At 66.1% G+C, this 113,115-nt stretch carries 106 protein-coding genes and 5 tRNA genes (2 of these 111 cut by a window edge); 66 read left to right on the forward strand and 45 right to left on the reverse strand.

Annotated elements, in window-relative coordinates; genetic code table 11:
• On the forward strand, positions 1–194 hold the end of the coding sequence (locus tag O6X71_RS01360; protein ID WP_353464129.1) for an SDR family oxidoreductase. The gene continues 712 nt to the left of window position 1, outside the view; 194 of the gene's 906 nt are visible here — the last part of the coding sequence; its start codon lies beyond the left edge, outside the window; it ends in the stop codon at positions 192–194.
• A 119-nt stretch (positions 195–313) separates the two neighbouring features.
• Positions 314–1,870, forward strand: coding sequence for an amidase (locus tag O6X71_RS01365; protein ID WP_353464130.1), 1,557 nt, complete (start codon positions 314–316; stop codon positions 1,868–1,870).
• 13 nt (positions 1,871–1,883) lie between these two features.
• On the opposite strand, the gene O6X71_RS01370 is transcribed toward O6X71_RS01365, so the two are convergent.
• Positions 1,884–3,158 (reverse strand): MFS transporter, encoded by a 1,275-nt coding sequence (locus O6X71_RS01370; protein WP_353464131.1) that lies wholly within the window; start codon positions 3,156–3,158, stop codon positions 1,884–1,886.
• Positions 3,159–3,432: 274 nt separating this feature from the next.
• Here O6X71_RS01370 and O6X71_RS01375 point away from each other — a divergent pair, with 274 nt between their 5' ends.
• The 7 genes from O6X71_RS01375 (at position 3,433) to O6X71_RS01405 (ending at position 13,456) form a co-directional block, all read left to right on the forward strand.
• Positions 3,433–4,545 carry a metallophosphoesterase family protein gene (locus O6X71_RS01375; protein ID WP_353464132.1) on the forward strand — a complete coding sequence of 371 codons (1,113 nt, stop codon included), beginning with the start codon at positions 3,433–3,435 and terminating at the stop codon, positions 4,543–4,545.
• Positions 4,546–4,597: 52 nt separating this feature from the next.
• The gene (locus O6X71_RS01380) at positions 4,598–5,851 is read left to right on the forward strand and encodes an arsenic transporter (RefSeq protein ID WP_353464133.1); all 1,254 of its coding nucleotides are present in this window, start codon (positions 4,598–4,600) and stop codon (positions 5,849–5,851) included.
• A gap of 133 nt (positions 5,852–5,984) precedes the next feature.
• Positions 5,985–6,491, forward strand: a complete 507-nt coding sequence (locus tag O6X71_RS01385) for a 2Fe-2S iron-sulfur cluster-binding protein (protein WP_353464134.1) — start codon at positions 5,985–5,987, stop codon at positions 6,489–6,491.
• Positions 6,488–7,474, forward strand: coding sequence for an FAD binding domain-containing protein (locus tag O6X71_RS01390; protein WP_353464135.1), 987 nt, complete (start codon positions 6,488–6,490; stop codon positions 7,472–7,474). The genes O6X71_RS01385 and O6X71_RS01390 overlap by 4 nt, the downstream gene beginning before the upstream one ends.
• Complete coding sequence (locus O6X71_RS01395) at positions 7,471–9,807, forward strand: xanthine dehydrogenase family protein molybdopterin-binding subunit (protein WP_353464136.1); 2,337 nt, start codon at positions 7,471–7,473, stop codon at positions 9,805–9,807. Before O6X71_RS01390 ends, O6X71_RS01395 begins: the two co-directional genes overlap by 4 nt.
• A gap of 12 nt (positions 9,808–9,819) precedes the next feature.
• The gene (locus tag O6X71_RS01400; protein ID WP_353464137.1) at positions 9,820–11,001 is read left to right on the forward strand and encodes a nucleoside hydrolase; all 1,182 of its coding nucleotides are present in this window, start codon (positions 9,820–9,822) and stop codon (positions 10,999–11,001) included.
• A 172-nt stretch (positions 11,002–11,173) separates the two neighbouring features.
• Positions 11,174–13,456: a TonB-dependent receptor gene (locus O6X71_RS01405; protein ID WP_353464138.1), complete on the forward strand. Its 2,283-nt coding sequence runs from the start codon at positions 11,174–11,176 to the stop codon at positions 13,454–13,456.
• A 192-nt stretch (positions 13,457–13,648) separates the two neighbouring features.
• Here O6X71_RS01405 and O6X71_RS01410 read toward each other — a convergent pair whose 3' ends face one another.
• From O6X71_RS01410 to O6X71_RS01420, 3 genes are all read right to left on the reverse strand, one after another.
• The gene (locus O6X71_RS01410; protein WP_353464139.1) at positions 13,649–13,861 is read right to left on the reverse strand and encodes a hypothetical protein; all 213 of its coding nucleotides are present in this window, start codon (positions 13,859–13,861) and stop codon (positions 13,649–13,651) included.
• Between the two features lie 274 nt (positions 13,862–14,135).
• The gene (locus O6X71_RS01415) at positions 14,136–14,357 is read right to left on the reverse strand and encodes a hypothetical protein (RefSeq protein WP_353464140.1); all 222 of its coding nucleotides are present in this window, start codon (positions 14,355–14,357) and stop codon (positions 14,136–14,138) included.
• A gap of 67 nt (positions 14,358–14,424) precedes the next feature.
• On the reverse strand, positions 14,425–14,649 hold the full coding sequence (locus tag O6X71_RS01420; protein WP_353464141.1) for a hypothetical protein: 225 nt from the start codon (positions 14,647–14,649) through the stop codon (positions 14,425–14,427).
• 34 nt (positions 14,650–14,683) lie between these two features.
• Here O6X71_RS01420 and O6X71_RS01425 point away from each other — a divergent pair, with 34 nt between their 5' ends.
• Positions 14,684–14,932 carry a hypothetical protein gene (locus O6X71_RS01425; protein WP_353464142.1) on the forward strand — a complete coding sequence of 83 codons (249 nt, stop codon included), beginning with the start codon at positions 14,684–14,686 and terminating at the stop codon, positions 14,930–14,932.
• Between the two features lie 349 nt (positions 14,933–15,281).
• Here O6X71_RS01425 and O6X71_RS01430 read toward each other — a convergent pair.
• From O6X71_RS01430 to O6X71_RS01455, 6 genes are all read right to left on the reverse strand, one after another.
• Positions 15,282–15,357: transfer RNA gene (locus tag O6X71_RS01430), tRNA-Lys, on the reverse strand.
• Between the two features lie 156 nt (positions 15,358–15,513).
• On the reverse strand, positions 15,514–16,620 hold the full coding sequence (rodA, locus tag O6X71_RS01435; RefSeq protein ID WP_353464143.1) for a rod shape-determining protein RodA: 1,107 nt from the start codon (positions 16,618–16,620) through the stop codon (positions 15,514–15,516).
• Between the two features lie 19 nt (positions 16,621–16,639).
• Positions 16,640–18,682, reverse strand: a complete 2,043-nt coding sequence (gene mrdA, locus O6X71_RS01440) for a penicillin-binding protein 2 (RefSeq protein ID WP_353465032.1) — start codon at positions 18,680–18,682, stop codon at positions 16,640–16,642.
• 26 nt (positions 18,683–18,708) lie between these two features.
• Positions 18,709–19,239 (reverse strand): rod shape-determining protein MreD, encoded by a 531-nt coding sequence (gene mreD / locus O6X71_RS01445; protein ID WP_353464144.1) that lies wholly within the window; start codon positions 19,237–19,239, stop codon positions 18,709–18,711.
• Entirely contained in the window at positions 19,236–20,108 is an 873-nt protein-coding gene (gene mreC, locus O6X71_RS01450; protein WP_353464145.1) for a rod shape-determining protein MreC, read from the reverse strand. The genes mreD and mreC overlap by 4 nt, the downstream gene beginning before the upstream one ends.
• Positions 20,109–20,214: 106 nt before the next feature.
• Positions 20,215–21,258 carry a rod shape-determining protein gene (locus O6X71_RS01455; protein WP_055878614.1) on the reverse strand — a complete coding sequence of 348 codons (1,044 nt, stop codon included), beginning with the start codon at positions 21,256–21,258 and terminating at the stop codon, positions 20,215–20,217.
• A 141-nt stretch (positions 21,259–21,399) separates the two neighbouring features.
• On the opposite strand from O6X71_RS01455, the gene mutL reads away from it, so the two are divergent.
• Positions 21,400–23,205: a DNA mismatch repair endonuclease MutL gene (gene mutL / locus O6X71_RS01460; protein ID WP_353464146.1), complete on the forward strand. Its 1,806-nt coding sequence runs from the start codon at positions 21,400–21,402 to the stop codon at positions 23,203–23,205.
• A gap of 7 nt (positions 23,206–23,212) precedes the next feature.
• Here the strand turns inward: mutL and O6X71_RS01465 are convergent, their stop codons facing one another.
• Positions 23,213–23,638 carry a DUF2442 domain-containing protein gene (locus tag O6X71_RS01465; protein ID WP_353464147.1) on the reverse strand — a complete coding sequence of 142 codons (426 nt, stop codon included), beginning with the start codon at positions 23,636–23,638 and terminating at the stop codon, positions 23,213–23,215.
• Positions 23,622–23,834, reverse strand: coding sequence for a DUF4160 domain-containing protein (locus tag O6X71_RS01470; RefSeq protein ID WP_353464148.1), 213 nt, complete (start codon positions 23,832–23,834; stop codon positions 23,622–23,624). The genes O6X71_RS01465 and O6X71_RS01470 overlap by 17 nt, the downstream gene beginning before the upstream one ends.
• Before the next feature lie 187 nt (positions 23,835–24,021).
• On the opposite strand from O6X71_RS01470, the gene O6X71_RS01475 reads away from it, so the two are divergent.
• The 9 genes from O6X71_RS01475 to O6X71_RS01515 all read left to right on the forward strand — a co-directional run bounded on the left by O6X71_RS01475 (position 24,022) and on the right by O6X71_RS01515 (position 31,367).
• Positions 24,022–24,267: a hypothetical protein gene (locus tag O6X71_RS01475; protein ID WP_353464149.1), complete on the forward strand. Its 246-nt coding sequence runs from the start codon at positions 24,022–24,024 to the stop codon at positions 24,265–24,267.
• Positions 24,268–24,421: 154 nt separating this feature from the next.
• Complete coding sequence (gene rpsM / locus O6X71_RS01480; protein ID WP_056015521.1) at positions 24,422–24,790, forward strand: 30S ribosomal protein S13; 369 nt, start codon at positions 24,422–24,424, stop codon at positions 24,788–24,790.
• A gap of 84 nt (positions 24,791–24,874) precedes the next feature.
• Positions 24,875–25,264, forward strand: coding sequence for a 30S ribosomal protein S11 (rpsK, locus tag O6X71_RS01485; protein ID WP_031395237.1), 390 nt, complete (start codon positions 24,875–24,877; stop codon positions 25,262–25,264).
• A 97-nt stretch (positions 25,265–25,361) separates the two neighbouring features.
• On the forward strand, positions 25,362–26,432 hold the full coding sequence (locus O6X71_RS01490) for a DNA-directed RNA polymerase subunit alpha (RefSeq protein WP_031395236.1): 1,071 nt from the start codon (positions 25,362–25,364) through the stop codon (positions 26,430–26,432).
• 249 nt (positions 26,433–26,681) lie between these two features.
• Complete coding sequence (gene rplQ / locus O6X71_RS01495) at positions 26,682–27,104, forward strand: 50S ribosomal protein L17 (protein WP_056047937.1); 423 nt, start codon at positions 26,682–26,684, stop codon at positions 27,102–27,104.
• Positions 27,105–27,198: 94 nt separating this feature from the next.
• Complete coding sequence (gene guaA / locus O6X71_RS01500) at positions 27,199–28,755, forward strand: glutamine-hydrolyzing GMP synthase (protein ID WP_353464150.1); 1,557 nt, start codon at positions 27,199–27,201, stop codon at positions 28,753–28,755.
• A 180-nt stretch (positions 28,756–28,935) separates the two neighbouring features.
• Complete coding sequence (gene bla, locus O6X71_RS01505; protein WP_353464151.1) at positions 28,936–29,760, forward strand: subclass B3 metallo-beta-lactamase; 825 nt, start codon at positions 28,936–28,938, stop codon at positions 29,758–29,760.
• 6 nt (positions 29,761–29,766) lie between these two features.
• Positions 29,767–30,420: a DUF969 domain-containing protein gene (locus O6X71_RS01510; RefSeq protein WP_192145044.1), complete on the forward strand. Its 654-nt coding sequence runs from the start codon at positions 29,767–29,769 to the stop codon at positions 30,418–30,420.
• Positions 30,421–30,425: 5 nt separating this feature from the next.
• On the forward strand, positions 30,426–31,367 hold the full coding sequence (locus O6X71_RS01515; protein WP_353465033.1) for a DUF979 domain-containing protein: 942 nt from the start codon (positions 30,426–30,428) through the stop codon (positions 31,365–31,367).
• On the opposite strand, the gene O6X71_RS01520 is transcribed toward O6X71_RS01515, so the two are convergent.
• The 4 genes from O6X71_RS01520 to O6X71_RS01535 form a co-directional block, all read right to left on the reverse strand.
• On the reverse strand, positions 31,346–31,837 hold the full coding sequence (locus tag O6X71_RS01520; protein WP_353464152.1) for a cupin domain-containing protein: 492 nt from the start codon (positions 31,835–31,837) through the stop codon (positions 31,346–31,348). The two genes, O6X71_RS01515 and O6X71_RS01520, sit on opposite strands and share 22 nt — an antisense overlap.
• On the reverse strand, positions 31,837–32,934 hold the full coding sequence (locus O6X71_RS01525) for a Gfo/Idh/MocA family protein (protein ID WP_353464153.1): 1,098 nt from the start codon (positions 32,932–32,934) through the stop codon (positions 31,837–31,839). The genes O6X71_RS01520 and O6X71_RS01525 overlap by 1 nt, the downstream gene beginning before the upstream one ends.
• Complete coding sequence (locus O6X71_RS01530) at positions 32,934–33,818, reverse strand: alpha/beta hydrolase (protein WP_353464154.1); 885 nt, start codon at positions 33,816–33,818, stop codon at positions 32,934–32,936. The genes O6X71_RS01525 and O6X71_RS01530 overlap by 1 nt, the downstream gene beginning before the upstream one ends.
• Positions 33,819–33,888: 70 nt before the next feature.
• Complete coding sequence (locus tag O6X71_RS01535; RefSeq protein WP_435368428.1) at positions 33,889–34,485, reverse strand: gluconokinase; 597 nt, start codon at positions 34,483–34,485, stop codon at positions 33,889–33,891.
• A gap of 170 nt (positions 34,486–34,655) precedes the next feature.
• Between O6X71_RS01535 and O6X71_RS01540 the strand changes: the two genes are divergently transcribed.
• Both O6X71_RS01540 and O6X71_RS01545 read left to right on the forward strand, forming a co-directional pair.
• Complete coding sequence (locus O6X71_RS01540; protein ID WP_435368429.1) at positions 34,656–37,691, forward strand: glycosyl hydrolase family 28-related protein; 3,036 nt, start codon at positions 34,656–34,658, stop codon at positions 37,689–37,691.
• A 67-nt stretch (positions 37,692–37,758) separates the two neighbouring features.
• On the forward strand, positions 37,759–38,871 hold the full coding sequence (locus tag O6X71_RS01545) for a lactonase family protein (RefSeq protein WP_353464155.1): 1,113 nt from the start codon (positions 37,759–37,761) through the stop codon (positions 38,869–38,871).
• 15 nt (positions 38,872–38,886) lie between these two features.
• Here the strand turns inward: O6X71_RS01545 and O6X71_RS01550 are convergent, their stop codons facing one another.
• The 3 genes from O6X71_RS01550 to treF form a co-directional block, all read right to left on the reverse strand.
• Positions 38,887–40,458, reverse strand: a complete 1,572-nt coding sequence (locus tag O6X71_RS01550; RefSeq protein ID WP_353464156.1) for a carboxylesterase/lipase family protein — start codon at positions 40,456–40,458, stop codon at positions 38,887–38,889.
• A gap of 102 nt (positions 40,459–40,560) precedes the next feature.
• On the reverse strand, positions 40,561–41,445 hold the full coding sequence (locus O6X71_RS01555) for an exonuclease domain-containing protein (protein ID WP_353464157.1): 885 nt from the start codon (positions 41,443–41,445) through the stop codon (positions 40,561–40,563).
• Positions 41,446–41,502: 57 nt separating this feature from the next.
• Positions 41,503–43,092 (reverse strand): alpha,alpha-trehalase TreF, encoded by a 1,590-nt coding sequence (gene treF, locus O6X71_RS01560; RefSeq protein WP_435368430.1) that lies wholly within the window; start codon positions 43,090–43,092, stop codon positions 41,503–41,505.
• Between the two features lie 181 nt (positions 43,093–43,273).
• Between treF and O6X71_RS01565 the strand changes: the two genes are divergently transcribed.
• Positions 43,274–43,939: a UPF0149 family protein gene (locus O6X71_RS01565; protein ID WP_353464158.1), complete on the forward strand. Its 666-nt coding sequence runs from the start codon at positions 43,274–43,276 to the stop codon at positions 43,937–43,939.
• A 61-nt stretch (positions 43,940–44,000) separates the two neighbouring features.
• Here the strand turns inward: O6X71_RS01565 and O6X71_RS01570 are convergent.
• The 3 genes from O6X71_RS01570 to O6X71_RS01580 all read right to left on the reverse strand — a co-directional run bounded on the left by O6X71_RS01570 (position 44,001) and on the right by O6X71_RS01580 (position 44,771).
• Positions 44,001–44,077: transfer RNA gene (locus O6X71_RS01570), tRNA-Arg, on the reverse strand.
• A gap of 182 nt (positions 44,078–44,259) precedes the next feature.
• Positions 44,260–44,520 carry an SWIB/MDM2 domain-containing protein gene (locus O6X71_RS01575; RefSeq protein ID WP_031394799.1) on the reverse strand — a complete coding sequence of 87 codons (261 nt, stop codon included), beginning with the start codon at positions 44,518–44,520 and terminating at the stop codon, positions 44,260–44,262.
• A 47-nt stretch (positions 44,521–44,567) separates the two neighbouring features.
• Positions 44,568–44,771, reverse strand: a complete 204-nt coding sequence (locus O6X71_RS01580) for a DUF2945 domain-containing protein (RefSeq protein ID WP_120299952.1) — start codon at positions 44,769–44,771, stop codon at positions 44,568–44,570.
• Between the two features lie 119 nt (positions 44,772–44,890).
• Between O6X71_RS01580 and O6X71_RS01585 the strand changes: the two genes are divergently transcribed.
• The 3 genes from O6X71_RS01585 to fghA are packed head-to-tail and all read left to right on the forward strand — an operon-like array spanning position 44,891 to position 47,224.
• Positions 44,891–45,997 (forward strand): S-(hydroxymethyl)glutathione dehydrogenase/class III alcohol dehydrogenase, encoded by a 1,107-nt coding sequence (locus O6X71_RS01585; RefSeq protein WP_353464159.1) that lies wholly within the window; start codon positions 44,891–44,893, stop codon positions 45,995–45,997.
• A 10-nt stretch (positions 45,998–46,007) separates the two neighbouring features.
• Positions 46,008–46,391, forward strand: a complete 384-nt coding sequence (locus O6X71_RS01590; RefSeq protein ID WP_353464160.1) for a VOC family protein — start codon at positions 46,008–46,010, stop codon at positions 46,389–46,391.
• Positions 46,391–47,224, forward strand: coding sequence for an S-formylglutathione hydrolase (fghA, locus tag O6X71_RS01595; RefSeq protein ID WP_353464161.1), 834 nt, complete (start codon positions 46,391–46,393; stop codon positions 47,222–47,224). Before O6X71_RS01590 ends, fghA begins: the two co-directional genes overlap by 1 nt.
• A 414-nt stretch (positions 47,225–47,638) precedes the next feature.
• Here fghA and O6X71_RS01600 read toward each other — a convergent pair whose 3' ends face one another.
• Entirely contained in the window at positions 47,639–50,698 is a 3,060-nt protein-coding gene (locus O6X71_RS01600) for a TonB-dependent receptor (protein ID WP_353464162.1), read from the reverse strand.
• 203 nt (positions 50,699–50,901) lie between these two features.
• On the opposite strand from O6X71_RS01600, the gene folE reads away from it, so the two are divergent.
• The 4 genes from folE to O6X71_RS01620 all read left to right on the forward strand — a co-directional run bounded on the left by folE (position 50,902) and on the right by O6X71_RS01620 (position 53,554).
• A complete protein-coding gene (gene folE, locus O6X71_RS01605; RefSeq protein ID WP_353464163.1) occupies positions 50,902–51,540 on the forward strand; it encodes a GTP cyclohydrolase I FolE in 639 nt (212 codons plus the stop codon).
• Entirely contained in the window at positions 51,540–52,298 is a 759-nt protein-coding gene (locus O6X71_RS01610; RefSeq protein WP_353464164.1) for an SDR family oxidoreductase, read from the forward strand. The genes folE and O6X71_RS01610 overlap by 1 nt, the downstream gene beginning before the upstream one ends.
• Positions 52,291–52,647 (forward strand): dihydroneopterin aldolase, encoded by a 357-nt coding sequence (locus O6X71_RS01615; protein ID WP_353464165.1) that lies wholly within the window; start codon positions 52,291–52,293, stop codon positions 52,645–52,647. The genes O6X71_RS01610 and O6X71_RS01615 overlap by 8 nt, the downstream gene beginning before the upstream one ends.
• 229 nt (positions 52,648–52,876) lie before the next feature.
• Complete coding sequence (locus tag O6X71_RS01620; protein WP_353464166.1) at positions 52,877–53,554, forward strand: type 1 glutamine amidotransferase domain-containing protein; 678 nt, start codon at positions 52,877–52,879, stop codon at positions 53,552–53,554.
• Between the two features lie 44 nt (positions 53,555–53,598).
• Here the strand turns inward: O6X71_RS01620 and leuA are convergent, their stop codons facing one another.
• From leuA to miaA, 6 genes are all read right to left on the reverse strand, one after another.
• Positions 53,599–55,257 carry a 2-isopropylmalate synthase gene (gene leuA / locus O6X71_RS01625; RefSeq protein WP_353464167.1) on the reverse strand — a complete coding sequence of 553 codons (1,659 nt, stop codon included), beginning with the start codon at positions 55,255–55,257 and terminating at the stop codon, positions 53,599–53,601.
• Positions 55,258–55,451: 194 nt separating this feature from the next.
• Positions 55,452–56,057 carry a YceI family protein gene (locus O6X71_RS01630; protein WP_353464168.1) on the reverse strand — a complete coding sequence of 202 codons (606 nt, stop codon included), beginning with the start codon at positions 56,055–56,057 and terminating at the stop codon, positions 55,452–55,454.
• 447 nt (positions 56,058–56,504) lie between these two features.
• Complete coding sequence (gene ilvC / locus O6X71_RS01635; RefSeq protein WP_353464169.1) at positions 56,505–57,524, reverse strand: ketol-acid reductoisomerase; 1,020 nt, start codon at positions 57,522–57,524, stop codon at positions 56,505–56,507.
• 101 nt (positions 57,525–57,625) lie between these two features.
• Positions 57,626–58,141 carry an acetolactate synthase small subunit gene (ilvN, locus tag O6X71_RS01640; protein WP_056057922.1) on the reverse strand — a complete coding sequence of 172 codons (516 nt, stop codon included), beginning with the start codon at positions 58,139–58,141 and terminating at the stop codon, positions 57,626–57,628.
• Between the two features lies 1 nt (position 58,142).
• On the reverse strand, positions 58,143–59,891 hold the full coding sequence (locus O6X71_RS01645; protein WP_353464170.1) for an acetolactate synthase 3 large subunit: 1,749 nt from the start codon (positions 59,889–59,891) through the stop codon (positions 58,143–58,145).
• A gap of 82 nt (positions 59,892–59,973) precedes the next feature.
• On the reverse strand, positions 59,974–60,903 hold the full coding sequence (gene miaA / locus O6X71_RS01650) for a tRNA (adenosine(37)-N6)-dimethylallyltransferase MiaA (protein ID WP_353464171.1): 930 nt from the start codon (positions 60,901–60,903) through the stop codon (positions 59,974–59,976).
• Here miaA and serB point away from each other — a divergent pair.
• Positions 60,896–61,777 carry a phosphoserine phosphatase SerB gene (serB, locus tag O6X71_RS01655; RefSeq protein WP_353464172.1) on the forward strand — a complete coding sequence of 294 codons (882 nt, stop codon included), beginning with the start codon at positions 60,896–60,898 and terminating at the stop codon, positions 61,775–61,777. The genes miaA and serB overlap by 8 nt on opposite strands.
• A 139-nt stretch (positions 61,778–61,916) precedes the next feature.
• Here serB and O6X71_RS01660 read toward each other — a convergent pair whose 3' ends face one another.
• The 3 genes from O6X71_RS01660 to O6X71_RS01670 form a co-directional block, all read right to left on the reverse strand.
• Positions 61,917–62,399 carry a hypothetical protein gene (locus tag O6X71_RS01660; RefSeq protein WP_353464173.1) on the reverse strand — a complete coding sequence of 161 codons (483 nt, stop codon included), beginning with the start codon at positions 62,397–62,399 and terminating at the stop codon, positions 61,917–61,919.
• A gap of 99 nt (positions 62,400–62,498) precedes the next feature.
• Entirely contained in the window at positions 62,499–62,708 is a 210-nt protein-coding gene (locus O6X71_RS01665) for a hypothetical protein (protein ID WP_353464174.1), read from the reverse strand.
• Between the two features lie 45 nt (positions 62,709–62,753).
• Positions 62,754–63,818, reverse strand: coding sequence for an SPOR domain-containing protein (locus O6X71_RS01670; RefSeq protein ID WP_353464175.1), 1,065 nt, complete (start codon positions 63,816–63,818; stop codon positions 62,754–62,756).
• 212 nt (positions 63,819–64,030) lie between these two features.
• On the opposite strand from O6X71_RS01670, the gene O6X71_RS01675 reads away from it, so the two are divergent.
• Entirely contained in the window at positions 64,031–65,338 is a 1,308-nt protein-coding gene (locus tag O6X71_RS01675) for an SPOR domain-containing protein (RefSeq protein ID WP_353464176.1), read from the forward strand.
• Positions 65,339–65,492: 154 nt separating this feature from the next.
• On the opposite strand, the gene O6X71_RS01680 is transcribed toward O6X71_RS01675, so the two are convergent.
• Positions 65,493–66,713: a dihydroorotase gene (locus tag O6X71_RS01680; protein ID WP_353464177.1), complete on the reverse strand. Its 1,221-nt coding sequence runs from the start codon at positions 66,711–66,713 to the stop codon at positions 65,493–65,495.
• Positions 66,710–67,696, reverse strand: coding sequence for an aspartate carbamoyltransferase catalytic subunit (locus tag O6X71_RS01685; RefSeq protein WP_353464178.1), 987 nt, complete (start codon positions 67,694–67,696; stop codon positions 66,710–66,712). The genes O6X71_RS01680 and O6X71_RS01685 overlap by 4 nt, the downstream gene beginning before the upstream one ends.
• 98 nt (positions 67,697–67,794) lie before the next feature.
• Here O6X71_RS01685 and O6X71_RS01690 point away from each other — a divergent pair, with 98 nt between their 5' ends.
• Positions 67,795–69,366, forward strand: coding sequence for a hypothetical protein (locus O6X71_RS01690; RefSeq protein WP_353464179.1), 1,572 nt, complete (start codon positions 67,795–67,797; stop codon positions 69,364–69,366).
• Here O6X71_RS01690 and ruvX read toward each other — a convergent pair.
• Positions 69,363–69,830, reverse strand: a complete 468-nt coding sequence (gene ruvX / locus O6X71_RS01695; protein ID WP_060524389.1) for a Holliday junction resolvase RuvX — start codon at positions 69,828–69,830, stop codon at positions 69,363–69,365. The two genes, O6X71_RS01690 and ruvX, sit on opposite strands and share 4 nt — an antisense overlap.
• Positions 69,827–70,933: a DUF3089 domain-containing protein gene (locus O6X71_RS01700; protein ID WP_353464180.1), complete on the reverse strand. Its 1,107-nt coding sequence runs from the start codon at positions 70,931–70,933 to the stop codon at positions 69,827–69,829. Before O6X71_RS01700 ends, ruvX begins: the two co-directional genes overlap by 4 nt.
• A gap of 246 nt (positions 70,934–71,179) precedes the next feature.
• On the opposite strand from O6X71_RS01700, the gene gatC reads away from it, so the two are divergent.
• The 3 genes from gatC to gatB are packed head-to-tail and all read left to right on the forward strand — an operon-like array spanning position 71,180 to position 74,464.
• Complete coding sequence (gene gatC, locus O6X71_RS01705; RefSeq protein WP_056048145.1) at positions 71,180–71,482, forward strand: Asp-tRNA(Asn)/Glu-tRNA(Gln) amidotransferase subunit GatC; 303 nt, start codon at positions 71,180–71,182, stop codon at positions 71,480–71,482.
• A complete protein-coding gene (gene gatA, locus O6X71_RS01710; RefSeq protein ID WP_353464181.1) occupies positions 71,482–72,966 on the forward strand; it encodes an Asp-tRNA(Asn)/Glu-tRNA(Gln) amidotransferase subunit GatA in 1,485 nt (494 codons plus the stop codon). The genes gatC and gatA overlap by 1 nt, the downstream gene beginning before the upstream one ends.
• 1 nt (position 72,967) lies before the next feature.
• Positions 72,968–74,464: an Asp-tRNA(Asn)/Glu-tRNA(Gln) amidotransferase subunit GatB gene (gatB, locus tag O6X71_RS01715; protein ID WP_353464182.1), complete on the forward strand. Its 1,497-nt coding sequence runs from the start codon at positions 72,968–72,970 to the stop codon at positions 74,462–74,464.
• Positions 74,465–74,771: 307 nt separating this feature from the next.
• Here gatB and O6X71_RS01720 read toward each other — a convergent pair whose 3' ends face one another.
• The 3 genes from O6X71_RS01720 to O6X71_RS01730 all read right to left on the reverse strand — a co-directional run bounded on the left by O6X71_RS01720 (position 74,772) and on the right by O6X71_RS01730 (position 75,847).
• On the reverse strand, positions 74,772–75,278 hold the full coding sequence (locus O6X71_RS01720; protein WP_353464183.1) for a retropepsin-like aspartic protease family protein: 507 nt from the start codon (positions 75,276–75,278) through the stop codon (positions 74,772–74,774).
• 192 nt (positions 75,279–75,470) lie between these two features.
• On the reverse strand, positions 75,471–75,689 hold the full coding sequence (locus O6X71_RS01725; protein WP_082444012.1) for a hypothetical protein: 219 nt from the start codon (positions 75,687–75,689) through the stop codon (positions 75,471–75,473).
• A gap of 2 nt (positions 75,690–75,691) precedes the next feature.
• Positions 75,692–75,847 (reverse strand): hypothetical protein, encoded by a 156-nt coding sequence (locus O6X71_RS01730; RefSeq protein ID WP_168371595.1) that lies wholly within the window; start codon positions 75,845–75,847, stop codon positions 75,692–75,694.
• A gap of 109 nt (positions 75,848–75,956) precedes the next feature.
• Here O6X71_RS01730 and O6X71_RS01735 point away from each other — a divergent pair.
• From O6X71_RS01735 to clpX, 5 genes are all read left to right on the forward strand, one after another.
• Positions 75,957–76,041: transfer RNA gene (locus O6X71_RS01735), tRNA-Leu, on the forward strand.
• A 68-nt stretch (positions 76,042–76,109) separates the two neighbouring features.
• The gene (gene tig / locus O6X71_RS01740; protein WP_353464184.1) at positions 76,110–77,765 is read left to right on the forward strand and encodes a trigger factor; all 1,656 of its coding nucleotides are present in this window, start codon (positions 76,110–76,112) and stop codon (positions 77,763–77,765) included.
• Positions 77,766–78,035: 270 nt separating this feature from the next.
• Positions 78,036–78,962 carry a glycosyltransferase family 2 protein gene (locus tag O6X71_RS01745; protein WP_353465037.1) on the forward strand — a complete coding sequence of 309 codons (927 nt, stop codon included), beginning with the start codon at positions 78,036–78,038 and terminating at the stop codon, positions 78,960–78,962.
• Positions 78,963–79,195: 233 nt separating this feature from the next.
• Complete coding sequence (locus tag O6X71_RS01750; RefSeq protein WP_107954964.1) at positions 79,196–79,885, forward strand: ATP-dependent Clp protease proteolytic subunit; 690 nt, start codon at positions 79,196–79,198, stop codon at positions 79,883–79,885.
• A gap of 123 nt (positions 79,886–80,008) precedes the next feature.
• Positions 80,009–81,274, forward strand: coding sequence for an ATP-dependent Clp protease ATP-binding subunit ClpX (gene clpX, locus O6X71_RS01755; RefSeq protein ID WP_056048170.1), 1,266 nt, complete (start codon positions 80,009–80,011; stop codon positions 81,272–81,274).
• A 210-nt stretch (positions 81,275–81,484) separates the two neighbouring features.
• Here clpX and O6X71_RS01760 read toward each other — a convergent pair whose 3' ends face one another.
• The gene (locus O6X71_RS01760; protein WP_353464185.1) at positions 81,485–81,928 is read right to left on the reverse strand and encodes a hypothetical protein; all 444 of its coding nucleotides are present in this window, start codon (positions 81,926–81,928) and stop codon (positions 81,485–81,487) included.
• A 100-nt stretch (positions 81,929–82,028) separates the two neighbouring features.
• Between O6X71_RS01760 and O6X71_RS01765 the strand changes: the two genes are divergently transcribed.
• Positions 82,029–83,153, forward strand: coding sequence for a calcium:proton antiporter (locus O6X71_RS01765; protein ID WP_353464186.1), 1,125 nt, complete (start codon positions 82,029–82,031; stop codon positions 83,151–83,153).
• Positions 83,154–83,155: 2 nt separating this feature from the next.
• Here O6X71_RS01765 and O6X71_RS01770 read toward each other — a convergent pair whose 3' ends face one another.
• The 3 genes from O6X71_RS01770 to O6X71_RS01780 are packed head-to-tail and all read right to left on the reverse strand — an operon-like array spanning position 83,156 to position 85,574.
• The gene (locus O6X71_RS01770; protein ID WP_353464187.1) at positions 83,156–83,542 is read right to left on the reverse strand and encodes a c-type cytochrome; all 387 of its coding nucleotides are present in this window, start codon (positions 83,540–83,542) and stop codon (positions 83,156–83,158) included.
• Positions 83,539–83,793, reverse strand: coding sequence for a hypothetical protein (locus O6X71_RS01775; RefSeq protein ID WP_353464188.1), 255 nt, complete (start codon positions 83,791–83,793; stop codon positions 83,539–83,541). Before O6X71_RS01775 ends, O6X71_RS01770 begins: the two co-directional genes overlap by 4 nt.
• A 56-nt stretch (positions 83,794–83,849) precedes the next feature.
• The gene (locus O6X71_RS01780) at positions 83,850–85,574 is read right to left on the reverse strand and encodes a M1 family metallopeptidase (RefSeq protein ID WP_353464189.1); all 1,725 of its coding nucleotides are present in this window, start codon (positions 85,572–85,574) and stop codon (positions 83,850–83,852) included.
• Positions 85,575–85,824: 250 nt separating this feature from the next.
• Between O6X71_RS01780 and lon the strand changes: the two genes are divergently transcribed.
• From lon to O6X71_RS01815, 7 genes are all read left to right on the forward strand, one after another.
• Positions 85,825–88,218, forward strand: a complete 2,394-nt coding sequence (gene lon / locus O6X71_RS01785) for an endopeptidase La (RefSeq protein ID WP_353464190.1) — start codon at positions 85,825–85,827, stop codon at positions 88,216–88,218.
• Between the two features lie 128 nt (positions 88,219–88,346).
• Positions 88,347–88,619 carry an HU family DNA-binding protein gene (locus O6X71_RS01790; RefSeq protein ID WP_056048186.1) on the forward strand — a complete coding sequence of 91 codons (273 nt, stop codon included), beginning with the start codon at positions 88,347–88,349 and terminating at the stop codon, positions 88,617–88,619.
• Positions 88,620–88,686: 67 nt separating this feature from the next.
• Positions 88,687–88,761 (forward strand) — tRNA-Val (locus O6X71_RS01795).
• A gap of 258 nt (positions 88,762–89,019) precedes the next feature.
• Positions 89,020–89,655 carry a CerR family C-terminal domain-containing protein gene (locus O6X71_RS01800; RefSeq protein ID WP_435368431.1) on the forward strand — a complete coding sequence of 212 codons (636 nt, stop codon included), beginning with the start codon at positions 89,020–89,022 and terminating at the stop codon, positions 89,653–89,655.
• A complete protein-coding gene (locus O6X71_RS01805) occupies positions 89,652–90,833 on the forward strand; it encodes an HlyD family secretion protein (RefSeq protein ID WP_353464192.1) in 1,182 nt (393 codons plus the stop codon). The genes O6X71_RS01800 and O6X71_RS01805 overlap by 4 nt, the downstream gene beginning before the upstream one ends.
• A gap of 1 nt (position 90,834) precedes the next feature.
• Positions 90,835–92,451 (forward strand): DHA2 family efflux MFS transporter permease subunit, encoded by a 1,617-nt coding sequence (locus O6X71_RS01810; protein WP_353464193.1) that lies wholly within the window; start codon positions 90,835–90,837, stop codon positions 92,449–92,451.
• Complete coding sequence (locus O6X71_RS01815) at positions 92,451–93,914, forward strand: efflux transporter outer membrane subunit (protein WP_353464194.1); 1,464 nt, start codon at positions 92,451–92,453, stop codon at positions 93,912–93,914. The genes O6X71_RS01810 and O6X71_RS01815 overlap by 1 nt, the downstream gene beginning before the upstream one ends.
• 305 nt (positions 93,915–94,219) lie before the next feature.
• Here the strand turns inward: O6X71_RS01815 and O6X71_RS01820 are convergent, their stop codons facing one another.
• Positions 94,220–94,555 (reverse strand): DUF6481 family protein, encoded by a 336-nt coding sequence (locus O6X71_RS01820; RefSeq protein ID WP_056058003.1) that lies wholly within the window; start codon positions 94,553–94,555, stop codon positions 94,220–94,222.
• Positions 94,556–94,864: 309 nt separating this feature from the next.
• Between O6X71_RS01820 and O6X71_RS01825 the strand changes: the two genes are divergently transcribed.
• Together O6X71_RS01825 and O6X71_RS01830 are read left to right on the forward strand one after the other, a co-directional pair.
• Entirely contained in the window at positions 94,865–96,493 is a 1,629-nt protein-coding gene (locus O6X71_RS01825; protein WP_056058006.1) for a hypothetical protein, read from the forward strand.
• Between the two features lie 107 nt (positions 96,494–96,600).
• Entirely contained in the window at positions 96,601–99,393 is a 2,793-nt protein-coding gene (locus O6X71_RS01830) for a TonB-dependent receptor domain-containing protein (RefSeq protein WP_353464195.1), read from the forward strand.
• Positions 99,394–99,563: 170 nt separating this feature from the next.
• Here the strand turns inward: O6X71_RS01830 and O6X71_RS01835 are convergent, their stop codons facing one another.
• Positions 99,564–100,220 (reverse strand): prolyl hydroxylase family protein, encoded by a 657-nt coding sequence (locus O6X71_RS01835; RefSeq protein ID WP_353464196.1) that lies wholly within the window; start codon positions 100,218–100,220, stop codon positions 99,564–99,566.
• A gap of 182 nt (positions 100,221–100,402) precedes the next feature.
• On the opposite strand from O6X71_RS01835, the gene O6X71_RS01840 reads away from it, so the two are divergent.
• The 15 genes from O6X71_RS01840 to ccmC form a co-directional block, all read left to right on the forward strand.
• Positions 100,403–101,185 carry a type II secretion system protein N gene (locus O6X71_RS01840; RefSeq protein WP_435368432.1) on the forward strand — a complete coding sequence of 261 codons (783 nt, stop codon included), beginning with the start codon at positions 100,403–100,405 and terminating at the stop codon, positions 101,183–101,185.
• Positions 101,182–103,395, forward strand: coding sequence for a type II secretion system secretin GspD (gene gspD, locus O6X71_RS01845; protein WP_353464198.1), 2,214 nt, complete (start codon positions 101,182–101,184; stop codon positions 103,393–103,395). Before O6X71_RS01840 ends, gspD begins: the two co-directional genes overlap by 4 nt.
• A gap of 45 nt (positions 103,396–103,440) precedes the next feature.
• Positions 103,441–104,961, forward strand: coding sequence for a GspE/PulE family protein (locus O6X71_RS01850; protein ID WP_353464199.1), 1,521 nt, complete (start codon positions 103,441–103,443; stop codon positions 104,959–104,961).
• A gap of 122 nt (positions 104,962–105,083) precedes the next feature.
• Complete coding sequence (gspF, locus tag O6X71_RS01855) at positions 105,084–106,310, forward strand: type II secretion system inner membrane protein GspF (protein WP_353464200.1); 1,227 nt, start codon at positions 105,084–105,086, stop codon at positions 106,308–106,310.
• Positions 106,311–106,318: 8 nt separating this feature from the next.
• Entirely contained in the window at positions 106,319–106,759 is a 441-nt protein-coding gene (gene gspG / locus O6X71_RS01860) for a type II secretion system major pseudopilin GspG (protein ID WP_082444053.1), read from the forward strand.
• Positions 106,760–106,784: 25 nt separating this feature from the next.
• Positions 106,785–107,249: a GspH/FimT family pseudopilin gene (locus O6X71_RS01865; RefSeq protein WP_353464201.1), complete on the forward strand. Its 465-nt coding sequence runs from the start codon at positions 106,785–106,787 to the stop codon at positions 107,247–107,249.
• Positions 107,239–107,643, forward strand: a complete 405-nt coding sequence (gene gspI / locus O6X71_RS01870; RefSeq protein ID WP_353464202.1) for a type II secretion system minor pseudopilin GspI — start codon at positions 107,239–107,241, stop codon at positions 107,641–107,643. Before O6X71_RS01865 ends, gspI begins: the two co-directional genes overlap by 11 nt.
• Positions 107,640–108,326, forward strand: a complete 687-nt coding sequence (gspJ, locus tag O6X71_RS01875; RefSeq protein ID WP_353464203.1) for a type II secretion system minor pseudopilin GspJ — start codon at positions 107,640–107,642, stop codon at positions 108,324–108,326. The genes gspI and gspJ overlap by 4 nt, the downstream gene beginning before the upstream one ends.
• The gene (gene gspK / locus O6X71_RS01880; RefSeq protein WP_353464204.1) at positions 108,313–109,311 is read left to right on the forward strand and encodes a type II secretion system minor pseudopilin GspK; all 999 of its coding nucleotides are present in this window, start codon (positions 108,313–108,315) and stop codon (positions 109,309–109,311) included. The genes gspJ and gspK overlap by 14 nt, the downstream gene beginning before the upstream one ends.
• On the forward strand, positions 109,308–110,393 hold the full coding sequence (gspL, locus tag O6X71_RS01885) for a type II secretion system protein GspL (protein ID WP_353464205.1): 1,086 nt from the start codon (positions 109,308–109,310) through the stop codon (positions 110,391–110,393). The genes gspK and gspL overlap by 4 nt, the downstream gene beginning before the upstream one ends.
• Entirely contained in the window at positions 110,390–110,866 is a 477-nt protein-coding gene (gspM, locus tag O6X71_RS01890) for a type II secretion system protein GspM (protein ID WP_353464206.1), read from the forward strand. The genes gspL and gspM overlap by 4 nt, the downstream gene beginning before the upstream one ends.
• The gene (gspN, locus tag O6X71_RS01895; protein ID WP_056482527.1) at positions 110,863–111,588 is read left to right on the forward strand and encodes a type II secretion system protein N; all 726 of its coding nucleotides are present in this window, start codon (positions 110,863–110,865) and stop codon (positions 111,586–111,588) included. Before gspM ends, gspN begins: the two co-directional genes overlap by 4 nt.
• A gap of 66 nt (positions 111,589–111,654) precedes the next feature.
• A tRNA-His gene (locus tag O6X71_RS01900) sits at positions 111,655–111,731 on the forward strand.
• 111 nt (positions 111,732–111,842) lie between these two features.
• Positions 111,843–112,892 carry a Leu/Phe/Val dehydrogenase gene (locus O6X71_RS01905; RefSeq protein WP_353464207.1) on the forward strand — a complete coding sequence of 350 codons (1,050 nt, stop codon included), beginning with the start codon at positions 111,843–111,845 and terminating at the stop codon, positions 112,890–112,892.
• A 178-nt stretch (positions 112,893–113,070) separates the two neighbouring features.
• Positions 113,071–113,115 carry the 5' portion of a heme ABC transporter permease CcmC gene (gene ccmC, locus O6X71_RS01910; RefSeq protein ID WP_133031903.1) on the forward strand. It continues 681 nt past the right edge of the window, so the window shows 45 of its 726 coding nt (coding positions 1–45); its start codon is at positions 113,071–113,073; its stop codon lies off the right edge, out of view.

Genomic DNA, 113,115 nt, shown 5'->3' on the forward strand with positions numbered 1-113,115 from the left:
TGGGCCTGCCGACGCTATCGCTGACGCAGGAGCAGGCGAACGATCATTTCGGCTGGTTCGGGATGTTCGCCTCGCTCGACATGCTCGCCTCCAGCGACTGGACGCGCGCGCAACTCGACTGGAACCCGACCGGTCCGGGGCTGATCGCTGATCTAGAAGCGATGGACTATGCGCCGGGCCTAGTCGCCGCCTGACCGGGCATCCCGCTGGCGGCAATTTATAGTTTGCCGTCAGCGGTATACACGTCGAGCAGATGCCGCTTGCATCGGTGCGCGGCTCGGGATCATCCTGCGACATTGTCTACGGGGGTCTCATGCGTCGTCTCATCACTGCGGTACTGCTCGCCTGCGTCGCCACGCCCGTTCTGGCCAGGACGGTGGTCGTCGAGGAGGTGTCGCTCGATCGGTTGAGGACGCTGATGAACGACGGCGGCGCGAGCAGCGTCGACATCACCCAGGCCTATCTCGCGCGGATCGCAGCGATGGATCGCAAGGGACCGGCGTTGCACAGCGTCATCGCGGTCAATCCCGAGGCGATCGCGCAGGCCAGGGCGCTCGATGCCGAGCGCAAGGCGGGGCATGTGCGCGGTCCGCTGCACGGCATCCCGATCCTCATAAAGGACAATATCGAGACCGCGGATCCGCTGCCGACGACGGCCGGCAGCCTCGCATTGCGCGACAACATGACGCGCCGGGACGCGCCCATGGTCGCCTATCTGCGGCGCGCGGGTGCGGTCATCCTCGGCAAGACCAACTTGTCGGAATGGGCGAATATCCGCTCGACTCACTCGATGAGCGGCTGGAGCGCGGTCGGCGGGCTGGTGCGCAATCCTTACGCGCTGGATCGGACCGCGTGCGGCTCCTCATCGGGATCAGGCGCCGCGGTCGCCGCGAGTTTCGCCGCGGCGGCTGTCGGCACCGAGACCGACGGTTCGGTCGTGTGCCCGTCGTCGTTGAACGGTCTGGTCGGTTTCAAGCCGTCGATCGGGTTGGTCAGTCGTACCCACGTCGTGCCGATCAGCCATAGCCAGGATACGCCGGGGCCGATGGCGCGCAGCGTGACCGACGTCGCGATCCTGTTGTCGGGCATGGTCGGTGCGGACCCGGCTGACCGCGTGACGGCGGCCGCGGTGACCAGGGATTATGCCGCGGGGCTCTCGCTCAGCGCGTTGTCCGGCATGCGGGTCGGCGTCGTCCGGCCCGACGGCATGTCCGCGGATCTCGTCGTCCGCTACAATGCGGCGCTGAATGTGCTGCGGGCGGCGGGCGCCGTGCTGGTCGAAGTGAAGACGCCGAAACTCGACGGACTGGGCGAGGCCGAACTGATGGTTCTGAAAACCGAACTCAAGGCCGACCTGAACACCTATCTCGCGACCACGCCAGCGGCAGTACAGACGAAGACGCTGGGCGCGGTCATCGCCTTCAACCGCGCGAACGCCGCGACCGAGATGCCGTTCTTCGCGCAGGAATTGTTCGAGGATGCGGACAAGACCAAGGGGCTCGACGATCCCGCCTACAAGGCCGCGCGCGCGACCTCGCTGCGGCTGGCAGGCGCGCAAGGGATCGACGCGATGCTGCGCGCGGCGGGTGCGCAGATCTTGGTCGAGCCGACCTATGACGCGGCATGGCTGAGCGACCCGGTCTACGGCGACACCTATGCCGGACCCTCCGCCGCGACATTGCCAGCGGTCGCCGGTTATCCGCATCTGACCGTGCCGATGGGTCTCGTACGCGGATTGCCTGTCGGTCTGTCGTTCATCGCCACCAAGGACGCCGACCAGACCGTGCTACGCGCCGGCTATGCCTATGAACAGCGCGCCAAGGCCCGGTCGGCGCCGCGGTATTTACCGAGCATCGCCGTCGAACGGTGAGCCGAGGGGGGGCTTACCCCTCCTTCTGCTTCGTCTCGGGCATCGCGAAGAAATACAGCATGAAACCGGCGCCCGCGACGACGGCCAGGGTCAGGAAACTCACGCTGTAGCCAGCCCACACGATGATCGCACCGGCCAGCGTCGCGGACAAGGCCGCACCCAAACCCTGCGCGCTCGCCACTGCGCCCTGGCTGACGTTGAAGCGCCCTGTCCCCTTGGTCAGGTCGGCGATCACGACCGGGAACAGCGCGCCGAAGATACCCGCGCCGATGCCGTCCAGCGCCTGCACGCCGACCAGCCACCACGGATTGTCCGACACGGTATACAGTGCACCGCGCGCTGCGAGGAACCCGAAGGCGACGAGGAACAACGGCTTGGTGCCCCATTTCTCGGTGTTGCGGCCGACCACGATCGCGACCGGTACCATCACAAGCTGCGCCGCAACGATGCACGCGGCGGTCAGCGACGTCGCCTGGTCCTTGCCGACGGTCCGCGCGAGCAACTGGCTGACCGACGTCAGCATCGCCGCGTTGGCGAGGTGGAACAGGAACGCCGTCCCCGCGAAGATCATCAGCGGCTTGTTCTCGACCAGCGCCTTCCACCCGCTCGGCTGCTCGCAATCGTCTTCCGGCTCGCAATCGAGACCGCGTGCGACCGCGTTGTCGATGTCGTCGTTCTTGATCCGCGACGCGGTCACGATGCTGGCCACCGTCAACGCGCCCATCAGGTAGAAGACGACGACCGGTCCGAACTTCCACGCGAGCACGCCCGCGAGCGCCGCCGACACGGCGTTGCCCGCGTGATTGAACGCCTCGTTGCGACCGACGCGCTTGGCGAACAGTTTCGGGCCGACCAGCCCCAGCGTGATGGCGGAGATCGCCGGCGCGAACACCGCGCCCGCAACCGCCGCGATCGACTGGGTGACCGCAACCGCGGTAAAGCCACTGACGATTGGCAGCGATACGCTGCTGAGCGTCACGAGCAACGCGGCGATCATCACGATCCGCGGCTTGTTCCTGCTGCGATCGATCAACCCGCCCGCGGGCGTCTGCGAGATCAGGCCGACGATCCCGGCGATCGTCAGGATCATGCCCACCGTCGCCTCGTTCCAGCCATGCGCAGGCCCACGTACCGCGACGAGATAGATTGCCAGATAAGGCCCGAGCCCGTCGCGAACGTCGGCAAGGAAGAAGTTCAGCGCGTCGAGCGTCTTCTTGGGCGCGGACGTGGCGTCCGACCCGCCCTTGGCCTTGCCGTTGTTGGCGGATGCCGTGTCCGTCGTGGCCATGAGAATTCCCTGAAATATCGGTGTGGTCGAGCCGGGTGCCGCTCGAGAAACCCGCGAGACGTCGGATCGCTAAAGCTGCGGCGCCGGGCAAAGTTTCCACGCCGCCGAAATATTATTCGGCTTGATTTTCTCCAGTGATGTCAAAAGCTAAACCGAAACTGAACGGGTCCGTTAAGTCTCAAATCATGAAGCTATTGTCACGGAACGATGAACGCGCAGCGTCGCTATGGGCAGCATCGGCGGATCATCTGCCACACGACTTGAAAGAGCTTTAATGACAGGATGCCTGACCTGGATTCACTTTGGCGATCTGCATGTCGACGAGGCCGATGCGTATGAAGGACTGTCCCGGTTTAGCGCGCTGATTGCGAGTGCCGGGGCGCATCTGGGCAGTGCGGTCGACTTCGCGCTGTTGCCCGGCGACAATGCCAATCACGGTACCGACGACCAATATGCGCGGATCGCGGACGCAATGAAGGGGCTGTCGTTGCCGTGGCAAATTCTGGCGGGCGATCATGATTTCGAGCCCGGCGACCTTACCGCGATGCGCACGATCACAGCGAAGATGGCGCCCTATGCGGAGACGATCGCGGGTTATCGCTGCCTGTTCCTCGATATCGTCTCGGCGGGGAAGGGCGGTCCCGACTTCCGGATCGACCCGGCCCAGCGCGCCTGGATCGAACGCGAACTGAGCGCCGCCGCGGTCGCTGGCGAACCGGTCGCGGTGTTCATGCATGCCTATCCCGGCGACCTGCGCGATGATCCCGACGGTATCGCCGGGCTGTTCGCCGCGCACCGCGTCGAGTTCGTCGATACCGGTCACACGCATTATAACGAGCTGCTCAACGACGGCCGCGTGATCTACGGCGCGACCCGCTCGACCGGACAGGTCGAGGAGGGCGCACCCGGTTTCTCGATCGTCACGCTCGATGACGGCGTGCCGAGCTGGCGGTTCCAGGCGATCGACGATCCCTGGCCACTCGTCCAGATCACCAGCCCCGCCGATCGTCGCCTGATCACTGACCCGGCGCGTGCCGACAACGTGCCCGGACGCGCCTTCACGGTCCGCGCGAAGGTGTTCGGCAGCGCAGACACGGTGTCGCTGCACGTCGATGACGGCCAAGCCGTCCCGATGACGCGCGTCGACGGCGTGCCCTCGCTTTGGAGCGCCTCTGTCGATGGCGTAGCGGATGGCCTCCACCATCTCGCCGTCCGGTGTGACGGGAGCGAGGATCGGATCGAGATTCTCGTCCGCAACGCAGGGCCACGACCGAAGCGCAATCCTCCCGTAGCGCTCGGCCGCGACGTGAACGCGATCGGTGCCTGGCCCGAGCGTGGTATCGACGGCGCGCAACGCGGCCCCAACAAAAACGGACTCGATTGGTGAATACGGCAATGATGACGATGGTCCCGCGTATCGGCGCGCGGATGCCCGCGGCATGACGCTCCAGACCTACGCGATCTGGGCGATCTGCTTCGTCGCGACCTTCGGCGTGATCACGCGTCCGTTCAAGCTGCCCGAAGCGGTCTGGGCGGTCGCTGGCGCGGCGGTGTTGCTCGTGTTCGGACTGATGTCGCCCGGTGCAGCATGGGCCGCGGTGCTGAAGGGTGGCGACGTCTACCTGTTCCTGATCGGTATGATGCTGCTGTCCGAGGTCGCCCGCGAACAGGGACTGTTCGACTGGGTCGCCGAGCACGCGGTGCGCCTCGCAAAGGGATCGACCAGCCGCCTGTTCGCGCTCGTCTTCGGCGTCGGCATCGTTGTGACGACCTTCCTGTCGAACGACGCGACCGCAGTGGTGCTGACCCCCGCCGTCTATGCCGCAGCCAAGAAAGCGAAGGCGGACCCGCTGCCGATGCTGTTCGCCTGCGCGCTGATCGCCAACGCGGCGAGCTTCGTCCTGCCGATTTCGAACCCCGCAAACCTCGTACTGTACGGTGGCGAGATGCCGTCGCTTGGCGCGTGGATGGCGTCGTTCGCACTGCCGTCGTTGCTGTCGATCGGCGTGACGTTCCTTATGCTTCGCTGGGTCGAGCGCGAGCGGCTCACTGGGCAATGTGAGATCGTCGTCGAGACCGGCACGCTGCCGCGTGGTGGCAAGATCGCGTTTGGTGGAATCGTCGCGACAGCGGCCCTACTGATCGCTGCGTCCGCACGGGGCTATGAGCTGGGACTGCCGACCTGCCTGGCCGGTATCGCGACGATGGCCGCGATCTGCATCGGGGAGCGCAAGTCGCCCTTCACGACGCTCAGCTCGGTATCCTGGGCGGTGCTGCCGCTGGTCGCGGGCCTGTTCGTGCTGGTCGAGGCACTCGCAAGCACCGGCGTTATCACGATGCTGGCGCGCTGGCTGGCGGCGGGGGCAGCGCACTCGCCATCGACGACCGCAGGCATTGCGGGCACGATCCTGGCATTCGGTTCGAACCTGATGAACAACCTGCCAGCTGGGTTGATCGCGAGCACCACGCTGCAACAGGCCCATGTCCCGCAGATCGTTACCGATGGATTGCTGATCGGCGTCGACCTCGGCCCGAACCTGTCGATCACCGGCTCGCTAGCCACCATCCTCTGGCTGACCGCAATCCGCCGCGAGGGCGAGGACGTCGGCTTCTGGCGGTTCCTGAAGGTCGGCGCGGTCGTAATGCCGCCCGCGCTTTTCGCGGCACTCGGGGCGCGGTTGATCGTCGGCTGAGCGACCGGGTCGAGTACGCGAAATTGCGTCACGAGACGCTTGGCAGACCTCCCCCACACTGACTATACCGGTCGGTACTGAAATACGGACTCGGCGGATGCAACGACACCGCCGGCTCAACAGGAGAGTGGCGATGTCGATACTTATCAACGGGTCAGCGGTGGCGCTGCCCGACGATCCTCGTGTCTCGCTGCTCGATCTGTTGCGCGAAGGGCTACATCTGGCCGGCACCAAGAAGGGCTGCAACCAGGGCGCGTGTGGCGCCTGCACCGTACTCGTCGATGGGGAACGGATCGTCTCCTGCCTCGCCCTCGCGGTGCAGTATGACGGGCGGCAGGTGACGACGATCGAGGGGCTGGCCGACGGCGATGCGCTGCATCCGTTGCAGCAGGCGTTCATCGATCACGACGGCTTCCAGTGCGGCTATTGTACGCCCGGCCAGATCTGTTCGGCGATCGGCATGGCGGCTGAGGCGAAGCGGGGCGTGCCAAGCCATGTCAGCGCCGATCTCACCGCCGACGTGACGCTGACCCGCGAGGAATTGCAGGAGCGGATGAGCGGCAATCTGTGCCGCTGCGGTGCGCATAACGGGATCATCGACGCGATCCGCGAAACCGTAGCAGCGGAGATGACGGCATGACCCCCTTCACCTACGCGCGCGCTGAGAACGCCGCAGACGCTCTCCGGCTCGGGCAGGCGAATGCGACGGCATACCTTGGCGGGGGTACCAACCTGGTCGACCTGATCCGGGAGACGGTCGCTAAGCCAAGCACGCTGGTCGACGTGACCGGGCTGTCGAACGAGATCGAGGAGACCGAGAGCGGCGGGCTGATGATCGGCGCGGCGGTGCGCAACACCGCGCTTGCCGAACATCTGGCTGTGCGGACGCGCTATCCGGTATTGTCGCGCGCGATCCTGGCGGGCGCGTCGGCGCAGATCCGGAACATGGCGACGGTCGGCGGCAACCTGCTCCAGCGGACCCGGTGTACCTATTTCTACGACACCGACGGATCGCGCTGCAACAAACGCGCGCCGGGGTCGGGCTGCGACGCGATCGAGGGTTTCACGCGGGGACACGCCATTCTCGGTGCGTCGTTGGCGTGCGTCGCGACGCATCCGTCGGACATGTGCGTGGCACTCGCCGCGCTCGACGCGATCGTGCATCTGCACGGGCGGGGTGGGGCACGCACCTTGCCGTTCACCGATCTTCACCGCCTGCCGGGCGATCATCCCGAGTTCGATACCGTGCTCGAGCCGGGCGAACTCATCACCGCGATCGAACTGCCGCCGCTAAGTTTCGCGGCCAACTCGACCTATCGCAAGGTGCGCGACCGGGCGAGCTACGCCTTCGCGCTCGTCTCGATCGCAGCCGCGCTGGAGATCGAGGACGGCGTCATCAAGGACGTGCGGATCGCGCTTGGCGGGGTCGCGCACAAGCCGTGGCGCGCGTCGAAGGCGGAGGCAGCATTACGGGGCGGCCCCGCGACCGAGGAGGCGTTCCTCGCCGCCGCCGTCGCCGAGATGGCGGACGCCGCGCCGCTGCGCGACAACGGTTTCAAGATCGCACTGACCAAGCGCACCCTCGTCGCCGTGCTTGGCGACCTTGCCGGAGCAGCAGCATGAGCATCGTCGATACGGTCAAGGAAACCGCGCAAGGCCTGGTCCAGGGCGCGATGAGCAAGCTCGTGCCGCTCGCCCCCGACAGCTGGGTTCCGGGCGGCGTGCCCGATCCGCTGATCCGTCAGCAGCATGGGCTGATCGGTACGTCGGTGTCGCGGCTGGATGGCCCGCTCAAGGTGCGCGGTGCGGCAACCTTCGCGGCCGAGTTCCCGCTGGAGGGCATGGTCTACGCCGCGCTCGCCTATGCGACGATTCCGCGCGGGCGGATCGCGGCGATCGATACCGCGGCTGCGGAGGCTGCGCCGGGCGTCGTGGTAGTGATGACGCACCTGAACGCGCCCCGGATGAACCCGCCGGCGGTGTTCGGCTCTTCGCCCACCGCGGCGGGGCCTGCCGACCTGCCGATCATGCAAGACGACCGCGTCCACTGGAACGGTCAGCCGATCGCGGTCGTACTCGCCGAGACGCAGGAGCAGGCCGATCACGCCAAGTCGCTGATCGTCGCGACCTACGCCGCCGAGCCGTCGACCACCTCGCTCGCTGCGGCAATGGCGGAGGGACCGCAGCCGGGCCTGTTCATGGGTCAGCCGTTGCTGAACGAGATCGGCGATGCGGATGCGATGTTCGCGGCGGCGGCGCACAAGGTCGATAATGTCTATCGCACGCCGCGTCACAACCACAACGCGATCGAGCCGCATGCCGCGACGATCGCGTGGGTCGGCGACGAATTGGTCGTCCACGACGCGACGCAGCTCGTCACCGCAGAGGCGCAGACGATCGCCGACGTGTTCGACTTGAAGGCGGCGCAGGTCCGCGTCACCTCGCCATTCGTCGGCGGCGGGTTCGGTGGCAAATGCCTGTGGGATCACCAGATCCTCGGTGCCGCCGCCGCCAAGCTCGTGCAGCGCCCGGTCCGCATCGCTCTGTCGCGCGAGGGCGTATACCGCGTCGTCGGCGGGCGGACGCTGACCGAGCAACGCGTCGCGATCGGCGCGGACGCGGACGGCCGCTTCAAGGCGCTGGTCCACACCGGCATCGCCGCGATGACGCCGCACAACAACATGCCCGAACCCTTCATCCTCGGCACGCGCGGTGGCTACGCCGCAGACAGCTTCAAGCTGTCGGTCGAGACGGTCACGATGAACATGCTTGCGAACACATTCATGCGCGCACCGGGCGAGGCGGTCGGCACGTTCGCGCTGGAATCGGCGATCGACGAGCTGGCGGTCGAACTCGACATGGACCCGATCGCGCTGCGCATCCGCAACGAGCCGGACAAGGAACCGACCACGGGCCTGCCATTCTCGTCGCGGCATATCGTCGAGGCATGGCGCAGCGGTGCGGAGCGGTTCGGCTGGAGCGAGCGGAGCGCGAAGCCAGGAACGCGTCGCGAAGGCGAGTGGCTGATCGGCATGGGCTGCGCGACGGGGACCTATCCCTATTACCGTATGCCGGGCGCTGCCGCACGGATCACGCTGCGTCGTAACGGGGATGCCCTTGTCGAGATCGCCGCGCATGAGATGGGGATGGGGACCTCGACGACGACCGCGATGGTGGCCGCCGATCGCCTCGGGCTCCCGCTCGAACGCGTCTCGGTCGGCTATGGCGATTCGATCATCCCCGGCGCGATCCTGGCGGGTGGCTCGCAGCAGACCGCGGCGATCGGCGCCGCGGTGATCGCCGCGCATCATGCGCTGGTCGCCGAACTGCTGAAGCTTGCGGGCAATGATTCGCCGCTCGCGGGCCTATCGCCGGACGAGGTCGGAAGCGAGGATGGCGGGCTCGCCAAGCTCGACGACCCGACCCGCCGCGAAAGCTATGTCTCGATCCTCGATCGGGCGCAGCGCGAGAGCGTCGTTGTCAGTGAGGAAGCGTCGCAGCCGCTCGAGCTCATGCACTGGTCGATGCATTCGCACAGTGCGCTGTTCTGCGAGGTCCGCGTCAACGCGGTCACTGGCGAGACCCGCGTCAGACGCTTCCTGGGCGCATTCGATTGCGGTCGAATTCTCAATCCCAAGACCGCGCGCAGCCAGTTCCGCGGCGGGATCGTCATGGGCCTCGGCATGGCGCTGATGGAGGAAACGCAGTTCGACGAGCGCAACGGCCGCATCATGAACCCGAGCCTCGCCGAATATCACGTGCCCGTGCACCTCGACGTCCCCGAGATCGACGTGATCTGGACCGACATCGCCGACCCGCACACGCCGATGGGCGCGCACGGCGTGGGCGAGATCGGCATCACCGGCGTCGCCGCGGCGGTGGCGAACGCGATCTACAACGCCACGGGAACGCGCGTGCGTGACTTGCCGATCACGCTGGACAAGGTGCTGATCTGATCGGAGAGCGTATTGCCAGTCCTGCCGGAGATCGCCTGCATGGACTGGCATACCGATCTGGCGGGGAAGAGTTGCGCGATGGCCTTTCGTTTCGTCCCGGTGGGCTGTCTCATCGCGCTGCTGTCTCTCGCCACGCCGGTCGCAATCTCGGCACAGGACGCGACGGCCAAGCGGCTCGTCCTGATCGATGACGACGTCGTCGGACTGAACGGCACGCCTGCACTGCTGCTTCAGGCACCGGGCGTCGAGGTGCTGGGGATCACCACGACCAGCGGTTCGGTCTGGCGCGATACCGCAACGGCCTATGCGCTGCGGACCGTCGAGATCCTCGGGCGCACCGACGTGCCGGTGGTGCCGGGCGCAACCTATCCATTGGTGAACAGCGAGGCGGCGACAAAGCGGTGGGAGGGGCTCTACGGACGGCTCGAGTTCAAGGGGCCGTGGACGGAGCCCGTGTCCGGCGATACGGCTGGTACGCCGTCGCCTTCGGTCGTGCCCAGCCTGCCGATCGGCGATCCCGCTACCAAACCGTCCGGCGAGATCGCCGCCGCGTTCCTCGTCCGGATGGTCCGCGCGCACCCGCACCAGATCACGCTGTTCGCCACCGGCCCGATGACCAACATCGCGCTCGCGCAAAGCCTCGACCCGAGCTTCGCCGCGAATGTGAAAGAGCTCGTCTACATGGGCGGCAGCCTGAATCCACAGCAGTCGATCGACACGCCGGCGGCTGCCGCGTTCGCGCGCGAGTTCGTCAATACGCCGCGCCGAGAGTTCAACATCCGCTGGGATCCCGAAGCCGCGCGGATCATGGCGCACGGGGCGTGGCCGAAGGTGACGATGGTCCCGATCGACCCGTCGACGGGCACGCAGTGGACGCGCGGCTTCCTCGACAGCCTCAAGCCAGCCCGCACAGCACTCACCGACACACTTCAGACCGGGCTCGAACCGGGGTTTCCGATGTGGGACGAGATCGCGGCGATGGTCTGGCTGGCGCCCGCCGTCGTCACCCGCGCCGAGGTGCTCTACATCGATTTCGACACCAGCCAGACCGCCGGATACGGCGATACCCTATCGTGGCACGACGCATACCGCCCACATCTCGGCGAGCGCGCGCAGACCGTCGTGCTTCGCGTCGACCGGGCGAGGATGGAGACGGCGATGCGCGCGCTCTACCGGCGACCCCTCAAGCGCTGAACGTCATCGCGGCAGCGCGGACTGGGGCAAAGATGTCGCGGTCCCCAGCAAAAATGCATCGCGGTTCATCGCGTCTATTGCCGCGCGTTACAGCGGTGTTACCGATTGGCGACGGATCCGGGTCACACGGATCGACGCAGGAGGATGTTCGAAACCCAAGGGGGGACCATCCATGATTCGCTTGCCCGTTCGTACGTCTGCCATCGCCCGCCTGCTCGCCGCCAGCGCGCCGCTGCTCGTTTTCGCCGTGCCCGCCGTCGCACAGGAACAAGGGCCGGCTGCACAAGCGGTGAGCGATCCGGCGAGCGACCAAGGCGTCGGTGAGATCGTCGTCACCGCGACCCGCCGCCGGGAATCGTCGAAGGACGTGCCGCTCGCGGTCACCGCGATCAGCGGCGAGAAGCTCGACGTGCTCAATTCGAGCGGCCTCGACATCCGCTTCCTCGCCGGACGGACGCCGAGCCTCCAGGTCGAATCCTCCTTCGGCCGCACCTTCCCGCGCTTCTACATCCGCGGCCTCGGCAACACCGATTTCGATCCCAACGCCGCGCAGCCGGTGTCGGTGGTGTATGACGACGTCGCGCTCGAAAACCCGATGCTGAAGTCGTTCCCGGTCTTCGATCTGCAAAGCGTCGAAGTGCTGCGCGGTCCGCAGGGCACGTTGTTCGGGCGCAACACGCCCGCGGGCGTCGTGAAGATCGATTCCGCCAAGCCGAACCCGGACAAGGTCTCGGGCTATGCGACCGGATCCTGGGCGACCTACAACACGATCAATGGCGAGGCGGCGATCAACCTGCCGATCGGCAACGGCTTCGCCTTCCGCGCGTCGGGGATAATCCAGTCGCGCGACGATTGGGTGAAGAACGACTCCACGACGGGCAATGCGGATCGCAAGCTCGAGGGCTATCGCGACGTCGCCGGTCGCTTCCAGCTCGGCTATACCAGCAGCGACTTCAACGCCTTGCTGAACGTCCACGTCCGCGACCTGACGGGCTCGCCACGCATCTTCCGCGCCGGGCTGTTCAAGCCGGGCACCAACGACTTCAACACCGGGTTCGACCCCAAGCACGTCACGCTCGACGGCTATACCAGCCAGAGCCTCACGCAATGGGGCACCAACCTGCGGCTCGACTATCACCTCGACGGCATCGGCACGTTCTACTCGGTCACCGGCTACGAGCAGGCGAAGGTCGAGAGCACCGGCGATGTCGACGGCGGCAACAACTACACGTTCCTCGGCGGCACGATCGGCGCGATCGGCGTCGGGCTGTTCCCGTCGAACACCGGCGGCCTGACCAAGCCCAAGGAGTTCAGCCAGGAACTGCGCTACGCCAGCGAGGACATGAACGGCATCCGCCTCCAGGGCGGGCTGTATTACTTCCACCAGACGCTGCGCTATCACCAGTACGACTATGCGTTCGGCGGTACCGGATCGCGGGCGACCGATCTCGACCAGGATATCTTCCACGACAACCGCAACGAGAATTACGGCGCGTTCGCCTCGATCGAGGCCAAGCCGACCGAACTGCTGACGTTGCGCGCGGGCGTCCGCTATTCTCACGACTATCGCAACGACCTCGTGACCGCACCGATCCCCGGCACCGGGATCAGCGACACGCTGCCCGCGCGCGCGGTCGTTCGTGGCTCGAACGTGACCTGGGACGCGAGCGCGACCTATGAACTGACGCCCGCGATCAACGTCTATACGCGGCTCGCGACCGGCTATCAGGGCCCGGCGATCCAGGACCGCGTGACCTTCGGCAGCGTCCAGAGCACCGCGCCGAAGCAGACGACCTTCTCGGGCGAGAGCGGTTTCAAGGGCACGCTGCTCGATCAGAAAGTGAACTTCTCGCTCGACGCCTATTGGTACAGCACCAAGGACCTGCAGATCACCGCGGTCGGCGGCAGCAGCAATTCGGCACGCCTGATCAGTGCGAACAAGGCGATCGGCTACGGCGTCGAGGGCGAATTCGAGGCGCGGCCATTGCCCGAACTGACGCTGACCGCAAGCGGCAGCTACAACTTCACCGAGATCCGCGATCGGGGCATTGGCGTCGGCGTTTGCGCGACCTGCACCGTGCTCGATCCGATCGTCAACGGGTTCGCGGTGATCGACGGCAACGATCTTCCCCAGGCACCGCGCTGGATCGCCAACTGGACCGCACGCTACGGCATCCCGCTCGCGAACGGCGGCGAGGTCTACGCCTATACCGACTGGGTCTATCGCAGCCGTATCAACTTCTTCCTGTACGAAGCGGTCGAGTTCACCGGCAAGTCGTCGCTCGAAGGCGGCCTCAAGGTCGGCTATAAATCGCCGAAGGGGTACGAGGTCGGCGCGTTCGTCCGCAATATCACCAACCAGTATCGCAGCATCAGTGCGATCGACTTCAACAACCTGACTGGCATGATCAACGAACCGCGGATCATCGGCGGTCAGTTCAAGGTCGCGTTCTGATGAAATGAATGTCCATGGAAGCCTTCGCGATACCGGCGCATAGGCTTCCGATTTGGAAGTGATTAGGACTGAGCTGAACTCAGGCCGTTTATTTAACAATTAAGGCTGGACCAGCTCCATAGGGGGCGGCTCTGGCATCGTCTCGTGCGGGGACAGGATGATGGGCCGGCGCGTGAGCACCGGCCCAGACAGTCAGTTGCTGTCCGAATTATTGTCATCTTCGTGATCGATGATCAGATAGGCAACGCCAGCGATGATGCCGGCGCCGATGACGATCGGAACGATGCTCTGACCGGCAAGCTTGCTCGACTTCTTGGTCGGCGTGCCCGCACGAACTGCCGGTGCCAGCGAAAGCGACCCTGCCGAGTTCGCGCCTGCGGGCGCTGCGATGGCTGCGACTGGCATTGCCGTCATTGCGATGGCCGAAGCGCCAAGAATCCATGTTTTAATCATAAGTCACTCTCTCATGTACAAGCCGGTTCGGCCGCCCCGCCCCAACGGTTTTAACATAGGATGGTTCCTGCGCGCGAAATGCAGCGCTAGTTCCGCGTGACGTGAATAACTAACACCCTGTCTTCACAAGCCACGATACCTGCGGCCGTTCAGCAAAATCGCGGGGTCGATCTAACTGGGCTCTGTGCGAGGGTCCGCCCTAATCCCCTGGTACCACACAGAATCTTCAACCGGGGATGCCCCAATTGGCCTCCTCGCTGGCGGCCTTTGCCGTACGCACGAGGTGCTCGACATAGTTCTGGAAGATCGGAACGGTGAACGTGACCAGGGTCGGCTCGCCCTTTGGCTCCTTGAAGGTCAGTACGACGAACCGCTGGCCGTCCTCGTCGAGGACAAGCCCGGCCTCCATCGCGCCGGGGCCGCTGGGGGTGAGGATCGTTGCTGTCATGTCGAATACTCGTCGGCAGGGTTTGCTCCGTCAGTAGCGCCCCGCGCTTCCGTGTCCATGCACCGTTCTACGATCGGCGCAGGTCCCGGACCTCGATCCAAGTGATCGGTCGATCGCGGCCCGCGCACGTGATGAACAAATTCTGAGACTCGGCATCGTCATATTCATCGAATGCCTGGACCATCTCTTGCAGAGAGCCGCTGGCCAGAGCGCCTTCGGCATCCGCCTCATCGTCGTTGGCAGCGTTGTCCCGCATCAGCCGGGCGGGCATGTTCCACATGGTCTTCAACACGAATTCGTCTCCCGGCCCCCGGTAGATCGCGGTCGTGGCCTGTCCCTACGTCGGCGTCCAGACCAGTTCGGCGCCGTCTGCGGTCGCCTTGATCCACCGCACGACGAACCGCGAAGGGACCGGCGATTCCGCTCGCTTGGCATTAGGTCGCATGGGCTTCGATCCGGTGTTGGCGGCGTTCCCGAATTCTCCGCAGGGCAACCAGAGCAAGCGTCGCATCGGCGTCGACCCGGTTGGCAAGGTGCTCGGATCGTCCGCGGGCCTGATCGCCGACGCGTCCTAAGGCGGTCAGGGCACCGATCGGGGTGGGCATCGGCAACGCAATCGCGACCGTCATGCGGGAGCGGGGAAGCGACTCGTGTCGTTCCAACGACATGTCGTGATGCAGCAGGCGCTCTATCTGCTCACCACTGACGAGTAGCCTAGCCTGCTATTTGAAGCCGCAAGCGTTCGCTTCGCTCGCAGGGATAACAAAAGGCGCCCACTCCGCGGGCTGTAGGACGTAGCTGGGCACCGGCGGATAAGGTTGCACATCGCCACCAGAGCCAATTCAATGCATATAGTCCATAGCACTGGGCCGGTTTGATCCCCCAATAGGGTAACCATTATTTAGCTATAACTGTTTAAGAAAATGGTGGACGCACTTGGGCTCGAACCAAGGACCCGCTGATTAAGAGTCAGCTGCTCTACCAACTGAGCTATGCGTCCATTCCGGGGCGGTTTTGAGTGGCGCCCTGGTGTGACGCCCCGCTGCTGGAGGCGCGCTGTTAGCAGACTCATCGGGGGCCGCAACCCCCTTTTCGTCGATCCGAGTCCGTTTTGGGCGATCAGGCCGTTTTTTTCCGAATTAAACCGGTTTTCGCCTCACCAGCCCACCGTCTTGCGGTTCTGGCGGTCGATCGACATCAGGATGCCCAGGCACAGCAGCACGGTCATCTGCGCCGAGCTGCCGAAGCTCACCAGCGGCAACGGGATGCCGACGACGGGGGCGAGGCCCATCACCATCATCAGGTTGATCGCGACGTAAAAGAAGATCGTCGTCGACAGCCCGGCGGCGGTTAGCCGGCCGAAGCGGGTCTGCGCGCGCTGGCCGACCTCGATTCCCCAGCGGATCACCAGCAGGAACGCGAGGATCAGCAGGCAGCCGCCGACCAGGCCCCATTCCTCCGCCATCGTCGCGAAGACGAAGTCGGTATGGCCCTCGGGGAGGTAGTCGAGGTGGCTCTGCGTGCCCTGGAGGAAGCCTTTGCCCCAGATCCCGCCCGAGCCGATCGCGATCTTCGACTGGCTGATGTGATAGCCGGTGCCGAGCGGATCGCTCTCAGGATCGAGGAAGATGAGGATGCGGTTGCGCTGGTAATCGTGCAGCGCGAAATTGATCGCGAGCGGGATCGCCACCGCGGCGGTGATCGCGCCGCCGACGAACAGGCGCAGCGGTATGCCTGCGAGGAACATCACCGTCGCGCCGCCCGCGCAGATCATCAGGGCCGTGCCGAGATCGGGCTGCTTCATGACGATAGCGGCGGGGACGCCGATCAGTAGCGCCGCGGGCCATACCGCGCTGAACCGTCGCGTCTCGCCGGGCGGAAGCATGTCGTAGAATTTCGCGCATGCGAGCACGATGGCGGGCTTCATGAATTCGGACGGTTGCAGGCGGATGAAACCGAGGTCGAGCCAACGCTGCGACCCGCCCGAGACCTTGCCGAGGATCTCGACCGCGATCAGCGATACGACAATCAGCGCATAGGTCGGCAGCGAGCCCGCCTTCCACGTCCGCTCGGGGACGTAGGACAAGGCGATCGCACCGCCGAGCAGGACGAAGAAGCGGATGCCCTGCGACAGCGCCCAGGGTTTGAGCGAGCCGCCTGCCGCGGAATACAGCACGACCTGGCCGAAACAGCCGATCGCGACCACCAACAGCAGGACGCGCCACGGCAGCTTGGCGAGCGGCTCGGGGACGATACGGTTCATGGGCATGGCTTGGATGCGATCATTGCTGGCGGTCCCGCGAATCGTCCTCTGCCACGGTCGCGCCCGGCGCCGTTAGCGCCTCCTGCGTCGCGTTGGCCATGTTGGTGGCGTTCTCGACTGCGGGGGCGTCGCTGGGCACGATCGCGTCGGTCTTGGTGGCGATCGCCGCAGGCGGTGCGGATTGCGCCTTGCGGTAGGTTTCCGCGGTCGCCGCCATGCGCGTGCGGATATCGCCGCCCCAGGTTGGTTCGACCTCGGCGAGCGACTTCAGCGCACGCTCGCGGTCGAGCATGTAGGTCATGATGTCGCGGCCGATCATCGGCGTGTCGAGGTTGCGCACGGTATGGCCGTTATGCTCGAGCACGACCGCGAGCGCATACCGCGGATTATCGGCAGGCGCGAAACCGATGAAGAGCGCGTGGTCGCGCATCTTGAACGGCAGCTGCCCGTTCTTGAGCACGCCCGAGCGCCGTTCGGCCATCGTGATGCGGCGGACCTGCGCGGTGCCGGTCTTGCCCGCGATCGCGACGCCCGGGATCAGCAGTTTCGCCGCGCCGCCGGTGCCGCCCTGGTTGATCACCCCGAACATCGCGTCGCGGACGCGCGCGAGATGCTCGGAATCGATCGCGAGGGCAGGGGAGTCGCGGTGGACGTGGCTGGCGAGGATACTCGGCTGCAACGCGCGCCCCGAGGCGAGCCGCGCGGCCATCACCGCGAGCTGCAACGGGTTGGCCAGCACATAGCCCTGGCCGATCGACGCATTCAGCGAATCCGCGACGGTCCAGTCATGCTTGTACTTCTTCAGCTTCCACGCCGGATCGGGCACCGTTCCGTAGCGCTGCGTCGAGAAGGGCAGGTCGAACTTCTGGCCGAGGCCGAGCGTGCGCGCGATCGGCGCGATCGCGTTGTAGCCGACCCGCCGCGCCATCTCGTAGAAATAGATGTCGCAGCTCTGCATGATGGCGTTCTTGAGATCGAGCGGACCGTGGCCGCTTTTCTTGTGGCAGTGGAACACGCTGGTCCCGAGCCGCATCGCCCCCGAGCAATTGACGCGCGTCGACGGATCGACGCCCGCGTTCATCAGCGCAAGGCCGTTCATCGGCTTGACGGTCGAACCCGGCGGATACAGCCCCTGCGTCACCTTGTTCATCAGCGGCACGTGATCGTCGTCGCTCAGCATCTGCCATTCGAGATGGCTGATCCCGTCCGAAAAGCTGTTCGGATCATAGGCCGGCATCGACACCATCGCGAGCATCTCGCCGGTGCGGGTGTCGAGCACGACGACCGATCCGGAGTTGGTGCCGAGCCGCCTTGCCGCATATTCCTGAAGCCCCACGTCGATCGTCAGCCGTGCGGTCTTGCCGGGGACGTCGGGCTTGGTGGCGAGTTCGGCGACCAGCTTGCCGCGCGCGGTGACCTCGACTCGCTTGGCACCGGCGACGCCGCGGAGTTCGGCCTCGAGCATCTTCTCGAGCCCGTCCTTGCCGAGCTTGAAGCCGGGCGTGACGAGCAGCGGGTCGCGCGTCTTCTTATACTGTTCGGCGTTAGGCACGCCGACATAGCCGGTCAGATGCGCGACCGCGGCACCCGCCGGATAGCTGCGCGCAAACCCGCGCGTGGGCGCGACGCCGGGCAGTTCGGGCAGGCGGACGCTGACCGCGGCGAACCGCTCCCAATCGAGATTCTCAGCGACCTGGACGGGCTGGAACCCGGCGGCGTGTTCCAGATCGATCGCGATCCGCTCGACTTCCTCGGGCGGCAACTGGAGGATGCGCCCGAGCAGCGGCAGCACGCGCTCCTTGTCGCGGAGGCGGTCGGGGATGATATCGACGCGGAAATCGGTGCGGTTGTTGGCGATCGGCACGCCGTGGCGGTCGACGATCCAGCCGCGGCGGGGCGGCAGCAGCGTCATGTTGACGCGGTTGCTCTCCGACAACATCGTATAGCGTTCGTTCTGCGCGATCGACAGCCATGCCATTCGCCCGGCGAGCAGCAGCCCGACGCCGCCTTGCGCCGCGCCCAGCATCCACGCGCGCCGCGAGAAGCTGTACGCCTGCGACATCTCGGTGACGATCCGCGGGGTATTCCTCACTCGGCGCCCCGTTTGTTCTGAATCGCCGCGACGATGCGGGCCGCCAGCGGGAACATCAGGATCGTCACCGCGATCTGCGCGATCAGGATCGTGTCGACATGCGCGCCGACCGGCACTGCGATGAAGCGCCCGGCGATGATGCACGCCGCGATGAGTCCGCCACCGATCAGCCAGTCCTGCCAATAATCGCGAAACGCCAGGCGCTGCTCGATCATGTCGATCGCGACGAAGGCGAGCGACCACATCAGCACCGCGCTGCCGAGCGGCTGGCCGCTGACGAGGTCGTCGAAGAAACCAAGCGGCGCGGCGGCCCAGGGCTTGAAGGCGAACCGTGCGAGCAGCCGCCACGCGAGCAGCATGACGAACCCGAATGGCGGCAGCAGCGGGATCGTCGCGACCACCGGGATGATCGTGATCAGCGACCCGGCCATCACCGTCAGCCACGGGATCGCACGCGACCGACCCGCGGGGATCTTGGTCTCGAACGGCTTGTAGTCGACGCTGTCCATCGGGCGGGGCGGCATCATTGCTGTGTCACCGGGCGAGGCGGCGGGACCGGCATGAACATCCGCTCGACGAGCGCGAAATCGAGCGTGTCGGGATCCGCGAACGCCCGCGCCATGACCGAGTCCGAGCCCGCCTTTGTGACTCGCGCGACAGGCACGCCGGGTGCGTAGATCCCGCCGGTACCCGTCGTCACGAACAGGTCGCCCGCATTGAAGCGCACGTTGGTGGCGTTGACCGAGCGGATGTCGATCATCCCGTCGCCGCGCCCCGCTGCGATCGCCGGCATGCCGTCGCGCGTGCGGCGGACGGGCACGATGCTGTCCCCGTCGCTGAGCAACAGGATGCGCGCTGCGTTGGGCCCGGTCTCGACCACGCGACCGATCAGCCCATCGGGACCGCGCACCGGCATGCCGGGCAGCACGCCGCTCCACCGGCCCGCGTTGAGCAACGCGTAGCGCCGTCCGCTCGACGCGCTCGAACTCACCAGCCGCGCGGTAACGACCGGCACAGTCGAGCGTTCGCGGATCGCGAGCAGGCTGCGCAACCGGCGATTGTCATACGCGATCGTCCGCGCGCGCATCAGCAGCGCCCGCGTCCGCTCGCGATCGGCGCGCAACGCGACGTTCTCCTGCTTCACGAAGAAGTAATTGCCGATCGCATCGGGGATGCCCGAGATCGACGTGCCTACGGTGGCGAGCCCGGTCGAGACCGGCGTCGTCACTCCCGCGACGCCCATCCGCAGCGCGGAAAACGCAGGCGGATTGAACGTCGACGCGACGAGCAGCACCAGGCCCACCACCGCACCGGCGACGGCGAGCACATAGCCCATGAACACACCATATTGCCGACGCCGGGAAAACCCCGTGCGCCGGTCGCGGGCTGGCGCCATGCGCCTGTCCCCCTGTCTCGGGCGCCGCCGAAGTGCCGGGGGACCTACCCCTGCGACTCGGACGACGCGATTTCGTGTCCGCGTGTCTTAAAGCAAAAACAAACTCTTAGCCGCTCATCAGCACGCCGCGGAACAACGGATCCTCGAGCGCACGACCGGTGCCGAGCGCGACGCAGGTCAGCGGGTCCTCGGCGACCGTCACCGGCAGCCCGGTCTCGTCACGCAACACTTCGTCCAGCCCTTGCAGCAGAGCGCCACCACCGGTGAGCACGATGCCCTGGTCGACGATATCCGCGGCCAGTTCCGGCGCGGTATTCTCGAGCGCGACGCGGACGCCCTCGACGATCGTCGCGACCGGCTCGCTGAGCGCCTCGGCGATCTGGCCCTGGTTGATCTGGATCTCCTTGGGCACGCCGTTGACGAGATCGCGGCCCTTGATCTGGATGATCATGCCGATGCCGTCGACCGGCGGCTTGGCGATACCGACCTCCTTCTTGATCCGCTCCGCGGTCGCTTCGCCGATCAACAGGTTATGGTTGCGGCGCACATAGCTGACGATCGCCTCGTCCATCTTGTCGCCGCCGACCCGTACCGAGGTCGTGTAGGCGAGACCACGCAGCGACAGCACCGCGACTTCGGTCGTGCCGCCACCGATATCGACCACCATCGAGCCGATCGGCTCGGTCACCGGCATATCCGCGCCGATCGCGGCCGCCATCGGCTCCTCGATCAGCCAGACCTGCGACGCACCCGCGTTCGACGCGGCATCGCGGATCGCGCGGCGCTCGACCTTGGTGGAGCCCGACGGCACGCAGATCACGATCTCTGGCCAGCGCGCGAACTTGCGCGGGCCGTGGACCTTCTGGATGAAATACTTGATCATCTGCTCGGCGACGTCGATGTCCGCGATCACGCCGTCGCGCAAAGGCCGGATCGCCTCGATGTTGCCCGGGGTCTTGCCCATCATCATCTTGGCGTCGTCGCCGACCGCCTTGACGCGCTTGATGCCGTTGATCGTCTCGACCGCGACCACCGACGGCTCGTTCAGGACGATGCCGCGGCCACGGACGTAGACGACGGTGTTCGCGGTGCCGAGGTCGATCGCCATGTCGTGCGACATGAACTTGAAGAAACGCGAGTAGAAGGCCATTCAATCAGGGTCCCGTAATCCTTGGCCGCCGGACGGGCAGCCCATCGCACAAAAATCTCGCGTGGCCCGCCGGTGTTTAACTCACCGGGTGCTTGCGTTTGCGGGTCGCGGGATGCCGTCGCTTGGTCTAGACGCAAACCCATGTCAATACGGCGTCTCCCCGAGCATCTGGTCAATCGCATCGCCGCCGGTGAAGTGGTGGAAAGACCCGCCAGCGCGTTGAAGGAGTTAGTCGAAAACGCCATCGACGCAGGGGCAGGACGCATAGCGATTCTCCTCGTTGAGGGCGGCACGTCGCGGATCGAAGTCGCCGATGACGGCTGCGGCATGACACCCGCCGACATGGCGCTGGCGCTCGAACGCCACGCCACCTCGAAGCTGCCCGACGAGTTTATCGAATCGGTCGTGACGCTCGGTTTTCGCGGCGAGGCGCTGCCCTCGATCGCGAGCGTCGCAAGGCTGACGATCGAAAGCCGGATCCGCGGCGCCGAAGGCTGGGCCCGGACCGTCGACAATGGCCGGGTGGAGCGCGAAGGCCCCGCCGCGCTCCCGCCCGGCACGCGCGTCGTCGTCGAGGACCTGTTCGCGCGCGTCCCCGCCCGCCGCAAGTTCCTCCGCTCCCCCCGCGCCGAATACGCCGCCTGCCTCGACGTCGTCCGCCGCCTCGCAATGGCGCGTCCCGATATCGGCTTCACGCTGGAGCATGACGGCCGCCGCGCACTGTCGGCGATGCAGGTCGAGGACCGGCCGGGCAGGGTGGCGACGCTCACCGACCGCGCACTCGCCGACAATTCGGTCGCGATCGACCTCGAACGCGAAGGCCTGGTATTAGGCGGCGTCGCCAGCCTTCCGACCTACAATCGCGGTATCGCCGACCACCAGTATCTCTTCGTCAACGGCCGCCCGGTAAAGGACCGCCTGCTGATGGGCGCGATCCGCGGCGCCTATGCCGAGATGCTCCCGCGTGACCGCCACGCAGTGGTGGCGCTGTTCCTCGACATCCCTACCGACCAGGTCGACGTCAACGTCCACCCCGCCAAGACCGAAGTCCGCTTCCGCGACCCCGCAATGGTAAGAGGGCTCATAGTCTCGGGCTTGCGCCGCGCCCTCGACGCCGCCGGCCACAGAAGCCAACGCGCCAGCGACTCCGCGCTCGCCATGTGGCAACCGGAAAACATCTCCTCTCCCCCCGGGGGAGAGGAAGGGGCCCGTCCGCAAAGCGGATGGGAAGGTGAGGGCACCCCCCAAAGGCTCCCGCTGGAAAACCGAAGCTACAGCACCGTCAACGAAGCCCGCCCCACCTTCTTCGCCGCGCCCCCGCAGGCGCGCGCAGAACCCGCCTGGACACCCCCGCCCCAAACTGCGGCTTTCCCGATGGGCGTAGCAAGAGGCCAGGTCGCAAAAACCTACATAGTAGCCGAAGCCGAAGACGGCCTCGTCCTCGTCGACCAGCACGCCGCCCACGAACGCCTCGTCCTCGAACGCATGCGTGCAGCCCTGATCGGCGGCACCATCGCGAGCCAGGCCCTCCTGATCCCCGAAGTCGTAGAGCTGGACGAATCCGCCTGCGACCGCCTCGAATCCCGCGCCGAAGAACTGTCGGAGTTCGGCCTGGACCTCGAACGCTTCGGCCCCCACGCGATGCTGGTCCGCGCAACCCCAGCCTTGCTCGGCCAAAGCGACCCCAAAGGCCTCGTCACCGACCTAGCCGACGAACTCGCCGCCTTCGACGAAGCCCTCTCCCTAAAGGAACGCCTCGACGCAGTAGCCGGCACGATGGCCTGCCACGGCTCCGTCCGCGCCGGCCGCATCCTGTCGGTCCCCGAAATGAACGCGCTCCTCCGCGAAATGGAAGTCACCCCCCATTCCGGCCAATGCAACCACGGCCGCCCCACCTGGGTAAAGCTCGCGCACGGCGACATCGAGAAGTTGTTCGGGCGGAAGTAACCGGGCTCTATGCGGCCTTGCGGGGGCGTCCGCCCTTCGCGCCATTCGCCCGCGCCGCCGCTGCCTTGGCCGGCGACGTTGCCTGACCCGCATGACGCGCCAATTCGCGCGTCATCCATTCCCGCGTACCGAACAGGCCCGACACCAGCGCCGGGACATAAAGGTCGGCATCAAGCGCGGCCCAATGGAGATTGAACCCCAGGCCATCGACTTCGACGTCGGCAAGCTGATCGTCGGTCGCGCCGCTCAGATCCTGGACGAGCCGGGCGGGAAAGGCATAGGTGCAACCATTTGTCAGATCGATCATCACGCGTCCGGTCGTGCGATCATAACGGGCTTCTGCTGCCCGCACCGCGGTCGTCATCAAGTCCTGCCCGCGCGCTTCTGCCGCATCGAACTGGGCTTCGAGCTGGGCGTCAGTCTTTTGAGCCATGTATCTTCTCCCATTCCGCGAGAAAGTGCGCCTGATGCTCTATCGCCTCCGCCATCAGGCGTCGGATGTCGCCGCGCTTGATGCCGATGCTCTGGATCATCTCCGGCTTGCCATCCGCGCCGAGCAGATTGATCTTCGCCTGCCCTGCGCCGGTGATGTGAACATGCGCGGGTTCGTGATCCAGGGTGTAGATCACGAACCGAAAGCCAAGGGCACGGTGAACTACAACCGTCGCTTTAAATAACCCATCAGATGGGTTTGTACAATGGGGCGGGGGCTAGATATGCTTGGACAGTCGTACTTGGAGAACGGTGTGCGAGGAGTCGTCATAAGGTCAGGCGTGGCGTTGGCATTATCGCGCCATTCCGGGCACAACGCCGCAAATGGACGCACTCTCCCTATTCGGCCTAGCCGCAGTATCCTTCACCCTGCTATGCTACGCCAAGGAAGCCGGTTCGCACTGGTGGACGCTCGGTTTCGCATTCGGCTGCGTGCTCGGCTCGATCTACGGTTTCCTCCAGGGTGCATGGCCGTTCGGGGTGGTCGAACTCATCTGGACGGTCGTCTCGTTCCGCCGCTGGCTCAAGATGCGCCACGCTGCACCGTCCCACGCGGAACCGCTCGCTTGACACTGCGTTAGCGCGCGCCTATTCGAACTCTCCCCGACACGACGGTTCCGGCGGCGCTTGTTTGCGTTCGTCGCTATCGTGCGTTTCGGTTCATCGCTAAGAGATGGGGTCTGTGCAGCCATGCCGGACCTCGTGGAGCAGGAGAACCAAGTTCATGGCACGTATCGCGGGTGTTAATATCCCGACCAACAAGCGCGTGGTGATCGCGCTGACCTATATTCACGGCATCGGTTCGACCAAGGCCAAGGAAATCGTCGCGAAGCTCGGCATCGCCGACACCGCCCGCGTCCAGGACCTGACCGACCAGGAAGTCCTGCACATCCGCGAGACGATCGACGCCGATCACACCGTCGAGGGCGATCTGCGCCGCCAGACCTCGATGAACATCAAGCGCCTGATGGATCTCGCCTGCTATCGCGGCCTGCGTCATCGCAAGGGCCTCCCGGTCCGCGGCCAGCGCACGCATACCAATGCGCGCACCCGCAAGGGTAAGGCCAAGCCGATCGCCGGCAAGAAGAAGTAATCCACTTTTTCAATGGATTACTCCGCCGGCGCTGGTCCCAACGGGCCGCCCGGCGTCACGCAGATACAGGTCAGGAAATACACCATGGCACGCGAACCTCAGCGCATTAAGCGGCGCGAGCGCAAGAACATCACCTCTGGCGTCGCTCACGTGAATGCCAGCTTCAATAACACCATGATCACGATCACCGATGCCCAGGGCAACGCGATCTCGTGGTCGTCGGCCGGCGCAATGGGCTTCAAGGGCTCGCGCAAGTCGACTCCGTACGCGGCCCAGGTCGCAGCGGAAGACGCCGGCAAGAAGGCCGCCGAGCACGGCGTCCGCACGATCGAAGTCGAGGTCAAGGGCCCCGGCTCGGGTCGCGAATCGGCACTGCGCGCGCTTCAGGCAGTCGGTTTCCAGATCACGTCGATCCGCGACGTGACCTCGATCCCGCACAACGGCGTGCGCCCTTCGAAGCGTCGTCGCGTCTGATTCTCCGCCTCCCGTGCGCGGTTGATCGCGCCGCACGGGTGTATTTTATTGGTCGGCGGACACACCCGTTCGCCGGCCCCCAAATTAGGGGAAGCATGTGTCTGTCAACGCAAAGAACTGGCAGGAACTCAAGAAGCCCAGCGGCCTGGAGAAAAAGGCCGGTGGCGACACCAAGCGCAAGGCGACCTTCATCGCCGAGCCGCTCGAGCGTGGCTTCGGCCTGACGCTCGGCAACGCGCTGCGTCGCGTGTTGCTCTCGTCGCTGCAGGGCGCGGCCGTCACCTCGATCAAGATCGAGAACGTGCTGCATGAGTTCTCGTCTCTGGCCGGCGTCCGCGAGGACGTGACCGACATCGTCCTCAACGTGAAGCAGATCGCGATCCGCATGCAGGGCGAGGGGCCCAAGCGCCTCCAGCTCTCGGCAACGGGTCCGGGTGAAGTCAAGGCCGGCGACATCGCCGTCTCGGGCGACATCGAGATCATGAACAAGGATCTCGTGATCTGCCACCTCGATGAGGGTGCGACGCTCAACATGGAGCTGACCGCCGACATCGGTAAGGGTTACGTGCCCGCGACCGCAAACCGCCCGGCCGACGCGCCGATCGGTCTGATCCCGGTCGATGCGCTGTACTCGCCGGTACGGCAGGTTTCGTACAAGGTCGACCCGACCCGCGTCGGTCAGGACCTGGATTACGACAAGCTGACGCTGACGATCGAAACCGACGGCACGATCACCCCGGAAGACGCAGTCGGCTATGCCGGTCGCATCCTCCAGGACCAGCTCGCGCTGTTCGTCCACTTCGACGACTCGTCGGTCACGCGTTCGTCGGCCCCGATCGGCCAGGCAGCACCCGCTGCCGGTGGTGCGGAGCCAGCAGGCGACACCCAGCAGATCAACCGTTACCTTCTCAAGAAGGTCGACGAGCTGGAACTGTCGGTGCGTTCGGCGAACTGCCTCAAGAACGACAACATCATCTACATCGGCGATCTGGTCGGCAAGACCGAAGCCGAGATGCTGCGTACGCCTAACTTCGGCCGCAAGTCCTTGAACGAGATCAAGGAAGTGCTGTCGTCGATGGGTCTTCGTCTGGGCATGGAAATCCCCGGCTGGCCACCTGAGAACATCGAAGAGATGGCCAAGAAGCTCGAGCAAGAGATAATGGGCTAAGGCCAAGTCGCACCGGGTTAGCGCAAGCTAACCCGGAGACGACGCCAGCCCGGCCGGCGGGTTCACCCGACCGACGACGCGGCTTTGCCGCGGCGCCACCCGGCTCAAGGTGATAGGGAAGAGCTAAGGAAGCGTCCTAGGCGTAACCTTATCCTAACCTTTGAACGAAAGGCGATCGGTCGCGGCCTCAACGGCGACCAGCTCCCGGGTACCTCACACGGCCCCTGAACGAACGAAAAGGTATTAAACATGCGCCATCGCGTAGGCGGCCGTAAGCTTCAGCGGACCTCGGCCCACCGTCTTGCTCTCTTCCGCAACATGAGCGCCGCGCTCATCAAGCACGAGCAGATCACCACCACCGTCGCCAAGGCAAAGGAATTGCGTCCCTACGTCGAGAAGCTGATCACGCTCGCGAAGAAGGGTGGCCTGTCCAACCGTCGTCTCGCGCACGGCAAGCTGCTCGACGACGCGCAGCTGATCAAGTTGTTCGACACGCTCGCGACCCGTTATGCGGATCGCAACGGCGGCTACACTCGCGTCATCAAGGCCGGTATCCGCATGTCGGACGCCTCGCCGATGGCCGTCATCGAGTTCGTCGACCGCGACGTCTCGGCGAAGGGCCAGGATTCGGGTCCGGTGATGTCGGACGAGGATTACAACGAAGCGGCATAATCCCCGCCTAGTCGTATTCGAATTGCAGGCCGCGTTTCCCATCCGGGAGGCGCGGCCTCTTTCGTTACGGGTCCCATCCGGCTATGCGCCCGACATGGAGCACCCAGACAGCATTCTCATCGTCGATTTCGGCAGCCAGGTAACCCAGCTGATCGCCCGCCGCGTGCGCGAGGCTGGCGTCTATAGCGAGATCGCCCCCTTCCAGTCCGCCGAGGCCGCGTTCGACCGGATGCAGCCCAAGGGCATCATCCTCTCGGGCGGCCCCGCCTCGGTCACCACCGAGAACTCGCCGCGCGTGCCGCAACGCTTCTTCGAGGCGGGCATCCCGATCCTCGGCATCTGCTACGGCCAGCAGGTCATGTCCGCACAGCTCGGCGGCAACGTGATCGTCTCGGGCGACGGTGGCGAGTTCGGCAGCGCGTTCATCGAGGTCAAGTCCAACTGCGCGCTGTTCGACGGCCTCTGGGCCGAGGGCGAGCGCCACCAAGTCTGGATGAGCCACGGCGACAAGGTCGACGCGATCCCGCCCGGCTTCACCCCCGTCGCCACCTCGACCGGCGCGCCCTATGCGATCGTCGCCGACGAGGCGCGACGCTTCTACGGCGTGCAGTTCCATCCCGAGGTCGTCCATACCCCCGATGGCGGCAAGCTGATCGCCAACTTCGCGCGCCACGTCTGCGGGCTGAGCGGCGACTGGACGATGGCCGAGTTCCGCGAGACCAAGATCGCCGAGATCCGCGCGCAGGTCGGCAAGGGTCGCGTGATCTGCGGCCTGTCCGGGGGCGTCGACTCGGCAGTCGCCGCCGTTCTGATCCACGAGGCGATCGGCGAGCAGCTCACGTGCGTGTACGTCGACCACGGCCTGATGCGCGCCGGCGAGAGCGAGCAGGTCGTCAGCCTCTTCCGCGGCGCCTACAACATTCCGCTGATCCACGTGAACGTCGAGGAGCTGTTCCTGAGCGGCCTGGCCGGGATCACCGACCCGGAGCTCAAGCGCAAGTTCATCGGCAAGACCTTCATCGACGTGTTCGATACCGAGGCGAATAAGCTCGGCGGCGCGGAGTTCCTGGCGCAGGGCACGCTGTACCCCGATGTGATCGAGAGCGTCAGCTTCACCGGCGGGCCGTCGGTGACGATCAAGAGCCACCACAATGTCGGCGGCCTGCCCGAGCGCATGAACATGAAGCTCGTCGAGCCGTTGCGCGAGCTGTTCAAGGACGAGGTCCGCGTGCTGGGGCGCGAACTCGGCCTCCCCGAAATCTTCGTCGGTCGTCACCCGTTCCCCGGACCGGGCCTCGCGATCCGCATCCCCGGCGAAGTCACCAAGGAACGCTGCGACATCCTGCGCAAGGCAGACGCGATCTACCTCGAGGAGATCCGCGCGGCAGGGCTCTACGACACGATCTGGCAGGCGTTCGCGGTGCTGCTTCCGGTCCGCAGTGTCGGCGTGATGGGCGACGGCCGCACTTACGACAACGTGCTGGCGTTGCGTGCGGTCACCTCGACCGACGGCATGACGGCGCAGGCGTTCCAGTTCCCCGGTGACTTCCTCCCGCGCGTCGCGACCCGTATCATCAACGAGGTCAAGGGCATCAACCGGGTGACCTACGACTACACCTCGAAGCCGCCCGGCACGATCGAGTGGGAATAAACTAGACACGACTACGCGATCCTCCCCCGCAAGGGGGGGGAGGTGTCTGGCTCTTGCCAGACGGAGGGGGAGGACACGAAACAGATGGCATCGCATTCCGCCCCCTCCGTCAGGCTATGCCTGCCACCTCCCCCTAGCGGGGGAGGATCGTTACGTCGCACCAAACCACTGGTCAGCGCAGTGGCGATCGCGATTACCGCTCCGCTCCTGCTGGGCGCCGCCGATCCGCCCGCGTGGACGCGCCCCCAAGCGCCTTTCCCGATCGCCGGCCCGATCACCTATGTCGGCAGCGAAGGTATCGCCGCCTACCTCATCAAGACCAGCGCCGGCGCGATCCTGATCGACGGCACGCTCGCAGAGAATGCCGGCATGATCGAACGCAACATCGCCAGGGCCGGCGTCCGGCCTAGCGACGTGAAGCTCATCCTCGTCACGCACGCGCACTTCGATCACGCGGCAGGTGTAGCCGCGCTCAAGCGCGCAACCGGCGCTCGCGTAGTTGCTGGCGCTCGCGACGTCCGCGCGCTCGAAACCGGCACACCGCCCGGCGAGACGAGCTACGGCGTCATCCGCTTCCCGCCCGTACACATCGACCGCGGCGTGCGCGACGGCGATAAGGTCACACTCGGCAACGTCACGCTGACCGCCCGCGCGACGCCGGGCCACACACCCGGCTGCACGACCTGGACGATGCGAATCCCTGCCAAGCCGCGCCCGCTCGACGTCGTGTTCCCATGCAGCGTCAGCGTCGCGGGCAACCGCCTGATCGGCAACCGCGCCTATCCCGGCATCGTCGCCGACTACCGCCGCAGCATCGCCATGCTAGGCATGTTGCACGCCGATATCGTCCTGCCATCGCATCCCGAACTCGCCGACGTCATCGCCAAGGGCAAACGTCGCCAAGCCGGCGACACGACCGCGTTCGTCGACCCCACGCTGCTCCCGAAGATCGTCGCGAAGGCCAAGGTCGCGTTCGCCGCCGACCTCGCCAAGCAAGCGCGCTGAACGACGATGCTGGTCCTTTGCGGCATCGCGGTTATCGTCGCAGGCTTCCTGCTCCGGTTCAATCCGCTGCTCGTCGTCGCCGTCTCCGCGCTCGTCACCGGGCTTGCCGCCGGGATAGCCCCGCTCGCGATTCTCGCCGCGTTCGGGAAGGCGTTCAACGAGAACCGCTACGTCACCGTGATCTACATCGTCCTCCCGGTGATCGGGATGCTCGAACGCCACGGATTGCAGGAACGCGCCCGGCTCGCGATCGGCAAGCTCCGCGGCGCCACGGTAGGGCGGCTACTGATCGGCTACCTGCTGTTCCGCCAGCTTACCGCAGCGCTCGGCCTGACCTCGATCGCCGGCCCGGCGCAAAGCGTCCGCCCCCTGGTCGCGCCGATGGCCGAAGCCGCCGCCGAAGCGCAAGGCCTGCCACCCGGCGGCGACCGCATCCCCGCGATGGCCGCCGCAACCGACAACATCGGGCTCTTCTTCGGCGAGGACATCTTCATCGCGATCGGCTCGATCCTGCTGATGAAGGGCGTGCTCGAAGGCTATGGCATCGTCATCCAGCCGCTCCACCTCTCGATGTGGGCGATCCCGACCGCGATCGCGGCGTTCCTGATCCACGGCTTCCGCCTCTGGCTGCTCGACCGCCGACTGGCGCGCGGCCGATGATCGGCATGATCGGCACCGGCTTCATCTACGGCGTCGCCGGCCTGATGTTCGCGGCGTTCGCAGTCCTGAGCGCCACCGACCGCACCAACCCGAAGCGCTTCGGCAACGCGGCGTTCTACGCGGTGCTGGCGATCAGCTTCCTGCTCGGTGGAAAGCTCGGCGACGTCGGCAACGGCGTTCTCGTCCTGGCCCTGGTCGCGATCGCGGGCTCGGGCGCGATGGGGAGGGGCGGGCGTGCTACGACTACGCTCGACGAGCGTCGCACCGAAGCCGCCCGGCTCGGCAACCGGATATTCCTCCCCGCACTGATCATTCCGGCCGCAGCACTTGGCGGAACGGTCTTGTTCCGCGCAGTCCCGAGCCTCGTCGACCCGAAGCAAGCAACGCTCGTCGCGCTGACCTGCGGCGTCCTGATCGCACTGGTCGCGATGCACCTGTGGTTTCGCCCCCGCGTCGCCACGCCGCTTGCCGAGGGTGTCAGGCTGATGGATGCGATCGGCTGGGCCGCCGTGCTTCCACAGATGCTGGCGAGCCTCGGTGCGGTGTTCGCGCTAGCGGGCGTCGGCGACGTCGTCGGCGGTCTGGCCGGCCACGCGATTCCGGAGGGGAGCCTGATCGGTGCGGTCCTCGCCTACACGCTCGGCATGGCGCTGTTCACAATGGTCATGGGCAACGCGTTCGCGGCGTTCCCGGTGATGGCCGCAGCGATCGGCATCCCACTCCTCGTGCGCCATTACGGTGGCGACCCCGCGGTGGTCGCGGCGATCGGCATGCTCAGCGGGTTCTGCGGCACGCTGATGACGCCGATGGCCGCCAACTTCAATCTCGTTCCCGCGGCGTTGCTCGACCTCAAGGACAAGAACGCCGTCATCCGCGCGCAGATACCGACCGCGCTACCGTTGCTCGCGGTCAATATCGGGCTGCTCTACTGGCTGGGCTTCCGCTGACCTGACGTCCTGATCTTCGTCCCGAGCATGACCAGCTTGCCATCGATGCCGAACCAATGCGGCGTGCCTGCCGGGATCAGGAAAACGTCGCCGACCGCAAGCTTCCGCGTCGTGCCACCCTGGATCCGATCACCTTCAACCAGCCCCGGAAAGCGCAGCTTCGGCGCGATCAGCGTACCACCCGAGACGAGCGTGCCCGATCCCGCCATCACGGTCGCGTATTCGGCCTCGTCCGGATGCACCGCAGGTTTGCCCGGCGCCTTCCAATATTCGAGCGAGACGCTCGTCCCGTCCGCCTGTACCAGCGGCGCCATGGCGAACCCCTGGCCCGGTTTCATCGTCTTCTCCAATGCAACGATCCGCGCGCGAACGTCGGCAGATGCAGCGAAGCTCGTCGGATCGCCTGCAGTCTGTGCGGGCAGGGAGGAGGTCGCGCCGACAGCTAGCACGACCGCAAGCAAAGGCCGCATCACAGCTTCACCGTCCGGCCTTCGCGGACGGACCGATAGATCGCCTCGACGATCCGCATGTCTCGCAGGCCCTCTTCGCCCGAGACGATCGGTTCGCGCCCGTCGAGGATGCATTCGGCCAGATGATCGAGCTGCCCCGCGAACTGCGTCTTGCCGGGGCCGGGCGGGGGACTGGTGATCGCGGTCTCGCGACCATCGCGGCCGGTCCACATCTTGTTGCCATCATAACGCGTCGCCGGCTCCAGCTCGATGCGGCCCTTGTCGCCCATCAGCAGGATATGGTTCTGGTTGGCGCTGTACATCGACTGGCACCCGGCGATCGCGCCCGACGGGAATTCGAGCGTCCACTCGATCATGTCCTCGACCTCGCGGAAGCGCGGATCGCGTCGGTCGGTGGATTCACGCGCGGTAACCGCGATCGGCTCCTCGCCGGTCATGTAGCGTGCGGCCTGTAGGCTGTAGATACCCATGTCCATCAGCGACCCGCCGCCGGACAAGGCGCGCTTCAACCGCCACTTGGTCGGATCGCTCTGGACGAAACCATGCTCCGAACGGACGTAGCGGATCTTGCCCGCCGCACCCGACTTGGCGAGCCGCATCGCCTCCAGGTTGAACGGCTCGAAATGACAGCGATAGCCGATCATCAGCTTCTTGCCCGCGGTCTTGCACGCCCGGATCATCGCCTCGCATTCCGCGACCGAGATCGCCATCGGCTTCTCGCACATGACGTGCTTGCCCGCCTTTGCCGCGCGAGTGGTGTATTCGGCGTGCATCGAATTGGGCAGGCAGACATAGACGATGTCGACGTCCGGATTGTCGCGGACGCGGTCGAAATCGGCGTAGGTATAGATCGACCGCTCGGGCACGCCGTATTTGGCCGCGGTCGCGAGCGCCTTGGTCCGGTCGCCGCTGACCAGCGCGGTTACGCGCGAATGCTCGCAATTGACGAATTGCGGCATGATCGTCTGCAACCCGTAATAGCCGAGCCCGACGATCGCATAGCCGAGCTTCCGATCGGGCGCCGCACGCGCCACGCCGCTCGATGTGGCGGCCAGCGTTGCCGCGGCGACCAGGAGATCACGCCTGCCGAAGTCCATCAGGGTTCCTTTCGAGAAACTGGAAGCATCTTTGCCGATCCGCGCGGAATGAGCCAGCCGTCATCGGCCAGCCAGTCCGCAAGCCGATCGGGCCAGTGCTGGATCGAGATACGCTCCGACCGCGTGCCGAGATTGAACGCGTGATCGGTGTCCGCGTAAAGGTGCAGCTCTGCCGAAACGCCCGCCGCGCGGAGCTGCGAATACAGCGTCATCGCCGATGTCGCGCAGCATTGGTCGAGCGACCCCGCGATCAGGAATGCCGGCGGCGCGTTTGCGACGGCCTTGGCCGGCGTGCCGAGCGGCCCCGGATAGACAAGCACCTGGAAGTCCGGCCGCGCACTCACCCGGTCGACCGAGTCTGTCGGCGTCTGTGCGGGCGCAGGGTTGTCGGCGACGAGCGATACGAGTTCGCCGCCTGCCGAAAAGCCCATCACGCCGATCCGGGCAGGATCGATCGCGTAGTCGCTCGCATGCGCACGGACCCACCGGACCGCACGCCGCAGATCGGCTGCCGCGTCGCGCTCGATATCGTACGATGAACCCGGATCACATGCGAGGCGGTATTTCAGCACGAACGTCGTGACGCCGTAGCGGTTGAGCGCCTTTGCGGGCACTTCCCCCTCGTTGATCCACACCAGCATCCGGTGACCGCCCCCGGGCGCGACGATCACCGCGGCACCGTTGGCATGGGTGGGGGCGGGGCGGTAGATGGTCAGCGTAGGGTTGTGGACGTTGCTGACATAGCTGTCCTTCACCGTCTCTGCTTCGGTCCGACGCGCTTCCGATCCGGGCGCGCCGTTCGGCCAGAGCGCCACGACGGGCGCCTGCTGCGCAGCGGCGGGCGCGGAGACCAGCATGAGGGCGAAAGCAATGCGTAGCGACATCAACGACCCTCGACCGCACTCCTGCGCGAGTACTGCTTCCGAGTGTCGGCCTTGTCGGCCGGCTTTGCTATTACGACCTTCGTCGTGCGTCTTCGGCCGTCTCGACTGAGCCGGGCATCTCGCGTCCGATCCACGCGAGCGCTTCGGCGCAGAGCCGATCGGGCGCGTCCTCCGCATCGAGCGTGACGGCGCGCTCGTCGGGGCCGAGCGCCTCCAACGTATCGAGCTGGCTCGCGAGCAGGCTGGCCGGCATGTAATGGTCCGCACGGTGGACCAGCCGCCGGGCGAGCTCGCCGCTGTCCTTCGTATCGAGGAACACGAACAGCAACGGCATACCGACGGCGTCCGCCAGTCGATCGCGATAGGCGCGCTTCAATGCCGAACACGCTGCGACCGCAGTACCATCCGTCAGGGCGGCATCGTGTAACCCAACCGCGATCCGGTCGAGCCAAGGCCAGCGATCCTGGTCGTCGAGCGGCTGGCCCGACCGCATCTTCGCGACGCTGTTGGCACTGTGGAAGGCATCGCCTTCGAGGAATTCGCAGCGCAGACGTCGCGCAAGTTCGGCACCCAGTGTCGACTTGCCGCTGCCGCTGACGCCCATCACGATGATGGCATAGGGTAGCGCGTCGGCCGGATCGGGGATCGTTTCGGAGGAAGGAGGCACTGGCTCTCCATAAGCTGCGCGCGGTCGGTTCGTCACCGTCTATCGTCCGTGCGCGCGGGATCGGCTACTACGACCTTGGTCGTGATCGCCTATGGTCGCATGCGCCACTACCTGCGGTGCAGACTGGCGGACATCGTCCGGCGCGTCCCACAACAATCTCGGGTGAGCCTGTGAAACTGACACTAGCGATCGCGCTTCTGGGGACGACCGTTCCAGCGTTTGCAGCCCCCCGTTCGGCCTCTCCGTCTCAATCGGTCTTTCTCACCGCACCGGCAGATCCACGCGCGGTGACGGTTCGGGGCCGTGGTAACGGCCGGACCGACGATACCGCCGCGATCCAGGCTGCGATCGACAGCGCGGCTAGCGCGAAAGGTGGCGAGGGCATCGTCTTCCTGCCCGCCGGCCGCTACCGCATCTCGCGGACGATCTTCGTCTGGCCAGGCGTGCGCGTGTTCGGAACCGGCAAGACACGCCCCGTCATCACGCTCGGCGCGGCGACCCCAGGGTTCCAGACCGGCGTGGCGAACATGCTGTTCTTCACCGGTTCGCGCGCCGACACCCGCGCCGCGCCGCCAAAGGTACCGGTGCCACCGCCGACCAGCGTACCGTTCGACGCCACCATCGCCGACGCTAATTCGGGGACATTCTACTCCGCGCTCAGCAACGTCGATTTCGAAATCGGCGACGGCAATCCTGCGGCGACCGCGGTGCGTTTCCATTTGGCGCAGCACGCGTATCTGAGCCATGTCGACTTCCACATCGGCTCCGGGCTGGCCGGTATTTATCAAGTCGGGAATGTCGGGCAGGACCTGCGCTTCTTCGGCGGACGCTACGGCATCCTCAGCGAGAAGACCTCGCCCGCATGGCAGTACACCTTGCTGGATTCGTCGTTCGAGGGCCAGCGCGAGGCCGCGATCCGCGAGCACGAGGCGGGGCTGACGCTCGTCAACACCAGCATCCGCAACGTCCCCGTCGGGATCGAGATCGACCGCGGCTATGGCGACTGGCTATGGGGCCGCGACGTGCGGTTCGAGAACGTCTCGGACGCGGCCGTCGTCATCAGCAACGAGGACAACGTCTACACGCAGATCGGCTTCCAGGACGCCACTGCCAGCGCCGTGCCGATCTTCGCGCGGTTCCGTGACAGCGGGAAGACCGTGGCCGGGCAGGGCGCAAAATACCGGGTCAAGGCGTTCACCTACGGCCTGACGCTGCCGGGTCTCGGCGCGACGGGCAAGTACGAGACGCGCGTCGATGCCGCGACGATCCCGGCAATGCCCAAGCGGATACCGCCCGCGATCCGCTCGCTGCCGTCCGTCGCGCAGTGGTTCGACGTGCGGAGCGCGGGCGCAAAGGGCGACGACGCGACCGACGACACCGCGGCGATCCAGCACGCGATCGATACGCACCGCGTGGTCTATTTCCCCACTGGCTTCTACCGCGTTTCCGATACGCTCAAGCTGCGGCCCGACACGGTACTGATCGGCCTGCACCCGGACATGACCCAGATCGTCCTCGCCGACGACACGCCGGCCTTCCGCGGCATCGGTGCCGCCAAGGGGCTGATCGAAAGCGCGAAGGGCGGCGCCGCGATCGTCTCCGGCATCGGCCTGACCACCGGCGGCATCAACCCGCGCGCGACCGCGCTGCTGTGGAAGGCGGGCGCGGACTCGCTGGTCGACGACGTCCGCTTCCACGGCGGCCACGGTACCAGCCGCGCCGACGGCAGCCGGATCGATCCGTATAATGCCGACCACACCGGCGACGCCGATCCGCGCAAGCGCTGGGACGGGCAATATGCGAGCCTGTCAGTCACCGATGGTGGCGGCGGCACGTTCAACAATCTGTGGACCCCCAACACCTTCGCCGCCGCCGGCCTCCACGTCTCGAACACCAGCACGCCGGGCCATGTGTACGAGATGTCCGCCGAGCATCACGCGCGCGCCGAGATCGTCCTCGACGGCGTCAAGAACTGGGAGTTCCTCGCACCGCAGACCGAGGAAGAGGCGGGCGAAAGCCGCAACGCGCTGTCGCTCGATGTTCGCAATTCGAGCAACATCCTGTTCGCGAATTATCACGCTTACCGCGTGACGCGGTCGCTCCAGCCGGCGCCATCGGCGGTGCGGATCTACAATTCCGACGATATCCGCTTCCGCAACGTGCATGTGAACGGCGAGAGCGGGTTGGCGTTCTGCGATGCGGACGGTTGCGGCACCGACCTGCGCGCGAGCAAGTTCCCGTACGAGAACGCGATCCAGGACATGACCTCCGGGCTGGAGGTGCGCGAACGCGAGTTCGCGGTGCTGGACGTAAAGCGCGGCGCCACGCCGGTCGCGACGACCACTGGCCCGGCCGTTCGCAAGCTGGAAGACGGGTTCTACTCGATCGCGGGCGCGGCGGTGGATGCCAAGGGCAAGCTCTACTTCGTCGAGCATAATACGCACCGCATCTATGGCTGGACGGCGGGCGAGGGGCTGACGGTCGCCGCCGATGCGCCCGTCGATCCGGTCAATCTCGCGGTCGATCGCTCGGGTAACCTCATGGTGCTGTCGTCGGACGGCGCGGCAGGAACGGTCTACAGCATCAAGCCCGGTGATCCGGACAGCATCGCGGTGATCCCCCCGACACCGGTCGCTCCGCACCGCGATGCTAGCTTCGCGCTACCCGGCAATTTATGGGTCAATGGCGAGTTCAAGGATCAGATCGATCCGACGACCTACCAGTTCACGACGCTGGGCGAGATGTTCGCGCGCGACATGGCCCTGCCCAAGCCGCGCGAATATGTCTCGCCCGACGGCTCGCTGGTCCTCCCCGCGTATCGCACCGTCCAGCAGGGGCCAGCCAACCACCTCGGCTGGCGCTTCTCGGACGCACTCGACACCTATGGTTTCGTGAAGACCAAGCTCGGCGAACGCGTGATCGTCAGCAATGGCTCCGAAGCCAAGACGTATAGCGGGCTGGTCGGCGCCGGCGGCAGCGTCACGGATCTGAAGCCGTTCGCCAACCGCGGCGGCGAAAGCGTCGCAGTCGGGCCGGACGGCTGCGTCTACCTGGCGAACGGACAGGTGTTCGTCCACGACGCCGACGGTCGCGAGACCGGACGGATCGACGTGCCCGAACGCCCGCTGCAACTGATCTTCGGCGGCGCGAATGGGCGGACGCTGTTCATCCTGACGCACCACGCGCTGTACGCGGTCGAAACCTGAGCGACGTTCGTTGCCTAGGTGGCACCGCTGACGCATGACACGCGCCGATAGCTGCGAAGGAACGGGCATGATCGACTGGACCACGACACGACGGTCGGCCCTGACCGCGATGGCGGCCACGCTCGCCTTCCCCGCGGTCGCGGCCGGCGGCGGCAAGCGGCGGGTACGGTTGATCGCCGGCACCTACGCGCGCGAAGGCGGCAAGGGCGTGTATCCGATCTCGTTCGACCCGGATCGCGACGCATGGCAAGTCGGCACGCCGGTATCGGGGATCGACGACGCGTCGTTCGGCGTCGGCGGCGGCCCTGCTGGTGCGTATTACTTCGTCCGTGAGAAGGCCGCGGGCGAGATCGCTGCCTACGCCCCCGACTGGTCGCACCGCGGCACCGCCGCCACGTCGGGCGCCGACCCGTGTTACGTCGCGATCGACCGCGCCAGTGCCTGCCTCGCGGTCGCCAATTATTCGAGCGGCAGCGTTGCGTTCCACCGCCTCGACGCGCGCACCGGCGTGCCAGGCGAACCTGTCGTGTTCCGCCACACGGGGCATGGCCCGAACACGGCCCGGCAGGAGGCACCGCATGCGCACTGGGTCGGCTTCAGCTCGGATCGCCGCTGGCTGCATTCGGTCGACCTGGGAACGGACACGATCTTCGCCTATCGCTTCGACCCGCGTGCGCGCTCACTGTCCGAGCCGGTCGCGGCATGGCGTGCGCCGCCAGGCGCGGGGCCGCGCCATCTCGTCCATCATCCCCGCCGCCCGCTCGCCTACGTCGTATGCGAACTGTCCAATACGGTCATCATGCTCGACGCCCGCGCAAATGGCAGTTTCGCGACCCGCCACACGGTCTCGACACTGCCGAGCGGGTACGAGGGCGCGTCGCAGGCTGCGCATATCGCGATCGACCAAGCCGGGCGGCGGCTCTACGTCTCGAACCGCGGCCATGACAGCGTCGCCGTCTTCGGGCTCGACGCGTCAGGCGTGCCGAGCCTGCTCCAGCATATCCCCAGCGGCGGCAAGTGGCCACGCTTCCTGCTTGTTCTCGAAGCGCAGCGCCGTGTCCTGGTCGGCAACGAGCGATCTGGCGATCTGGCGATATTCCGGATCGAACCCGATGGCCGACTGACCACAACCGGACAGACGCTGTCTGTGCCCGGCGCGGTCTTCGTCGGCCAGATCTAGCACGCGTCCGCTAGTTCAGGGCACCCGCCGTTCGAGCAACGGTGTCGCCGCGACATAGCGAGCCTGCTCGACGAACGGTTCCGAACGCGTCTGCACGTCGACGATCTGGCGCGGAATGACGCCCCCCGCGGGCGGTGCAGGCGACCAGTTCGGCAACCCCGCAGCGTTCGGATTGCCGGTCTTGATGAACGCGGTGAAATACCCCTGGAACACCGTCGAGATCCGGCGATCGTCCGCCGTCCACGCATAAGCCGGGTTCGTATCGAGGTTGCCCAGCGCGTATTCGATCTCCGCGCTGTGCACCGCCCCGATCGCCGGTACGTCGGGGTTGGTCAGCGGCGGCAGCGCAGCCGGGCGGGGATGCGCGAAATGATAATAATAGGTTGGCTGGCGCGTTCGGCGGTGCAGGTCGAACCACTGCCACGTCGACGCGCCGAGAAACGCATCGCTTGCCAGCGCGGTCGCCGCGACGGGCACGTCGGCATCCGACTTCGCCGGGTACAAGGCGAGCAGCGCATCCGGAGCGGTAAAGAGCTTTGCGACGCCCGCGCGATAATTCGCCACCGTCGGCGGTTGCCCGGCAAGGATGCTCGTCCAGCTTCCCTCTTGAGAGTTTGCACCGACCAGCAACGGCACGCGCGCCGCGCGCCCGGCCGTGTAGGTATCGATCGGCGGCTCGGTCAGGAACTGCCCGTCGACGATGAAGTCCGTGCGGAACCGCTGCGTCCCCTGCGCAGCGAGCAAAGCCTCGGCCGGCATCGCCCGAAGGGCCTCGAGCGACGGCGCACCCGCCGCCACTGCGAACCCATCGCCGTCCTTCGTCGCCACCGCGAGAGGCTTGGGGCGGAAGGTCGGCGGGAGCACACCACCGCTCTCGCCGATCGCTCCTGCGAACTGCGTGCGGGTGAGTGGCGAAGTCATCAGCACGCTGACCGACATCGATCCCGCGCTCTCGCCGCCGATCGTGATCCGGGCCGGGTCCCCCCCGAACGCGGCCACGTTGCGCCGGACCCAGGCCAGCGCCGCAGCCTGATCGAGCAAACCGTAATTCCCCGCGGAATGGGTCGGCGATTCCGCTGCCAGCGCGCTGGTCGCGAGGAACCCAAACGCGCCGAGCCGGTAGTTGATCGTCACGACGACGATGCCCTTCCGTGCCATCGCCGCGCCGTCATAGCGCAGTTCCGACCCGTCGCCTGCGATCGCGCCGCCGCCATGGATGTAGAACAGCACGGGCAGCCGCGCGCCCGGTTTCGTGCCCGCCGGTGTCCAGACGTTGAGTGTCAGGCAATCCTCGCTGATGCCCGGCGAGCGGAACTTCATGTCGGCGAACAGCGGCTGCTGAATGCAGCGCGCACCGAAGCGGTCGGCTTTGCGTACACCGATCCACTGTGCTGCCGGCCGCGGCGGCTGCCACCGCAACGGGCCGATCGGTGCCGCCGCATAGGGGATGCCGAGATACGCATCGACCGGCGTCGCGGCGGTCGAGACGTGCGTGCCCTCAATCGCGCCGTTCGCGACCTGTACGCGTTGTGCCGTCGCCGGTGCGGCCAGCAAGCCGACCGCCATTCCCCAAGTCGCCAACCGCATATCGCCCTCCGCTATCGCTTTGGGACAATGGTCGCACCCCACTTGGCGTTTGCCAAGGCGGACGGTCGCTATTCCTTCACATTGTCGGCGGCATCCGCCTGCTCAGGCTGCCGTAAAGCTGGCCGCGATAGCCGGGAGATCGAGCTCGACCTCAGAGACCACACGGATCGTTCCGCCAAGCCGTCGATACTGCTCCGCGCGGCGATACGCGCCGCTGTTGCGCACCGAATAGCTGAACGGCGCACGCCCGGTGATGACCAGCATCGTCGTCGTGTTGCCGACCGCCGACACGATCCGCCCGCCAAGCGCCGCAATCGCGCAAGCAAGCCGCTCATCGCGAGGCTCACCAAGGATCGCGATACGTTCGCCGCTGAGCGGCCCGGTGGGCGCAGGGCGCGGCGCAGGGCCGGGCTTGCGCGGCGGCTTTAGCCATTCGTCGAGCGCGATACCGGTATGATCAATCGCCTTGACGATTACCCAGCCGGCGGCGCGCGCATCGCTCAGCGCGTCGTGATGCTTGTGCGCAATCCCGAGATATTGCGCGAGGCCGCCAAGCCGGTGGTTCGCCAGATCGGGCCAAGCGCGCTGCGCGACGCGGACGCTGTCGAGCCAGACCGTCTCGATCGGGGGACGGTCATGGATGCGGCACGCGGCGGCGAGTGCGCCCTTGTCGAAATAGGAATGCGCCACCGTCGTCCGGCCCGACAGGTGACCATCGACGATGCCGTGGATGTCGCCAAAGCAAGGCTTGCCCGTGACGTGCTGTTCGGTGATCCCGTGGATCCGGGTGTTGAACACGTTGAACTCGTCGCGCGGGTCGAGCAGCGTCTCGTATTCGAAGATCTCGCGGCCACCGCGAAATCCGACGATCCCGACCTGGCAGATGCTGCTGACTCGAGAGCATGCCGTCTCGACGTCGATGACGACGAAATCCGGGGTGAGCATGTCGGCGACGTCGGTCTGGCTGGCGGGCGCGGGGTCGAGCATTGCACGTCCATATGTGGCGCCGGGTGCCGTAAGCAACCATTGCCGCCGGAACGTTCGCTAGCGCCTGCCTTCCTTCGCCTTCTGCGCCAGGTCGGGATAGCGGTTGAGGATGGCGCTGGTCACGCCGTTGGTCCACCCGAAGCCGTCCTGCACCGGATATTCACCGCCGCCGCCGGGGGTTCGTTGCTCGATATTGTATTTCTCGAGCATCTTGCCGGTTTCGGCATAGGCCGCGCCAACCGTCCCGAGCCACCGCTTGGCGATGTCCTTCGCAAGCGCCGGTTCGCCGTTCCGCGCCAGCCCGGCGATCGCCACCCATTGCAGCGGCGCCCAACCATTGGGTTCGTCCCATTGCTGCCCGGTGTTCAGCGTCGTCGTCCGCAGGCCGCCCTCCGCCACCAGCGACTTGCGCACCGTCGCCGCGACCGCTTTCGCTTGCGCTTGCGAGGCGAGACCGACGAACAGTGGGTGCAGCATCGCCGCGTTGATGCTCGCGGTGGGCTTGCGCGTCAACAGGTCCCAGTCGGCATAGCGCGCGGTCGTCGCCTGCCAGAGGTAGCGGTCTATCGCGGTCTTGCGCTTCGCCGCGAGCGTCGTGAACGTGGCGGCGCACGGCGCGTCGCCCCCAGTTTGGCAGCGCGCGGCGATGCGGCGCTCCATCGCCCATAACAGGCTGTTGAGATCGACGGGCACGATGTCGGTGGTGTGGACCGTCGCGAGCGATCGCGGATCGCGGAGCCAGCGCGAACTGAAATCCCACCCGCTTTCCGCACCCGCCCGCAGGTTGCGCTGCGTGTCTGCAACGGGTCGGGGCGCCGCCTTCGCCGCGGTCACGACGTCCTCGGCATAGGATTCGTCACGCGGCGTATCTCGGTCGTCGTAATAGCGGTTGAGCACGCTCCCGTCGGGCATCCGCACCACGCGCAGGCAGGCGGGCTTGCCGTCGAGGCACGCAGTGCCCTTCATCCAGAACGCATGCTCCGCCCGCAGCGCCGCCAGCCGACGCTTGGCCACTGCGGGGTCGGTATTGGTCGAAAGGTCGAGCATCAGCGCATAATAAGGTGGCTGCGACCGGCTGAGATAATAGGTCCGCGTCCCGTTCGGGATATGGCCGTACCGCTCGATCAGGCTGGTGAAATCGTCGAGCATCGACTCCACCAGCGGCTGCTGGCCGTCGACCTTCAGCCCTAGCATCGTGAAATAACTGTCCCAGTAATAGATCTCGCGGAACCGCCCGCCGGGCACGACATAGGGAGCAGGGAGCGGCAGCGCGGAACTGCCCGCGATCGGCGCGACCGACTGGCGCACGAGTTGCGGCCAGAGCGTCCGGACATGCGTCCTGAGATCGCCCGAGCCGCGATCATTCTCCCCCGGCACCACGAAATTGGCGAGCACGAATGCTTTCAGCGCCGGGCCAGCGGGTTTGGTCCGTACATAGTCGGCCATGATCGCCTCCGCCGACCGCTTCGGCACCGCATCGACAAACGTCTTGCCGTCCGCGAAAACATGGCCTTGCTGCACGGCCCGAAACAGCGGCCCGTAAACGTCGGCCGGAGACTGGACCGCTATGGGGGAGGGGGCAGTCTGCGCGGATGCCATCGCGGCGACCGAGGCCAGCGCGGCGAAACGCCAAAGGGTTCTGATCACGTACGAATTTCCCGGTCCGGTGGGCGACCCGAATGCAATGGAAGGATCGCCCGCACGAGGCAAGTGTCACGCGCCCCGTCCATTCCGGTTGGCGCATGGCTTTGCACCACTCGTCGCTGGCAGCGCCCATCATCGGCAGGCTATGACGCACTGCATTCTCCAAGGCAGCCGACCCGAACCCATGAAAAACCTTCCCTCCCGTTTCCGTCGCCTCGACGGCGCGCTCGCCGACCTTCCACTCGAGGAGCCGATGCTGCTCACCGAACTCGACGGCTTCCTGACGGCGCTGGTGGTCGGCCCCGACACGATCCCGCAGGCCGAGTGGCTCCAGAGCATCTGGGGGTCGGACGATAGCGTCGACCCGCCGTTCGACGATCCCGCCGACGTCCAGTGGTTCGTCGATGCGGTGATGGCACGCTACGCCGAGATCGTTCGCGACCTGACCCGCGGCAAGCCCCAGCCGATCTTCGACACTGACGACCGCAATGGCGATATCCTCTGGGAAGCCTGGATCGACGGTTTCGCCGAAGCGGTAGCGCTGAGGCCAGAAAGCTGGACGGCCTTGGGCGACGCCACCGAGCCCGATACCGCCGACGCCATGGCGCAGATCATGGCGCTGATCGCGATCGTCACCAACGAGACCACGCTCGACAGCGTCGAGGTCAACGCCCTCGACGCGCACGCTCCCGCGCAGATCGTCGCCGCGGTCCTGAAACTCCATGCAGCGCATTCCCAGAACGCGGGTGCATCATCAGCCACACCAGTGGTCGCCACGCCGACGAAGATCGGCCGAAACGATCCGTGCCCCTGCGGCTCGGGGAAGAAATCCAAACGCTGCTGCGGATAGAGGCGCCGTTGGTGAAGCGTTTAGAAGCCACCAAAGCGGCAGCGGCTTACTGCGGAAAAGCTGGTGCCCCCGGCGAGATTTGAACACGCGGCCTACGGTTTAGGAAACCGTCGCTCTATCCGGCTGAGCTACGGGGGCATCGGCTGGCGCATTACGCCGGTCGGGTGGGACGATCAAGCGCGAGGCTAGCGTCCGGTCGTGCGCGGTAACATTCGAGCAACGACAATATTTCGGTATTTCGAACCCTCGACGGGTCCGATCAAGGGGCGACGGGTATCGCTTACGATGCCCCGTCGCCGCTTGCCGTGCAGTGCGGGCGGTTAGGCCTTGACGTGCTGCGAGATATACTTGTTCATCTCGAACATCGTGCACTTGTCACGCCCGAAGACCTTCTTCAGCTTCTCGTCAGCCAGAATCTCGCGCTTGTTCTCGGGGTTCTGAAGGTTGTGGGCCTTGATGTAGACCCAAACCTTGCTGATCACTTCGCTGCGCGGGAGCTTGTCGTTGCCGACGATCTCGCCGAGTTCGGGAGAGGGCTGGACGGGGGCGTGGATGCCGCCGGTCTTGGGAGCTGTAGCCATAAGCATTCCTTCCTGTTGCGCGCGTGCGTTGGGCACTGCGCGCGTGGTCACGCCTTGGTGAGCGCGTCCGCCTTGTGCGCTGCCTTGCCGCCCTTGTCACTCCTTACGATGAACTGCGGCTCCTCCTTGGACGCCTTGACGGTGTGGCTCTTGATCTTCGTGTCGGTGGTCTGCTTCTTCTCGACCGTGCCGTGCGCCTCGCCGCCGTGCGATTTCCAGGTGACCTCGTCGCCCTTCTTCGGATCCTTCATCGCGCCATCTCCTTGATTTGAAAGGATCAAGCGCGGCAACGCGGCATTGGTTGCATCGTGTATGGGTTGCAGACGCGGGGCACGGGGGCCATCAGGGCGGCAATCAAGGAGACCCACCCATGAAGACCCGCGCCGCCGTAGCCTTCGAGGCAAAAAAACCGCTCGAGATCGTCGAACTCGACCTCGAAGGGCCGAAACTCGGCGAAGTGCTCGTCGAAATCATGGCGACGGGCATCTGTCATACCGACGCGTACACGCTCGACGGGCTTGATTCGGAAGGGTTGTTTCCGAGCGTGCTGGGCCATGAGGGCGCCGGCATCGTCCGCGAAGTGGGCGCCGGCGTGACCAGCGTCTCGGTCGGCGATCACGTCATCCCGCTCTACACGCCCGAATGCCGCCAGTGTAAGTCGTGCCTCAGCCAGAAGACGAACCTGTGCACCGCGATCCGCGCCACGCAGGGCAAGGGGCTGATGCCCGACGGCACGACGCGGTTCAGCTACAAGGGCCAGCCGATCTTCCATTACATGGGCTGCTCAACCTTCTCCAACTTCACCGTGTTGCCGGAGATCGCGGTCGCGAAGATCCGCGAGGACGCGCCGTTCGATACCTCGTGCTACGTCGGCTGCGGCGTGACCACCGGCGTCGGCGCGGTGGTGCACACGGCGAAGGTGCAGCCGGGTGACACGGTTGTCGTGTTCGGGCTCGGCGGGATCGGGTTGAACGTGATCCAGGGTGCACGGCTGGCCGGCGCGGGGATGATCGTCGGTGTCGACATCAACCCGGACCGCGAGGAATGGGGGCGGCGCTTCGGCATGACGCACTTTGCCAATCCCAAAGATGTGGGTGACATCGTCCAGCACATCGTCGCGCTCACAGACGGCGGCGCTGACTATACGTTCGACGCGACCGGCAACACGACCGTGATGCGGCAGGCGCTCGAGGCCTGCCATCGCGGCTGGGGCACCTCGATCGTGATCGGCGTGGCCGAGGCGGGCAAGGAAATCTCGACGCGGCCGTTTCAGCTCGTCACCGGGCGCAACTGGCGCGGGACCGCGTTCGGCGGCGCGCGCGGGCGGACCGATACGCCGAAGATCGTCGACTGGTACATGAACGGGATGATCGAGATCGACCCGATGATCACGCACCGCCTGACGCTCGACGAGATCAACAAGGGCTTCGACCTGATGCACGCCGGCGAGAGCATCCGCTCCGTCGTGATCTACTGAGGACGCGCAGATGTTCAGCCATATCATGCTCGGCGCCGACGATATCGCCGCGTCGAAGGCGTTCTACGACGCGGCTTTGGGTGCGCTCGGCGTGCCCGAGGGCGTCGTCGATGAATGGGGGCGGGTGGTCTACGCCCACGCCGGGGGACGCTTCCTGCTGACCCAGCCGATCGACGGGCAGCCGGCGAGCCACGGCAACGGCAGCACGATGGGCTTCGTCGCCGCGTCGCCCGAGGCCGCCAATGCGTGGCACGCTGCGGGCCTCGCAAACGGCGGCACCGCCTGCGAGGATCCGCCCGGTATCCGCCAGGGTACCGCGGGTCGCACGCTGTATCTGGCCTATCTGCGCGATCCGGCGGGCAACAAGCTCTGCGCGGCGCATCGGGTCGCGTGATGGAAACCGTCTCCACCAGCAAGGCGTATGGCGGTACGCAGGGCGTCTACCGCCACCCCTCGACCGCGACCGGCACCGACATGACCTTCGCGGTGTACGTGCCGCCGCATGACGAGGGCGCGCGGTTGCCGGTGCTGTGGTTCCTGTCGGGGCTGACCTGCACGCACGCCAACGTCATGGACAAGGGCGAGTATCGGCGTGCGTGCGCCGAGCTTGGCGTCATCCTGGTCGCGCCGGATACCTCGCCACGGGGGGACGACGTGCCGGACGACGATGCGTACGACTTCGGCAAGGGCGCAGGCTTCTATGTCGATGCGACCGAGGAACCCTGGGCGAAGAATTTCCGCATGCGGACGTATGTCCAGGATGAACTGCCGGCGCTGATCGGCGCGGAATTTCCGATGGCGGACATGGCGCGGCAGGGGATCTTCGGCCATTCCATGGGTGGCCATGGGGCGCTGACGATCGCGCTGCGCAATCCGGAGCGCTTCCGGAGCGTGTCGGCCTTCGCCCCGATCGTCGCGCCGTTGCAGTGCCCATGGGGCGAGAAGGCGCTCGGCGGGTATCTCGGGCCGGACCGGACGGCGTGGCGGGCGTACGACGCGTGCGCGTTGATCGAGGATGGCGCGCGGGTGAAGGACATGCTGGTCGATCAGGGCGATGCAGACGGTTTCCTGGTCGAGCAGTTGAAGCCCGAGTTGCTGGCGGACGCTTGCAAGGTTGCGGGTATCGACCTGATGCTGCGGATGCAGCCTGGGTATGACCACAGCTACAACTTCATCTCGACGTTCATGCCGGATCATGTCGCATGGCACGCCGAGCGCCTGAAATAATCGTCTCTCCTCTCCGGTGAGGAGGGGCATCTGCTATCCTCCCCCCTCCCTGAAAGGGAGGGGCCGGGGGGGGGGCGGCTGCTTGGCAACCACCGCGACCATTCCGGGCCGACCCACCCCCAACCCCTCCCTTCCAGGGAGGGGAGCAAATCGGGGGCTAGCCCATTCAAAGCAGTACGATCCCGTAATCGTGCGGCGCCTTGCCCCCGTTCTCCCGTGCAGGCGGTATCTCGGCGCGGGTCCCTGCCCTTGCGAGAGCGGAGGGCGCCTTGAAATCCTCCCCCGCAAGGGGGAGGTGGCTGGCTCTTGCCAGACGGAGGGGGAGGCACGCGCCCACCGCTGCTCCGTGTCCTTCCCCTCCGTCACCTTCGGCGCCACCACCCCCTGGCGGGGGAGGGCCGTTTGTGTCGTCGCTCAGAACTTGAACCCAGCCGCGATGCCATACCGCCGCGGGTCGATCGTGAAGATATTCGTAAACAACCCCGACGACTGGTCGCCGACCGCCTGGCCGGTGATCGAGTCGTTGTTCGTCAGGTTCTGCACGAAGCCGCGCAGGAACCAGCGGTCTTCGGCGCCGTTCAGCTGCACCTGCGCGTTGATCACCTCATAGCCCTGCACGCGGTCGACCAGCTGGTTGAAGATCGAGGCTGTGAAGCCGCCGGTGTAGTTGAGGTCCACGCGCGGCACGAACGACATGCCGTTGCCGAACCCGATCGTATACTGCGCGCCGGCCGAGAATTTGTAGGTCGGCGCCTGGGGCAGCTTGCCGCCGCGGATGTTGACGCCGACGCCGTCGATGACGCTGTACGGCAGGGCACCGGTCGGCACGCCGAACAGCGCGCGCAGCGCCGCCGGAGGATTGGCCGCAGTCGACGCCAGCACCGAACACAGGCTGTACGCACCGGTGGTGTTGGTCGTCGGGATCGCCACGGGTGCGCGCAGCCCGAGACCTGAGTTCACCGCGCCGACATAGGTGTTCACCCCGACGATATTGCCCGCGGTGGTCGGCACGACCGCGCAATTGGCGGCGCTCTGCAGGTCCTTGATGATCACCGCGTCGGAGCGGCCACCCGACGGATCGCGCGGATTGACCAGGAACTTGTCCGCCGACACCTCGCTGTGGAGGTAGCTCGCGTTCATGTTGACGACGAACGCAGGGATCGGGCTAAGGATCGCCTCCGCCTCGACGCCGTAGACATTGGCGTCGACATTGTCGTTGACCGCGGTCCGCGCGACGATCCGGCTCAGCTGCAACTGCTTGTACTTGTAGTAGAAGCCCGTGACATTCAGCCGCAACGCGCCGTTACCGAAGGTATTCTTCGAGCCGATCTCGAATGAGTCGATCTTCTCGGGCGTGAAGGTGGTCGGCACCGAGAAGGTCGCGGGCAAGGGCGGATTGATGCCGCCCGACTTGTAGCCGCGTGAATAGGACGCGTAGATCAGATTGTCCGGCGAGATCTTGTAGTCGATCACCGCACGCCCCGTCAGCCGCGAGAAGCTGACCTTGTCGAGCGCATATTCCTGCACCCCGGCGCGCGTGGAGTCGAAGTCGGTAGTGGTGTAGTTCAGCCCCTGCGTCATGTTCGACGCGCCGATCGGGGTCAGCACGTTCAACGTGATGTTGCGCGCCTTCACGTCCTTCTCGTCGTGGTTGTAGCGCAGGCCGAGCGTCAGCTTCAGCTTGTCGTTGAACTCGAAATAGGTCTCGCCGAAGATACCGTAGGATTTCAGGCGGAAATCGTCACCGTCGTTGCGGTAGAACGGCGTCGCGAGGAACGCGTTGCCGTTGACACCCGGGATCGCCGCCGAGCTGGCCGCGCCGAGTACGCCCGATGCGTAATCCAGCCCGAACGCGTTGACGAAATAGTCGGTGTTCTGGCTGCGAGAGTCGACATAGATGCCGCCGAGCAGGAAGTTGAACATGCCGTCGAACGAGCTGTCGATATGCGCCTCGGCCGAATATTGCCGGTTCACCTGGCGCGAGCGATCGACGTCGAGACTCTGCGCATAACAGCCGATGCCGTTGCCGCCGAACACGCCGACATTGTTCGGATCGGCACCCGACTGGCACGCGCCGCCGGCGGGGCCATTGGGGATCAGCACGGAACGGACGCCATTGAGATAGCCGGTGTTGACCAGCGCGCCGCCGGGCAGCGGGATTACGACGCCGGGGCGGCCAATCGCGTTCAACGTGTTCAGGCCGACATTGCCCGCGAGTGGGTTCTCGACCGCGAGGTTGAAGTCGGTCGTGCTGTCGACCGTGTTGCGTGAGAACCCGCCGGTGAAGTTGAACGAGACCGGGCCGAAATCATGGAAGATCTTGGCGGTGTACTGCTCTTCCTCGGCGAAATAGGTCGGGTTGGAATCGATCCGGACGGTGCGGACGTCGCCGGGATTGACGACCCCGGCATAGGTGTCGGTCGCATACAGGTTCTGCAGGCCGATCGCGGCAATCTCGGGATGCCCGAGCTGCGTACCGGCAATCCCGAAATACTGTGTCGAGGCGAGCGTCGCGGCCAGCGTCGAGTTGCCGTTCGGCGTTTCGTTCGCGAGCCGATCGGGAAGGCAGCCCAGGATGCCGGTCGGATCGCGGTGGCAGAGCTGCTTCTGGATGCGGCTGCGGTTGTCCTTCTCGCGGAAATAATAGCCGATCAGGTCGACGCGGGTATCGCTGGTCGGCTCCCAGGACAGCGTGCCGCGTATCGAATACAGGTCGCGCCCGTCGATCTTCGAATTGTCATAGGTGTTCTTGGTATAGCCGTCGCGGTTGAGATACGTGCCCGCGACGCGGATGCCGAGCGTGTCGGTGAAGGGCAGGTTGATCATCGCCCGCGCACGCTTCGAGTCATAATTGCCGTATTCGGCCTCGGCGGCGGCGTGGATCCCCGACAGGTCCGGCTTGGCGGTGATGAAGTTGACCACGCCCGAGGTGGCGTTACGGCCGAACAGCGTGCCCTGCGGACCGCGCAGAACCTCGATCCGCTCGAGATCGAAGAACTCGCTTTCGAACAGTCGCGTGGTGACCAGCGGCATGTCGTTGACGTGGATCGCGGTCGCCTGGTCGCAGGTCGCGCCGACGCAGAGATCGCCGATGCCGCGGATCGTGAAGCTCGACGTGGTGAAATTGGTCTTCGTGAAGGTGACGTTGGGCAACGTCTGCTGGAGCGCACTTGGGTTGACGATCTGCTGCTTCGAGATCGTGTCGGCGGTAAAAGCGCTCACTGCAATCGGAACATCCTGCAAACGTTGCGATTGGCGTTGCGCGGTAACCACGATATCCTGCGACGCATAGGCGCTGGCCGCGGTATCGGCGGCGGGGGCCTGCGTCGATGTGCTGGGCGTCGACGGCGCTTCCTGCCCGGGGCCATTGGTGGGGCCGGCATTTCCAGCCGATGTGGTGGCCGTCTGGGCCATTGCCGGCGCAATCGACAGGAGTATCATCGCCGAGGCGGCGAGCAATTCGAACTTGGCCATGTCAGTCCTCTCCCCGATCGTGCCGGTCTGTGCCGATTCACGATTTAGATTTTCAGGTATGGCGAAGTAACGACGAAAACGATCTAGCGTCAACGCATTTTGAGCCCCGGATTACTGGGATTTATGGCGCGTTGCTGAAATGAAACAGTTGCAAAAGAGGACCCATGTTCCGATGTTTGGGTATGCTGACAAAGGGTGTTGCGATGCGGGATGAACTGAACGGGTCCGATGGGCGGCCGGTTGAAGACGATGTGCTTGGTCCCGACGGCAAGGTAATTGTGCCCGATGACGTAGCGTCGGCGATCCGTACGCTGATCCGCTGGGCGGGTGACGATCCGACCCGCGAGGGCCTGCTCGATACGCCGCGTCGTGTTGCACGTGCGTGGAAAGAATATTGCGCGGGCTATGGCGACGATCCGGCCCAGCACCTCGAACGCGTGTTCGAGGAAGTCGGCGGCTATGACGAGATCGTGCTGCTGAAGGACATCCCGTTCCAGTCGCATTGCGAGCACCACATGGCGCCGATCATCGGCAAGGCGCACATCGCCTACCTGCCGCGCAATCATGTCGTCGGCATCTCGAAGCTCGCGCGCGTGCTGCACGGCTTCGCGCGGCGGCTGCAGGTGCAGGAGCGGCTGACCGCGGAAGTGGCCGACTGCATCTGGGACAACCTCAAGCCGCAGGGCGTCGCGGTGGTGATCGAGGCGAGCCATGCGTGCATGACCGCGCGCGGTGTCCGCACGCCGGGGGTGACGATGGTCACGAGCCGGATGATGGGCGTGTTCCGCGACGACGAGCGCAGCCGCAAGGAAGTGCTGGCCTTGATGGGGCGTGGCGTTTGATGCGAACCGTCCTGGTGACGGGCGGGGCGAAGCGGCTGGGCGCGGCGATCGTCCGGCGGCTGGCTGCGGACGGGCATGCCGTGGTCGTGCACCAGGGGCATTCGCCCGACGAGGCGGCCGCGCTGGTGGCGGAGATCGTCGACGGGGGAGGGCGTGCTGCTGCGGTGCCTGGGGACCTGAGCGATCTCGGCACGATCGGCGACCTGTTCGCGGCGGCACGCTCGGCGATTGGCGGGCCGATCGACGGGCTGGTGAACTGCGCGTCGAAGTTCGAATTCGACCGACCGCCGGCCGTCGATCCGATGCTGTTCGCCGAGCTTGGCGCGATCAATTGCGGCGCGCCGGTACTGCTGGCGTCCGCGCTCGCGTCGCAGGACGACGTCGCGGACGGCGCGGTGGTCAATGTGCTCGACCAGAAGGTGGCCAACCTCAACCCGGACTTCTTCTCGTACAGTTGCGGCAAGATCGCGCTGGAGGGGGCGACGACGATGCTCGCACAGGCACTCGGCCCGCGCATCTCGGTCAACGCGGTATCGCCGGGGCTGACCTTGCCGAGCGGAGACCAGAGCGAGGAGGAGTTCGCGGCGGTAGCGAGCGACAATTTGCTCAAGCGGCCGGTCGGGGCCGAGGCGGTCGCGGATGCGGTCGCGTGGCTGCTGACCGCAAAAGGCGTGACGGGGCAGAATGTGTTCGTCGATTGCGGACAACGGTTTCTGACGCGAGACGGCGACGTGATGTTTGAGGGGCGGAATGGCTGAATTCACGACGATCCTGAACGGACTCGAGGTGATGATGCGCCTCGGCATCCATCCGCACGAGGTGGCGCCGCAGCGCGTGGTCGTCTCAGTCGAGATGGCGGTGGTGTACCCGGGACCGCTCGGCGAGGATGCGATCGAGGAGGTGCTCGATTACGACTTCGTCCGCGCAGGAATCCTTGCGATGGTCGCGGAGCGCCCGTTCAAGTTGCAGGAGACGCTGTGCGAGGCGATCGCTGCGCTGTGCCTGAGCGACGAGCGGGTGAGGCGGGTCGAGATCGAGACGATGAAGACCGACGTCTACCCCGATGCCGCGATCGGCTGCCGCATCGTGCGGGAACGCCCGATCTAGCGAGAGATCGATTCAGCGTTTGAAGAAGACGTGTTTCCCCGCGGAGGCGGGGATCCAGACTGGGCTCCCGCCTTCGCGGGAGAACAAGGAGGGGCATGGCGTCGTATGAGTGCTCGTCCTGCCTAAGGCGATAGTCCCACGATCGGGCGCATTTCATTTCACAGCCATCAGGCCCCGATCCTAGAGCCGGTTCGTTCTCTCCCCGTAATCCCCGATCCGGAGACCAAAGTTGAAAATTCTCGTCGTCCTAACCTCGCATGCCGATCTCGGCGATACCGGCCGCAAGACCGGCTTCTGGCTCGAGGAACTCGCCGCGCCCTATTACGTGCTCAAGGATGCCGGCGTGGACATCACGCTCGCATCGCCGGCAGGTGGCCAGCCACCGCTCGATCCGAGCAGCGCCAAGCCCGACGCGCAGACCGACGCGACGCGGCGTTTCGAGGCGGATGCCGATGCGACCGCCGCACTCGCCGATACGCGCAAGCTCGCCGAGATGCGGATCGCCGACTATGACGCGGTGTTCTATCCCGGCGGGCACGGGCCGCTCTGGGATCTCGCCAACGATCCGGCATCGATCGCTTTGATCGAGACCGCGATCGGCGCAGGCAAGCCCGTCGCGCTGGTCTGCCACGCACCCGGCGTGTTGCGCGACGTGAAGGCCGCCGATGGCGCGCCGCTGGTAAAGGGCAAGACGGTTACCGGCTTCACCAACAGCGAAGAGGCGGCCGTTGGGCTTAGCGATGTCGTGCCGTTCCTCGTCGAGGACATGCTGCAGCAGAAGGGCGGCACCTATTCGAAGACCGCCGACTGGGGTGTGTACGTGGTCGAGGACGGCTTGCTGATCACCGGCCAGAATCCCGCCTCGTCGGCAAAGGCGGCACAGGCGTTGCTGGCGAAGCTGGCGTAAGAAGAAACGGCCACCGGTTCAGCCGGTGGCCGTCCTTTAGAAGGTCAAGCGCGGTTGGCGGCGCTCAGAACGGCACGCACCGACGCCGTTGCGATGTCGGTATCCATACCGACGCCGAACACCGTCCGACCTTCGGCAGTCCGGCATTCGACATACGCCGCTGCCTGCGCGTCCGCGCCGTGGCCGATCGCGTGCTCGTTGTAATCCACGACGTCCAAAGTCGGCCCGGTCGACTCCGCGATCGCCGCGATCACACCCGAGATCAGCCCGTTGCCGCGTCCGGAGATCGACCGCTCCTCGCCATCGATCGCCACCCGGCCGATGAAGACTCGCTGCCCCGAGGCGCCGCTCTCCTCGTAATCGCGCAGTTCCACCCGGTCGTCCGCCTGCGGCATGTACGTCCGCTCGAACAGGCCCCAGATATCTGCCGCGTTCAACTCGCGGCTGGTCTCGTCGGCATAGGCCTGGACGTGCCGGCTGAAGTCCGCCTGCAACCGCTTGGGCAGCTTCAAGCCCTTGTCCTGCTCGATCACCCAGGCGACGCCGCCCTTGCCCGACTGCGAGTTGACGCGGATCACCGCCTCGTAGCTGCGGCCGAGATCGGCGGGGTCGATCGGCAGATACGGCACTTCCCACAGCGTGTCGTTCTTCGCCTCCTGCGCCGCGAAGCCTTTCTTGATCGCGTCCTGATGCGACCCCGAAAACGCGGTGAAGACCAGGTCGCCGGCATAGGGCGTGCGCGGGTGGACGGGGATGTTGGTGCAGTAATTGACCGTGTTCACGACGCCGTCGATGTCCGACAGGTCGAGTTTCGGATCGACGCCCTGCGTGTACATGTTGAGCGCGACGGTCACGAGATCGCAATTGCCGGTGCGCTCGCCATTGCCGAGCAGGCAGCCCTCGACGCGGTCCGCGCCCGCCATCATGCCGAGCTCCGCCGCCGCGACGCCGGTGCCGCGGTCGTTATGCGTGTGCAGCGAGATCGCCACCGCATCACGGTTGCGGATGTGGCGACCGAACCACTCGATCTGGTCGGCATAGATGTTCGGCGTCGCGCACTCGACGGTGGCGGGCAGGTTGAAGATGATCGGGTTCTCGGGCGTCGGCATGAGGACGTCCATCACCGCCTCGCAGACCTCGAGGCTGAAATCGAGTTCGGCAGTCGAGAAGGTTTCCGGCGAATATTCGAACTGCCAGAGGACGTTAGGCTGCTTGGCGGCTTCGTCGCGCAGTACCTTGGCACCGTCGATCGCGATCTGCTTCACCTGTGCGCGGTCCATCCCGAACACGATCTTGCGCCATGCCGGCGACACCGCGTTGTAGAGGTGGACGATCGCGATCTTAGCGCCGACGAGGCTGGCAAAGCTCGTCTCGATCAGGTCGCGGCGCGACTGGGTGAGCACCTGGATCGACACGTCGTCCGGGATGCGTCCGGTCTTCACCAGCCCCGAGATGAAGTCGAACTCGGTCGCGCCCGCGCTCGGGAAGCCGACCTCGATCTCCTTCAGGCCGACCTTGCAGAGCAGGTCGAAGAAGCGCGTCTTCTTCTCGGCATCCATCGGGTCGATCAACGCCTGATTGCCATCGCGCAGATCGGTCGAGAGCCAGCGCGGTGGCTTGACGATGGTCTTCGACGGCCATTGGCGGTCGGGCAGGTCGACTTGTGGGAAGGGACGGTATTTGGTCGATGGGTCGCGCAGCATGGCTCGTGTCTCTCGTGTCGTCGGGAGCGTTCGGGTCAGCCCTTAGGCGCGAGGCACGGGGCATGGCCACCGCGCAAACGATCGGCGCGCCTAAGGGCGCGTAAGTCGAAGCAGCAGGAGGCGGCCGTGCGTCATTGATGGCGTCCTATCGCGCGGACACGTCCCGTGTCCAGCGCGATAGAAAATTCGACAGATTATTGCGCGGAAAAGGCTGCGTTGATCGCCAGGTCGACCTTGTCCGACACCACCGGAGCATAAGCACCGAGGTTGAAGTCGCTGCGCTTGATCGAGGTCGTCGCGCGGAAGCCGAAGTTCAGCTTCTTGTTCATCGGGTTCGCACCCGCGCCGATGAAGGTCGCCTGCAGCACGACCGGCTTTGTGACGCCCTTCAGCGTGAGGTCGCCGGTGATCGTCGCCTTGTCGCCGGTCGCGACGACCTTGGTCGAGACGAACTTGGCGGTCGGGTAGGTCGCGGCGTCGAAGAAGTCCTTCGACTTCAGATGGCCGGCGAACGGCGCTGCGGTGACCGAGAGCTGGTCGATCGCGAAGTTCACCTCGACCTTGGTTGCGTTCGGCTTGGCGGGATCGACCGTGATGCTGCCGCCCGATGCGCCGAGCTGCCCTTCGAGCATCGAGAAGCCCATGTGGTTGACCTGCCACGTGACCTGCGTGTGGTTGGGATCGACTGCGTAGGTGCCGGCGGTGACACGTGCCTTGACGGGGGCGCCGGGGACGCCTGCGGTCTGGGCCATGATGGGCGCGGCGGTGAGGGCGAGGACGGTGGCTAGGACTAGGCGCATGCGGGGTCTCCTGTTTGACGCGCGATGCTGGCCGAGCGGGGCGGGCGCGTCAAACGACGTTATGCCAACGCTGTGTTTCGGAATTGGGTCGGTGGGGTGAGGAGGGCATCGCCGGTTCTCGTTCCCCCGCGGACGCGGGGGGCCAGCTAAACCACGATCACCGCCCGAGACCCTTGGCCCCCCGCGTTCGCGAGGGAACATGGAGGAAGAGAACGCTCTTACCTTACACCACCACCCCGGCGAAGGCCGGGGCCCAATTGGGGGAGGTCGCTAACTGAGTGCTGCGCTCTCTTACCAGGCTTACCAGGGCCGTCCCAATTGGGCCCCGGCCTTCGCCGGGGTGGTGTGGAGCGCGCGGAAACGCCCGCCTGTCGGACCCGGCGAAGCCGTGCCCTATGGGCAGGCTTCGTCGTGCCGGCCGCGCTCACGCACTATCGCGCGCTCGCGTCAATTCTTCGCCTTGTCCACGAGAGCATTCTTCCCGATCCAAGGCATCATCCCGCGCAGTTCCGACCCGATCTTCTCGATCGGATGCGCCAGCGCCTGCTTGCGCGCCGCCTTAAGCTCAGGCTGCCCCGCACGATTATCGAGGATGAAGTTCTTCACGAACCGGCCCGACTGGATGTCGGCCAGCACGCGCTTCATCTCGGCCTTGGTCTCCGCCGTGATGATCCGCGGACCCGTCGTGATGTCACCATACTCGGCCGTGTTCGAGATCGAATAGCGCATGTTGGCGATGCCGCCCTCATACAGCAGATCGACGATCAGCTTGGTCTCGTGGAGGCACTCGAAATACGCCATCTCGGGCGCGTAGCCGGCTTCGACCAGCGTCTCGAACCCGGCCTGGATCAGGTGGGTGATGCCGCCGCACAGCACGGCCTGCTCGCCGAACAGGTCGGTCTCGCATTCCTCGCGGAAGTTGGTCTCGATGATCCCCGAGCGCCCGCCGCCGACGCCGCTTGCATAGGCGAGCGCGATGTCATGCGCGTTGCCCGACTTGTCCTGGTCGATCGCGATCAGGCAGGGGACGCCGCCGCCGCGGACATATTCGCTGCGCACGGTGTGGCCCGGGCCCTTCGGCGCGATCATGATGACGTCGAGATCGGCGCGGGGCTCGATCAGGCCGAAATGCACGTTAAGGCCGTGGGCGAACGCGATCGTCGCACCCTGCTTGAGGTTGTCGTGCAGGTCGGTGGCATAGATCGCCGCCTGATGCTCGTCGGGCGCGAGGATCATGACGATGTCGGCCCAGGCTGCGGCTTCCATGTTCGACTTGACCGCGAAGCCGGCCTCGATCGCCTTCTTGGCGGTGGCCGAGCCTTCGCGGAGCGCGATCGCGACGTCCTTGACGCCTGAATCGCGGAGGTTCTGCGCATGCGCATGGCCCTGCGAGCCGTAACCGACGATCGCGATCTTCTTGTCGGTGATGAGGTTCAGGTCGGCGTCGCGATCGTAATACACACGCATTGGAATGGTCCTTTCGATAAGGTGTGTCCCTCCGCGAAGGCGGAGGTCCAGGCTGGGCTCCCGCCTTCGCGGGAGAACAAAATTTTAAAAGCGGAGAAGTGTTAAGCCGGCTCTTTGCCGCGGGCGATCGCGACGATGCCGGTTCGGGCTACTTCGATCAGACCGACTTCACCCATAAGTTCGACGAACTTGTCGATCTTGTCGATCCCGCCGGTGACCTCGAACACGAAGCTCGACGTCGTCGCATCGACCACGCGCGCCCGGTAGACGTCGGCGAGGCGCAGCGCCTCGATCCGGTGGTCGCCGGTGCCGCGGACCTTCACCAGCGCGAGCTCGCGTTCGACGTGCGCGCCCTGTGCCGTGAGGTCGGTGACCTTGTGGACGGGGACCAGCCGGTCAAGTTGCGCGAGGATCTGCTCCATCGTCGCCGGCGACGCGCTGGTGACGATCGTGATCCGGCTGACCGACTTGTCCGCGGTGATCTCGCTCACCGTCAGGCTCTCGATATTATAGCCGCGCGCGGTGAACAGGCCGGCGATCCGGGCGAGGATGCCCGGTTCGTTGTCGACGATGACGGCGAGCGTGTGTCGCTCGGCCTTTTCCTGAGAAATGTGCATCTTAAACCAGCGCCTTCGCTTCGTCGTCCATCGTGCCGGACACTTCGTTCGCTTGCAGGATCATGTCGGTATGCGCCGCGCCCGACGGGATCATCGGGAAGCAGTTGGTCAGCTGCGACACGCGGCAATCGACGATCACCGGGCCGTCATATGCCAGCATCTCGGCGATGCCGCTGTCGAGCTGGTCGCGCGTCTCGATCAGGATGCCTTTCCAGCCATACGCCTCGCCGAGCTTCACGAAATCGGGCAGCGAATCCGAATAGCTCTCGGCATAGCGGCTCTCATAGGTGAGCTCCTGCCACTGGCGGACCATGCCCATATACTGGTTGTTGAGGATGAAGATCTTCACCGGCAACCGGTATTGCGACGCGGTCGCCAGCTCCTGGATGTTCATCTGGATCGACGCCTCGCCGGCGATGTCGATGACCAGCGCGTTCGGGTTGCCGAGCTGCGCACCGATCGCCGCGGGCAAGCCATAGCCCATCGTGCCGAGACCACCGCTGGTCAGCCACTTGTTCGGCTTCTCGAATCCGAAATGCTGCGCCGCCCACATCTGGTGCTGGCCGACCTCGGTCGTAATGATCGGCGAGCGCGCGTGCGTCGCGTCGAACAGCGCCCGGATCGCGCGTTGCGGCATGATCTCGTTCGGGTCGTTCTCGGGGAAATCGAGACACTTCACCGCGCGCCAGCCTGCGATCCGACGCTGCCAGTCGGTCGTGTCGGGCTTGGGATGCTGGCGGCTCTTCCAGGTCCGCACCATGTCCTCGAGCGCATGGCCGACATCCGCGATGATCCCGAGATCAACGCGCACGGTCTTGTTCACCGACGAGCGATCGATGTCGATATGCACCTTCCGCGAGTTCGGGCTGAACGCGTCGAGCCGCCCGGTCACGCGGTCGTCGAAGCGCGAGCCGAGCGCGACGACGAGGTCGGCCTGGTTCATCGCCATGTTGGCCTCGTACGTGCCGTGCATCCCGAGCATGCCGAGCCACTGCGGGCCGGACGCGGGATAGGCGCCTAGGCCCATCAGCGTCGACGTCACGGGTGCGCCGGTGATGCGGACGAGTTCGCACAGCAACTGGCTCGCGGCGGGGCCCGAATTGATGATGCCGCCGCCGGTGTACAGGATCGGGCGTTCGGCCGCGGCGAGCATGTCGACGAGCTGCTCGATCTGCGACTGGTCGGCCTTCACCTGCGGGCGATAGGTCTTGTGCTGGATCGGCCCCGGCTTCTTGTAGCGCGCGGTCGCGACCTGCACGTCCTTGGGGATGTCGACGACGACCGGGCCGGGACGACCCGAGGTGGCGATATGGAACGCCTCGTGGATCACGTCGCCCAGCTTGGCGGGATCCTTGACGAGATAATTGTGCTTCGAGCAATGGCGCGTGATGCCGACGGTATCGGCTTCCTGGAACGCGTCGGTACCGATCAGCGCGGTCGGCACCTGGCCGGTGATCACGACCATCGGGATCGAATCCATCAGCGCGTCGGTGATGCCGGTGACCGCGTTGGTCGCGCCGGGACCCGAGGTGACGAGCACCACGCCGGGCTTGCCGGTCGAGCGGGCATAGCCTTCCGCGGCATGCGTCGCGGCCTGCTCATGGCGCACCAGAATGTGCTTGATCCGCCCGCTGCGGAACAGCGCGTCGTAGATCGGCAGCACGGCACCACCCGGATAGCCGAAGACGACCTCCACGCCGAGATCGCACAGCGCCTCGATCAGGATATCGGCTCCACTCTTCTCGGTCATTTCATATCATCCTTTGCGAGAACGCTGCCTTTAGCGTCTCGTGGAGGGGGCGGCTACCGATATAAAAGATGCGTGTCAAACATCATTTGAGCAATATAGTTTCAAATTGCTGCATGCGCGTTGGGAGATCTAGGGCTTCGGTGCGGGTCCAAGCAGCGGGTGGCTGGTGCCGGAGCCACGTATATTGGCGCTTGGCATAGCGTCGCGTGGCGAGCGATCCGGCGGCGATGGCGTCGGGTTTCGAAGTCTCTCCGCGGACGAGCGCGGCGATCTCGGGAACGCCGATCGCGCGGCGGATCGGGGCGTCCTGCGGGATATCGGTGCGGGCGAGCAGCGCGGTGATTTCCTCGCGGCTGGTGTCGGCCATCTCGGCGAAACGCTGGTCGATGCGCGCGTTGAGCCAGTCGCGGTCGGGGATCAGGATCAGCGCGCGGACGTCAATCGTATCGCCGATCCCGCCGACCTTCTCGGTCTGCCAATCGGCAAGCGTTCGGCCGGTGCTGCGGACGACTTCGAGGGCGCGAGCGACGCGGGTGGTGTCGGCTGCGTTGAGCTTGGCAGCGGCTTGTGGGTCGAGTTGCGCGAGCGCGGCGTGTGCTTGGGCGACGGGGAGGGCACGGACTTGCTCGCGAAGGTCTGGGTCGATCGCGGGGACTGGCGCGATGCCGTCGAGCTGCGTGCGGATATAGAGCCCCGTGCCACCCACCAGGATCGGCAGCTTCCCCTCGGCGAGCGTATCGCGGATCGCCTGCGTCGCTTCGGCAGCCCAACGCGCGGCGGAGTAGGTCGCGTCGGCTGCGTCGACATGGCCGAACAGTTTGTGCGGGGCGCTCGCCTCTTCTTCCGGCGAGGGTCTCGCGGTGAGGATGCGGAGGTCGGCATAGACCTGCGCGGAATCCGCGTTAATGACGACGCCGTCGTGAGCAGCGGCGATGGCCAGCGCGAGCGCGGACTTGCCGCTCGCGGTCGGCCCTGCGATGAGCGCGACCTTCGGGAGAGTTTCTATGTTCACGGCAACGCTTATAGCCTCGGGCACGCTGACCGCAGGCGATATTTCGACCGCGATGGACCGCCTGCGCGACGCCGGCTGCGCACCGGGCGCGAGCGGCTGGATCGACGAGGGCGAGGCGGCGGACTTGATCTTCGGGATGGCGCCGGATGCGGCTCGGGTTGCGCTTGAGGGTGCGTTCGTCGGTACCGACGTGGTCGTTCAATCGAGCGTCACGCGTACCAAGACGCTGCTGGTCGCCGACATGGACTCGACGATGATTACCGTCGAATGCATCGACGAACTTGCCGACTACGCCGGCATCAAGCCGCAGATCGCGGAGATCACCGAGCGCGCGATGCGCGGTGAACTGGACTTCGAAGCGGCGCTCGACGCCCGAGTGGCGTTGCTCAAGGGGCTGGCCGAAAGCGACATCGAACGCTGCCTAGCCGAACGCATCACGATCATGCCCGGCGCGAAGGCTCTCGTGCGGACGATGCGGTCGCGGGGCGCTCTTGCGGTGTTGGTGTCGGGTGGCTTCACCCGGTTCGCCGAGCCGGTGGCCGAGCAGATCGGCTTCGACCGTGCGATCGCCAACGTACTGGAGATCGAGGGCGGAACGCTGACGGGGACGGTGACCAAGCCGATCGTCGGGTCGAATACGAAGCTGACGACGCTGCACGCCGCGATCACCGAGCGGGGGATTACGGTCGAAGAGTCGCTGGCGGTCGGTGACGGCGCGAACGATCTGGCGATGATCGAGGCGGCGGGGCTGGGGGTGGCGTATCACGCCAAGCCGATCGTGGCCGCGGCGGCCGCCGCGCGGATCGATCATGGGGATCTGACGGCGCTTCTCTATGCGCAGGGTATCGCGCGGCACGATTGGGTCATGGACTAGGTTCTTACCCCTCCCTGGAAGGGAGGGGCAGGGGGTGGGTCGGTTTCCGCAAGTTCGGACCGCAGTGGCTCAAGCCGGCCAACCCACCCCCAACCCCACCCTTCCAGGGAGGGGCGCAGAAGTGAAGCTGGAGTGAGGTTTACCCCTTCGCCAGCGGCGTGCCGCTCGCCTCGCAGACATACGTCGCGAGTTCTTCGCGCAACGGCAAACCCTTGATCGGGCGCAGCGGACCGTCATGCGCTACGTTGGTCTCGACCAGCGCGCGGTTCGGGCCGACGCCGAGGACGTGGAACAGGCGCTTGCCGCAATCGGTCTCGGTACGCGCATAGGCGACCTTGCCCTCATGCTCCTGGCGCAGGATCGCGATGATCGTGCCCCCTACGGCTTTGCGCTCCCGCAACAGGAAATGACGTGACGTCGGATCGGACGGGGTAGGGATCAGCCGCCCCTTCACGGTCAGCTGCTCAGGCTTGGGCACCGCCACTTCGGTCTCGGCCAGATTGCGCAACGACACGCCGTTATCCACCATCGCGTCGGCAGTATTAGTAGCAGGCTGCTCGCCAGAACACGCGGCCAACAGCGTCGCGCCGGCAACTGCCAGCGCCAAGGTCTTCGAAATCATGCATCTAGCTCCCGGTCGATGTCGAAACGAAACGACCGGTCCGGCTATTTGATCCCTGCCGCACCCGATCGCTCGTCCGCCGGGCAAACGCCCGATCGCTCAGCGCGCCTTCTTGTCAGCCACCCGGTCCGCCCGCGCCACGGACTTCGGAGGAACCGCCGGTTCGCAGATGCGACGCGTCGGCTGGCACGCAATCCCGACCGTAGAACACCCTTTGACGTTAGGCGCGGTAGGACACGCGCGGCACTGCTGCTTGATCTCGGTGCAAGTCGATGGCGCCGACAACAGCGCCAGGGTCAGGAAGAACATTCGCACATCCTCGTCATGAGTATCGTAGCGGCCGGGCTCATCCGCTCAGGGCGCAACGATCACACACGCCACGCCAGACGCCGAGCAAGCCCGCGTCGCATCCGCCTTCGAAACAAAGCCACCCGCCTGCAGCCGCGTCACGCCGCCCGCTTTCGCGTAGAAGGGCTGTGCACCGCGCAGCTTGCCGCGAACCTTGTTCCACTGCGTCTCGGCATTGCCCTGATCGCGGAACGCGCCAAGCTGCACGCGCCAATTGCCCGTCGCACGCACGGGCGCGGGCTTGGCCGCTACAGCTTTTGCCAGAGCAGGTTTCGTCGGCGCAGGCTTGGGCGGCTTCACCTGCGCCTGCCTGACCGGCGCCGGCTCGCGCGTCGGCGTCGGCGTCGGTTCCCGCGTCGGGGCCGGTTCGCGTGTCGGCCCGGGAATGCGCGCAGGAAGCGAACTCGGCGGCAGCTTCGACGGACGCGGCGCGCTGGCGGTACGCGGCGGCGCTACCGGCGTTTGCCCGACCGTAGCGCGAGAAGGCCCCGGCGGCGGGGACTGCAACGCATATTGCTGCGCCAGCGCGGTGCCCTTCTCGCGGTCGGTGGGCGAGATATACTGGTCCATCTGCGCGAGCGTCTGCGAGGCCGACTGCAAGCCCGACGCCGAGGCCCGCGTCATCAGCGCATAGGCCCGCGGGAAATCGCGCGGTATGCCGTCGCCGTTGAACAGCATCGTCCCGAGCACGAGTTGCGCCCGCGGTTCACCATGCGCGACCGACTTCTGCAGCCACGGCAGCGCATCCGTCTTCTTGCCGGCCTGGAACAGCGCGAGCCCGTAATTGTCCGCGGCCTGCACATGCCCCTGCATCGCCGCCTTCCGGAACCAGCTCTCGGCCAGCACCGGATCCAGCGTCACGCCACGACCGAGCTTGTAAGCCTGCGCCAGGTTGAATTGCGCATCCGCATCGCCTGCCACCGCCAGCGGCCGCCACTCGGTGATCGCACGCGGATAATCGCCCTTCGCCCAGGCATCGACGCCGGCCTTCACATCGGCAAACGCGGGGGCGGCGGCCAGCATTCCGCTCAACGCGATCGCACCCACCAAAAGCTTACGCCGAACCGTCATCGCCATCCCTCATACCGTCTCGCCGCCACCATGCCGCCGTTCGTCGCGCAAGGCAAAGGGCGACCGTTCCCGATCCCCAACATCGCGCCTCCGTAAGTCATTATGAAGTCGCGTTAACTGCTTCTTTGAACCGATATGGCACTCCGTACGCGGATACCGGGAGTGGGAACTATGTGCGGTCTAGCGTTTGCCATGAAACAGGGATTGCCCCGATGACCACGCGCGCCCTCCTCCTCGGCGGCATCTCCGCCCTACTGCTCGGCGGTACGATGGTCGGCTGTGCCGCGAACGGGGGCGGCATCGCCTCGGCCAGCGATCGCAATGCGGCACTCGCGACAAAGGGCGCGGCTGGCGATGCGGGGCAGGCACAGGCGGCACTCGCGCGCAACGATGGTCCTGTGGCGATCGGCTATGCGGAGCGTGCGGTGGCGCTGATGCCGCAGCAGGCGGACTACCGGATGCTGCTCGGGCAGAGCTATCTCAAGGGCGGGCGGTTCGCCTCGGCCTCGCACGCATTCGCCGACGCGCTGCACCTGTCGCCGACCAACGGCAGGGCGGCGCTCAACCTCGCGCTGTCGCAGATCGCGATCGGAGACTGGCAGTCGGCGCGGCACAGCCTCGAGGCGAACGCCGCGATCATCCCGGCGGTCGATCGTGGCCTGGCCCTGTCGCTTGCGGGCGATACCGCTGGCGGGATCGCGGTCCTGACCGAAGCCGCTCGTTCGCCCGCGTCGAACGCGAAGGTACGCCAGAACCTCGCGCTGAGCTTTGCGCTGGCGGGACGGTGGCAGGAAGCACGCGTGGTCGCGGCGGCGGACATGGCACCAGCAGACGTCGACGCCCGGCTCGAGCAATGGGCGTTGTTCGCTCAGCCGGCCAAGGCGTCGGATCAGGTGGCGAGCCTGCTCGGCGTTCGCGCAGTGGCGGATCCGGGACAACCGGTCGCGCTGGCGTTGAACGCGCCTGCGCCGGGTCTTCCGGAACAGGCCTTGGCAGCGGCCGACCCGGTCATCGCGCCGACCGAAGCTGGGCCTGTGCAGATCGCTTCGGTGTCAGCGGCTGGCGTCTCGAAGATAGCGTTCGGACCGCGACAGGAGGTCGTCCAGGCGTTGCCGACGATGATGCTCCGTCCGGCCGGCGGCCCGATCAAGGTGGCGTCCGCGCCCATGTCGTCGGGTCGCGCCATGGCGACCGCGGCGTATCAGGTAAAGGCACCCGCGACCGGCAACTGGTACGTCCAGCTCGGCGCCTTCGAGAGCGTGGGGGTCGCAAGAGACGGCTGGGCCCGCGCCGCACGCCGGTTCGCGGTACTCGCCAGCTATTCACCGAATGGCATGACGTTCAAGGCGAAGGGCGAGGATGTCTACCGCCTCTCGGTCGGCGGGTTCAGCCGGTCCGCGGCGGGCACGATGTGCCGCCAGTACCGCGCCAAGGGCGGCGCGTGCTTCGTCCGGCAAGGTGCCGGCGACGTCATGGCGCAGTGGTTGCGCAAGCCCGGCATGCAGATGGCGTCGCGGTAACGGGCGTCTAAAAGGCCTACCCATTCTCAGGGTACCACCCCGGCGGAGGCCGGGGCCCAGATGGGGAACGTCGCTAATTGAAGCCGGCCCTTCGTTACGCCGACCTTTCCAACTGGGCCCCGGCCTCCGCCGGGGTGGTGAGGATATGTGGCCCTTACAGAACCTCGCGCCCACCCTTCCACAATCGCAGTACGCGCCCCTGAACCGGCAAGCCATCGAACGGCGTATTCCCCGCCTCGGCAAGGAACGCCTCCCCGACGATCTGCCAAGGCGCGAGCCGGTCGAACAGCATCAGGTCCGCGGGCTTGCCGACCTCCAGCGTCCCCGTATCCAGCCCCAGCACCCGCGCCGGATTGCTGGCGAGCAGCGCGAACAGCCGCTCCAGTGTTAGCAGTTCGTCACGCACCAGCATCAGCGCGAGCGGCAACAGCGTCTCCGCCCCCGCCATCCCGCTGCTCGAATCGGTAAACGGCAGCCGCTTCTCCTCCGGCCCGCGCGGTTCATGCCCCGAACACAGCACGTCGATCGTACCATCGGCGATAGCATCGAGCGCCGCCCGCCGGTCGCTCTCCGCCCGCAAAGGCGGCGACAGCAGCGCGAACGACCGGAAATCACTGACCGCGATCTCAGACAGATGCAGATGCGCCGGCGTGATCCCGCAGGTCACCGACACGCCACGACGCTTAGCCGCCCGGATCAGGTCGAATCCGGCAGCCGTCGTAACCTGGCGAATATGGATCCGAGCCCCAGTATCCTCGGCCAGCATCAGGTCGCGCGCGATCGCCAGCGCCTCGGCCACCGCCGGCGCGGCAGGCAGGCCAAGCCGCGTCGCAGTCTCACCCTCGGTCGCGACCGCCCCGGCGGTCAATCCACCGTCCTCGGCATGCGCGATCACCGTTACGTCGAGATCGCGCGCATAGGCCAACACGCGCCGCATCACGCCACTATCGGCGATCCAGTGCTTGCCCGTGCCCACCGCCTTCGCGCCAGCCGAAAGACAGATCGCCATCTCAGCAAGATCATGGCCTGCAAGCCCCCGCGTGGCGGCGGCAATCGGGTGGATCCAGAGGTCAGGCTTGCCGATCAACGCGGCGCGCTGGACGATACCGGGGTCGTCCAGCACCGGCGACTGGTCGGGCATGAGACCGATCCGCACGATCCCGCCGGCGCGGAACGCCGCGCGGTCGACCTTCGCCACGCCAAGATCGACGATTCCCGGCGCGACCGTCTTGCCGCCACAGTCGACGATGTCCGCATCGGCCGGAATATCGACGATCCCGGTCGCGACGATCACGCCGTCGCGGACCAGCACATTACCCTTCGTCACGCCGCCGACGGGGCAGGCGAGCGTCGCGTTGGTGAGCGTGAGGATCATGCCCAACCCTCCACGCCGCGCGCTCTTCGCGTCAGCACGTCAAGGCACGCCATCCGGACGGCCACCCCCATCTCGACCTGCTCGGTAATTGCCGAGCGCACATGGTCCGCCACCGCGGAATCGATCTCGACACCGCGGTTCATCGGGCCGGGGTGCATCACCAGCGCATCGGGCGCCGCCTTCGCCAACCGGTCGAGCGTCAGCCCGTAGCGCAATCGATACTCACGTGTGGAGGGGACGTACGCGCCGTCCATCCGCTCGTTCTGGAGCCGGAGCATCATTACCACGTCCGCACCCTCCAGGGCCTTGTCGAAATCGGTGAACGCGGTGACGCCCATCCGCTCGATCATCGGCGGCATCAGCGTCGATGGCGCGCAGACGCGGACCTCGGCGGCAAGCGCGGTGAGGGCGAGGATGTTCGACCGCGCGACCCGGCTGTGCAGCAGATCGCCGCAGATCACGACGCGCTGCCCGGCGATCGCGCCCTTGCGACGGCGGATCGTCAGCGCGTCGAGCAGTGCCTGCGTCGGATGCTCGTGGCGCCCGTCGCCGGCGTTCAGCACCGGACAATCGACCTTGTCCGCGATCAGCCGCACCGCGCCGCTCGACATATGCCGGATGACGATGACGTCGGCGCGCATCGCGTTGAGCGTCATCGCGGTATCGATCAGCGTCTCGCCCTTCTTCACGCTCGACTGCGCGGCGTGCATGTTGACCACGTCCGCGCCGAGCCGCTTGCCGGCGATCTCGAACGATAGCAGCGTGCGCGTGCTGTTCTCGAAGAACGCATTGATCTGCGTCAGGCCTGCGAGGCGTTTGTCGGGTGTCGCATGGCTGCGGTTTGCGCTCACCCACGTCTCCGCCTCGTCGAGCAGGAACGCGATCTCGTGTGGCTGGAGCCCGTCGATACCGGTGAGATGCCGGTGCGGGAAGACGGCGCCGCCTTCGATGAGGGCGGCGGGGCGGTGATCTGAGGTTCGCATTAAAGCTGCGGGATAGTGGCGCGCGTTGCAGGGGGCAAGCGCTCCGCGATGCTCCGCCGCAATCCGCATGGTTAACCGGAATTTAGCGTGGATATGGGATGGCGTTTGCAGATGGGGCGAGGGCGCAGGACGAGATGACGAACGCGAACGGTGCCGGATGGTGGGAAACGCGCGCGTTTGCCGTGACGCTCGTTCTGCTGTCCGCGGTGCCGCTGTTGTGGCCGGCGCTGCCTCCGCTCAGCGATCTACCGGGCCATATGGGGCGCTGGCATATCGCGATGGCGCTGCCGACCTCGCCCGATCTTCAGCGCTATTACGACTATCGCTGGGCGTTGATTCCCAATCTGGGGATGGATTTGCTCGTGCCGGCGCTGGCGAACCTGTTTCCCTTCGAGGTCGCGACCAAGCTGGCAGTGATCGCGATCCCGATGCTGACCGTCGTCGGATTGTTATGGGCGGCGCGCGAGGCGCATGGGCGCGTGCCGCCGACCGCGATGTTCGCAGTACCGCTCGCCTATGCCTGGCCGTTCCAGTTCGGCTTCGTCAATTTCGCGCTGTCGCAGGCGCTGGCGTTTTGTGCGCTGGCGTTGTGGATCCGGCTGGGGCGGCAGGATCGGCTCGTCCTGCGCGCGCCGCTGTTCGTGCCGATCGCGTGCGTGCTGTGGATCTCGCACAGCTTCGGTTGGGGACTGTTCGGGCTGATGGCGGCGGGCGCCGACGTCGCGCGAGTCCGTGCGAGCGGGCACGGCTGGCCCGCATCGTTCGTCATGGCTGCGCTGCAATGCGTACCGCTCGGCGTGCCGCTGATCGCCATGATCGCCGCCGCTGCGTCGGGGCAGGGGGCGGGAGGGCTGGGGGCGGGAGGGTTGGGCGCCGACGACTGGTTCAACCTGACGGTGAAGACGATGTGGCTGCTGTCGCTCTTTCGCGATCGCTGGCAATGGTTCGATCTGTTCTCGTTGCTGACGGTAATCGGCGTCCTGTACGCAGCCCTGCGGAGCCGGCGGATGGGATTTTCACCGCTGCTCGGGCTGCCTGCGCTGCTATGCCTCGGCGCGTTCGTCGTGCTGCCACGGCTGCTGATGGGGGGCGCGTATGTCGACATGCGGATCGCACCGGCCGGGATGATGCTCGCGCTGATTGCGATATGTCCGACCGATGTCGCGCAGTCGCGGACGCTGGCGCTGCTGGCGGTGGCGTTCGTCCTGATCCGCTTGACGGGCGACACCGTCAGCTTTGTCGAGCGATCGTCCGAACAGCAGCGCGAACTCGCAGCGATCGGCCATATTTCACGAGGTGCGGCCGTCCTGTCGCTGGTCGCGCGCCCGTGTAGCGGGGCGTGGACCGATCTGCGGCGCGATCACCTGCCGGGATTGGCGATCGTGCGGCGCGACACTTTCAGCAACGAGCAATGGGCTATCGAGGGGCAGCAGGCGCTGCAGATCCGCTATGCGATCGCCGCGCCCTATACCGCAGACCCCGGCCAGAGCGTCTATCCGTCGATCTGTGCCCACATCGGTTCCGATTTCAAGACGACGATCGCGCAGTTCCCACGTGCGGCCTTCACGCACGTCTGGACGATCGGGTTCGCGCCGGGAGCGGCGAAAGCGCCGGACCTGCGCGTGATCTGGACCAACGGTCAGTCCACGCTCTACCGGGTCGTGCGCTAGATCTGTGCGGTCACCAGAGCGTCGATCGCGCCCTGGAGGATGTAGGCGGCGGCCATCTTGTCGACGAGTTCGGCGCGCTTGGCGCGGCTGGCGTCCTGTTCGATCAGCGTGCGGGTGACCGCGACGGTCGACCAGCGCTCGTCCTGGAGCAGGATGGGCAGGCCCATGTCCTTGAGGTTCTGCGCGAACGCGCGCGTCGATTGCGAACGGGGGCTCTCGCTGCCGTCGAGGTTGATAGGCAGGCCGATGACGAGGCCGACGACCGCCTGCGCCTTGATGATCTCTGCAAGCGCGGCCTTGTCCTTCTGGAACTTGGTACGCCGGATCAGGAGGGCAGGGCTCGCGAAGCTCCAGCCCGCGTCGCAGAGCGCGGTGCCGATCGTCTTGGTGCCGACGTCGAGGCCGATCAGCCGGCCGCCGTTCGGGAGCGCGTCGCGGAACTGCGCGGCGGAGAGCGTGATCATTGGAAAGCCTTCAGGCGGCGGTTGGCGTCGGCGCGGATGTTCGCCCAGAACAGGCTGTAGTCGTAGACGTGGTAATTGTTGCCGGGCAGCACGTACGGCCCGAGGTTCGGGCCCTCGCCGATCAGCAGAAAGCCGCGGTCGGCGCACCGTGCGGGGACGCTGCCGATTGCGATCGTCGCGGTCTTCAGGTCCACGGACGGGACGAGCGTGCCAAGGTTGGCGGTGGTCGGCGCCGTCGCGTCGGCGGTGCCGGTCAGCGGGTTGGTGCAGACCATCGGCGTGGCTTTGCGCGGCTGGCCGTTGAAGCCGGTGGTCTGGTCATAGGCGTCGACGATCAGCGACGGATCGGCAGGTTCGGCAAAGCTCTCCCACGATAGGATACAGCCGGTCTGGTCGGCGGTGCGGCATTCGGCGAGGCCCATCTGCGGAAGATCGGTCGCGCGTGAGATGGGCCAGCCGACGACATACGCCGCAACGATCCGCGCCTTCAGCTTCGGGTCGTTCGCAACGCGGTCGCGGAGCAGGCGAGTGAGGTGCAATGCGCCCTGGCTATGCCCGGCAAGGATGATCGGCCGGGTCGAACCGGCTTCCTTGAGGAACCGGTCGAACGCGGCGGAGACGTCGCCGTAAGCCAGCGCTAGCGCGCGTTCGCTGTCCGCGGCGCTGGTCAGGAACGCGCCGAACGTCGCCTGGCGGTAACGTGGCGCCCAGATGTCGCCGGCCTCGTTGAACGCGCTAGCCTGCCCGCGAAGGAACAGCTCCGCCCGCGCATTGGTCTCCGGATCGTCGATCGGCGCGTTCCAATGGTCGCGGTTGATGTACGACGTCGGGTGGATGAAGAAGATTGCCGCGCCCGTGCCGCGTTCACGGGGCGTGTAGCCGGGCGGCGTCCACAGCGCGGGATTGCCCGGCGCGTCGGGGCGGGCGAGCCACATGATTTTCCGCGCGTAGATGTTGCGCGGGGCTTCGCGTTGCGCCTGGAACGTCTCGCTCGGCACCATAACCGCGCGCATCAACTGCGTGCCGAACAGGCGGTAGGCGAGCAGCGCGGCGATCGCGAGGACGATCATGGCGGCGACGAAATAGAGAAACTTGCGGGCCAAGCGGGACCTTCCGTGCAGGCGGTCCGGCTCCCGTGCCGCAAGCTGGGAAAGGTTGCAACGGGCGCCTGATTGTAGAGGAAAACGCCGGCGGCCGGAAAGTGGCCTGTTCCCCCGCGGAGGCGGGGGAACAGGATCTCGGGCGGTATCGTTTGTAATCCTGGGCCCCCGCCTCCGCGGGGGAACCAGAAGGGGCAGGGAGCTAGAAGGGTGTTGCGCGCTCGCGCCACGCGGTGCTAGCCGCAGCCCATGTCCGTAGATACTGCAACCGTGAAGCGGATCGCGAGCCTTGCGCGCATCGCGATCACCGACGAGGACGCCGCCCGCATGGCGCCGGAACTCGGAAACATCCTTGGCTGGATCGAGATGCTCGAAGAGGTCGACACGACCGGTATCGAGCCGATGACCGCCGTCATCCCCAACACGCTGCGGCTGCGCGACGACGTCGTCAACGCCGACCCGCTGACCGGCGGCGGCATCCGCGAGCAGGTCCTCGCCAACGCGCCCGTGGCCGAACACGGGTTCTTTGCCGTGCCCAAGGTGATCGAATAATGACCGACCTCACAGATCTCGGCATCGCAGGCATCCGCGACGGCGTCCGCGATGGTTCCTTCAAGGCGCGAGAAGTCGCCGATGCGTTCATCGTAAAGGTGAGCCAGGCCAAGGCCCTGAACGCGTTTCTCGTCGAGACGCCCGAACACGCGATCGCTGCCGCCACCGCCGCCGATACCGCGCGCGAGGCCGGCGAGACGCTCAAGCCGCTGGCCGGCGTGCCGATCGGCATGAAGGACCTGTTCTGCACCAAGGGCGCCACGACGACCGCGGCGAGCCACATCCTCGAAGGCTTCACGCCGACCTACGAATCGACCGTCTCGCAGAATTTGTGGGATGCGGGCGCGGGGATGCTCGGCAAGCTGAACATGGACCAGTTCGCGATGGGCTCGTCGAACGAGACCTCGGCGTTCGGCAACGTGATCTCGCCGTGGAAGCGCAACGACGGCGGTAACGCCTCGCTCGCCCCCGGCGGGTCGTCGGGCGGTTCGTCGTCGGCGGTCGCCGCGCGACTCTGCCCCGGCGCGACCGGCACCGACACCGGCGGCTCGATCCGCCAGCCTGCCGCCTTTACCGGCATCAGCGGCATCAAGCCGACCTATGGCCGCTGCTCGCGCTGGGGGACGATCGCGTTCGCGTCGTCGCTCGACCAGGCCGGGCCGATGGCACGCGACGTCCGTGACTGCGCGATCCTGCTCGAGGCGATGGCCGGGTTCGATGCGAAGGACGGCACCTCGTTGCAGCTCGACGTGCCGAAGTGGGAAGCGGGTTTGTCCGGCAATCTCAATGGCCTGCGCGTCGGTATTCCCAAGGAGTATCGCGTCGACGGGATGCCCGAGGAGATCGAGGCGCTCTGGCAGCAGGGCATCGACTGGCTGAAGGATGCCGGTGCGACGATCGTCGAGGTCTCGCTCCCGCATACCAAATACGCGCTGCCCGCTTATTACATCATCGCGCCCGCCGAAGCGTCGTCGAACCTCGCGCGCTATGATGGCGTCCGCTACGGGATCCGCGACCTGCCGACCGGCGCCGGCTTGCAGGACATGTACGCCGCGACGCGTGCGGATGGCTTCGGCCCCGAGGTGAAGCGCCGCATCATGATCGGCACCTACGTCCTCTCGGCCGGCTTCTACGACGCGTATTACACGCAGGCGCAGAAGGTCCGGACGCTGATCGCGCGCGATTTCGAACGGGCGTGGGAGACGTGCGACGTCCTGCTGACCCCGACCGCACCCTCGGCGGCGTTCGCGCTCGGCGAGAAGTCGGCGGATCCGATCGCGATGTACCTGAACGACGTCTTCACCGTGCCGTCGTCGCTCGCTGGGTTGCCGGCGATGTCGGTGCCGGGTGGCCTCGACAAGCAGGGTCTGCCGCTTGGGCTTCAGATCATCGGCAAGCCGCTCGACGAGCAAGGCGTGCTGAACGCAGGGCTCGCGATAGAACAGCGGGCAGGATTCACCGCGCGACCAGAGGCTTGGTGGTAACATGAGCGATTACAGAATCCAGGGCGAAACCGGCGAGTGGGAGGTCGTGGTCGGCCTCGAAGTGCACGCGCAGGTGACGTCGAACGCCAAGCTTTTCTCGGGCGCGGCGACCGCGTTCGGCGCGGAGCCTAATACGCAGGTGTCGCTGGTCGACGCGGCGATGCCGGGCATGCTGCCGGTGCCGAATCGTGAGTGCATCCGTCAGGCGGTCCGCACCGGCATGGCGATCGAGGCGCAGATCAACAAATGGTCGCGGTTCGATCGGAAGAACTATTTCTACGCCGATCTGCCGCAGGGCTATCAGATCAGCCAGCTCTATCATCCGATCGTCGGTGAGGGCGCCATCGACATCAGTCTCGACGAGAAGAACCCCGATGCCACCAGTAAGACGATGGGCGGCAAGCGGATCGGCGTCGAGCGCATCCATGTCGAGCAGGATGCGGGCAAGCTGATGCACGACCAGCATCCGACCCAGTCGTATGTCGATCTCAACCGGTCGGGCGTCGCGCTGATGGAGATCGTGTCGAAGCCCGATCTCGCGTCTCCTGCGGAAACAGGGGCTTATCTGCGGAAGCTGCGATCGATCCTGCGCTATGTCGGGTCGTGCGACGGCAACATGGAAGAAGGCTCGATGCGCGCCGACGTCAACGTCAGCGTGCGCAAGCCCGGCGACGAGCTGGGCACGCGGACCGAGACGAAGAACGTCAATTCGGTGCGCTTCGTGATGGCGGTGGTCGAGCAGGAGGCCAAGCGTCAGGTCGAGGTGCTCGAGGCCGGCGGCAAGATCCAGCAGGAAACGCGGCTCTACGATCCCGATCGCAACGAGACGCGCTCGATGCGATCGAAGGAAGACGCGCATGATTACCGCTACTTCCCCGATCCGGACCTGTTGCCGCTGGTGCTCGACGACGCGTTCCTGGCCGAGTGCCGTGCGTCGTTGCCGGAATTGCCGGACGCGAAGCGCGCGCGGTACGAGGCGCTCGGGATCACCGCGTATCAGGCGACGGTGCTGACCGCCGAAGTCGAGGCGGCGCGGTGGTTCGATGCGCTGCTCGATGCGGGCGTGAAGCCGGCGGCGGCGGCGAACTGGACGACGTCGGAGCTGTTCGGCGCGCTCAACCGGACGGGGAAGGACATCGAGAACTCGCCTGTGTCGCCGGCGCAGGCGGCGGAATTGCTGGGACTGATCGCGGACGGCACATTGTCGGGTAGCCTCGCCAAGCAGGTGTTCGAGGTGATGCTCGAGACCGGCGACGGCGCGGCCAAGGTGGTCGAGGATCGCGGGTTGAAGCAGACCAGCGATACCGGCGCGATCGAGGCTGTGATCGCCGAGGTGATGGCGGCGAACGCGGACAAGGTTGCGGATTACCGCGGCGGCAAGGACAAGCTGTTCGGGTTCTTCGTGGGTCAGACGATGAAGGCGATGGGGGGGAAGGCTAACCCTGCTGTCGTGAACGAGGTTCTGAAGGGGATGCTTGGGGAATCGGTGGCTTCGTAAAGCTACCTACTTCCTAGCTTTCCGACACCTACCGGTTCCCGCCCATGTCCGTTCTCCCGCGAAGGCGGGAGCCCCGGGTAACTGAGTGCAGCGCTGCTTGATTCCTGGGCCCCCGCGTTCGCGAGGGAACAGAAGGGGAGCCGTCTCCCAATCGCCACCACCCCGGCGAAGGCCGGGGCCCAGTTGGGGGATGTTGCTGACTGAGGGCGGCGCTTCGTTACTGCGACCTTTCCAACTGGGCCCCGGCCTCCGCCGGGGTGGGGGTGGTTGGGTGGAGTAGGGGAGCAGCTGAGGGCGGGAGGCGGCCTTACGCGTCCACCTGCTGCGGATGATGCGGCACGAGGATCAGCGTGTTCTCCTCCACCCGCCACGACGCGAGGCGCGACAGGAAGTTCATCCCCAGCACGTTGGTCTCGCCGAACGCGGGCGACACCACCACCTGCAAGTCCCGCGCGACGATCGCGCCGAGACGCAAACTCGCGATCTTCCCCGTCTTCGCCGCGATCGAGCCGTTGGCGGTCTGCAAGACGATCGGCACCACGCCGATCCGCGCCTCGACCCCCGCAGCCTCCGCCGTCTTCTCCGAAATAGCGGTAATCGTCGCGCCGCTGTCGATCAGCAGCCGCTGGCTCACTCCGTCGATCGTCGCCCGTGCCCAGAAGTGCCCATCCGGTGACATCCGGATCCGGACCTCGCCGCCGACCACCTGTTGGTCCTCGATCTTCAGGAACCGCGCGATCTTGCCGACATAGGGATCGAACTGGCGCCGCTGGTCGATCGCGACGAACAGCAGTCCGACGAGGACAAGCGTCATCGCCAGATTGACGAGCGTTCGGATGCTCGGGATGCGCTGCGCCAGGATCAGCAGCGATACGGCGAGCCCGAGCGCGATATAGAGGCTCTGATGCTCGGCGAAGGTAGGAATCGTGGGGATGATCGGGTCCTGATTGGCGGGGGTGGTATCGTATAGATAGCCATCCCCGCCTGTATGGTTGCTGACGCGAGCTTACTGCGCGTCGTTGTCCTGGTTCTTTACGACCCCACCGGTGCCGCCGACGCCGTCGGGCAGGCCGCTGTCCGTGAACGTCTCGGGCTCGTCGCCGCCTTCGCCGCGCTCGACCGCGTCGGAACGCGACTCAACCGCCTGTTCGATATCGCTGCGGGTATCCTCGTCACGATCCTCGGGGAGCGTTTCAGGGTTCGTGCCGGAATGCGGATCGCTCACGCTCAAAACTCCGGCTGGACGGGCGCGGGATCGTTCGACGGCGTTCCCGGTGCTGGCACGTCGATATCCGGCGCGGGCGGATTGAACTCGGGCGGCGGCGCGGTCGGCTCGACGGGCGACGTCGGGGTCGGGAACTCTGCCGGGGGTTGGGTAGCCATGATGTCTCTCCTTCTGGATGTTCAACGCCTGTAATCAGCGGGAGTTGCCTATGTGCTTGCCCCCGCATGCATCGTTGGTATAGACGCGCCCGCTACGGCGATGTCCTGTGCGGGCGTGGCGGAACTGGTAGACGCGCTTGGTTTAGGTCCAAGTATCGCAAGATGTGGGGGTTCGAGTCCCTTCGCCCGCACCAGCCCGCCGCGCAGGCGAGGCGACCGCCCGAAGAATTATCCTGAATGCTCTTTTAGACAAAGGCCGGACATGCAGACTGTCGAGACGTTGAACGAGGGCCTCAAGCGCGCCTTTACGCTCACCATCACCGCGAAGGATATCGATGCCAAGGTCGATGTCGAGCTGAAGCGCCTCGCGCCGCAGATGAAGATGCCGGGCTTCCGTCCGGGAAAGGTGCCGGCGAACCTCATCCGCAAGATGCACGGCCCGGCGCTGACGCAGGACGCGCTGAACGCGGCGATCCAGGAGAGCGTCCAGACGCTCGTCGCCGAGAAGCAGCTTCGCCCCGCGATGCAGCCTTCGGTCGAGCTGGAAGACGGCTATGACCTCGGCAAGGATGCCGTCGTCAAGGTCGAGATGGAGGTCCTCCCGCAGGTTCCCGCACCCGCGATCGACGGCATCAAGCTCGAGCGCCTGACCGTGCCCGTCGCCGACGACGCGGTCACCGAGCAACTGCAGAAGTTTGCCGACCAGCAGAAGAAGTGGGACGACGCAGCCGACGATTACGTCGCGGCGATGGGCGATCTCGTCACCGTCGATTTCGTTGGCAAGACCGCCGACGGCGTTGCGTTCGAGGGCGGCACCGGCACCGACATGGGCGTCGAGCTCGGCGCGGGTCGTCTGATCCCGGGCTTCGAGGATCAGCTCGTCGGCGTAAGGACCGGTGACGACAAGGTCCTCAACGTGACCTTCCCCGAGGAGTATCAGGAGAAGTCGCTCGCAGGCCAGCCCGCGACGTTCGACATCACCGTCAAGTCGGTGAAGACCGCGGGCGAGAGCAAGATCGACGAGGATCTGGCGAAGTCGCTGGGTCTCGAGAGCCTCGAGCAGCTCACGGGCCTGCTCAAGGGGCAGATCGAGCAGGAGCATAACGGTCTCACGCGCACGCACATGAAGCGCAAGCTGCTGGACCAGCTCGCCGAGGGTCACGACTTCGAAGTGCCTCCGTCGATGGTCGAAGCCGAGTTCAACCAGATCTGGTCGCAGCTCCAGCATGAAGCCACGCACGAGGCCGATCCCGAGGCCGCGATGGCCGAGATGGAAGGCGAGCGCGACGATTACCGCAAGATCGCCGAGCGTCGCGTGCGCCTCGGCCTGCTCCTGTCCGAGATCGGCCAGGCGAACGGCGTCGAGGTTTCGAACCAGGAAATGCAGCGTCTGCTGGCACAGGCAGCGCAGCAATATCCCGCGGAGCAGCGCCAGCAGTTCATGCAGTACGTCCAGCAGGAGCCGATGGCGGCTGCCCAGCTGCGCGCGCCGCTGTACGAGGACAAGGTCGTCGACTTCCTGTTCGAGAAGGCCGAGATCATCGACCGCGAAGCGACGCGCGAGGAGCTTGAGGCTGCGATCGAGAGCGAGGACGGTTTCGCCAGCGGCACGCACACGCACGATCACGACAACCACAAGCCGAAGAAGAAGGCCGCGGCCAAGAAGGCCAAGCCAGCTTCGGACGAGGCTGCTTCGGTTGACGCCGTGACCGACGAGGCAGCTGCTTCGGACGCGACGGACGAGGCCAAGCCTGCGAAGAAGGCGCCTGCCAAGAAGAAGGCGGCTCCTGTCGAAGCGGAGACCGCCGTGACGGAGTCGTCGCCGGTCGCTGCCGAGAACGCAGAGGGCACCGAAGCTGCTGACGCACCGGCAAAGAAGCCGCGCGCGAAGAAGGCTCCGACCAAGACCGAGGCGTAAGCTTCGCCTCCGTCATGCGGGGCGCGTTCCGGCATCCACCGTTCCGCACACTCTCAACCCGAAGAGCATGCGGAACGGTGGACCCCGGAACAGGTCCGGGGTGACGGGTGGGGGGGAATCGGTAAGAAATTGTTTCCCCGCGAAGGCGGGGACCCAGACTGGGCTCCCGCCTTCGCGGGAGAACAAGGAAGTGAAGAGGCGTCCGTGCCCGAGGTGTTCAGCCTGAAGGCGCCGTACGTCGATCGTGGCGTCTCCATGCAGGGACAGGGCATGACCGAACCAAGAATCGCCGTCCTGCTCCCGTGCTATAACGAGGAAGCCGCGATCGCGCAGACGATCGCGGGGTTCCGCAACGCACTGCCGAACGCTACCATCTACGTCTACGACAACAACAGCGCCGACCGAACGATAGAGGTCGCGCGCGCCGCCGGCGCGGTCGTCCGAACCGAGCGCATCCAGGGCAAGGGCGCCGTCGTCCGCCGGATGTTCGCGGACATCGACGCCGACATCTACGTGATGGCTGACGGCGACGCGACCTACGACGCTGCCTCCGCGCCGGCGCTAGTGAAGCGCGTCCTCGACGAGCAACTCGACATGGTCGTCGGCTCGCGCATCAGCCAGGTCCAGGAAAGCTATCGCCGGGGCCACCGCTTCGGCAACGCGCTGCTCACCGGTATGCTCGCGCGTCTGTTCGGCCGCAGCTTCACCGACATCCTCTCGGGCTACCGCGTCTTCTCGCGCCGGTTCGTGAAGAGCTTCCCGTCGCTGTCGGCCGGGTTCGAGATCGAAACCGAGATCAGCGTGCACGCGCTCGAACTCAAGATGCCGATCGGCGAGGTCGAGACGCCCTATTACGCGCGTCCCGAAGGCTCCGAATCGAAGCTCAGCACCTACGGCGACGGCTGGCGCATCCTGCGCACGATCATGACGCTCTACCGGATCGAGCGCCCGCTCTGGTTCTTCGGCGCGATCGGTAGCGTCTTCGGCCTGCTCGCGTTGATCCTCGGCATCCCGCTGGTGCTCACCTACATCGAGATCCACCAGGTCCCCCGCTTCCCGACTGCGATCCTGATCACCGGCCTCGGCATATTCGCCGCGCTCAACGTCTTCACCGGCCTGATCCTGGACACGGTCGTCCGCGGCCGCCGAGAGGTCCGAAGGCTGGCCTACCTCGCATACCCAGCTCCGGGCATCTGACTCCCTCGCCCCGTCGGGGAGAGGGAAGGAGGAGCCACTTGGCGACGGGAGGGTTAGGGGTGGTTGGCGGATCGCAACGTCCCCTCACCCTCCCACCCGCAAGTGCGTGCGGGCCCCTCCCTCTCCCCGGAGGGGCGAGGGCAAGCAGTCCCCGAGGCGAGGGCAGGGAGGGCTTGAACTCCCCTCCCGGACCGCCGATGTTAGCGGTTCACTGGGGCATAAGAGAGATTTCCATGCACAATCCGTTCGAGACCGGCGATTTCGCGAGCCCGTTGGCCAGCGCCGGGCTCGGCCTGCAGCAGACGCAAGCAGGCCTGGTTCCCATCGTCATCGAGCAGTCGAACCGCGGCGAGCGTTCGTTCGACATCTTCTCGCGCCTGCTCCGCGAGCGCATCATCTTCGTGACCGGCGGCGTCGAGGACGGCATGGCCTCGCTGATCACCGCCCAGCTGCTCTTCCTCGAGTCCGAGAATCCGAAGAAGGACATCTTCATGTACATCAACTCGCCGGGCGGCGTCGTCACGGCGGGCATGGCGATCCACGACACGATGCGGTACATCCGTCCGCGCGTCGGCACCGTCTGCATCGGTCAGGCCGCGTCGATGGGAAGCTTCCTGCTCGCGAGCGGTGAGCCCGGCATGCGCGTCGCGATGACCAACGCACGCATCATGATCCATCAGCCATCGGGTGGTGCACAGGGCATGGCCAGCGACATCGAGATCCAGGCACGCGAGATCCTGCGCATCCGCAAGCGCATGAACGAGCTGTATTCGCAGTATACCGGCCAGCCGATCGAAGAGATCGAACGCCGGATGGACCGCGATACGTTCCTCGAAGCGAACGAAGCGAAGGATTTCGGGCTGATCGACGAGGTGTTCGACAAGCGCCCGGCGGTATCCGAGGATGGTGCGAAACCCGCTTGAACGATACTGGCATGGGGTGAATCGTAAACCCCGCCGGTTTATTTGATTGTAGGAACTCCGGGGTGCGTTACGGTAGCGGCCCCGGAAACGGCACGTGCACCGACATGCGCGAGAGGTGATTGAATGACGAAGCTGAGCGGTGGCGACTCGAAGAGCACCCTCTATTGCTCGTTCTGCGGGAAGTCGCAGCACGAGGTCCGCAAGTTGATCGCCGGGCCGACGGTCTTCATCTGCGACGAGTGCGTCGAGCTATGCAACGATATCATCCGTGAGGAGACGAAGTCGGCTTTGGTGTCCAAGAAGGACGGCGGCGTGCCGACTCCGCAGGAGATCTGCGACGTCCTCGACGATTACGTGATCGGCCAGAAGCGCGCCAAGCGCGTGCTGTCGGTGGCGGTGCACAATCATTACAAGCGGCTCAACCACGGCGCCAAGGGTGCCGATGTCGAGCTGTCCAAGTCGAACATCCTGCTCGTCGGGCCGACCGGTTGCGGCAAGACGCTGCTCGCGCAGACGCTCGCCCGCATCCTCGACGTTCCGTTCACGATGGCCGATGCGACGACGCTGACCGAAGCGGGTTACGTCGGCGAGGACGTCGAAAACATCATCCTCAAGTTGCTCCAGGCGTCCGACTACAACGTCGAGCGGGCACAGCGCGGGATCGTCTATATCGACGAGATCGACAAGATTTCGCGCAAGGCCGAGAACCCCTCGATTACGCGCGACGTATCGGGCGAGGGCGTGCAGCAGGCGTTGCTCAAGCTGATGGAAGGCACGACCGCGTCGGTGCCGCCACAGGGTGGGCGCAAACATCCGCAGCAGGAATTCCTGCAGGTGGATACGACCAACATCCTGTTCATCTGCGGCGGTGCGTTCTCGGGTCTCGAGAAGATCATCGGCGATCGCCTGCAGGGCAAGTCGATCGGTTTCGGCGCGTATGTCGCAGGACCCGACGAGCGCAAGACGGGCGAGACGCTGAAGTCGGTCGAGCCCGAGGATCTGCTGAAGTTCGGTCTGATCCCCGAGTTCGTCGGTCGTCTGCCGGTGATCGCGACGCTTGAGGATCTCGACGTCGACGCGCTGGTGAAGATCCTGAAGGAGCCGAAGAACGCGCTGGTCAAGCAGTACCAGAAGCTGTTCGAGATGGAGGACGTCGCGCTCGGCTTCACCGACGACGCGCTGGTCTCGGTCGCCAAGAAGGGCATCGAACGCAAGACCGGCGCGCGCGGGCTTCGCTCGATCCTCGAGAGCATCCTGCTTGACACGATGTTCGACCTGCCCGGCATGGACGGCGTCGACGAGGTGATGATCGACAAGGACGTGATCGAAGGCCGCAAGGAACCGATCCGCGTCTATGCGGAGAAGAAGAAGACCGGCGACGCTGCTTAAGGCGGAACGGGTTTGAGATACGGGAGAGGGCGTCGAGCGATCGGCGCCCTTTTTCGTTTGGGGCATACGCGCCCGAAAACCCTCGTCCGTCATCCTGACGAAAGTCAGGATCCAGAGCCGCGAAGATCAGCCCGCTGTAACCCTGGATCCTGACTTTCGTCAGGATGACGGACCAGGGTAGGGCAGCGCGTGTCGGCTCGATCTACAAAGTCAGCAGCCGAACCCGCTCCAGATCCTTGGGACGTCCGAACAGCCTGAGCATCTCGGCGATTCAGCACGGTCAGGCACATAAACTACGGACCCTTCGACGAGGACAGACACGCGCGTCCGGGGCAGCACTTCCGTCCACCCTGCGCCCGCCGCAACATGAAACCCCGCCATGATCTCGACGACCAAGGGCGGCGTCTCCCACCTTGTGAACAGCGTCGACCGAAACAGCGAACTCGCGCCACCCACGATCGGAACGACGCCGAGCCGGTCTATCAGTCGCCGGGCATCTCCCACGCTCATCAGCACGTCGACATCGCCAACCGCGATCGGCGCTCCCCCGTGAAGAGCCACCGCCGCGCTGGAAATGACCCACCACGGGTCCTGCGTATCCCGCATCGCATTGGCGGTCATGGCGAGCGTTTCGCGGAGATCGGCGGGCAACATTCGATCACCCTACGCGATCGTCACCGCGCCGCAATTGCCCCGACTCGGACCCTTATCGCCCTTCGCGCATTCGTTATCCAAGCGGAACAAGGGAGACTGCATGACCACCGAAGTGGCCGACCGACCGAATGAAGCAACAGTTGAGACGATGCCGGACCGCCTGGCGCTGCCGATCTGGACGCTGATCGCGCCGGGCCTAGGCCTTGTCGCCGTCCTCGTCGGGCTCGCCAAGATGAGCACGCTAGGCACCGCCGCCGCCGTCTTCGTCCTGATCGGCAGCGTGCTCGCCGCAGTCCATCATGCCGAGGTCATCGCGCACAAGGTCGGCGAGCCGTTCGGGACGCTCGTCCTCGCGATCGCGGTTACCGTGATCGAGGTGTCGCTGATCGTATCGCTGATGCTCTCCAACGCTGGCGACGCCACCACGCTCGCGCGCGACACGGTATTCGCGGCGATCATGATCATCCTCAACTTTATCATCGGCATCTGCCTGCTCGCGGGCGCGGTGCGGCATCATGAGCAGCGGTTCACGCTGAAGGGCATGACCGCAGCGCTCGGCGTGCTCGCGGCGATGGCGGTGCTGTCGCTGATCCTGCCGAACTATACCTCGTCGACGCAGGGCCCGACCTACGCGTCGTCGCAGCTGATCTTCGTCGCGGTCGTATCGCTGATCCTCTACGGCACGTTCGTGCTGGTCCAGACGGTGCGTCACCGCGATTATTTCCTGCCGTCGACCGACGACAAGGACGATCACGCTGCGCCGCCATCGGGTCGTGCTACGGGAATCGCCTTCGCTGCGCTGCTCGTCGCGCTAGTCTCGGTCGTGCTCCTCGCGAAGACCCTGTCGCCGACGATTGAGGCAGCGGTGCTCGGTGCCGGCTTGCCGCTGACCGTGGTCGGTGTCGTGATCGCCGCGCTTGTGCTCGCGCCGGAAAGTCTGGCGGCTTACAAGTCGGCACGGCGCAACCGGTTGCAGACCAGCCTCAACCTTGCGTTAGGCTCCGCGCTGGCGACAATCGGCCTGACTATCCCGAGCGTGGCGATCGTGTCGCTGGTGCTCGACCTGCCACTCGCGCTCGGCATCGACGCGAAGAGCATGACGCTGTTGGCTCTGTCGCTGTTCGTGGCGACGCTGTCGCTCGGCACTGGGCGGACGACGGTGTTGCAAGGAGTCGTCCACCTCGTGATCTTCGCCGCCTATCTGTTCACGACGGTGGTGCCGTAAGCTCAGGGGCCTTGCGTCGATAGGTAGGCGATGACGTCGGCGCGGTCCTTCGAGTCAGGCAAACCTGCGAAGGCCATCGTCGTGCCGGGCACCATCTTGCGCGGGTTGGTGAGCCAGGCGTCCATGCGCTTGGCATCCCAGTTGCCGCCAAGCGCCTTCAGTCCTGCGGTGTACGAGAAGCGCGGGCGGCGCTCGCCGATCGGGCCGCCCATAACGCCGTAGAGGTTCGGCCCATCGGTATCGCCCGCATATTGCCCGATCGTGTGGCAGGCGGTGCAGCGGCGAAAGACGCGTTCGCCGCTGGCGACCTGGCTGGTCGTGCCGGCGTCGGGGCTCGAACCGCAGCCGGCGAGCGCCAGTGCCAGCAGGGGCCACCGCGGCAGGGTCATCGCTTCTGGCGTGCGGCCAAGGCGAGACCGGCGGCGATCTGCATGACGGCGTAGAGGCGACGGCGGCCGGGCCGGTCGACGAATGGCTGTACCAGCTTCTCGGTCCCGAGCGCATCGTCTTTCCAGAGATCGACGTGGCGGCGGGGTTGTAGGAGGCCGATCAAGCCGTCGCCGACCATGAAGATCGCCGCCATCTCTGCCGCGCGCGATCCCCAGATGTTCTCCTGCGCACGCAGGAGTCCCGGAGTCACGGGCGTCGTCTCCTGGGACCCTGGGCCCCCGCCTTCGCGGGGGAACGGTGGAGAGGTCATTGGGGCTTGGCCTTTGCAGCTTGCGCGGCTTTCCAGGCGGCCACGTCTTCCAGTGCGATACTACGCCGCAGGACCAGCGCATCCGGATCGATCACGACGTGCGCGCCCGCCGGGACCGACAAGCTCGCCTTCCCCCCAGTCATCGGCAAAGTCCGCGTCTTCCCATCGACCTGCACCTGCACCGGAAGCGGGAACGGGCCGTTCCCCGGCACTTTCCAAACCAAACCCAGCGTATTCCCAGTCCGCGTCTCGACTAGCTCGGGCAGCGCCGCCTGCCGGAGATACACGTCGAAGAACCACGCATAGTCCTTACCCGTCACCTTTCGGACGAGCCCCTCATATTCCTTCGTCGACCCGAACCGCGGCGCGAAATTGCCCGGCTTCGGATCCGCGCGCCCGTACACCGCCAGCCGTGTCACGTCGAAGAACGCCTTGTCGCCGATCAGCGCCCGCAGCGTGTGGAGCATCCACGAGCCCTTGTAGTAGATGTCCTGCCCCGCACCGCCCTTGTCGATCTCGTACACCTCCTCCTCGGTGGTGACGCGCTGCTGCGTGATCGGCTTGAGGTTCATGATCGAGGTGCGTTCGCCCTGCATCATCGCGGCATAGCGCGCGCGCCCCTCGCGCCACTGGCCATAGAGCGGCTGCATGTACGTGCCATACCCCTCGTGCAGCCAGTAATCGTCCCAGTTCGCGGCGGTCAGCTGATTGCCGAACCACTCATGCGCGAACTCGTGCTGGAACAACCAGTCGAATCCCTCCGGCGCCTTCGCGTATTCGTTGCCGTACGCGTTGATCGTCTGGTGCTCCATGCCCTTGTGCGGCGTCTCGACCACGCCGAGCTTTTCGTCGCCGAACGGGTAGGGGCCGATCATGCTTTCGAAGAAATCGAGCGTCGGCGCGAACTCGGCGAACAGCTTCTCCGCCTGCACCTTCTCGCCCGGCAGGTACCAGTAATACATCGGGATGCTGTTGCCGAAGCGGCTCTTGTACGCGCCGCTGATCTCCTCATACGGCCCGACGTTCAGCGCGATACCGTAGGTGTTGGGGTGCTTGGCGCGCCAGTTCCAGGTCGTCCGGCCGTCCGCGAGCGTATCGACACCGAGCAGCACGCCGTTGGAGGGCGCCTTCAGCCCCTTGGGCACGGTGATGTGCAGCGTCACCAGTGCGGGCTCGCCGGTCGGGAAATCGAGGCACGGCCAGAACAGGTCGCAGCCATAGCCTTCCGCGGTCGTCGCGAACCACGTGCGGCCGTCGGGCGTCTTCGACCAGACCATCCCGTCGTCCCACGGCGCCTTCACCGCGACGTGCGGCGTGCCGCCATAGGTGATCTTCGCGGTGACCTTGCCGCCGGCTGGGACGGGCTTTGGCAGCGTGATCGTCAGCCGACCTTCGGGATTGCTCCACGCCGAAGGTGCAAGCGGAACGCCGTCGATCGCGATCGCGCTGACCGGTAGATTGCGGTCGAGGTCGATCGGCAGGCGGGTGAGGGGGGCCTTCGCAGTAAAGGTGAGCGTTGCCACGCCATTCAGGCTCTCCGTCTCGGGCAGCACCTCGAACGCCAGATCCGCGCTGTCGAACCGTAGCGCGGTCTGCTCGTGGGTGAGCACCCCACCCGAACGCTGCGTCTGCACGGTAATCGCGGGCTCGCCCTTTTTCGGAAGCGGCGCGGCGGCGAGGAGCGCGGTGGCGCTGGCGGCGAGGAGAAAACGCGAGATCATGCCGCGTTCTCGCGCTTGGGCGGCTCGCATACAAGTGCGATCCGGCACCGCCCGTTCTCCTGCGAACGCAGGAGCCCAGGATCGCGAATACCGCCGCCCGTTACCCTGGACTCCTGCGTTCGCAGGAGAACGGCTGGCGCTTGGGCAACGCGCCAAAACCCCTAACCGCCGCCAACCAATTGATGGACGGTTCATCCTCACCATATAAGCTGTAGATTATGCCCCCATGCAGGCACCCACCGGAGCGTTCATGACCCAGTACCCCGTCCTTCCCCTTCGCGACATCGTCGTGTTCCCGCACATGATCGTGCCGCTGTTCGTCGGCCGCGATAAGTCCGTTGCCGCGCTCGAAGCGGCAATGGCGGCGGACAAGGAGATCTATCTCGTCGCGCAGGTCGACCCGGCGGAGGACGATCCCTCGCGCGACGACTTGTATTCGATGGGCGTCACCGCGACCGTGCTCCAGCTTCTGAAGCTGCCCGACGGCACCGTCCGCGTGCTGGTCGAGGGCAAGGGCCGCGCCACTCTAGAGACGCTGGACGAAACCGGCGACTTCTTGACCGCCACGGTCGAGCCCGTCGCCGATGCCGAAGTCGAGGGTGCCGAAGTCACGGCGTTGATGCGCTCGGTCGTCGACCAGTTCGAGAATTACGCCAAGCTCAACCGCAAGCTCGCGTCCGAGACCGCTGTCCAGATGTCGGAGATCGAGGACGCGTCGAAGCTTTCCGATGCGGTCGTCGCGAACATCGCGATCAAGGTTGCCGAGAAGCAGGCGATGCTGGTCGAGACCAACCCGTCGAAGCGTCTCGAGATGGCGATGATCGCGATGGAGGGCGAGTTGGGCGTCCTGCAGGTCGAGAAGAAGATCAAGAGCCGCGTCAAGCGTCAGATGGAGAAGACGCAGCGCGAATATTACCTCAATGAGCAGTTGAAGGCGATTCAGCGCGAACTCGGCAACGAGGACGGCGAAGGCGAAGGCGACGAGATCGCTGAGCTGACGCAGAAGATCGCGACGCTCAAGATGAGCAAGGAGGCACGCGGCAAGGCGACGTCGGAGCTGAAGAAGCTCAAGACGATGGCGCCGATGAGCGCCGAGGCGACCGTCGTGCGCAATTATCTCGACGTGCTGCTCGGGCTGCCGTGGGGCAAGAAGTCGAAGATCAAGAAGGACATCGCCGCCGCGCAGGTGACGCTGGACGAGGATCATTACGCGCTCGAGAAGGTCAAGGACCGGATCGTCGAGTATCTCGCGGTGCAGGCGCGCACCAACAAGCTGAAGGGCCCGATCCTGTGCCTCGTCGGTCCTCCGGGCGTCGGCAAGACCTCGCTTGGCAAGTCGATCGCCAAGGCGACCGGGCGCGAGTTCATCCGCCAGTCGCTCGGCGGCGTGCGTGACGAAGCCGAGATTCGCGGCCATCGTCGCACCTATATCGGCTCGCTGCCGGGCAAGATCGTGACGAACCTCAAAAAGGCCGGCACGTCGAACCCGCTGTTCCTGCTCGACGAGATCGACAAGCTCGGCCAGGATTTCCGCGGCGATCCGGCGTCGGCACTGCTCGAGGTGCTCGACCCGGAGCAGAACGGCAAGTTCCAGGATCATTATCTGGAGGTCGATATTGACCTGTCGGACGTGATGTTCGTCTGCACCGCCAACTCGCTCAACCTGCCGCAGGCGCTGCTCGACCGCATGGAGATCATCCGTCTGGAGGGCTATACCGAGGACGAGAAGGTCGAGATCGCCGAGCGCCATCTGGTGGAAAAGCAGATCGAGGCGCACGGCCTGAAGCCGGGTGAGTTCACGCTGACGCAGGAAGGGCTTCGTACGCTCATCCAGCAATACACGCGCGAGGCCGGCGTGCGTACGCTGGAGCGCGAGATCGCCAAGCTGTGCCGCAAGGCGCTGCGCCAGATCCTCGAGAACAAGACCACCAGCGTCACGATCACGCCCGAGAACATCGGCGAATATGCCGGCGTGCAGAAGTATCGCCATGGCCTCGGCGAGACCGAGAACCAGATCGGCGCGGTCACCGGCCTCGCCTGGACCGAAGTCGGCGGCGAGTTGCTCACGATCGAGAGCGTGACCGTCGCGGGCAAGGGGCAAGCCAAGCTCACCGGTACGCTCGGCGACGTGATGAAGGAGTCGATCGAGACCGCGTTCAGCTATGTGAAGGCGCGTGCGCCGAGCTACGGGATCAAGCCGAGCCTGTTCGCGCGGAAGGATATCCATATCCATCTGCCCGAGGGTGCGGTGCCGAAGGATGGTCCGTCGGCGGGTATCGGCATGGTCACGTCGATCGTCTCGACGTTGACCGGCGTGCCGATCCGCCGCGAGGTGGCGATGACCGGCGAGGTGACGCTGCGTGGTCGCGTGCTGCCGATCGGTGGCCTCAAGGAGAAGCTGCTCGCGGCGTTGCGCGGGGGCATCGAGACGGTGCTGATCCCGGCCGAGAACGAGAAGGACCTCGCGGAGATCCCGGCGAACATCAAGGCGGGGCTCAAGATTATCCCCGTTTCGCATGTCGACGAGGTGCTTCGCCTGGCGCTGACCGAGCCGCTCGAAGCGATCGAGTGGACCGATGCGGACGAGCTGGCGGCGCTGCCGCCGGCACCGATCGCGCCGGTCGGGGGTGGCCTTCACCACTGATCCATGTTTGGATCGTAAGCGACAATACGGCGGTTTCGTTTGACAGCAGACGGGGCCGCCGCATTATTGCGCGCTGATTGCGGTCGCGAGTCCATCGTGGCCGATTAGAGTTTTTCCCGGGGGATTATATGAACAAGCAGGAGCTGATCGCGACGGTTGCCGATACGTCCGGTCTGGTAAAAGCCGATGCGGTCAAGGCGGTCGAGGCGGTGTTCGACGCGATCGAGGCATCGTTGAAGAAGGGCGACGAGGTTCGCCTGGTCGGTTTCGGCACGTTCTCGATCTCGAAGCGCAAGGCATCGACCGGCCGCAATCCCCGTACCGGCGAGCCGATGACGATCAAGGCCTCGACGCAGCCCAAGTTCAAGGCTGGCAAGGGCCTGAAGGACGCGGTCAACTAGGACCGGTGTCGATAGGGCTGGACAGGTGGACGGGGTCTGCCTAAAGGCCCGCTTCCGAACGAGTTTCGGGCGCGTAGCTCAGTGGTAGAGCACACCCTTCACACGGGTGGGGTCGCTGGTTCAATCCCAGCCGCGCCCACCAGATTTACGCCGGCTCCTTCGCACGAAGGGGCCGGCGTTGCTGTTTCTGGGGAAACGGATTGGCCAATTCTCAGCCCCTCCGTCATGCCGGGCTTGTTCCGGCATCCACCGTTCCACATACCCGACGGCATTGAGTTTGCGGCACCGTGGACCCCGGAACGAGTCCGGGGTGACGGAAGCTACAGAGATCGTCACCCTCAAACACAACATGACAGCTTCTTCATTAGGCTGGTTCGTTCGATCGAACTAAATGCCGCCCGTGGTCCAGTCACGACTCCTAGACATCGCGATAAGCGAATTCGGCAGCAAGGGGCTGGAGGGGGCGAGCACGCGCGCGATCGCTGCGGCGGCGGGTACGGCGATGTCGTCGATCACCTATCATTACGGCGGTAAGGACGGGCTGTACCTCGCTGCGGCGGATCGGATCGCCGAGCGCATGTCCGCGATGATGACCGAGCCGTTCGACGTACCCGCCGGGGTCGTCGAGGACGCCGCCGCAGCGCGTACCCGGATCCACCGGATATTCGCGCGGCTCGCGGACAAGATGGCGAGCGACGAGAACGCCGACTGGACGCTGTTCATCCTGCGCGAGCAGATGAAACCCGGGGCGGCGTTCGAGCGGATCTATGGCGGCGTGATGGGGCAGATGATCGAGACGCTTGCCGATCTCGTCGCCACCGCGACCGGCTGCACCAGCCCGCGCGTCGCGCGGATCACGACGATCACGTTGATGGGGCAGGTCCTCGCGCTACGATCGAGCCGCGCGACCTTCCTCAAACTGCTCGGGCGCGATGTGCTCGAACCCAACGACATCCTCGATATCAAGGCGCGTATCGACGCCAATATCGACGCCATTCTCGATTCGATGCGTGCTGAAGAACAGGGCCAGGCATGACCGACCAGACGAACCACTCCGACGCCAACCACGACGACGAGGATCGCAAGGACGATCCGAACGGCGAGGACCAGCAGTCCGATACCGACCAGCAGGACGAGTCCGACGACGACAAGGACGACGGGGACAACAAGAAGCCGTCGGTCTTCAAGAAGCCGCTGTTCTGGATCATCCTCGTCATCGTCGTCGGCGGGCTGATCATCGGCGGGGTGCTCTACTGGCTGCATGCGCGGCAGTTCGAGTCGACCGACGACGCGTTCGTCGACACGCACATCGTCCGCCTCGCACCACAGGTCGCGGGGACGCTGATCCAGGTCGCCGACATCGACAACCGCCACGTCGAGGCGGGCCGCCTGCTCGCGGTCATCAAGGCATCCGGCCGCGACGCGCAGGTCGCCGAGGCGCAGGCAAACGAATCGCAGGCCCGCGCGCAGTTCGCGCAGGCGCAGGCGCAGGTCACCGCTGCGGAGGCGCAACGCCAGCAGGCTGCGGCACAGGCGCGCGTGCCGATGGCGGCGGCGGTAAAGGCCCAGCAGGATCTGGCACGCTACGAGGCGTTGCTGCGGCTCGATCCGAGCGCGGTCGCCGGTCAGCAGCTCGATCAGGCGCGCGCCACCGCTCGCCAGACCGCCGCCGATGCCGCCGCCGCCCGCGAGCAGATCGACACAGCCACCGCCCAGATCAGCGTCGCCAGGAAGCAGGTCGGCGCGGCCAAGTCGGTGATCGACGCCCGTCGCGCGCAGGTCGACCAGGCGAACGTCACGATCGGCGATCTCCGCCTGACCGCGCCGGTCGCAGGGCAGGTCGTCAACCGCTCGGTCAACGTCGGCTCCTATGTCGCGCCCGGCACGCAGCTGATGGCGATCGTCCCCGACACAATGTGGGTGACGGCCAACTTCAAGGAAACGCAGCTCACGCTGATGAAGATCGGCCAGCCCGTCGACATCCATGTCGACGCGTATCCCGGCGTCGATTTCAAGGGTCATGTCGACTCGATCCAGCGCGGCGCCGGCCAGGCGTTCGCTCTGCTGCCCCCGCAGAACGCGACCGGCAACTACGTGAAGGTGGTCCAGCGCGTGCCGGTGCGAATCGTGTTCGATGTCCAGAATGGGCCTGATCCGAAGCGGTATCCGATCGGTCCCGGCATGTCGGTGGTGCCGACCGTCAAGGTCCGCTGAGGTGGCCAATGCGCCAGCCAAAGTCGATGCGGGGGGCGGCCACACCTGGTCGCCCAGTCGGTCGGCGGCGGGCAAGTACAGCCCGTGGCTTATCGTCGCGATCATCTCGATCCCGACCTTCATGGAGGTGCTCGACACCTCGATCGCCAACGTCGCGCTCGATCACATCTCGGGCGGGCTGTCGATCACCACCGATCAGGCGACCTGGGTTTTGACCAGCTATCTCGTCGCCAACGCAATCGTCATCCCGATCTCGGGCTGGCTGTCGGACGCAATCGGCCGGAAACGCTATTTCCTACTGTCGATCGCGCTGTTCACGCTCGCCTCGCTGCTCTGTGGCCTCGCGCCGAACATCGGTACGCTGGTCGTCGCCCGCGTCTTACAAGGGATCGGCGGCGGCGGATTGGCGCCAGTCGAACAGTCGATCCTCGCCGACACCTTCCCGCCCAAGCAACGCGGAATGGCGTTCGCCGCGTTCGCGATCGTCGTCGTCGTCGGCCCCGTGCTCGGGCCAACGCTCGGAGGCTATATCGTCGAATATTCGAGCTGGCACTGGGTGTTCCTGATCAACGTGCCGGTCGGCATCGCCGCGTGGTTCCTTGTCGAGACGTTCGTCGACGAGCCGCCGCAGGTGAAGAAGGACCGCGACGAGCGGTTCAAGAACGGCCTGACGATCGACTATGTCGGCGTCGCGCTAGTCGCGCTCGGGCTCGGCTTCCTCGAGCTCACCTTCGATCGCGGCGAGCGCGAGGACTGGTTCGCGAGCGGTTTCATCGTCATGTCGGCGATCATCGCTGCGGTCTCGCTGGTCACGCTCGTCGTCTGGGAGCTGAACCACAAGGACCCGGTGATCGACCTCAAGCTGATGAAGAACCGCAACTTCGCGCTGACGATCGGCGTGATGGGTGTCACCGGGATGATCCTGTTCGGCACCACGCAGCTCATTCCGCAGATGCTGCAACAGGTGCTCGGCTACAGCTCGCTCGATGCGGGTCTCGCGCTGACCGCTGGCGGTCTCGCGACGCTCGTCATGGTGCCGTTCGCGGGGCGACTGAGCGGGCTGGTCGACGTGCGCTTCCTGCTGTTCCCGGCGTTGCTGGTGCAGGCGTTCGCGCTGTGGAACATGAGCCACCTGACCGCCGACATCGCGTTCTCAGACGCGGCGTTCGCGCGGCTGTTCCAGGCGATGGCGTTGCCGTTCCTGTTCGTGCCGATCAACGCGATCGCCTATGTCGGGCTCAAGCAGACGCAGACCGCGCAGGCATCGAGCCTGCTCAACGTCTCGCGCAATCTCGGCGGGACGATCGGCATCTGTTTCGCGCAGACGCAGCTCGCAGGCGGTTTGCAGCGACACCAGTCGGAACTGACGCAGACGCTCAACCCGCTCGATCCGAATTATAACGACTGGATACAGAAGGCGACGAGCGTGTTCGGCGGGCAGGGCGATGCGACGACGCCGTTGGCCGTCCTCTACAGCCAGATGCAGCGGCAGGCGACGATGCTCGCGTTCCTCGACGTGTTCCGCGCGATGATGGTGGTCGTGCTGTGCGTCGCGCCACTGGTTCTATTCATGCGCTCCGGCAAGACCGGCGGCGCACCCTCGGGAGGGATGCATTGATGCGTGCGCGGTTCATGGTGGTTGCGGTTGCGGCCCTGCTCGCGGGGTGCACCGTCGGCCCGAATTACGTCGCTCCCGAGATGGCGGTGCCGCCGGCGTTCGTCGGTCCGCAAGCCACAGTGGGTGCGACCGTCGATCCGGCGCGCTGGTGGTCGGCGTTCGGCGATCCGCAACTCGACGGCCTCGTCGAGCGCGCGCTGAAGGGGAATCCCGACATCGCGATCGCCGCGTCGCGTGTGCGGCAGGCGCGGTTGCAGGAGATGGTCGCGCGCTCGCAAGGATTGCCGAGCGTCAACGCGAGCGCCAGTCCGAGCCATATCGAGTTCAGCAAGAACGCCGGCCTCTCGTCGATCGCACGCGCGTTCAGCGGCGGCACGGGGGCAGGGGGCACCGGCTCGACCGGCGGCATCGCACTGCCCGGCAGCGGGATCACGACGTACTCGGTCGGGTTCGACGCAAGCTGGGAGCTCGACCTGTTCGGCGGCGTCCGGCGCAGCACCGAAGGCGCACGGGCAAGGACCGAAGCGGCGGTCTGGTCGAAGCGCGACGCGGCGGTGACGCTCGCCGCGGAAGTCGCGCAGGCGTATTTCGCCCTCCGGCTCGACCAGGCGCAGATCGCAACGATCGAGGGTGAGATCGTCCGCCAGCGTCGCGCGCTGGAGATCGCGGGCAACACCGCCAAGGTGGGCCTCGTCCCGCCGATCGACGTCACCCGCCAGCGCGCCTCGATCACCTCGACCGAAGCGCGCGCCGAACCGGTCCGCGCCGATGTCGACGTCCGCATGCACGCACTGGCGATCCTGCTCGGCGAGCCGCCCGCGACGCTGATGTCCGAACTCGCAGCACCTTCGGTCGCTCCGCTCGGCGTGCCGACCATCCCAGCCGGGTTGCCGTCGGAACTGTTGCGTCGTCGCCCCGACATTCGCGCGGCCGAGCGCGATCTGGCTGCCTCGACCGCGGATATCGGCGTTGCGGTAGCGGACATGTATCCGAAGTTCAGCCTGACCGGCATGACCCAGCTGATCTCGACCGCTTTGGGCAATCTGTTTTCGGGTGACAGCCTCCAGCTGACCGCATCGGGCGCTGCGCAGTTCCCGTTGCTCGACTGGGGCCGGCGTAGATCGACCGTGAAGTCGCGCGAGGAAGACCGCGAGCAGGCGTATCTCCGCTATCGCTCGACGGTGTTGCAGGCGTTGCGCGACGTCGAGGATCCGCTTGCACAGATCGCTGCCGAGCGGCGGCGGAACGCGGCTTTGCAGCGGGCGGTGGTCGATGCGCAGAGCAGCGCGAAGGCAGCGGAGTCGCAGTACCGAACCGGCTTCGTGGCGCAGACGACGCTGCTGAACGCGGAGACGGACGTGCTGACGGCGCGCGAGCAACTGGTGTCGAGCGATGCGCAGTTGCGGCAGCTGACGGTGGCGCTGTTCAAGGCGCTGGGGGGCGGTTGGGAGCAGGCTGAATAAGGGGCCGCTTCACTACGTCCGTCACCTGACCCTACTTGTTCTCCCGCGAAGGAGGGAGCCCAGTCCGGGCTCCCGCCTTCGCGGGAGAACATACTAGGTGGTGGAGCTCTTCCGCTAGTTAACCACCACCCCGGCGAAGGCCGGGGCCCAATTGGGAAACATCGGTAACGTAGGTGTTTGCTTCACCACCGCCACCTTGCCAATTGGGCCCCGGCCTTCGCCGGGGTGGTAGTTGTTTTCGGCAGGTGCTTCCGGCGAGCAGTCGTTCGTTCAGAAACAAGGGCGGCCAAACGACCGCCCAAAAATCACTTCTTCTTGTTCTTCCGCGCCGCATACTTAGCGTCACGAATCGCCTTCTTCTCGGCGTCGGTCAGTTCGACCTTGGCCTCGGCCTCGCGCTTCTTAGCAGCAGCAGCCTCAGCCTCAGCCTTCTTCGCGGCCTTCGCCTCGTCCTCTGCAGCGCGCTTGGCAGCGCGCTTCTCGCGCTCGGCCAATTCCTTGGCCTCGCGTGCGGCAAGGCGCTCGGCTACGACCGCTTCGTCGATCGGCGGCTTGGCACGCAGCGCTTCGAGCGCCTTCTGCTTGGCGGCGGCTGCGCTGCTCGTGCGGTCCTGGAAACTGGGGTCCTTGAAAGAGGCCATTGTCGTCGAATAATCCTGTAATGATGGTCCACCCGCCCGAACGCAGGGATGCGCCGGCGGTGACTCTGGCAGCGCCTGTAAATCATCGCGCGCCGGATCGGAAGAGATGTGTTCGATAGCGCGGTTTTCAACCCCGTGCGTCAGTAGCGCCCCAATCGACAGTCATCGAACCGTCATATCTTAGTCATGCAAGCGTCATCGAAATCGCATCGCGGCGTCATCTGGCCAGCCTAACCGCCATGTCACGGTCGGCAGGGGGGAGCCTGGGTCGATCCGAACAATCAACGGTACGACTCGGGAGTCCTTCGCATGACCAGCTTTACTCGCCTCGGCACGATCCTGCTGACCGGCACGGCCTGCCTCGCACTCACCGCTTGCGGCGGTGCCGACGACGTCGCTTCGCCGGGCGCAGGCACGGTGATCATCACCCCGCCAGCTACGCCGACCCCGACGCCGTCCACCCCGACGCCGACCCCATCGGCGATCACGGCAGCGCAGTTCGCCTCGACCTCGGGCGGCCGCTCGGACGGCACGATCACGATCAGCGCCGACGAGCAGCTTGCGATCGTCAACGCCGGCACCAACAACAACGTCAGCGGCACCAACGTCCTGACCGGCGTGTACCCGACCGCCGCGACGTCCGCCACGACCGCGACCGACCCGTCGTCGATCAACCCGTTCTTCGCCAGCACCAATTTCGTTGGCGCGCTCAACGGCCCGACCGACACCGCATTCCAGGGCTGGACCTGCGCCTCCACGTCGGCCGAGTTCGGCGGCAGCACGACCGCGCGCTGCACCGCGGTTCCTGCCGTCGGCGCTGGCGGTTCGGCCGCAGCGTGCCCGACCGGCACGATCGACGACGGCCTGGTCCAGACGTTCCGCGCCTGCCGCCTGCCGACCAACATCACGTCCAGCCTGACGCTGCCGAAGATCGCCGGCGTGTTCTACCGCCTGCGCGGCCAGACCGAAGTCGGCGCCGATGTCGGCACGACCGGTGCCGATACCGGCGTGACGCTGACGATCGCACCGGGCGTCGTCGTCGCCGCGGACTCGACCGAAGTCACCGCCGATCTCCTGCTCGTCAACCGCGGATCGAAGATCAGCGCCGTCGGTACGCGCGACGCGCCGATCATCTTCACGTCGCAGCAGAACCTGACCGCCAACGGCGTCAGCGATGCGACGCAGGGCCAGTGGGGCGGGATCATCCTGCTCGGCCGCGCGCCCGTCGCGGTCTGCGCAACCGGTACCGGCCCGAACAACGCCGGCGGCACGAGCACGACCTGCCAGCAGGCGATCGAAGGCGTCACCGGGCGCTTCTACGGTGGCCCGACGGCGGCCGACAACAGCGGCACGATGCAGTATGTCCAGATCCGCTACAGCGGCATCGCGATCAGCGACGGCAACGAGCTCCAGGGCCTGACGCTCGGCGGCACCGGTTCGGGCACGACGATCGATCACGTCCAGAGCCACAATTCGGCCGATGACGGTATCGAGATCTTCGGCGGCACCACGAACATCAAGTATTTCGCGGTCACCGGCGCAGACGACGACGGCTACGATATCGACAACGGCTATCGCGGCTTCATGCAGTTCATCATCGCCGCACAGCGCCTGCTGGGTGCGACCGCCGACTCGTTCTCGACCGAGATCGACTCGAACGGTGCCGAAGACCTGCTGCCCCGTACCTTCGGTCAGTATTCGAACTTCACGTTCGTGCAGACCGCGCTTGCGCCGGCCGCTATCCGCCAGCGTGGTGGTTCGGACATGCGCTTCATCAACGGCATCGTGAAGTCGCCTGCGACCGTCGCCTGCCTCAACCTGATCGCGCAGGAAACCAGCCAGGCCGATCGCTCGACGATCCGCGCGGCCGATGCCTCGAAGCAGGACCAGGGCCCGCCGATCTTCACCTCGGTCTACTTCAACTGCAACGGCCGGTAACGCCTCCGGTCGGCTCTCCGCAGTCGATGATGTGAGCAGCGATGCCGGGGTGGTTCCAAAGACCACCCCGGCATTCGCCCATAGACCCCTGATCTGGATATTCGGCCATGCAAACGCGCTTCGGCTATGCCACCTTACTTCTCCTGACCTCGCAGCTGGTCGCGCCGGCTGTGCTCGCCCAGACCGGCGGCGCTGCACCCGCTCCAGCCGCCTCGCCACCCGCCTCGACGACGCAGACCGGTCCGACATCGACGCCGGTGGATGTGTCTGCGCCACAAGCAGCCGGAGCGGAGGCCGAAGTGTCGACGCCGGGTTATGACCCCAATGGCGGCGAGGACATCGTCGTCGTCGGCCGCAACATCCCGAATTTCGTCCGCGCGACCCCGCAGGTCGTCTCGATCCTGTCGACCGAAGACATCGCACGCACCGGCGAAGGCGACATCGCCGGCGCGCTGTCGCGCGTCACCGGTCTCAGCATCGTCGGCAACGGCTTCGTCTATGTCCGCGGTCTCGGCGATCGTTACTCGTCGTCGCTGCTCAACGGTTCGCCATTGCCGAGCCCCGAGCCGCTGCGCCGCTCGGTCCCGCTCGACATCTTCCCGACCACGATCGTCGGCTCCGCGCTGGTCCAGAAGACCTATTCGGTGAACTATCCCGGTGAATTCGGCGGCGGCGTGATCAACCTCACGACCAAGGCGATCCCGGACAAGAACTTCCTGTCGTTCGGCGGCTCGGTCTCGGCCGACACCGCGACCACCAGCGAACTCGGCTACACCTATTATGGCGGCGATGCCGACTGGATCGGCTTCGACGACGGCACGCGGAAAGTGCCGAGCTTCATCAAGAACGCGCCGAGCGGCACCGGCAACATCTCGGCCGCGCAGGCCGCGACGCTCAGCAACGCCTCGACCTCGCTGCTCCAGCGTAACAACCAGCTCCCCGCCAATTTCTCGGGCGAGATCAGCGGCGGCTCGGTGTTCGACATCGGTTCGGGCAGGCTCGGCGTGATCGCGTCGGTCAGCGCGAGCAACACCTTCCGCACCCGCAGCATCACGCAGCAGGATTCGGTGACCAACGAAGGCCTGCTCCGCAACGATTTCCAGACCCTGCTGACCGATAACCGGATCGTCGCCAACGCGCTGATCGGCGTCGGCTACGAGTTCGGCGAGAACAGCATCAAGCTGACCAACGTCTATATCCACGACACGCTGAAGCAGGCGCGCGGGTCGGCGGCGACCACCTACAACAACTCGAGCGGCCTGCGTTTCCAGCAGAACACCAACTGGTTCGAACGCCAGCTGTTCGAGAGCCAGCTGGTCGGTGCGTTCAAGCCCGTCGACGCGCTGACGCTCGACGTCCGCGGCGCCTATGCCAATTCGAAGCGCAATGCGCCGTACGAGCGGCAGTTCGACTATCTCTGCTCGAACACCACCACGACCGGCCAGCCGATCACGGTGCAGGATCCGAACGGAACCGGCGGCGCGCAGTGCAACGGCGCGTATCAGGTGACGCAGCGCTTCTCGCCGTTCGCGTCGATCATCTTCAGCGAACTGAAGGAAGACCTCTACAGCGGGCAGGCGGATGCGGCGTACAAGCTGTCGACCGAGCGGCCCATGACGCTGTCGACCGGCTATTTCTACTCGGATACGAAGCGTACGTCTTCGCGCCTCCAGTTCAACTACCAGACGCCGCGCGGTGGTGGCACCGCGCCGGGCTATCCGTACAATCTGCTCCGTCCGGATTACCTGCTCGCGATCGATACCAACGATCCGCTCAACTCGCTGGAGTTGCAGTTCAATACCCCGCTCGGCGCGTATCAATATGATGCGTCGCTGCGGATCCACGCGGGCTATGTCCAGGCCGAGGCCGAGGCGACCGACGGCGTCCGCGCGACGATCGGCGTGCGCTACGAGACGGCGGACGAGCGGGTCACCCCGATCGGCGCGACCACGACGCGGCTGAAGAACGATTACTTCCTTCCGGCCTCGACGCTGACCTGGAATTTCGCGCCCGACATGCAGCTTCGTGCGAGCGCCTCGAAGACGATCTCGCGTCCGCAGTTCCGCGAGCTTGCACCACAGCAGTTCCGCGACCCCGAATCGGATCGCCTGTTCTTCGGTAACCCGCTGTTGCAGGATACCAAGCTCTACAATCTCGATGCGCGCTACGAATGGTTCTTCGCGCGGGACCAGCGCTTTACGCTCGGTGCGTTCTACAAGCGGATCGACAAGCCGATCGAGCAGGTCGGGTTCTACACCGGCGCCGACGATCGTCTCCAGACCGGCTTCACCAACCTGCCCAAGGCCAAGCTGTACGGCGGCGAGGTCGAGTTCCAGAAATACGTGCCGCTCGACACGCTCGGCAGCGATTTCTTCGCGACGCGCCGCCTGCTGTTCATCGCCAACTATACCTATACGCAGTCGTCGATCACGGTGGACGGCAGCTGCGTGCCGAACGTCGTTGATCAGACGACCAAGGTGGCAGGCTGCCAGACCGGGTTCGCGCCCGCGACGGGTAATTTCCGGGACGGCGCGCCGCTCACCGGCCAGTCGGACCATCTGGTCAACGTCCAGCTCGGGTTGGAGGACACCAAGCGGCTGTCGCAGATCACGTTGTTGTTCAACTATGCCAGCGACCGCGTAACCAATCGCGGCCCGTCGAACCTCGGCGGCACGGGCTTCCTGCCCGACATCATCGAAAAGCCCGGCATCCGCCTCGACCTCGTCGCCCGCCAGGGTGTCGAACTGCGCGGCGCCAAGTTCGAGGTGAAGGCCGAGGCACGCAACCTCACCAAGACCCGCTTCACCGAGGGCCAGACGTTCGAGAACGGCAACAAGGTGTACATCAACCGGTATAACCTGGGTCAGGTGTTCACGCTGGGCATCAGCACGACGTTCTGAGGGGCGAATCGGAAGCTATGATCCTCCCCCGCAAGGGGGAGGTGGCGCCGAAGGCGACGGAGGGGGAGGAGACGCGACAGGCGTTGCTTTTGCCGCCCCCTCCGTCAGGCAAGTGCCTGCCACCTCCCCCTGGCGGGGGAGGATTGTAAGCCGAGCGACATGCCGGGATCTCAGCCCCAAGGCTTCTCGCGAAACCATTTGGTGATCACATACTTGACCCCCGCGCGCACCTTCATCCCGTGATGCAGCGTCGCCGGGTTCATGCTCCCATCGGCACGCCGGTTGTTCCACGCCAGCAGCTTGCCCGTTTCCGGCTGCACGATCTTGTCGATCGCCTTGAACCGCGTCGCGCCGCCGGCTTCCGGCTGGTTGAGGTAGATCATGACGGTCCACGTCCGATTGCCCGCGACCCCGCAATAACGCTGAAAATCGACGCCGTTCGGCTCGAAATAATCGGTGTGTCCCTTGAACTCCTGCCCGACCGCATAACGCTGCCCCTGGAGCGGTTCGCCGTACACCGGGTCGAGTCCGGTCAGCGCCGCGATCCGGCGCTCCACCTCGATCGCGACCGGATCGAGCGGCGACAGATCGCCCGTCTCGCTCGTCCGATAGTTCGCATCGCCGTTCGAATCGGAGATCGTCGACGGCCGTCGCACCGCGTCGATCCGCTCGATCAGCGTCGTGCACAGGTCCGGCGGCAGGAAGTCGCGCCGCACGAACAGGTCGAGCTTCGGGCTCGGTACGCGCTGCACGCCGGGCACGGACAGCCGCGCGATGATCGCTTCGGGAGGCAGGCCGGAGCCGCTGGACGGGACAGGATCGGACATGAGCGTCTTCTGCCCATCGCCGACGCGAAGCGCTACCCCATCAGAATCGAAGCAACCAACGCGCAAGCCATTGACGCGGAATTGTAACATGGCATGCCTACGCGACGAAGAGAGCGGGAAATTGGGGTGGGTCGCGGATGCGATTGAAGCTGGACGCGCGGGCGCGCCGTATCTTGCGGCGTATGCCGGTTGTGAATGTCTATAGTGTCGTCGAACTCGCGCTGCTGGCCGGGCTGGCGGTGCAGTGCGCGCGACTGGCGTGGACGATCGTGACGCCGATTACGCCGCTCGGCGACTGGCGTCCGGCCGCGCCGATGGTGGTGGGCTCGCCCGCCGATATCCTGCGCGGTTTCGATCCGTTTTTCCGCCTTGGTGGCGCGGCGGGCGCACCCGCTACGGTAACGTCACTCCAGTTGACCCTGTTCGGCACGCGGATGGATGAAGCGATGGGTCGCAGCTCCGCGATCATCGCCGGTCCCGACGGCGTCCAGCAGAGCGTCGCGGTCGGCGACGAGATCCAGCCCGGTGTGCGGCTCAAGTCGGTTGCGTTCGATCACGTCACGATCGACCGCGGCGGCGCCGACGAGGACCTCTTCCTCGATCAGTCGGGCGCCGTCACGCCGGTCGTCCCGAGCGCGGCGCCAGCGGGTGCGCCCGGTGCCGTTGCCCCCGTCGTCGGCATCCCCGTGGCCCAGTTGCGCAGCGAGATCGGCTTCATTCCCCGCATCGACGGCGGCCGCATCAGTGGGCTCACCGTCCGCTCGCAAGGCTCGGGCAACGCGTTCCGTTCCGCCGGGCTCAAGGACGGCGACGTCGTCACCTCGATCGGCGGTCGTCCCGTTTCCGGTCCCGGCGACCTCGACCGCATCGCCAAGGATTTCGCGGGCGGCGGCAACGTCCCCATCACCGTAGAACGCGGCCAGGATACCCTGCCGCTCGCCATCACGATCGCGCCCCCTAAATGAAAAAACTGTTTTTCGGCCCCGTTATAGCCCTCGCGCTGGCGGCCGGCGTTCAAGCCCAGACCACGCTCAACGTCCGCGATGCCGACATCCGCGCGTTCATCGCCGATGCCGCCAAGGTCACCGGGCGCACGTTTATCATCGACAACCGCGTCGCCGGTAAGGTGACGGTGGTCACCGATCGCCCGCTGTCGCGCTCCGAATATTTCGAGATATTCCTCTCGACGTTGCGCGCCAACGGCCTCGTCGCGGTGCCGACCTCGGGCGGGGCGTTCCGCGTCCAGCCGCTCGACAACGCCGCCTCGCAGCCGAGCCGGATCGGTGTCGCAGGCGCCGCACGCAACAGCTACGTCACCGAGATCATCCGACTCCGCGCGATCGACGCACAGTCCGCGGTCGAGACGGTTCGCCCGCTGGTCAGCGCGCAGGGCTCGGTCAGCGCGAACCGTGGCGGCAACAGCCTCGTCGTGGTCGATTTCGCCGACAACATCCGCCGCATCCGCGAAGTCCTTCGCCGGATCGACACCGACACCTCCTCCACCCGCGTCGTCGCGCTGAAGAACGCGAGCGCGAAGGAAATCGCCACCGCGCTCCAGGGTCTGATCGGTGCTGGCACCGGAGGCGGTCAAGGCGGGCAGGGCGGTGGCGCCGCCGCTGGCCCGAGCGCATCCGTGGTCGCGGTCGAGGGCTCGAACGCCGTCGCCCTGCGCGGCGATCCGACCACCGTCGCCCGCCTCGCGCAGGTCGCCGCCGACCTCGACCAGAAGGCGCGCAACGGCACCGAGATCAAGGTGGTCTTCCTTGAGAACGCCGATGCCGAGCAGTTGCTGCCGGTGTTGCAGGAACTCGTCGGCCAGACCCCGACGCAGCCCGTGCAGACGGCGTTGTCGCGCTCTAACTTCGGATCGAGCAGCACCAACGGGGCGTCGGGCGGACAGTCGAACTTTTCGCAACCACAAATCCCGCAATCCGGACCGTCGCCGAGCGGCGCGTCCGGCTCCGGCCAAGCCGCGATCACGTCTGCTGGCCGGTCGGCCGTGGTCGTCACGCGCTTTGCCGGCGCCAACGCGATCGTCATCGCCGCACCCGCCGAGATCCAGCGTCAGCTGAACGAGGTCGTCCGTCAACTCGACACGCGCCGCGAACAGGTACTCGTAGAGGCGATCGTCGCCGAAGTCTCCGATTCGACCGCGCGCACGCTCGGCGCACAGTTCATCGTCGGCGATCCGAGCGGTGGCGCGTTCGGCGCGTCGACCTTCTCGAACTCGGCGCCCAACATCCTCCAGATTGCCGGCGCGATCGGCGCACGCTCGATCGGCGGCAACGGCACGACGGTCGTCGCGCCCGATGGCACGCGCACCGAAACGAACACGCCCAATGCCGCGGCGGACGCTTTGCAGCAGTCGGCAATCGCGTCGATCCTCGCGGCCACCGGCGGCTTTGGCGGGTTCGGCGGCAAGATCGGCAGCACCTTCTTCGGCGCGATCATCAACGCGGTGAAGAGCGACACGACCTCGAACCTGCTCCAGGTCCCGCACCTGGTCACGCTCGACAACCAGGAGGCGCACAGCCTCGTTGGGCAGGAGATCCCGATCACCACGGGGCAGGCGCTCAGCACCAATTTCGACAACGCCTTCCGCACCACGCAGCGCCAGAATGTCGGCATCGAGCTGACCGTCCGGCCGCAGGTGAACTCGTCCGGTACGGTGAAGCTAAACCTCCGCCTCGAGGTCAGCTCGATCGCCGGCCCAGTGTCGAGCGACAACAGCGACCTGATCCTCAACAAGCGCGAGGTCGAGACCGTCCGCACCGTCGACGACGGCCAGATCGCGGTGATCAGCGGCTTGCTCGACGATAACGAGCGCCGCACGATCGAGAAGATCCCGCTGCTCGGCGACTTGCCCGTGCTCGGCCATTTGTTCACGTCGAAGGCGAAACAGCGGTCGAAGACCAACCTGATGATCTTCATCCGCCCGACGATCCTGCGCACTGCCGAGGATAGCCGGAAGCTGACCGAGCAGCGCTACGGCTATGTCCGCCTGCAACAGGGCTTGCAGGAGCCGGGCGCCGAGCCGTCGATCGACCAGCTCGTCCGCGACTACATGGGCGCCGCCCCGCCGATCCCGAGCGCACCGATCCCCGGCAGTATCGAGGACCCGCGAATCGCCGTCCCGGTACGTACCTCGACGATGGTCGTGCGACCCAAGAAATGATCATCCGCGAAGGCCACGAGATCGACGCAACTTCTCCCCTCCCGCATGCGGGAGGGGGGTGAGATAGACCTCCCCCAGATCACCATCCCCTACGCCTTCGCCAGAAAGTTCGGCGTCGTCGTCGACCACACCGACACCGACTCCCACCTCACCATCGCGATGCGCGCCGGCGCGGACCCGAAAGTCCTGCTCGAACTCCGCCGCTACCTCGCCCGCCCGTTCGACGTGACCTTCGTCGAACAGATCGCCTTCGACCGCCTCCTGTCGAACGTCTACGCGATGGACGGCCAGGCCAACGCGCTCGCCGCGGTCGGCATGGGCGACGAACTCGACCTGCTCGCGGGCGACATGCCGACCGCCGAGGACCTGCTCGACACGGCTGACGACGCCCCCGCGATCCGCCTCATCAACGGCATCATCGCCGACGCCGCGCGAAACGGCGTGTCCGACATCCACATCGAGCCATATGAGTCCGGCCTAGTCGTCCGCATGCGCATCGACGGTGTGCTCCGCGAAACACTGCGCATGCCGCCCAACGTCGCGCCAGTGGTGGTCAGCCGCATCAAGGTAATGGCACGCCTCGACATCGCGGAGCGCCGCGTGCCGCAGGACGGTCGCATGGGGCTGACTTTAGGGGGCAAGCTGCTCGACGTCCGCGTTTCGACGCTGCCGAGCCGCGCTGGTGAGCGGGTGGTGTTGCGTATTCTCGACAAGGAAAACGCGGGCATCGACCTCGAAGCGCTTGGCCTGCCGCCCGCACTGTTCGCGCTGCTAAATGAGGCGTTGAGCGAACCCAACGGCATCATCCTCGTCACCGGTCCGACCGGCTCGGGCAAGACCACGTCGCTCTACGCCGCGCTCCGCCTGCTCAACGACGGCAGCCGCAACATCCTCACCGTCGAGGATCCGGTGGAGTACGCGGTCGACGGCGTCGGCCAGACGCAGGTCAACCCGAAGGTCGGCCTGACGTTCGCGGCAGGGCTGCGCGCGATCCTCCGCCAGGATCCCGACGTCGTGATGGTCGGCGAAATCCGCGACCGCGAGACCGCCGAGATCGCCGTGCAGGCGTCGCTCACCGGCCATCTCGTGCTGTCGACGGTCCACACCAACGACGCGATCGGCGCGATCACCCGCATGCGCGACATGAAGGTCGAGAGCTTCCTGCTCGCCTCGACGCTGCGTGCGGTGATCGCGCAGCGCCTCGTCCGTCGCCTGTGTCCAACGTGCCGCAAGGCCGTCCCTGCCTTGGATACGGTAGCCCCGCTGCTCGGCATCGCACCGGACGCGGTCGTCTACGTCGCGCAAGGCTGCGAAGACTGCAACCAGACCGGCTACAGGGGCCGCATCGGCGTCTTCGAAGCGGTCCGCATCGACGACACGATCCGCCGCCTGATCAACACCGACGGTCATGAGTCGGAGATCACCGCGCACGCGTTTGCCAAGTCGCCGAACCTAGCCCAGTCGGCGCGCGACCTAGTCCTCTCAGGCCAAACCACAGCAGAAGAAGCCGTTCGCGTATCCCGCCGCGACACGACCGAAGTCGCGCCCGAGGTGGCAGATGCGTAACGCCTCTTCCCCCCCCCCTGAAAGGGAGGGGCCGGGGGTGGGTCGGCCGGCTCGGGCCATCGACCCCCGCCTAAGCAGCCGACCCACCCCCAACCCCTCCCTTCCAGGGAGGGGAGCGCGTCGTGGCTGACTTCGACTACATCGCGATCGATACCAAAGGCGCCGAACGCCGCGGCCACGTCGCCGCGTCGGACATAGACGTCGCGCGCGCCACCCTCGACGCACGCAAATTCTACGTCGTGAAGATCACCCCCGGCGCACCGCCACAGCCAACCAAAGGCCGCCCGCTGTTCGGCCTCCAACTCGGCACACCGAAGATGTCGGGCAAGAACCTCACGCTCTTCACTCGCCAGCTCGCCACCCTGAACCGCGTCTCGCCGCTGGAGGAATCGCTCCGCACGATCACGCGCCAGACCGAGCAGGACAGCGTGCGCACGATAGTCCAGCACGTCCATGCCGGCGTCGTCGAAGGCCGCCGCCTCGCCGACGCGATGGCGCGCGAACCGAAAAGCTTCCCGCCGCTCTACCGCGCGATGGTGTCGGCCGGCGAAAGCTCGGGCTCGCTCCCGACCATCCTCGACCGCTTGGCGGCCCTGCTCGAACGCCAGGCCGAGATCCGCGGCAAGCTCATCACCGCGCTCGCCTACCCCTCGATTCTCGCGCTCGTCGCGTTCGGCGTCGTCACCGCGCTGATGATGTTCGTCGTGCCGCAGGTCGTCGAACAATTCGATACGGTCGGCCAGCAACTCCCGCTGTTGACGCGGATGGTCATGGCGTTCTCGGCGTTCCTCGTCGGATATTGGTGGGTGATGCTGCTGATCGTCGTCGGTGGCGGGCTAGCGGGGTGGCGGGCGCTGAAGGACCCGACGCTGCGGCTCGCGTTCGACGGTTGGCTGCTCCGCATTCCACTGCTCGGCCGGCTGCTCCGAGACCTTCACGCGGCACGCATGGCGCGCACTCTCGGCACGATGGTCGCGAGCCGCCTGCCGCTGCTCGACGGCCTCAACCTCACCGCCAGCACGATCCACAACCGCCGCCTCCGCCAGGCGTCGGACCAGATCGTCGACGCGATCCGCGGCGGCGGCTCGCTCTCTGCCGCGATGCGTCGCGCTGGCGTCTTCCCGCCGTTGCTGACCTATCTTGCAGCGAGCGGTGAAGCGGCGGGCCGTCTCGACGAGATGCTCGAGCGCGCCGCCGATTATCTCGAACGCGAGTTCGACCGTTTCACCGCCACCGCACTCTCGCTGCTCGAACCGCTGATCATCGTCGTGATGGGCGGCATCGTCGCGACGATCGTGCTATCCATCCTGCTCCCGATCCTCCAGCTCAACACGCTGGCCGGACAATGAGGTTGTTCATGCGTCCCGAAGATAAAAAGAAGCGCCGCGAGGCCGGCTTTACCCTCGTAGAGCTGATGGTCGTGATCGTCATTATCGGCCTGTTGGCGACGATCGTCGCGCTCAACGTGCTGCCCTCGGGCGACACCGCGCGGATCCAGAAGGCGAAGGCCGACATCGCCCAGATCGAGGGCGGTCTGGAACTCTACAAGCTCCAGAACATGACCTTCCCCAACACCACCCAGGGGCTGAACGCGCTGGTGTCGGCACCCGCGGGTCTCGCCGATCCGTCGCGCTATCAGCGTGGCGGGTATCTGAAGAAGCTGCCGAACGATCCCTGGGGTCGCCCGTATCTCTATGCCTCGCCCGGCGCGCACGGCGAGGCCGACGTCTGGACCTTCGGGGCGGACGGCAAGGAAGGCGGCGAGGGGATCGATGCCGATATCGGCAGCTGGCAATAAGTCCTTGGACTGGGCCCCCGTCTGCGTGAGGCCACTTTCGCGGAGACGCGAAAGTGGCTTCACGCTGGTCGAGCTGATGGTCGTCGTCACGATCATCGGTCTCGCATCCGCTGTGGCCGTTCTCGTCATGCCGGACCCCCGCGGCCGCGTGCTCGACGAGGCGACGCGCTTCGCCCTGCGCACCCGCGCCGCGCACGATTCGGCTATCGTCGAGGCGCGTCCGGTGAGCGTCTGGATCAGTGGCGGAGGCTACGGCTTCGACCGTCGACTCGCTGGCGGCTGGACGCCGATCGCGGAGAAACCGATGCGCGTCGAACGCTGGAACGACGGGACCAGAGCTAGCATCGGCGATACGAGCGGCCGGATGCGCGTGACGTTCGACCCGACCGGCCTCGTCGATCGCCCAGCGGAGATTCGGCTCGACCGCGGCGGGGTGGTGGCGACGGTCCACATCGACGCCGACGGCAGCGTAAGAGCCGATGCAGGCTGAGCGCGGCTTCACCCTTCGTCGACGTTACGCCGAACACGGCTTCACGTTGATAGAAATCATGGTCGCACTGGCGGTGTTCAGCCTTGCGGCGATGGCGCTCGTACGTCTGGAGAGCGCGACGATCCGAGGCGCATCGATCCTCGACGAAACGTTCGTCGCGCAGATGGTCGCGCGCAACGTCGCGATCGACGCGGTCACCAGCGCGCAGCCACCGACCGTAGGTCGCGTCACCGGTACAGAGACCAACGGCGGCCAGCCCTGGACGTGGACCCGACAGGTGAGCGCACTCGGCGGATCGAGCGTGCTGCGGATCGACGTTGCGGTCGCCGACCGGACCGGCACGCAACTCGGCCGCCTGACGATGGTGCGACCCGCGCCGCGGATGGTGATGTGACGCCTCCGAAAACCGAGGCCGGCTTCACGCTCATCGAAGTCATGGTGTCGCTCATGATCTTCGGGATGATCGCCGCGGCAGGTGTCGCGATCCTGTCGTTCAGCGTGAAGGCGCAGAGTTCGACCGGTGCCAAGCTGGACGACATCAGCGCGCTTACGCGGACGATGTCGATCCTGTCCGCCGATCTCGCCCAGGCATCGAACCGCGCCACCCGCGACGAGGCCGGCACCAGCGTCCCCGCGTTTATCGGCGAAAGCGGATCGGGCGTCACGCCGATGCTGCGCCTCGTCCGCGCCGGCTGGAGCAATATCGACGGCGCGGCGCGCTCGAGCATGCAGAAGGTCGCCTACCGCGTCGATGGCGGCGCGCTCCAGCGGATCGCGTATTCGATGGTCGACGGCGCGCAACCGCTGCCGCCTGCCGCGCTCCTCACGCATGTCCGCCAGATCGCACTCCGCTATCGCATCGCGGGCGCCTGGAGCGATCGCTGGGACGGCATGAGCGGCAGGCCGTTGCCAGACGCGATGGAACTCACCGTTCAGCGCGACGACGGTACGCAGTTCCGCCAGATGTTCCTCGTCGGCACCAGTTACATCCCGGCGCCGTCTGACGGAACGGGGCCCGCCGTCACACCACCTGCGGGCACCCCTCCGGGACAGGAGACGCCCGGTGCGCGCACCTGATTTCGGCATTCGACGCGGACAGGAACGGGGCGCGGCGCTGCTCACCGTCCTGATGCTCGTCGCGATCATCGCGGTAATGGCCGGCGCGGCGCTGGAAAAACTCCGGCTGTCGACCCGCCTCGCGAGCAACGCCGCAACTGGCGAGCAGGCGCGCGCCTATGCACTCGCGGCGGAGACGATGGCGCTGACCCGCGTCTCGAACCTGCTCGCGCCAAAGCCTACGCGAGTCACGCTGGCCGGCGGCTGGAGCAACACCCCGTTCGGCCTCCCGGTCCCCGGAGGCTTCGCGACCGCGCGCGTCCGCGACGGCGCGAACTGCTTCAACCTGAACTCTCTCGTCGGCATGACGACCCCGGGCGTATACGTCGCGCGTGGCGACGTCCGGCCGCAGTTCGTCCGCCTGATGCGGCTGCTCGACGTACCCGTGCAGGTCGCCGAACAGGTCGCGGCGGGCACGACGGACTGGATCGACAGCGATCAGGACCAGTCACCGATGGGGGCCGAGGACGGCGCGTATCTCGGCCGCGTGCCGTCGTACCGCACCGCCGGCACGCTGATGAGCGACCCCAGCGAACTGCGCGCGATCGCCGGAATGACGCCCGAGATCTACACGAAGATCCGGCCGTGGATCTGCACGCTGCCCTTTGCCAAGCCATCGCCGATCAACGTCAACACGCTGCTGCCCGAACAGAGCGTGCTGCTGGCGATGATGTATCCCGATACGTTGTCGGTCGGTGCCGCCCAGCAACTGCTGCTGCGGCGACCGGTGCAGGGCTACGCCACGTTCGACGAAATGCAGAAGGGCGCGTCGTTGCTCGGCGCCGCCAATATCGCGCCCGGCGCGGACGCGCAGGTGCTGTCGAAATGGTTCACGCTCGATATCGACGTGACGCTCGGCACCACTCAAATGCAGGAACGTGCGCTGATCGACGCGAACCGGCTTCCCGCGCAGCTCGTATCGCGGCAATGGGGCGAGCCATCATGACGACTTTGCTGTTCCTTCCCGCCGGCGAGACCGGATATCGCTGGATGCGCGTCGCGGACGCGCGCGTGGTTGGGGAGGGGGAGGGTATCCCCGATGCGATCGACGACGAGACGATCGCGGTGGCGCCTGCCGATGCGGTGACGCTGCACTGGGCGGAACTGCCGTCGCGGTCTGCGGCGCAGGCGACGGCGGCCGCGCGAATCCTCGCAAGCGAGGCAAGTGCATCGCCACTCGCCGAACTCCACGTCGCAGTCGGGGACGAAGGTGCGACCGACCGACCGATCGGCGTCGTCGGTGCCGCGACGATGCGCGACTGGCTGCTGATGCTGGCGGAGGCACGCGTCGATCCGGTCGCGCTGATTCCCGCACCCATGCTCCTTCCGCGACCCGAAGAGGGGTACGCGCGGGCGGAGCTTGCGGGCAGCGGTGTCGTGCGCGGCACGTCCAGCGGGTTCGCCGACGAAGCGCGGCTGACGGAGTTGGTGACCGGCGGCACCGCGCCCGCGACGATCGACCGCGATACGCTGGAGGCAGCGATCGTTGCCGCCGCCATGTCACCGCCGCTGGATCTGCGGCAGGGGCCGTTCGCGCGGCGGCGACGGTTCGCGATCGACTGGGGGCTGATCCGCCGGCTCGCGCTGTTGTCGCTGACGATCCTCGCCGTGACGCTGGCGATCTCGCTCGTCCGCATCGCGAAGTACAGCTTCGGCGCGGACGCCCTGGAGGCGGAAGCCAACACCGTGGCGGTCACCGGTTTGCCGCGCGGCGAGACGGTCGTCGACGCCAGCCGCCAACTCGACGAGCGCCTGTCGCGCGTGCGGGGACCGGGGCTAGGCTTCACCAGCACGACCGCGGCAGTCTTCGCGGCGGTGCGTGCGACGCCCGGCACCGAAGTCACCGCGCTCGATTTTCAGGCGAATGGCGACCTGCGCCTGTCGGTGGCGGTCGAGCGGGAAGCCTTGGCGACCGACCTGAAGCGCGCGCTCGAATCCGCCGGCTTCTCAGTCCGCGCGGGCGTGTTCCAGGCTGCCGCCGGCCGCGTGACGGGTGAACTCACGATCAGCCCGGAGAGCGGACGATGACCGGATTGAAAACCTGGTTCGAAGGTCGCTCGCTACGGGAGCGGCGATTGCTGCTCGTGATGGCGGCGCTCGCGGTGCTGACGTTACTGTGGGCGCTGATCATCCGCCCGGTCGGCGACGGCCTGTCGAGCGCGCGCGAGCGTCATGCCGACGCCGTTACCCGGCTCGGTGAGACGCGCGCGCAAGTCGCGACGTTGCGCGATATCCAGCGGACTCGCGCCACGCCGCTGACCGGCACGCTCGCCGATGCGGTGCGTGCCGAAGCGGACCAGGCCGGGTTCGCGCTCGCCTCGCTCGATCAGGACGGGGCTAGCCGGGTGCGCATCGGCATCCAGTCGGCGCGCCCCGCGGCGCTGGTCGCGTGGCTCGCGCGTCTCGAACGTCTCGGTATCCTCGTCGATTCGGTGGCGATGACCGACAAGGGCGACAAGACCGTCGGCGTCGCGCTCACGTTGAAGGCCCGCGCGGCATGAGGCGGATTCGTTTGCGTACCGGCCCCGCCGCGCTGTTCGGTGGGATGCTGCTGATCGCGCTGATCGTCTTCCTGCCGATGCGCGCGGTGCTCGGCTGGGTCGGCGTCGGCGACGAAGGGCTGGTCGCGCGGCGCGTGTCGGGGACGATCTGGGGCGCGACGCTGACCGAGGCGCGGTTCGGCGACCTCGCGCTCGGCGATCTGCACGCGCGGCTGTCGCCACTGCCGCTGCTGGTCGGCCGCGCGACGATCGTCTTCGCCGGTCCCGAATCGGTGTCGGCGAAGCCGTTGCGCGGGTCGGCGAGCGTCAGTCGCCACGGCTTCGGCGTCGACCACATGACAGCCTCGGTCGCGACCGGCCGGCTGTTCGCGCCGGTGCCCGTCTCCGCGCTAGACCTCGACGACGTCTCGGTCCGCTTCCGCGATGGCCAGTGCGAAGCCGCCGAGGGCCGCGTCCGCGCAACGCTGGCGGGCGACGTCGGCGGGATCACCTTGCCGCAGTCGGTGAGCGGCACCGCACGGTGTGACGGCACGGCGTTGCTGTTGCCGCTGGCGAGCCAGTCCGGGACCGAGAGCATCGCGCTTCGGATCGAGGGGGCAGGGACCTACCGCGCCGAGCTGTCGCTGCGTCCGTCCGATCCACTGGCGGTCCAGAAGCTCGAGCAGGCGGGCTTCGTGAGCGGCCCGAACGGATACAAGCTCGCCATCGAAGGACGTTTTTGACGTCTTTTTGGCAAGTCGACGGTTGACGCCGCCCGGCGACCCCCGCTAGGGGGCGATGCCTACGCGGCGGTCGTAGTTCAATTGGTTAGAGCGTCGGCTTGTGATGCCGGATGTTGCGGGTTCAAGTCCCGTCGGTCGCCCCATTTTTCCATTATTTTTCCGAGCCTCCCCAGCGTGAGCGCTTTGGGCTGGTAAAACCGGCTGGAAAATAATATTTCGCTTCCCGGTAATTTTATTCTCCTCAGGAGCCGGCGATGACAGCGGTTTGGGACCTTCCCGATTTCGACGACCACGAGGGCGTTCATGCCTTCACCGATCCCGAATCGGGTCTGCATGCGGTGATCGCGGTGCACTCGACCAAGCTCGGGCCGGCAGCCGGCGGCGCACGCTTCTGGCATTATGCCGACAACGGCCGCGCGGTGACCGACGCGCTGCGCCTGTCGCGCGGCATGAGCTTCAAGAACGCGATGGCGGGCCTGGAACTCGGTGGCGGCAAGGGCGTGGTCCTCGCGGCCAAGCCCGGCGACGTCATCACGACGGCACAGCTCGAGGCGTTCGGCCGCGCGGTCGACTCGCTCGGCGGGCGCTACGTGACGGCCGAGGACGTCGGCATGTCCGAAGACCGCATGAAGGTGATCGCCAGCCAGACGCGCTACGTCTCCGGCCTGCCCGTCGCGAGCGGCGCTGCGGGTGGCGATCCCGGTCCGTACACCGCGCTCGGCATCTATCTCGGCGTGAAGGCGGCGGCGCAGCGTGGCCTCGGTGCGACCGACATGAAGGGCGTGCGCGTCGCGATCCAGGGCGTCGGTTCGGTTGGCGGCGGGCTTGCTCGGTTGCTCGCGAAGGACGGCGCGGTGTTGACGCTGGCTGACGTCGATGAAGGTCGTGCGCAGAAGCTGGCCGGCGAACTCGGCGCGACCGCGGTGGCGGCCGAGGCGATCCTGACGACCGAGGCGGACATCTTCAGCCCGAACGCGCTGGGTGCGATCCTGACCGAGATGTCGATCGCTGCGTTGAAGGCGAAGGTCGTCGCCGGCGGAGCGAACAACCAGCTGAGCGTTCGTGAAGACGGTGCGCGGCTGCATGCTCGCGGTATCCTCTATGCGCCGGATTACGTGATCAACGCTGGCGGGATCATCAACGTCGGTCTCGAGTATCTGGGTCACGGCGACGAGGCCGAGGTGAAGGCACGCATCGCGCGCATTCCCGAGCGTCTGATCGAGGTTTGGAACGAAAGCGACCGCACCGGCCAGCCCGCGTCGGACGTCGCCGACAGCATCGCGAAGGGCTTGATCGGCCGCTGATATCCTTCTCCCCTCCGGGGAGAAGGTGGCACGAAGTGCCGGATGAGGGGAGTTGGGGCGAACGACCCGAGCCTCACTTCCCCTCACCCTCCCACCGCAAGTGCGGCGGGCCCCTCCCTCTCCCCGACGGGGGGAGGGGCTTTAAGTCCGCGATGACTTGCCATAATGGCTGTCCCCAGTGGCCACCCTACACGCCTTCGCAAACCCCGCGCGCTTCCTGAAG

It is taken from the genome of Sphingomonas faeni (assembly GCF_040407505.1).
GTDB lineage: Bacteria > Pseudomonadota > Alphaproteobacteria > Sphingomonadales > Sphingomonadaceae > Sphingomonas > Sphingomonas faeni_E.

What these genes read in the sequence shown, in the direction of transcription:
- O6X71_RS01365 (WP_353464130.1), top strand. Translation starts at nt 314, where the DNA reads ATGCGTCGTCTCATCACTGCGGTACTGCTCGCCTGCGTCGCCACGCCC.
- O6X71_RS01370 (WP_353464131.1), bottom strand. Translation starts at nt 3,158, where the DNA reads ATGGCCACGACGGACACGGCATCCGCCAACAACGGCAAGGCCAAGGGC.
- O6X71_RS01375 (WP_353464132.1), top strand. Translation starts at nt 3,433, where the DNA reads ATGACAGGATGCCTGACCTGGATTCACTTTGGCGATCTGCATGTCGAC.
- O6X71_RS01380 (WP_353464133.1), top strand. Translation starts at nt 4,598, where the DNA reads ATGACGCTCCAGACCTACGCGATCTGGGCGATCTGCTTCGTCGCGACC.
- O6X71_RS01385 (WP_353464134.1), top strand. Translation starts at nt 5,985, where the DNA reads ATGTCGATACTTATCAACGGGTCAGCGGTGGCGCTGCCCGACGATCCT.
- O6X71_RS01390 (WP_353464135.1), top strand. Translation starts at nt 6,488, where the DNA reads ATGACCCCCTTCACCTACGCGCGCGCTGAGAACGCCGCAGACGCTCTC.
- O6X71_RS01395 (WP_353464136.1), top strand. Translation starts at nt 7,471, where the DNA reads ATGAGCATCGTCGATACGGTCAAGGAAACCGCGCAAGGCCTGGTCCAG.
- O6X71_RS01405 (WP_353464138.1), top strand. Translation starts at nt 11,174, where the DNA reads ATGATTCGCTTGCCCGTTCGTACGTCTGCCATCGCCCGCCTGCTCGCC.
- O6X71_RS01410 (WP_353464139.1), bottom strand. Translation starts at nt 13,861, where the DNA reads ATGCCAGTCGCAGCCATCGCAGCGCCCGCAGGCGCGAACTCGGCAGGG.
- O6X71_RS01415 (WP_353464140.1), bottom strand. Translation starts at nt 14,357, where the DNA reads ATGACAGCAACGATCCTCACCCCCAGCGGCCCCGGCGCGATGGAGGCC.
- rodA (WP_353464143.1), bottom strand. Translation starts at nt 16,620, where the DNA reads ATGAACCGTATCGTCCCCGAGCCGCTCGCCAAGCTGCCGTGGCGCGTC.
- mrdA (WP_353465032.1), bottom strand. Translation starts at nt 18,682, where the DNA reads ATGTCGCAGGCGTACAGCTTCTCGCGGCGCGCGTGGATGCTGGGCGCG.
- mreD (WP_353464144.1), bottom strand. Translation starts at nt 19,239, where the DNA reads ATGATGCCGCCCCGCCCGATGGACAGCGTCGACTACAAGCCGTTCGAG.
- mreC (WP_353464145.1), bottom strand. Translation starts at nt 20,108, where the DNA reads ATGGCGCCAGCCCGCGACCGGCGCACGGGGTTTTCCCGGCGTCGGCAA.
- O6X71_RS01455 (WP_055878614.1), bottom strand. Translation starts at nt 21,258, where the DNA reads ATGGCCTTCTACTCGCGTTTCTTCAAGTTCATGTCGCACGACATGGCG.
- mutL (WP_353464146.1), top strand. Translation starts at nt 21,400, where the DNA reads ATGTCAATACGGCGTCTCCCCGAGCATCTGGTCAATCGCATCGCCGCC.
- O6X71_RS01465 (WP_353464147.1), bottom strand. Translation starts at nt 23,638, where the DNA reads ATGGCTCAAAAGACTGACGCCCAGCTCGAAGCCCAGTTCGATGCGGCA.
- O6X71_RS01475 (WP_353464149.1), top strand. Translation starts at nt 24,022, where the DNA reads ATGGACGCACTCTCCCTATTCGGCCTAGCCGCAGTATCCTTCACCCTG.
- rpsM (WP_056015521.1), top strand. Translation starts at nt 24,422, where the DNA reads ATGGCACGTATCGCGGGTGTTAATATCCCGACCAACAAGCGCGTGGTG.
- rpsK (WP_031395237.1), top strand. Translation starts at nt 24,875, where the DNA reads ATGGCACGCGAACCTCAGCGCATTAAGCGGCGCGAGCGCAAGAACATC.
- rplQ (WP_056047937.1), top strand. Translation starts at nt 26,682, where the DNA reads ATGCGCCATCGCGTAGGCGGCCGTAAGCTTCAGCGGACCTCGGCCCAC.
- guaA (WP_353464150.1), top strand. Translation starts at nt 27,199, where the DNA reads ATGGAGCACCCAGACAGCATTCTCATCGTCGATTTCGGCAGCCAGGTA.
- O6X71_RS01510 (WP_192145044.1), top strand. Translation starts at nt 29,767, where the DNA reads ATGCTGGTCCTTTGCGGCATCGCGGTTATCGTCGCAGGCTTCCTGCTC.
- O6X71_RS01515 (WP_353465033.1), top strand. Translation starts at nt 30,426, where the DNA reads ATGATCGGCACCGGCTTCATCTACGGCGTCGCCGGCCTGATGTTCGCG.
- O6X71_RS01520 (WP_353464152.1), bottom strand. Translation starts at nt 31,837, where the DNA reads ATGCGGCCTTTGCTTGCGGTCGTGCTAGCTGTCGGCGCGACCTCCTCC.
- O6X71_RS01525 (WP_353464153.1), bottom strand. Translation starts at nt 32,934, where the DNA reads ATGGACTTCGGCAGGCGTGATCTCCTGGTCGCCGCGGCAACGCTGGCC.
- O6X71_RS01530 (WP_353464154.1), bottom strand. Translation starts at nt 33,818, where the DNA reads ATGTCGCTACGCATTGCTTTCGCCCTCATGCTGGTCTCCGCGCCCGCC.
- O6X71_RS01545 (WP_353464155.1), top strand. Translation starts at nt 37,759, where the DNA reads ATGATCGACTGGACCACGACACGACGGTCGGCCCTGACCGCGATGGCG.
- O6X71_RS01550 (WP_353464156.1), bottom strand. Translation starts at nt 40,458, where the DNA reads ATGCGGTTGGCGACTTGGGGAATGGCGGTCGGCTTGCTGGCCGCACCG.
- O6X71_RS01555 (WP_353464157.1), bottom strand. Translation starts at nt 41,445, where the DNA reads ATGCTCGACCCCGCGCCCGCCAGCCAGACCGACGTCGCCGACATGCTC.
- O6X71_RS01565 (WP_353464158.1), top strand. Translation starts at nt 43,274, where the DNA reads ATGAAAAACCTTCCCTCCCGTTTCCGTCGCCTCGACGGCGCGCTCGCC.
- O6X71_RS01575 (WP_031394799.1), bottom strand. Translation starts at nt 44,520, where the DNA reads ATGGCTACAGCTCCCAAGACCGGCGGCATCCACGCCCCCGTCCAGCCC.
- O6X71_RS01580 (WP_120299952.1), bottom strand. Translation starts at nt 44,771, where the DNA reads ATGAAGGATCCGAAGAAGGGCGACGAGGTCACCTGGAAATCGCACGGC.
- O6X71_RS01585 (WP_353464159.1), top strand. Translation starts at nt 44,891, where the DNA reads ATGAAGACCCGCGCCGCCGTAGCCTTCGAGGCAAAAAAACCGCTCGAG.
- O6X71_RS01590 (WP_353464160.1), top strand. Translation starts at nt 46,008, where the DNA reads ATGTTCAGCCATATCATGCTCGGCGCCGACGATATCGCCGCGTCGAAG.
- fghA (WP_353464161.1), top strand. Translation starts at nt 46,391, where the DNA reads ATGGAAACCGTCTCCACCAGCAAGGCGTATGGCGGTACGCAGGGCGTC.
- O6X71_RS01600 (WP_353464162.1), bottom strand. Translation starts at nt 50,698, where the DNA reads ATGGCCAAGTTCGAATTGCTCGCCGCCTCGGCGATGATACTCCTGTCG.
- folE (WP_353464163.1), top strand. Translation starts at nt 50,902, where the DNA reads ATGCGGGATGAACTGAACGGGTCCGATGGGCGGCCGGTTGAAGACGAT.
- O6X71_RS01610 (WP_353464164.1), top strand. Translation starts at nt 51,540, where the DNA reads ATGCGAACCGTCCTGGTGACGGGCGGGGCGAAGCGGCTGGGCGCGGCG.
- O6X71_RS01615 (WP_353464165.1), top strand. Translation starts at nt 52,291, where the DNA reads ATGGCTGAATTCACGACGATCCTGAACGGACTCGAGGTGATGATGCGC.
- leuA (WP_353464167.1), bottom strand. Translation starts at nt 55,257, where the DNA reads ATGCTGCGCGACCCATCGACCAAATACCGTCCCTTCCCACAAGTCGAC.
- O6X71_RS01630 (WP_353464168.1), bottom strand. Translation starts at nt 56,057, where the DNA reads ATGCGCCTAGTCCTAGCCACCGTCCTCGCCCTCACCGCCGCGCCCATC.
- ilvC (WP_353464169.1), bottom strand. Translation starts at nt 57,524, where the DNA reads ATGCGTGTGTATTACGATCGCGACGCCGACCTGAACCTCATCACCGAC.
- ilvN (WP_056057922.1), bottom strand. Translation starts at nt 58,141, where the DNA reads ATGCACATTTCTCAGGAAAAGGCCGAGCGACACACGCTCGCCGTCATC.
- O6X71_RS01645 (WP_353464170.1), bottom strand. Translation starts at nt 59,891, where the DNA reads ATGACCGAGAAGAGTGGAGCCGATATCCTGATCGAGGCGCTGTGCGAT.
- serB (WP_353464172.1), top strand. Translation starts at nt 60,896, where the DNA reads ATGTTCACGGCAACGCTTATAGCCTCGGGCACGCTGACCGCAGGCGAT.
- O6X71_RS01660 (WP_353464173.1), bottom strand. Translation starts at nt 62,399, where the DNA reads ATGATTTCGAAGACCTTGGCGCTGGCAGTTGCCGGCGCGACGCTGTTG.
- O6X71_RS01665 (WP_353464174.1), bottom strand. Translation starts at nt 62,708, where the DNA reads ATGTTCTTCCTGACCCTGGCGCTGTTGTCGGCGCCATCGACTTGCACC.
- O6X71_RS01670 (WP_353464175.1), bottom strand. Translation starts at nt 63,818, where the DNA reads ATGACGGTTCGGCGTAAGCTTTTGGTGGGTGCGATCGCGTTGAGCGGA.
- O6X71_RS01675 (WP_353464176.1), top strand. Translation starts at nt 64,031, where the DNA reads ATGACCACGCGCGCCCTCCTCCTCGGCGGCATCTCCGCCCTACTGCTC.
- O6X71_RS01680 (WP_353464177.1), bottom strand. Translation starts at nt 66,713, where the DNA reads ATGATCCTCACGCTCACCAACGCGACGCTCGCCTGCCCCGTCGGCGGC.
- O6X71_RS01685 (WP_353464178.1), bottom strand. Translation starts at nt 67,696, where the DNA reads ATGCGAACCTCAGATCACCGCCCCGCCGCCCTCATCGAAGGCGGCGCC.
- O6X71_RS01690 (WP_353464179.1), top strand. Translation starts at nt 67,795, where the DNA reads ATGGCGTTTGCAGATGGGGCGAGGGCGCAGGACGAGATGACGAACGCG.
- ruvX (WP_060524389.1), bottom strand. Translation starts at nt 69,830, where the DNA reads ATGATCACGCTCTCCGCCGCGCAGTTCCGCGACGCGCTCCCGAACGGC.
- gatC (WP_056048145.1), top strand. Translation starts at nt 71,180, where the DNA reads ATGTCCGTAGATACTGCAACCGTGAAGCGGATCGCGAGCCTTGCGCGC.
- gatA (WP_353464181.1), top strand. Translation starts at nt 71,482, where the DNA reads ATGACCGACCTCACAGATCTCGGCATCGCAGGCATCCGCGACGGCGTC.
- gatB (WP_353464182.1), top strand. Translation starts at nt 72,968, where the DNA reads ATGAGCGATTACAGAATCCAGGGCGAAACCGGCGAGTGGGAGGTCGTG.
- O6X71_RS01720 (WP_353464183.1), bottom strand. Translation starts at nt 75,278, where the DNA reads ATGACGCTTGTCCTCGTCGGACTGCTGTTCGTCGCGATCGACCAGCGG.
- O6X71_RS01730 (WP_168371595.1), bottom strand. Translation starts at nt 75,847, where the DNA reads ATGGCTACCCAACCCCCGGCAGAGTTCCCGACCCCGACGTCGCCCGTC.
- tig (WP_353464184.1), top strand. Translation starts at nt 76,110, where the DNA reads ATGCAGACTGTCGAGACGTTGAACGAGGGCCTCAAGCGCGCCTTTACG.
- O6X71_RS01745 (WP_353465037.1), top strand. Translation starts at nt 78,036, where the DNA reads ATGACCGAACCAAGAATCGCCGTCCTGCTCCCGTGCTATAACGAGGAA.
- O6X71_RS01750 (WP_107954964.1), top strand. Translation starts at nt 79,196, where the DNA reads ATGCACAATCCGTTCGAGACCGGCGATTTCGCGAGCCCGTTGGCCAGC.
- clpX (WP_056048170.1), top strand. Translation starts at nt 80,009, where the DNA reads ATGACGAAGCTGAGCGGTGGCGACTCGAAGAGCACCCTCTATTGCTCG.
- O6X71_RS01760 (WP_353464185.1), bottom strand. Translation starts at nt 81,928, where the DNA reads ATGTTGCCCGCCGATCTCCGCGAAACGCTCGCCATGACCGCCAATGCG.
- O6X71_RS01765 (WP_353464186.1), top strand. Translation starts at nt 82,029, where the DNA reads ATGACCACCGAAGTGGCCGACCGACCGAATGAAGCAACAGTTGAGACG.
- O6X71_RS01770 (WP_353464187.1), bottom strand. Translation starts at nt 83,542, where the DNA reads ATGACCCTGCCGCGGTGGCCCCTGCTGGCACTGGCGCTCGCCGGCTGC.
- O6X71_RS01780 (WP_353464189.1), bottom strand. Translation starts at nt 85,574, where the DNA reads ATGATCTCGCGTTTTCTCCTCGCCGCCAGCGCCACCGCGCTCCTCGCC.
- lon (WP_353464190.1), top strand. Translation starts at nt 85,825, where the DNA reads ATGACCCAGTACCCCGTCCTTCCCCTTCGCGACATCGTCGTGTTCCCG.
- O6X71_RS01790 (WP_056048186.1), top strand. Translation starts at nt 88,347, where the DNA reads ATGAACAAGCAGGAGCTGATCGCGACGGTTGCCGATACGTCCGGTCTG.
- O6X71_RS01805 (WP_353464192.1), top strand. Translation starts at nt 89,652, where the DNA reads ATGACCGACCAGACGAACCACTCCGACGCCAACCACGACGACGAGGAT.
- O6X71_RS01815 (WP_353464194.1), top strand. Translation starts at nt 92,451, where the DNA reads ATGCGTGCGCGGTTCATGGTGGTTGCGGTTGCGGCCCTGCTCGCGGGG.
- O6X71_RS01820 (WP_056058003.1), bottom strand. Translation starts at nt 94,555, where the DNA reads ATGGCCTCTTTCAAGGACCCCAGTTTCCAGGACCGCACGAGCAGCGCA.
- O6X71_RS01825 (WP_056058006.1), top strand. Translation starts at nt 94,865, where the DNA reads ATGACCAGCTTTACTCGCCTCGGCACGATCCTGCTGACCGGCACGGCC.
- O6X71_RS01830 (WP_353464195.1), top strand. Translation starts at nt 96,601, where the DNA reads ATGCAAACGCGCTTCGGCTATGCCACCTTACTTCTCCTGACCTCGCAG.
- O6X71_RS01835 (WP_353464196.1), bottom strand. Translation starts at nt 100,220, where the DNA reads ATGTCCGATCCTGTCCCGTCCAGCGGCTCCGGCCTGCCTCCCGAAGCG.
- O6X71_RS01840 (WP_435368432.1), top strand. Translation starts at nt 100,403, where the DNA reads ATGCCGGTTGTGAATGTCTATAGTGTCGTCGAACTCGCGCTGCTGGCC.
- gspD (WP_353464198.1), top strand. Translation starts at nt 101,182, where the DNA reads ATGAAAAAACTGTTTTTCGGCCCCGTTATAGCCCTCGCGCTGGCGGCC.
- O6X71_RS01850 (WP_353464199.1), top strand. Translation starts at nt 103,441, where the DNA reads ATGCGGGAGGGGGGTGAGATAGACCTCCCCCAGATCACCATCCCCTAC.
- gspG (WP_082444053.1), top strand. Translation starts at nt 106,319, where the DNA reads ATGCGTCCCGAAGATAAAAAGAAGCGCCGCGAGGCCGGCTTTACCCTC.
- gspI (WP_353464202.1), top strand. Translation starts at nt 107,239, where the DNA reads ATGCAGGCTGAGCGCGGCTTCACCCTTCGTCGACGTTACGCCGAACAC.
- gspL (WP_353464205.1), top strand. Translation starts at nt 109,308, where the DNA reads ATGACGACTTTGCTGTTCCTTCCCGCCGGCGAGACCGGATATCGCTGG.
- gspM (WP_353464206.1), top strand. Translation starts at nt 110,390, where the DNA reads ATGACCGGATTGAAAACCTGGTTCGAAGGTCGCTCGCTACGGGAGCGG.
- gspN (WP_056482527.1), top strand. Translation starts at nt 110,863, where the DNA reads ATGAGGCGGATTCGTTTGCGTACCGGCCCCGCCGCGCTGTTCGGTGGG.
- O6X71_RS01905 (WP_353464207.1), top strand. Translation starts at nt 111,843, where the DNA reads ATGACAGCGGTTTGGGACCTTCCCGATTTCGACGACCACGAGGGCGTT.